109 protein-coding genes, 2 tRNA genes and 2 pseudogenes (1 of these 113 cut by a window edge) are annotated in these 112,672 nt (G+C 65.7%); 54 read left to right on the top strand and 59 right to left on the bottom strand.

The genetic code is table 11. From position 1 onward, the window contains the following. The 3 genes in view from ILP92_RS02240 to hslO are tightly spaced (each overlapping or abutting the next) and all read right to left on the bottom strand, a layout consistent with a single transcriptional unit that may run on beyond the window. A protein-coding gene (locus tag ILP92_RS02240; protein ID WP_368667823.1) for a CCA tRNA nucleotidyltransferase crosses the window boundary here: on the bottom strand, nt 1-869 show its 5' portion. Its footprint begins 280 nt before the window's first position; the window shows 869 of its 1,149 coding nt (coding positions 1-869); the start codon lies at nt 867-869; the stop codon falls past the left edge of the window. After that, nucleotides 866-1,453 carry a CoA pyrophosphatase gene (locus ILP92_RS02235; protein ID WP_198914719.1) on the bottom strand — a complete coding sequence of 196 codons (588 nt, stop codon included), beginning with the start codon at nt 1,451-1,453 and terminating at the stop codon, nt 866-868. Before ILP92_RS02235 ends, ILP92_RS02240 begins: the two co-directional genes overlap by 4 nt. Beyond that, nucleotides 1,446-2,450 carry an Hsp33 family molecular chaperone HslO gene (gene hslO, locus ILP92_RS02230; RefSeq protein WP_198914718.1) on the bottom strand — a complete coding sequence of 335 codons (1,005 nt, stop codon included), beginning with the start codon at nt 2,448-2,450 and terminating at the stop codon, nt 1,446-1,448. Before hslO ends, ILP92_RS02235 begins: the two co-directional genes overlap by 8 nt. Nucleotides 2,451-2,541: 91 nt before the next feature. Here hslO and ILP92_RS02225 point away from each other — a divergent pair, with 91 nt between their 5' ends. Continuing rightward, complete coding sequence (locus ILP92_RS02225) at nt 2,542-2,973, top strand: NUDIX domain-containing protein (protein ID WP_198914717.1); 432 nt, start codon at nt 2,542-2,544, stop codon at nt 2,971-2,973. Here the strand turns inward: ILP92_RS02225 and ILP92_RS02220 are convergent. After that, nucleotides 2,958-4,220, bottom strand: coding sequence for a PP2C family protein-serine/threonine phosphatase (locus ILP92_RS02220; RefSeq protein WP_235970997.1), 1,263 nt, complete (start codon nt 4,218-4,220; stop codon nt 2,958-2,960). The genes ILP92_RS02225 and ILP92_RS02220 overlap by 16 nt on opposite strands. A gap of 123 nt (nt 4,221-4,343) precedes the next feature. Between ILP92_RS02220 and ILP92_RS02215 the strand changes: the two genes are divergently transcribed. Further along, complete coding sequence (locus ILP92_RS02215; RefSeq protein WP_198914716.1) at nt 4,344-4,658, top strand: Hpt domain-containing protein; 315 nt, start codon at nt 4,344-4,346, stop codon at nt 4,656-4,658. Here the strand turns inward: ILP92_RS02215 and ilvA are convergent. Continuing rightward, nucleotides 4,655-5,902, bottom strand: a complete 1,248-nt coding sequence (ilvA, locus tag ILP92_RS02210) for a threonine ammonia-lyase IlvA (protein ID WP_198914715.1) — start codon at nt 5,900-5,902, stop codon at nt 4,655-4,657. The genes ILP92_RS02215 and ilvA overlap by 4 nt on opposite strands. 104 nt (nt 5,903-6,006) lie before the next feature. Here ilvA and ILP92_RS02205 point away from each other — a divergent pair, with 104 nt between their 5' ends. Next, entirely contained in the window at nt 6,007-7,227 is a 1,221-nt protein-coding gene (locus ILP92_RS02205) for an argininosuccinate synthase (protein WP_198914714.1), read from the top strand. Between the two features lie 99 nt (nt 7,228-7,326). Here the strand turns inward: ILP92_RS02205 and ILP92_RS02200 are convergent, their stop codons facing one another. Further along, complete coding sequence (locus ILP92_RS02200; RefSeq protein ID WP_198914713.1) at nt 7,327-7,743, bottom strand: DUF7282 domain-containing protein; 417 nt, start codon at nt 7,741-7,743, stop codon at nt 7,327-7,329. A gap of 183 nt (nt 7,744-7,926) precedes the next feature. On the opposite strand from ILP92_RS02200, the gene msrA reads away from it, so the two are divergent. Together msrA and ILP92_RS02190 are read left to right on the top strand one after the other, a co-directional pair. Continuing rightward, nucleotides 7,927-8,574: a peptide-methionine (S)-S-oxide reductase MsrA gene (gene msrA / locus ILP92_RS02195; RefSeq protein ID WP_198914712.1), complete on the top strand. Its 648-nt coding sequence runs from the start codon at nt 7,927-7,929 to the stop codon at nt 8,572-8,574. Between the two features lie 47 nt (nt 8,575-8,621). After that, entirely contained in the window at nt 8,622-9,002 is a 381-nt protein-coding gene (locus tag ILP92_RS02190; RefSeq protein ID WP_198914711.1) for a rhodanese-like domain-containing protein, read from the top strand. 3 nt (nt 9,003-9,005) lie between these two features. Here ILP92_RS02190 and ILP92_RS02185 read toward each other — a convergent pair whose 3' ends face one another. Next, nucleotides 9,006-11,261, bottom strand: a complete 2,256-nt coding sequence (locus ILP92_RS02185) for an NADP-dependent malic enzyme (RefSeq protein WP_198914710.1) — start codon at nt 11,259-11,261, stop codon at nt 9,006-9,008. A gap of 128 nt (nt 11,262-11,389) precedes the next feature. Between ILP92_RS02185 and mutS the strand changes: the two genes are divergently transcribed. Then, the gene (mutS, locus tag ILP92_RS02180; protein WP_438361542.1) at nt 11,390-14,041 is read left to right on the top strand and encodes a DNA mismatch repair protein MutS; all 2,652 of its coding nucleotides are present in this window, start codon (nt 11,390-11,392) and stop codon (nt 14,039-14,041) included. Between the two features lie 53 nt (nt 14,042-14,094). On the opposite strand, the gene ILP92_RS02175 is transcribed toward mutS, so the two are convergent. Continuing rightward, complete coding sequence (locus tag ILP92_RS02175) at nt 14,095-14,748, bottom strand: nucleotide exchange factor GrpE (RefSeq protein WP_198914709.1); 654 nt, start codon at nt 14,746-14,748, stop codon at nt 14,095-14,097. A gap of 12 nt (nt 14,749-14,760) precedes the next feature. Continuing rightward, entirely contained in the window at nt 14,761-15,843 is a 1,083-nt protein-coding gene (gene hrcA, locus ILP92_RS02170; protein ID WP_198914708.1) for a heat-inducible transcriptional repressor HrcA, read from the bottom strand. Nucleotides 15,844-15,920: 77 nt separating this feature from the next. Between hrcA and rph the strand changes: the two genes are divergently transcribed. The 3 genes from rph to hemW are packed head-to-tail and all read left to right on the top strand — an operon-like array spanning nt 15,921 to nt 18,365. Continuing rightward, nucleotides 15,921-16,631: a ribonuclease PH gene (rph, locus tag ILP92_RS02165; RefSeq protein ID WP_198914707.1), complete on the top strand. Its 711-nt coding sequence runs from the start codon at nt 15,921-15,923 to the stop codon at nt 16,629-16,631. Beyond that, nucleotides 16,631-17,239, top strand: a complete 609-nt coding sequence (gene rdgB, locus ILP92_RS02160) for an RdgB/HAM1 family non-canonical purine NTP pyrophosphatase (RefSeq protein WP_198914706.1) — start codon at nt 16,631-16,633, stop codon at nt 17,237-17,239. The genes rph and rdgB overlap by 1 nt, the downstream gene beginning before the upstream one ends. Further along, nucleotides 17,232-18,365 carry a radical SAM family heme chaperone HemW gene (gene hemW / locus ILP92_RS02155; RefSeq protein WP_198914705.1) on the top strand — a complete coding sequence of 378 codons (1,134 nt, stop codon included), beginning with the start codon at nt 17,232-17,234 and terminating at the stop codon, nt 18,363-18,365. The genes rdgB and hemW overlap by 8 nt, the downstream gene beginning before the upstream one ends. Here the strand turns inward: hemW and ILP92_RS02150 are convergent. From ILP92_RS02150 to hemJ, 7 genes are all read right to left on the bottom strand, one after another. After that, nucleotides 18,362-19,261, bottom strand: coding sequence for a ParB/RepB/Spo0J family partition protein (locus tag ILP92_RS02150; protein ID WP_198914704.1), 900 nt, complete (start codon nt 19,259-19,261; stop codon nt 18,362-18,364). The two genes, hemW and ILP92_RS02150, sit on opposite strands and share 4 nt — an antisense overlap. Nucleotides 19,262-19,264: 3 nt before the next feature. After that, nucleotides 19,265-20,095 (bottom strand): ParA family protein, encoded by an 831-nt coding sequence (locus ILP92_RS02145; RefSeq protein ID WP_198914703.1) that lies wholly within the window; start codon nt 20,093-20,095, stop codon nt 19,265-19,267. Then, entirely contained in the window at nt 20,052-20,639 is a 588-nt protein-coding gene (gene rsmG, locus ILP92_RS02140; RefSeq protein WP_198914702.1) for a 16S rRNA (guanine(527)-N(7))-methyltransferase RsmG, read from the bottom strand. The genes ILP92_RS02145 and rsmG overlap by 44 nt, the downstream gene beginning before the upstream one ends. After that, complete coding sequence (gene mnmG / locus ILP92_RS02135) at nt 20,636-22,519, bottom strand: tRNA uridine-5-carboxymethylaminomethyl(34) synthesis enzyme MnmG (protein WP_198914701.1); 1,884 nt, start codon at nt 22,517-22,519, stop codon at nt 20,636-20,638. Before mnmG ends, rsmG begins: the two co-directional genes overlap by 4 nt. Further along, on the bottom strand, nt 22,519-23,793 hold the full coding sequence (gene mnmE, locus ILP92_RS02130) for a tRNA uridine-5-carboxymethylaminomethyl(34) synthesis GTPase MnmE (RefSeq protein ID WP_198914700.1): 1,275 nt from the start codon (nt 23,791-23,793) through the stop codon (nt 22,519-22,521). Before mnmE ends, mnmG begins: the two co-directional genes overlap by 1 nt. A gap of 10 nt (nt 23,794-23,803) precedes the next feature. After that, nucleotides 23,804-25,075 carry a transcription termination factor Rho gene (rho, locus tag ILP92_RS02125; RefSeq protein ID WP_198914699.1) on the bottom strand — a complete coding sequence of 424 codons (1,272 nt, stop codon included), beginning with the start codon at nt 25,073-25,075 and terminating at the stop codon, nt 23,804-23,806. A gap of 116 nt (nt 25,076-25,191) precedes the next feature. Then, the gene (gene hemJ / locus ILP92_RS02120; RefSeq protein WP_198914698.1) at nt 25,192-25,644 is read right to left on the bottom strand and encodes a protoporphyrinogen oxidase HemJ; all 453 of its coding nucleotides are present in this window, start codon (nt 25,642-25,644) and stop codon (nt 25,192-25,194) included. Nucleotides 25,645-26,027: 383 nt separating this feature from the next. Between hemJ and ILP92_RS02115 the strand changes: the two genes are divergently transcribed. The 4 genes from ILP92_RS02115 to dnaQ are packed head-to-tail and all read left to right on the top strand — an operon-like array spanning nt 26,028 to nt 28,723. After that, nucleotides 26,028-26,615 carry a Maf family protein gene (locus ILP92_RS02115; protein ID WP_198914869.1) on the top strand — a complete coding sequence of 196 codons (588 nt, stop codon included), beginning with the start codon at nt 26,028-26,030 and terminating at the stop codon, nt 26,613-26,615. Next, complete coding sequence (locus tag ILP92_RS02110; protein ID WP_198914697.1) at nt 26,612-27,448, top strand: shikimate dehydrogenase; 837 nt, start codon at nt 26,612-26,614, stop codon at nt 27,446-27,448. Before ILP92_RS02115 ends, ILP92_RS02110 begins: the two co-directional genes overlap by 4 nt. Then, nucleotides 27,445-28,053, top strand: coding sequence for a dephospho-CoA kinase (coaE, locus tag ILP92_RS02105; protein ID WP_198914696.1), 609 nt, complete (start codon nt 27,445-27,447; stop codon nt 28,051-28,053). The genes ILP92_RS02110 and coaE overlap by 4 nt, the downstream gene beginning before the upstream one ends. Beyond that, the gene (gene dnaQ, locus ILP92_RS02100; RefSeq protein ID WP_198914695.1) at nt 28,034-28,723 is read left to right on the top strand and encodes a DNA polymerase III subunit epsilon; all 690 of its coding nucleotides are present in this window, start codon (nt 28,034-28,036) and stop codon (nt 28,721-28,723) included. Before coaE ends, dnaQ begins: the two co-directional genes overlap by 20 nt. Here the strand turns inward: dnaQ and secB are convergent. Beyond that, a complete protein-coding gene (gene secB / locus ILP92_RS02095; protein ID WP_198914694.1) occupies nt 28,720-29,250 on the bottom strand; it encodes a protein-export chaperone SecB in 531 nt (176 codons plus the stop codon). The two genes, dnaQ and secB, sit on opposite strands and share 4 nt — an antisense overlap. Before the next feature lie 56 nt (nt 29,251-29,306). Then, on the bottom strand, nt 29,307-29,804 hold the full coding sequence (locus ILP92_RS02090; protein WP_198914693.1) for an FxsA family protein: 498 nt from the start codon (nt 29,802-29,804) through the stop codon (nt 29,307-29,309). A 108-nt stretch (nt 29,805-29,912) separates the two neighbouring features. On the opposite strand from ILP92_RS02090, the gene ILP92_RS02085 reads away from it, so the two are divergent. The 3 genes from ILP92_RS02085 to ILP92_RS02075 are packed head-to-tail and all read left to right on the top strand — an operon-like array spanning nt 29,913 to nt 32,205. Then, entirely contained in the window at nt 29,913-30,578 is a 666-nt protein-coding gene (locus tag ILP92_RS02085) for a Tim44/TimA family putative adaptor protein (RefSeq protein WP_198914692.1), read from the top strand. Then, nucleotides 30,575-31,603 (top strand): murein transglycosylase A, encoded by a 1,029-nt coding sequence (mltA, locus tag ILP92_RS02080; protein WP_198914691.1) that lies wholly within the window; start codon nt 30,575-30,577, stop codon nt 31,601-31,603. Before ILP92_RS02085 ends, mltA begins: the two co-directional genes overlap by 4 nt. Next, nucleotides 31,603-32,205, top strand: a complete 603-nt coding sequence (locus tag ILP92_RS02075) for a Smr/MutS family protein (protein ID WP_198914690.1) — start codon at nt 31,603-31,605, stop codon at nt 32,203-32,205. Before mltA ends, ILP92_RS02075 begins: the two co-directional genes overlap by 1 nt. Here the strand turns inward: ILP92_RS02075 and ILP92_RS02070 are convergent. Together ILP92_RS02070 and hslU are read right to left on the bottom strand one after the other, a co-directional pair. Then, nucleotides 32,155-33,411, bottom strand: a complete 1,257-nt coding sequence (locus tag ILP92_RS02070) for an MFS transporter (RefSeq protein ID WP_198914689.1) — start codon at nt 33,409-33,411, stop codon at nt 32,155-32,157. The two genes, ILP92_RS02075 and ILP92_RS02070, sit on opposite strands and share 51 nt — an antisense overlap. A 103-nt stretch (nt 33,412-33,514) precedes the next feature. Continuing rightward, nucleotides 33,515-34,819: an ATP-dependent protease ATPase subunit HslU gene (gene hslU, locus ILP92_RS02065; protein ID WP_198914688.1), complete on the bottom strand. Its 1,305-nt coding sequence runs from the start codon at nt 34,817-34,819 to the stop codon at nt 33,515-33,517. Nucleotides 34,820-34,981: 162 nt separating this feature from the next. Between hslU and ILP92_RS02060 the strand changes: the two genes are divergently transcribed. Continuing rightward, the gene (locus tag ILP92_RS02060; protein ID WP_198914687.1) at nt 34,982-35,353 is read left to right on the top strand and encodes a DM13 domain-containing protein; all 372 of its coding nucleotides are present in this window, start codon (nt 34,982-34,984) and stop codon (nt 35,351-35,353) included. On the opposite strand, the gene hslV is transcribed toward ILP92_RS02060, so the two are convergent. Continuing rightward, nucleotides 35,346-35,906, bottom strand: a complete 561-nt coding sequence (hslV, locus tag ILP92_RS02055) for an ATP-dependent protease subunit HslV (RefSeq protein ID WP_198914686.1) — start codon at nt 35,904-35,906, stop codon at nt 35,346-35,348. The genes ILP92_RS02060 and hslV overlap by 8 nt on opposite strands. Before the next feature lie 85 nt (nt 35,907-35,991). On the opposite strand from hslV, the gene ILP92_RS02050 reads away from it, so the two are divergent. Next, entirely contained in the window at nt 35,992-36,984 is a 993-nt protein-coding gene (locus tag ILP92_RS02050) for a phosphotransferase (protein ID WP_198914685.1), read from the top strand. Between the two features lie 11 nt (nt 36,985-36,995). Here ILP92_RS02050 and trxA read toward each other — a convergent pair whose 3' ends face one another. From trxA to regB, 8 genes are all read right to left on the bottom strand, one after another. Further along, nucleotides 36,996-37,316, bottom strand: a complete 321-nt coding sequence (gene trxA / locus ILP92_RS02045) for a thioredoxin (protein WP_198914684.1) — start codon at nt 37,314-37,316, stop codon at nt 36,996-36,998. A gap of 48 nt (nt 37,317-37,364) precedes the next feature. Further along, entirely contained in the window at nt 37,365-40,694 is a 3,330-nt protein-coding gene (gene addA, locus ILP92_RS02040; RefSeq protein ID WP_198914683.1) for a double-strand break repair helicase AddA, read from the bottom strand. After that, nucleotides 40,691-43,642 (bottom strand): double-strand break repair protein AddB, encoded by a 2,952-nt coding sequence (addB, locus tag ILP92_RS02035; RefSeq protein ID WP_198914682.1) that lies wholly within the window; start codon nt 43,640-43,642, stop codon nt 40,691-40,693. The genes addA and addB overlap by 4 nt, the downstream gene beginning before the upstream one ends. Beyond that, nucleotides 43,635-44,315, bottom strand: a complete 681-nt coding sequence (locus ILP92_RS02030) for a nucleotidyltransferase family protein (protein WP_235970989.1) — start codon at nt 44,313-44,315, stop codon at nt 43,635-43,637. The genes addB and ILP92_RS02030 overlap by 8 nt, the downstream gene beginning before the upstream one ends. Beyond that, nucleotides 44,312-45,280, bottom strand: a complete 969-nt coding sequence (locus ILP92_RS02025; protein WP_198914681.1) for an aminoglycoside phosphotransferase family protein — start codon at nt 45,278-45,280, stop codon at nt 44,312-44,314. The genes ILP92_RS02030 and ILP92_RS02025 overlap by 4 nt, the downstream gene beginning before the upstream one ends. Continuing rightward, complete coding sequence (gene tsaE, locus ILP92_RS02020; protein ID WP_198914680.1) at nt 45,273-45,752, bottom strand: tRNA (adenosine(37)-N6)-threonylcarbamoyltransferase complex ATPase subunit type 1 TsaE; 480 nt, start codon at nt 45,750-45,752, stop codon at nt 45,273-45,275. The genes ILP92_RS02025 and tsaE overlap by 8 nt, the downstream gene beginning before the upstream one ends. 39 nt (nt 45,753-45,791) lie before the next feature. Next, nucleotides 45,792-47,378, bottom strand: coding sequence for a PAS-domain containing protein (locus ILP92_RS02015; protein WP_198914679.1), 1,587 nt, complete (start codon nt 47,376-47,378; stop codon nt 45,792-45,794). Nucleotides 47,379-47,484: 106 nt separating this feature from the next. Then, nucleotides 47,485-48,897: a sensor histidine kinase RegB gene (gene regB / locus ILP92_RS02010; RefSeq protein WP_198914678.1), complete on the bottom strand. Its 1,413-nt coding sequence runs from the start codon at nt 48,895-48,897 to the stop codon at nt 47,485-47,487. A gap of 136 nt (nt 48,898-49,033) precedes the next feature. Between regB and ILP92_RS02005 the strand changes: the two genes are divergently transcribed. Beyond that, the gene (locus ILP92_RS02005; RefSeq protein ID WP_198914677.1) at nt 49,034-49,585 is read left to right on the top strand and encodes an ActR/PrrA/RegA family redox response regulator transcription factor; all 552 of its coding nucleotides are present in this window, start codon (nt 49,034-49,036) and stop codon (nt 49,583-49,585) included. A 9-nt stretch (nt 49,586-49,594) separates the two neighbouring features. On the opposite strand, the gene ILP92_RS02000 is transcribed toward ILP92_RS02005, so the two are convergent. Continuing rightward, a complete protein-coding gene (locus tag ILP92_RS02000; protein ID WP_198914676.1) occupies nt 49,595-50,188 on the bottom strand; it encodes an HD domain-containing protein in 594 nt (197 codons plus the stop codon). Between the two features lie 119 nt (nt 50,189-50,307). On the opposite strand from ILP92_RS02000, the gene ahcY reads away from it, so the two are divergent. The 4 genes from ahcY (at nt 50,308) to ILP92_RS01980 (ending at nt 54,053) form a co-directional block, all read left to right on the top strand. Beyond that, nucleotides 50,308-51,699 (top strand): adenosylhomocysteinase, encoded by a 1,392-nt coding sequence (ahcY, locus tag ILP92_RS01995; RefSeq protein ID WP_198914675.1) that lies wholly within the window; start codon nt 50,308-50,310, stop codon nt 51,697-51,699. A gap of 169 nt (nt 51,700-51,868) precedes the next feature. Beyond that, nucleotides 51,869-52,546 (top strand): amino acid ABC transporter permease, encoded by a 678-nt coding sequence (locus tag ILP92_RS01990; protein ID WP_214649917.1) that lies wholly within the window; start codon nt 51,869-51,871, stop codon nt 52,544-52,546. Continuing rightward, complete coding sequence (locus tag ILP92_RS01985) at nt 52,543-53,253, top strand: amino acid ABC transporter permease (protein WP_214649916.1); 711 nt, start codon at nt 52,543-52,545, stop codon at nt 53,251-53,253. The genes ILP92_RS01990 and ILP92_RS01985 overlap by 4 nt, the downstream gene beginning before the upstream one ends. A gap of 23 nt (nt 53,254-53,276) precedes the next feature. Beyond that, a complete protein-coding gene (locus ILP92_RS01980; protein WP_198914674.1) occupies nt 53,277-54,053 on the top strand; it encodes a transporter substrate-binding domain-containing protein in 777 nt (258 codons plus the stop codon). 214 nt (nt 54,054-54,267) lie between these two features. On the opposite strand, the gene ILP92_RS01975 is transcribed toward ILP92_RS01980, so the two are convergent. Genes ILP92_RS01975 through ILP92_RS18350 form a run of 3 tightly spaced genes read right to left on the bottom strand, consistent with a single transcriptional unit; the run spans nt 54,268 to nt 56,296 of the window. Further along, nucleotides 54,268-55,848 carry an alanine/glycine:cation symporter family protein gene (locus ILP92_RS01975; RefSeq protein WP_198914673.1) on the bottom strand — a complete coding sequence of 527 codons (1,581 nt, stop codon included), beginning with the start codon at nt 55,846-55,848 and terminating at the stop codon, nt 54,268-54,270. Between the two features lie 11 nt (nt 55,849-55,859). Beyond that, nucleotides 55,860-56,084 carry a universal stress protein gene (locus ILP92_RS18355; protein WP_235970987.1) on the bottom strand — a complete coding sequence of 75 codons (225 nt, stop codon included), beginning with the start codon at nt 56,082-56,084 and terminating at the stop codon, nt 55,860-55,862. Further along, nucleotides 56,081-56,296, bottom strand: coding sequence for a universal stress protein (locus ILP92_RS18350; RefSeq protein WP_235970985.1), 216 nt, complete (start codon nt 56,294-56,296; stop codon nt 56,081-56,083). The genes ILP92_RS18355 and ILP92_RS18350 overlap by 4 nt, the downstream gene beginning before the upstream one ends. 236 nt (nt 56,297-56,532) lie before the next feature. Between ILP92_RS18350 and ILP92_RS01965 the strand changes: the two genes are divergently transcribed. After that, nucleotides 56,533-56,874 carry a DUF2853 family protein gene (locus ILP92_RS01965; RefSeq protein WP_198914672.1) on the top strand — a complete coding sequence of 114 codons (342 nt, stop codon included), beginning with the start codon at nt 56,533-56,535 and terminating at the stop codon, nt 56,872-56,874. A gap of 100 nt (nt 56,875-56,974) precedes the next feature. Continuing rightward, nucleotides 56,975-58,051 (top strand): FUSC family protein, encoded by a 1,077-nt coding sequence (locus ILP92_RS01960; RefSeq protein ID WP_198914671.1) that lies wholly within the window; start codon nt 56,975-56,977, stop codon nt 58,049-58,051. Here ILP92_RS01960 and ILP92_RS01955 read toward each other — a convergent pair. After that, a complete protein-coding gene (locus tag ILP92_RS01955) occupies nt 58,039-58,461 on the bottom strand; it encodes an EVE domain-containing protein (RefSeq protein WP_198914670.1) in 423 nt (140 codons plus the stop codon). The two genes, ILP92_RS01960 and ILP92_RS01955, sit on opposite strands and share 13 nt — an antisense overlap. Continuing rightward, nucleotides 58,458-59,537, bottom strand: coding sequence for a tRNA (adenosine(37)-N6)-threonylcarbamoyltransferase complex transferase subunit TsaD (tsaD, locus tag ILP92_RS01950; RefSeq protein ID WP_198914669.1), 1,080 nt, complete (start codon nt 59,535-59,537; stop codon nt 58,458-58,460). Before tsaD ends, ILP92_RS01955 begins: the two co-directional genes overlap by 4 nt. A gap of 138 nt (nt 59,538-59,675) precedes the next feature. On the opposite strand from tsaD, the gene ILP92_RS01945 reads away from it, so the two are divergent. From ILP92_RS01945 to ILP92_RS01880, 13 genes and pseudogenes are all read left to right on the top strand, one after another. After that, nucleotides 59,676-60,305, top strand: a complete 630-nt coding sequence (locus ILP92_RS01945; protein ID WP_198914668.1) for a uroporphyrinogen-III synthase — start codon at nt 59,676-59,678, stop codon at nt 60,303-60,305. A 66-nt stretch (nt 60,306-60,371) separates the two neighbouring features. Next, nucleotides 60,372-61,532 carry a COG4223 family protein gene (locus ILP92_RS18810; RefSeq protein ID WP_198914667.1) on the top strand — a complete coding sequence of 387 codons (1,161 nt, stop codon included), beginning with the start codon at nt 60,372-60,374 and terminating at the stop codon, nt 61,530-61,532. Nucleotides 61,533-61,544: 12 nt separating this feature from the next. Then, nucleotides 61,545-63,161, top strand: coding sequence for a heme biosynthesis protein HemY (locus tag ILP92_RS01935; protein WP_198914666.1), 1,617 nt, complete (start codon nt 61,545-61,547; stop codon nt 63,159-63,161). A gap of 50 nt (nt 63,162-63,211) precedes the next feature. Further along, a tRNA-Thr gene (locus tag ILP92_RS01930) sits at nt 63,212-63,287 on the top strand. Nucleotides 63,288-63,409: 122 nt separating this feature from the next. After that, nucleotides 63,410-63,826: a hypothetical protein gene (locus tag ILP92_RS01925; RefSeq protein ID WP_198914665.1), complete on the top strand. Its 417-nt coding sequence runs from the start codon at nt 63,410-63,412 to the stop codon at nt 63,824-63,826. 89 nt (nt 63,827-63,915) lie between these two features. After that, entirely contained in the window at nt 63,916-66,135 is a 2,220-nt protein-coding gene (locus tag ILP92_RS01920; protein ID WP_198914664.1) for an efflux RND transporter periplasmic adaptor subunit, read from the top strand. Continuing rightward, nucleotides 66,132-69,323, top strand: coding sequence for an efflux RND transporter permease subunit (locus ILP92_RS01915; protein ID WP_198914663.1), 3,192 nt, complete (start codon nt 66,132-66,134; stop codon nt 69,321-69,323). Before ILP92_RS01920 ends, ILP92_RS01915 begins: the two co-directional genes overlap by 4 nt. A gap of 41 nt (nt 69,324-69,364) precedes the next feature. Next, nucleotides 69,365-69,817: a copper-binding protein gene (locus ILP92_RS18340; RefSeq protein ID WP_235970983.1), complete on the top strand. Its 453-nt coding sequence runs from the start codon at nt 69,365-69,367 to the stop codon at nt 69,815-69,817. 135 nt (nt 69,818-69,952) lie between these two features. Then, complete coding sequence (locus ILP92_RS01905; protein WP_198914662.1) at nt 69,953-70,444, top strand: hypothetical protein; 492 nt, start codon at nt 69,953-69,955, stop codon at nt 70,442-70,444. A 38-nt stretch (nt 70,445-70,482) separates the two neighbouring features. Further along, the gene (locus tag ILP92_RS01900; protein WP_198914661.1) at nt 70,483-71,055 is read left to right on the top strand and encodes a c-type cytochrome; all 573 of its coding nucleotides are present in this window, start codon (nt 70,483-70,485) and stop codon (nt 71,053-71,055) included. Nucleotides 71,056-71,059: 4 nt separating this feature from the next. Then, nucleotides 71,060-71,947 (top strand): c-type cytochrome, encoded by an 888-nt coding sequence (locus ILP92_RS01895; protein ID WP_198914660.1) that lies wholly within the window; start codon nt 71,060-71,062, stop codon nt 71,945-71,947. Between the two features lie 240 nt (nt 71,948-72,187). Continuing rightward, nucleotides 72,188-74,476, top strand: a pseudogene (locus ILP92_RS18925) (heavy metal translocating P-type ATPase); the annotation flags it as partial. Between the two features lie 37 nt (nt 74,477-74,513). Beyond that, nucleotides 74,514-74,924, top strand: a pseudogene (locus ILP92_RS01880) (MerR family DNA-binding protein). Nucleotides 74,925-75,041: 117 nt separating this feature from the next. On the opposite strand, the gene ILP92_RS01875 reads toward ILP92_RS01880, so the two are convergent. From ILP92_RS01875 to ILP92_RS01820, 12 genes are all read right to left on the bottom strand, one after another. Continuing rightward, nucleotides 75,042-75,536 (bottom strand): proton-conducting transporter transmembrane domain-containing protein, encoded by a 495-nt coding sequence (locus ILP92_RS01875; protein WP_198914659.1) that lies wholly within the window; start codon nt 75,534-75,536, stop codon nt 75,042-75,044. A gap of 27 nt (nt 75,537-75,563) precedes the next feature. Continuing rightward, nucleotides 75,564-75,977 (bottom strand): proton-conducting transporter transmembrane domain-containing protein, encoded by a 414-nt coding sequence (locus tag ILP92_RS01870; RefSeq protein ID WP_198914658.1) that lies wholly within the window; start codon nt 75,975-75,977, stop codon nt 75,564-75,566. 185 nt (nt 75,978-76,162) lie between these two features. Next, nucleotides 76,163-76,318 (bottom strand): hypothetical protein, encoded by a 156-nt coding sequence (locus tag ILP92_RS01865; RefSeq protein WP_198914657.1) that lies wholly within the window; start codon nt 76,316-76,318, stop codon nt 76,163-76,165. Nucleotides 76,319-76,396: 78 nt separating this feature from the next. Next, nucleotides 76,397-77,224: a complex I subunit 4 family protein gene (locus ILP92_RS01860; protein WP_198914656.1), complete on the bottom strand. Its 828-nt coding sequence runs from the start codon at nt 77,222-77,224 to the stop codon at nt 76,397-76,399. Nucleotide 77,225: 1 nt separating this feature from the next. Continuing rightward, nucleotides 77,226-77,462, bottom strand: coding sequence for a hypothetical protein (locus ILP92_RS01855; RefSeq protein ID WP_198914655.1), 237 nt, complete (start codon nt 77,460-77,462; stop codon nt 77,226-77,228). Nucleotides 77,463-77,471: 9 nt separating this feature from the next. Continuing rightward, the gene (locus tag ILP92_RS01850) at nt 77,472-77,765 is read right to left on the bottom strand and encodes a hypothetical protein (RefSeq protein ID WP_198914654.1); all 294 of its coding nucleotides are present in this window, start codon (nt 77,763-77,765) and stop codon (nt 77,472-77,474) included. A gap of 70 nt (nt 77,766-77,835) precedes the next feature. Next, nucleotides 77,836-77,973: a hypothetical protein gene (locus tag ILP92_RS01845; RefSeq protein ID WP_198914653.1), complete on the bottom strand. Its 138-nt coding sequence runs from the start codon at nt 77,971-77,973 to the stop codon at nt 77,836-77,838. Then, complete coding sequence (locus ILP92_RS01840) at nt 77,970-78,956, bottom strand: proton-conducting transporter transmembrane domain-containing protein (RefSeq protein ID WP_198914652.1); 987 nt, start codon at nt 78,954-78,956, stop codon at nt 77,970-77,972. Before ILP92_RS01840 ends, ILP92_RS01845 begins: the two co-directional genes overlap by 4 nt. A 15-nt stretch (nt 78,957-78,971) precedes the next feature. After that, entirely contained in the window at nt 78,972-79,151 is a 180-nt protein-coding gene (locus tag ILP92_RS01835) for a hypothetical protein (protein WP_198914651.1), read from the bottom strand. Beyond that, a complete protein-coding gene (locus ILP92_RS01830; protein ID WP_368667820.1) occupies nt 79,148-79,645 on the bottom strand; it encodes an NADH-quinone oxidoreductase subunit NuoK in 498 nt (165 codons plus the stop codon). The genes ILP92_RS01835 and ILP92_RS01830 overlap by 4 nt, the downstream gene beginning before the upstream one ends. A gap of 89 nt (nt 79,646-79,734) precedes the next feature. Further along, nucleotides 79,735-80,178, bottom strand: a complete 444-nt coding sequence (locus ILP92_RS01825; protein ID WP_198914650.1) for a hypothetical protein — start codon at nt 80,176-80,178, stop codon at nt 79,735-79,737. Between the two features lie 422 nt (nt 80,179-80,600). Then, entirely contained in the window at nt 80,601-80,939 is a 339-nt protein-coding gene (locus ILP92_RS01820) for an ArsR/SmtB family transcription factor (protein WP_198914649.1), read from the bottom strand. A 185-nt stretch (nt 80,940-81,124) separates the two neighbouring features. Between ILP92_RS01820 and ILP92_RS01815 the strand changes: the two genes are divergently transcribed. The 5 genes from ILP92_RS01815 to ILP92_RS01795 all read left to right on the top strand — a co-directional run bounded on the left by ILP92_RS01815 (nt 81,125) and on the right by ILP92_RS01795 (nt 87,364). Then, nucleotides 81,125-82,045 carry an MBL fold metallo-hydrolase gene (locus ILP92_RS01815; RefSeq protein ID WP_198914648.1) on the top strand — a complete coding sequence of 307 codons (921 nt, stop codon included), beginning with the start codon at nt 81,125-81,127 and terminating at the stop codon, nt 82,043-82,045. A gap of 106 nt (nt 82,046-82,151) precedes the next feature. Then, complete coding sequence (locus ILP92_RS01810; RefSeq protein ID WP_198914647.1) at nt 82,152-83,903, top strand: SulP family inorganic anion transporter; 1,752 nt, start codon at nt 82,152-82,154, stop codon at nt 83,901-83,903. A gap of 183 nt (nt 83,904-84,086) precedes the next feature. Then, entirely contained in the window at nt 84,087-84,548 is a 462-nt protein-coding gene (locus ILP92_RS01805) for a (2Fe-2S)-binding protein (RefSeq protein ID WP_198914646.1), read from the top strand. Between the two features lie 3 nt (nt 84,549-84,551). After that, a complete protein-coding gene (locus tag ILP92_RS01800; protein ID WP_198914645.1) occupies nt 84,552-86,738 on the top strand; it encodes a xanthine dehydrogenase family protein molybdopterin-binding subunit in 2,187 nt (728 codons plus the stop codon). A gap of 89 nt (nt 86,739-86,827) precedes the next feature. Continuing rightward, nucleotides 86,828-87,364 carry an Isoquinoline 1-oxidoreductase subunit gene (locus ILP92_RS01795; RefSeq protein ID WP_438361541.1) on the top strand — a complete coding sequence of 179 codons (537 nt, stop codon included), beginning with the start codon at nt 86,828-86,830 and terminating at the stop codon, nt 87,362-87,364. Nucleotides 87,365-87,386: 22 nt separating this feature from the next. Here ILP92_RS01795 and ILP92_RS01790 read toward each other — a convergent pair whose 3' ends face one another. Next, nucleotides 87,387-88,811: an alkaline phosphatase D family protein gene (locus ILP92_RS01790; protein WP_198914643.1), complete on the bottom strand. Its 1,425-nt coding sequence runs from the start codon at nt 88,809-88,811 to the stop codon at nt 87,387-87,389. 95 nt (nt 88,812-88,906) lie between these two features. Here ILP92_RS01790 and ILP92_RS01785 point away from each other — a divergent pair, with 95 nt between their 5' ends. Beyond that, entirely contained in the window at nt 88,907-89,830 is a 924-nt protein-coding gene (locus tag ILP92_RS01785) for an NAD(P)-dependent oxidoreductase (RefSeq protein ID WP_198914642.1), read from the top strand. 45 nt (nt 89,831-89,875) lie between these two features. Here ILP92_RS01785 and ILP92_RS01780 read toward each other — a convergent pair whose 3' ends face one another. Continuing rightward, nucleotides 89,876-90,835 (bottom strand): DUF808 domain-containing protein, encoded by a 960-nt coding sequence (locus tag ILP92_RS01780; protein ID WP_198914641.1) that lies wholly within the window; start codon nt 90,833-90,835, stop codon nt 89,876-89,878. A 78-nt stretch (nt 90,836-90,913) separates the two neighbouring features. Then, nucleotides 90,914-91,312 carry a response regulator gene (locus ILP92_RS01775; RefSeq protein WP_198914640.1) on the bottom strand — a complete coding sequence of 133 codons (399 nt, stop codon included), beginning with the start codon at nt 91,310-91,312 and terminating at the stop codon, nt 90,914-90,916. 142 nt (nt 91,313-91,454) lie between these two features. Between ILP92_RS01775 and ILP92_RS01770 the strand changes: the two genes are divergently transcribed. Beyond that, the gene (locus tag ILP92_RS01770) at nt 91,455-92,858 is read left to right on the top strand and encodes an extracellular solute-binding protein (protein ID WP_198914639.1); all 1,404 of its coding nucleotides are present in this window, start codon (nt 91,455-91,457) and stop codon (nt 92,856-92,858) included. Nucleotides 92,859-92,898: 40 nt separating this feature from the next. Next, nucleotides 92,899-95,133: a sensor histidine kinase gene (locus ILP92_RS01765; protein WP_198914638.1), complete on the top strand. Its 2,235-nt coding sequence runs from the start codon at nt 92,899-92,901 to the stop codon at nt 95,131-95,133. Here ILP92_RS01765 and ubiG read toward each other — a convergent pair. Continuing rightward, nucleotides 95,123-95,845 (bottom strand): bifunctional 2-polyprenyl-6-hydroxyphenol methylase/3-demethylubiquinol 3-O-methyltransferase UbiG, encoded by a 723-nt coding sequence (gene ubiG / locus ILP92_RS01760; RefSeq protein WP_198914637.1) that lies wholly within the window; start codon nt 95,843-95,845, stop codon nt 95,123-95,125. The two genes, ILP92_RS01765 and ubiG, sit on opposite strands and share 11 nt — an antisense overlap. Nucleotides 95,846-95,986: 141 nt before the next feature. On the opposite strand from ubiG, the gene ILP92_RS01755 reads away from it, so the two are divergent. From ILP92_RS01755 to ILP92_RS01735, 5 genes are all read left to right on the top strand, one after another. Then, on the top strand, nt 95,987-96,772 hold the full coding sequence (locus tag ILP92_RS01755) for an OmpA/MotB family protein (RefSeq protein WP_198914636.1): 786 nt from the start codon (nt 95,987-95,989) through the stop codon (nt 96,770-96,772). A 96-nt stretch (nt 96,773-96,868) separates the two neighbouring features. After that, nucleotides 96,869-98,170: a flagellar hook protein FlgE gene (locus ILP92_RS01750; RefSeq protein WP_198914635.1), complete on the top strand. Its 1,302-nt coding sequence runs from the start codon at nt 96,869-96,871 to the stop codon at nt 98,168-98,170. Between the two features lie 21 nt (nt 98,171-98,191). Next, complete coding sequence (flgK, locus tag ILP92_RS01745) at nt 98,192-99,628, top strand: flagellar hook-associated protein FlgK (RefSeq protein WP_198914634.1); 1,437 nt, start codon at nt 98,192-98,194, stop codon at nt 99,626-99,628. A 3-nt stretch (nt 99,629-99,631) separates the two neighbouring features. Further along, nucleotides 99,632-100,636: a flagellin gene (locus ILP92_RS01740; RefSeq protein ID WP_198914633.1), complete on the top strand. Its 1,005-nt coding sequence runs from the start codon at nt 99,632-99,634 to the stop codon at nt 100,634-100,636. Then, nucleotides 100,636-101,739: a flagellar basal body P-ring protein FlgI gene (locus tag ILP92_RS01735; RefSeq protein ID WP_198914632.1), complete on the top strand. Its 1,104-nt coding sequence runs from the start codon at nt 100,636-100,638 to the stop codon at nt 101,737-101,739. The genes ILP92_RS01740 and ILP92_RS01735 overlap by 1 nt, the downstream gene beginning before the upstream one ends. Before the next feature lie 18 nt (nt 101,740-101,757). Here the strand turns inward: ILP92_RS01735 and bchO are convergent, their stop codons facing one another. From bchO to crtA, 4 genes are read right to left on the bottom strand one after another with little or no spacing between them, the layout of a single operon-like run. Further along, complete coding sequence (gene bchO / locus ILP92_RS01730; protein ID WP_198914631.1) at nt 101,758-102,633, bottom strand: alpha/beta fold hydrolase BchO; 876 nt, start codon at nt 102,631-102,633, stop codon at nt 101,758-101,760. Nucleotide 102,634: 1 nt separating this feature from the next. Beyond that, nucleotides 102,635-104,290 (bottom strand): magnesium chelatase subunit D, encoded by a 1,656-nt coding sequence (locus tag ILP92_RS01725; RefSeq protein WP_198914630.1) that lies wholly within the window; start codon nt 104,288-104,290, stop codon nt 102,635-102,637. Beyond that, on the bottom strand, nt 104,287-105,312 hold the full coding sequence (gene bchI, locus ILP92_RS01720; protein WP_198914629.1) for a magnesium chelatase ATPase subunit I: 1,026 nt from the start codon (nt 105,310-105,312) through the stop codon (nt 104,287-104,289). The genes ILP92_RS01725 and bchI overlap by 4 nt, the downstream gene beginning before the upstream one ends. Next, entirely contained in the window at nt 105,309-106,037 is a 729-nt protein-coding gene (gene crtA, locus ILP92_RS01715; RefSeq protein WP_214649915.1) for a spheroidene monooxygenase, read from the bottom strand. The genes bchI and crtA overlap by 4 nt, the downstream gene beginning before the upstream one ends. Before the next feature lie 99 nt (nt 106,038-106,136). Between crtA and ILP92_RS01710 the strand changes: the two genes are divergently transcribed. Next, the gene (locus tag ILP92_RS01710; protein ID WP_198914628.1) at nt 106,137-107,684 is read left to right on the top strand and encodes a phytoene desaturase; all 1,548 of its coding nucleotides are present in this window, start codon (nt 106,137-106,139) and stop codon (nt 107,682-107,684) included. Beyond that, nucleotides 107,681-108,706 carry a 15-cis-phytoene synthase gene (gene crtB, locus ILP92_RS01705; RefSeq protein ID WP_198914627.1) on the top strand — a complete coding sequence of 342 codons (1,026 nt, stop codon included), beginning with the start codon at nt 107,681-107,683 and terminating at the stop codon, nt 108,704-108,706. The genes ILP92_RS01710 and crtB overlap by 4 nt, the downstream gene beginning before the upstream one ends. Nucleotides 108,707-108,749: 43 nt before the next feature. Here crtB and ILP92_RS01700 read toward each other — a convergent pair. Both ILP92_RS01700 and ILP92_RS01695 read right to left on the bottom strand, forming a co-directional pair. Continuing rightward, nucleotides 108,750-108,826, bottom strand: a tRNA-Pro gene (locus ILP92_RS01700). A gap of 15 nt (nt 108,827-108,841) precedes the next feature. Continuing rightward, nucleotides 108,842-109,840 (bottom strand): DMT family transporter, encoded by a 999-nt coding sequence (locus ILP92_RS01695; protein WP_198914862.1) that lies wholly within the window; start codon nt 109,838-109,840, stop codon nt 108,842-108,844. Nucleotides 109,841-109,936: 96 nt separating this feature from the next. Here ILP92_RS01695 and ILP92_RS01690 point away from each other — a divergent pair, with 96 nt between their 5' ends. Continuing rightward, nucleotides 109,937-110,428 (top strand): DUF421 domain-containing protein, encoded by a 492-nt coding sequence (locus ILP92_RS01690; RefSeq protein ID WP_198914626.1) that lies wholly within the window; start codon nt 109,937-109,939, stop codon nt 110,426-110,428. Here the strand turns inward: ILP92_RS01690 and leuB are convergent. Further along, a complete protein-coding gene (leuB, locus tag ILP92_RS01685) occupies nt 110,425-111,525 on the bottom strand; it encodes a 3-isopropylmalate dehydrogenase (RefSeq protein WP_198914625.1) in 1,101 nt (366 codons plus the stop codon). The genes ILP92_RS01690 and leuB overlap by 4 nt on opposite strands. A gap of 128 nt (nt 111,526-111,653) precedes the next feature. Beyond that, entirely contained in the window at nt 111,654-112,601 is a 948-nt protein-coding gene (locus tag ILP92_RS01680) for an endonuclease/exonuclease/phosphatase family protein (RefSeq protein WP_198914624.1), read from the bottom strand. Nucleotides 112,602-112,672 lie beyond the last annotated feature (71 nt).

Here is a 112,672-nt window from a genome sequence, read left to right as displayed (position 1 = left end):
TCCCGCAACACGGCCAGCTGCGCGGCCTGCTTTTTCGACAGCCGCAATCGCCGGGCTGTATCCTCGCCCCCCAAGATCGCCAATCGCCGCACCGGGTCGGCTCCCACGCCTGCCATCCCTTCCAGATGCACCAGCACGGCCAGTCCCGCCGCATCCGCGCCGGGCAGGACGCGCGCAAGAACGCCGCTTTGGGCCATGGCGGCCACCGACGGAGCGGGATCCGGCGCGCCCAGGAGCTTAAGCATTTCGGCCCCGATCCGCTCGGCCGAAAGACGCTCGATTCCGTCCGCACCGGCGGCGCAGGCGGCCAGGGCTTCGGCGTCCAGACCGGCCTCGACATCCCCGTACAAGGCATGGAGTCGGAAGTAGCGCAAGATGCGCAAGTAATCCTCGGCGATGCGGGCGTCGGCATCGCCGACGAAGCGCACGCGGCGCGCCCGCAGATCTGGCAAGCCGCCCAGAGGATCGACGATCTTACCCGCCGCATCCGCGTAAAGGGCATTCATCGTGAAATCGCGCCGCGCGGCGTCGTCCTCGACCCGGTCCGAGAAGGCGACGACCGCGCGTCGGCCATCGGTCTCGACATCGCGGCGGAAGGTCGTCACCTCGAACGGTCTGCCGTCGGCAACCACGGTGACGGTGCCGTGCTCGATGCCCGTGGGGACAGGCTTCAACCCGGCCTTTTCGGCAAGATCAGTGACGCTTTCGGGCCGCGCATCGGTCGCGATATCCACATCGCCGACCGCGACTCCCAGAAGGGCATTGCGGACGCAGCCCCCGACGAAATAGGCCTGATGGCCCGCATCCGTCAGCATCGCCAACACGCCTTGGGCCAGCGGATCGCGCCGCCAGTCGCCATCGACCTTCACGGCGCCAGCCGCCCGGCCAGACCGCGCAGGATCCGGGCGGTCGCACCCCAGATGTAATAGGGGCCGTAGGGCACGGTGAAATAGTACCTGGTCTGTTTGCGCCAATCACGACTTTCGATGGCGAAACGGGCAGGATCAGTGACGAAGTCCAGCGGCACGCGGAACACCTCGGCCACTTCGCCCGGTTCGGGCACTTCTTCGAAGCGGCGGGTGACAAGACCCAAGATCGGGGTCATGGCGTAGCCGGTCACTGTCTGGTGCTCCGGCAACGTGCCCACGACCTCGACCGCGTCGCGCGGCAGTCCAATCTCTTCCTCGGCCTCGCGCAGCGCCGCGTCGGTCGCGTCCACATCGGTATCGTCGATCTTGCCACCGGGAAAGGCGATCTGGCCGGGGTGCTGGCTGAGATGCGACGCGCGCTTGGTCAGGATCAGCGCGCTGGTCTCAAGGCAGACGGGCACCAGGACACCCGCGCCGCGCAAGCGCGGATCACGCGGCGCGGTCGCGGGGTTCAGATCGTAGTCCGACGACGGTCCCGTGTCCCGCGCCAGCGCGGCCGTCAGCCGGGCGCGCCAATCATCCATGCGCGCCCGGATCCACCTCGGCTTCGAACCCCAGCGTCCGGGGATCGAACTCGTAATGCGCGCCGCAGAACTGGCAATCGGCGGTGACCTTGTCATCGTCGGTGGTCATGTGCGCGATGTCCTTGGCCGAATAGATCGACAGGCTTTGGCGCACGCGATCCGCCGAACAGGTGCAACCGAAGCTGACGGGCTGCGCGTCATAGACGCGGGGCTGCTCTTCGTGGAACAGGCGCACCAGCAGGTCCGAGGGCTGGACATGCGGGCCGATCAGCTCGGTCTCTTCCACGGTGTCGAGCAGCAGGTTCGCGCGGCTCCAGTTCTCGGCCTCGTCGCCATCCAGCACGTCGGCCGCCTGCAAAAGGCCCCGGTCGCCCGTGCCGCCCTCACCCCCCGCCATCAGCGGAGACGCCTTGGGCATGTGTTGCAGCATGATGCCGCCCGCCCGCCACGAGCTGTCTTCGCCGGGCAGTTGCGCGCGTCCGAAGGACAGCGCAAACCGGGTCGGCAGCTGCTCGGACTGGGCAAAATATGTCTCGGCGCAAGCCGACAGCGCGTCACCCGCGATCGGCGTGATCCCCTGGTAGGGCTGCGTCCCGTCGCCCTGGTCCAGCAGGACCGCGAAATAGCCCTTGCCGATCTGGCTGAACGGCTTGGAGCCGGTCTGCAACCGGTCGGCATCGTAGCTGGCATAGGCGCGGATCTGCGCCGGGGTGCCGTCGTCCTTGGGCGCGTAATAGTCGGTGGCGATCAGCCGCGCGGGCCCGTCGCCCCGCACCTGCAACGACAGCTTCCAGCGCAGCTTGATGGTCTGGCCGATCAGCGCGGTCAGCAGGGTGGCCTCGGCCACCAGCGCTTCGATCTCGGGCGGGTAGGTGTGCTGCGCGAGCACGTTCTGAAGCGTCTGGTCCAGTCGCGCGACACGGCCGCGGATGTCGGACGCGTCCAGCTGAAAGGGCAGGACCGTGTCGTCCCAGGCAATTTTTTCTCCGATCGTCATGGGCTTCCTTTGACGTGGTCCTCTTGGCATACCGGCCCAATATAGGGCCGCACCCCTCGACCTTGAACCCCAGTGCGAAAGGCACTCCGCGATGCGCCGTTTCGGTAACCCCCCGCTGCCCGACCAGCGCTATACGCACCGACCCGGGGCCTACGCCATCCTGTTGACGGGCGACCGGATCCTGCTGACGGAAACGGACGAGCTTCAATTACCGGGCGGGGGGATCGATCCCGGCGAATCGCCGTTGCACGCGCTGCACCGCGAGGTGTTCGAAGAAACCGGCTGGCGAATTGCGCAGCCGCGGCGCTTGGGGGCCTTCCGCCGCTTCGTCTTCATGCCCGACTACGGCTATCACGCCGAAAAGGTCTGCCATGTCTATCTGGCGCGTCCCACGCGATGCGTCGCCGCCCCATCCGAGCCGGGACACCGCGCCCTGTTCGTGCCCGCCCATTCCGCCCCGATGCACCTTGCCAACGCGGGCGATGCGTGGATCCTGGCGCGTCTGCTTCAGTCGGGTGCGTGAAAGGCGATCACCGCGGCCGACACGTCATCGGGCAGATCCCGGTCGTCGACCAGGCGACTGAGCTCCCACTTCAGGGCATCGAGGAAGCGGGCGCCGGTCCGCGTGTGCTGGCGTTGGATCATGTCCGACAAGCCGTCTTCGTCCAGCATGCCGCCATCGGGATGGGGGCATTCGGTCAACCCGTCCGAATAGAGCAAGAGCCGCTCGCCGGGGGCGAGATCCAATTCGAAATCCTCGTATGTCGCGTTCTCGATCAGGCCGACGGGCATCCCGCCGCCGCCCACGAACCTGGTCCTGCCGTCGGTGTCGATGACGGCGGGATGGGGATGCCCCGCCTGGCAGAAGATCATCTTGCGGGTCTTCAGATCGATCTCGCCGATGACGATGGTGAAGTAGTGCTCGGTGTCGATTTCCTGGATGAACATCGTGTTCAGGCGTTCGCAGATTTCGCTGGGACGCAGCATCGTCAGCCTGTCGCCGTCTTGCTGCAGCGCGACGTTCTGGCCCGGTATGTTGCCGGACAGGGACGCGGACAAACGGGCGGTGATCAGCGCCGAGGCAATCCCGTGGCCCGACACGTCCAGGGAAAAGACGCCCATGCGGTCTTCGGCGAACCGGAATTCGCCCACCAGGTCGCCGCCCACGTGGCCGCTGGATTGCAGCATGTACGACACTGATCCACCGGGAAACTCGGTGGTGCGGCGCGGCACCAGCGACATCTGCAGCTTTCGCGCTTCGATGAGGTCGCGGTTCAGCGATTCGTTCAGCGACCGCATGACCTGCAGCGTGTCGGTCACCATCCGGTTCTTGGCGACCAGTTGCCGCTCGATCGCCAGCAGGCGTTCGCCCGCGGACAGCCGCCCGCGCAGCTCTTCCGCGCTGACCGGCTTCGACAGGAAATCGTCGGCCCCTTCGCGCAGCGCCTTCGCAAGCTCGCCCTTTTCCGATTTCGACGTCAGCACGATGAAATAGACGTAGTTGTCCCGCTCTTTCGCCCGGATCGCGCGGCACAGGTCCAGACCGGTCTGCCCGGACATGATCCAATCGCTCAGCACGATGTCCGGCAGGTCTTCTTCGCACAGCTCCATCGCCCGTTCGGCGCTGTCGGCTTCGACGATCTCGTAACGCTCCGCCTGCAAAGCGCTGCGCAACAGCCTGCGTTGCAGGCGGCTGTCATCCACGATCATCAGCTTGAGCGTCCGATCGGCACCGTGCAAATCGATGGGTGGAATGATCGGTTTGTTCAAAGGGAAACCCGGGACCTGTGCACACTGTCCCTTTGTAGATCCTGGGCCCTTAAGTCGGGGTAAATGCGCGCCATTAATCCGCCCTTAATCGCCGAGCGCCTAAACATGCACGTGGGAGACGCGATGATCGACTGGAGCCGGATACGCGAATTGGACCAACAGCTTGGTCGCGACGACCTGGTCGAAATCTTCGACCTGTTCGTCGAAGAAACCGCGCCGATCGTGACCCGCCTGGGGGCGGCGCTGACCCCCGACCCCGAAGACCTGCATTTCGTGAAGGGCAGCGCCAGCAACCTGGGACTCGAGCATCTTGCGCAGCTGTGTCGGCGCGGCGAGCTGGCCTTGCGAAACCACACGCCCTTCGACACGGGCGCGCTGGAAGACAGCTTCCGCACGGGCTGCGACACGCTTCGGGCGCGCCTGAGCGGGTCGCTCTAGATCAGGAATTCGGACAGCACGACGTCTTCGGTGATGTCCTGGTACGCGAAGTCGGCGGCGTCGAGCTTGCTGAACAGGATCGCGAAGTTCGACGCGTCGTCGGTTTCGATCCCGATCAGGACCGACCCGAAATTGCGCGCCGACTTTTTCAAATATTCGAACCGCGCGATGTCGTCACCGGGCCCCAGCATTTCCAGGAAATCGCGCAGCGCACCGGGGCGTTGCGGCATCCGCAGGATGAAATACTTCTTCACGCCGCCGTAGCGCTGGGCGCGTTCCTTCACTTCCGGCAGACGTTCGAAGTCGAAATTGCCACCCGAGGTCACGCAAACCACCGTCTTTCCCCGGATCGCCGGGCGCAAAGCGTCGAGCACGTCCAGCGCCAGGGCGCCCGCCGGTTCCAGCACGATCCCTTCCACGTTCAGCATCTCGATGATGGTGGCGCAGATGCGATCCTCGGGCGCGATCAGGACGTGGGCAGGATCGACGTCCTTCAGGACCTCGAACGTGCGCTCGCCGATCCTAGCCACGGCCGCGCCGTCCACGAAGCTGTCGACCCGGTCCAGCGTCACCAACGCGCCGCGCGCCAAAGACGCGCTCAGGCTGGCACCGCCCATGGGCTCGACATAGCGGATCTCGGTCTTCGGGGACATATCCTGGAAATAGCGGGTGACCCCCGCGGACAGGCCACCCCCGCCCACCGGCAGGATCAGCATGTCCGGCGGCGTTTCCATCTCGGACAGGATTTCGACGGCGACCGAGCTTTGCCCTTCGATGACGTGCGGATCGTCGAAAGGCGACAGGAAATGCGCGCCCTGTTCCTGGCAGAAGGCCTGCGCGGTGCGCAGCGTGTCGTCGAAATAGTCGCCCACCAGCCGGATCTCGACCGCGTCGCCGCCGAAGGTCCGGGTCTTGTCGACCTTCTGTTTGGGCGTCGTCACCGGCATGAAGATCACCCCGCGCACCCCGAAATGGCGGCAGTTGAACGCCACCCCCTGGGCATGGTTGCCGGCACTTGCGCAAACGAACAGCTGCTGGTCGGGATTGGCATCCAGCGCCTTGCGCATGGCGTTGAACGCGCCGCGGATCTTGTAGGACCGCACCGGGCTCAGATCTTCGCGCTTCAGCCAGATATCGGCGTCGTACTTGTCGCTCAGGTAATCGTTGCGCTGCAGCGGCGTGGCGGGAAACAGGCCACGCAGGCGTGCGGTGACGGCAAGGGCGGTATCGGCAAAGTCGCTCATCGCCAACTCTTGCCTCGTGCGGCGAGGGACGGCAAGGCTGGCTTGCCTCGCATCCCGAAAGGGGCTAGCCCACGCGGCGACTTACGCCACGACGGAGAATTCCCATGTCTGCCCCGAAAAAAGTGGTGCTTGCCTATTCCGGCGGGCTCGATACGTCGATCATCCTGAAATGGCTGCAGACCGAATACGGCTGCGAGGTCGTGACCTTCACCGCCGACTTGGGCCAGGGCGAAGAGCTCGAGCCCGCGCGCGCCAAGGCCGAACAGATGGGTGCGTCGGCCATCTACATCGAGGATCTGCGCGAGGAATTCGTGCGCGACTTCGTGTTCCCGATGTTCCGCGCCAACGCGCTCTACGAAGGGCTGTACCTGCTGGGCACGTCCATCGCGCGTCCGCTGATCTCGAAACGGCTGGTGGAAATCGCCGCCGAGACGGGGGCCGATGCGGTGGCGCACGGTGCCACCGGCAAAGGCAACGACCAGGTCCGGTTCGAGCTGGCGGCCTATGCCCTGAACCCCGACATCAAGGTGATCGCGCCCTGGCGGGAATGGGATCTCAGCAGCCGCACCAAGCTGATCGACTTCGCTGAGAAGAACCAGATCCCCATCGCCAAGGACAAGCGCGGGGAAGCGCCCTTCAGTGTCGACGCGAACCTTCTGCACACCTCGTCCGAGGGCAAGGTGCTGGAAGACCCCGCCGTGGTCGCGCCCGATTATGTCTATCAGCGCACCGTGAACCCCGAGGATGCGCCGGACCAGCCGCAATACGTGGAAGTCGGGTTCGAGCGGGGCGATGCCGTCAGCATCGACGGGCAGGCCATGTCACCCGCCGAGATCCTCACCAAACTCAATGAACTCGGCGGGGCCCATGGCTGCGGTCGGCTGGACCTGGTCGAGGGGCGCTTCGTCGGCATGAAGTCCCGCGGCATCTACGAAACACCGGGCGGTACGCTGCTGCTGGAAGCCCATCGCGGGATCGAGCAGATCACGCTGGACCGCGGGCAGGCGCATCTGAAGGACGAGCTGATGCCGCGCTACGCCGAGCTGATCTATAACGGCTTCTGGTTCAGCCCCGAGCGCGAGATGCTGCAGGCCGCCATCGACCACAGCCAGGCTCACGTCACCGGCACGGTCCGGCTGAAGCTATACAAGGGGTCGGTCAGGACTGTTGGCCGCTGGTCCGATCACAGCCTGTATTCCGAGGCGCATGTGACATTCGAGGACGATGCCGGCGCATACGATCAGAAGGATGCCGCAGGGTTCATTCAACTCAACGCCCTCCGCTTGAAACTGCTCGCCGCGCGCGACCGGCGGCTGAAGAAATAGTTTTGAAAAAGCGGCAGGGGGGTTGCACACACCCCCCTGCCTTGAGCCCACGCCGCCAAATTTTCACAGCACAAGCGACGTAGACCCGTTCCGGGACGCTTATTGGGCGGTGACGACCTGCATCACCAGCTCGCCTTCGGGCTTGATGGGGCCGTCTTCGGTGGCACCCAGCGTGTATTCGAACACGCCGGTTTCCATGCCGCCGTCTTCGGCGTGGACCATCAGCATCAGCATGTCGCCCGATGCCACGTCATCTTGCAGGATCGCGGTGACGGACGTGTTCTCGCCCTTCATCAGCGGGGCATAGCCCACGACCGGACCCGGCTTCATTTCGGCGTCCGTGCGGTGCACGACCATCCAGCCATTCGCGGGCGCGATCACGGCCTCGGCGGTCACTGTTCCGCCCGACACGTCCTGGTCGGCGGCGGTGACGCCGGGTGCCATGGCATGGGCGGCGGCAAAGACGGCGCCGGTCGAGGCCAGGGTAAAGGCGGCGGCGGTGATAAGATTCTTCATTCGAGATCTCCCGATTTTGTTCGATCGCTTGATTGCGATTGCCGGAAGCCACGGAGCGTCGCCGGAAAGAGTTTCAGGATTCCCGAAAAAAATCTCTCGCATCACCCTTGCGTGACAGTGGCGCGTAAATGTTGAAACCGCGCGCCGGGTTGCAGACGTTGGGGGTGAAACAAGGAGTCCGTCATGTCATCCCTCATCCCGTCCCTGAAAACCGCAACCCTTTCGCTGGCGCTTGCCTGCACCGGCGCCGTCACGGCGGCGCAAGCCGACACCGCGCTGGTCGCGGGCGGCTGCTTCTGGTGCGTCGAAGCCGATTTCGAAAAGGTGAAAGGCGTGCAGGAAGTCGTGTCGGGCTTCGCCGGCGGCACCGTCGACAACCCCACCTACAAGCAGGTCGTACGCGGCGGCACCGGCCATCTTGAGGTCGCGCAGATCGAATACGACCCCAACCAGATCAGCTACGAGCGCATCATCGAACTGTTCCTGCGCTCGATCGATCCGCTGGACGCGGGCGGGCAGTTCTGCGACCGGGGCGAAAGCTACACCACCGCCATTTTCGCGCTGGACGATAGCCAGGCGCAGATCGCCAGGCAGGAGGTGGCCGAAGCCGAAGCCGAGCTGGGCCGCAAGATCGTCACGCCGGTTCGCGGCCCCGCCGAATTCTTCCCGGCCGAGGACTATCACCAGGACTACTACAAGGGGAACGACATCGTCCTGACCCGCCGGGGACCGAAGACGATGTCCGAGGCCTACGAGTTCTACCGCGACGCCTGCCGCCGCGACGAGCGCGTGCGCGAGATCTGGGGCGACGACGCGCCTTTCGTGGGCTAGCGTTTTGCGGCGATCCCCCTACTTTCAGAACAACAGGAGGATCGCCCATGAAAACCGAACAGACCGATACGGGAACGCTTGAAACCTGGAGCGTGGACGAGGTCGATGCAGCGCTGAACGCGGGCGACATCGCACTGATCGACGTGCGAACAGCCGCCGAATACACTTTCGAGCATATCGAAGGCGCGTTGCTGGCACCCATGTCGCATTTCCGCGCCGACCGCCTGCCGTCCCAGCAGGGCAAGCGCCTGGTGTTCCATTGCGGCAGCGGCGTGCGCTCGGAAAAAGTCGCGCGCAAATGCCTGGCCGCGGGCATCACCCCGGTCGCCCACATGGAAGGCGGGTTCGGCGCGTGGAAGGCCGCAAAGAAGCCTTACATCACGACCGACATGGCAACCGGCGGCCTGAAAGTCGTCGAAGGCGGCTGACGCTCAGCCGATATCGCCCGCCGCCATGGCCGCCATCGTCAGGATATCGTTCACGTTCGATCCGGTGGACGCGATCTGGACGGGCTTGCGCAGACCCGTCAGGATCGGCCCGATGATGGTGGCGCCCCCCATTTCCTGCATCAGCTTAACCGAGATCGAGGCCGAATGCCGCGCGGGCACGACCAGCACGTTCGCGGGTCCGCTGAGACGACAGAACGGATAATTCTTCATCGCCTTCTCGTTCAGGGCAACGTCCACCGTCATCTCGCCGTCGTATTCGAAATCGACGCCCCGCTTGTCCAGCACGTCGGGAGCGATGTGCATCTTCTCGGCGCGCTCGGACACCGGATAGCCGAAAGTCGAAAAGCTGACGAAAGCCACGCGCGGCTCCAGGCCCAGCGCGCGGGCAACGTCGGCCCCCCGCTCGGCGATATTGGCCAGGTCATGCTGGTCGGGCCATTCGTGGATCAACGTGTCGGCAATCAGCACGATCCGCCCGCCATGCAGCACGGCGGTGATGCCGACCGCGCCGCTTTCGGGGGTCACGTCGAACACCCGGTCGATCAGCTCGATCACCTGGGACGACTTGCGGGTGGCGCCCGTCACCATCCCGTCGGCATGTCCATGGGCCAGCATCAGTGCCGAAAATATGTGCCGATCCCGACCCGCCATGCGGTGTATGTCGGTAGCGTCGAAGCCGCGCCGCTGCAGCCGCTTGTAAAGGAAGTCCTTGTAGCTCGACAGGTGCTCGGTCGTCGCCGCGTTCACGACCTCGATATGGTGCATCGCGGATTCCAGCCCCTCGGCCCTCAGCATCGCGCGGATCTCGGGCTCGCGTCCGACGACGACCGCCTCGCCCATGCCGTTCCGATGATAGGCGATGGCAGCCCGGACCACCCGGATATCGTCGCCTTCCGCGAAGATCATCCGCGCCTGCGCACGGCGCGCGCGGCCATAGATGCCTTCGATGATCGACGCCGTCGGATCCATGCGGGCCTTCAACGCGTGCTCGTAGCCCGGCATGTCCACGATGGGCCGCCGCGCGACGCCCGTATCCATGCCAGCGCGCGCGACGGCGGGCGGGATGCACCAGATCAGGCGCGGATCGAACGGGGTCGGGATGATGTAATCGCGCCCGAACTTCAGCGTGCGGCCGTAAGCCACCGCCACCTCGTCCGGCACGTCTTCGCGCGCCAGGGCGGCCAGCGCCTCGGCGCAGGCGATCTTCATCTCGTCATTGATGGCGCGGGCGTGGATATCCAGGGCACCGCGAAACAAATACGGGAAACCAAGGACGTTATTGACCTGGTTCGGATAATCGCTGCGTCCCGTCGCCACGATGACGTCTTCACGCACCGCGTGCACGTCTTCTGGCGTGATCTCGGGGTCGGGATTGGCCATGGCGAAGATCACCGCGTCCTTGGCCATCGACAACACCATGTCCTGCGTCACCGCGCCCTTGGCACTGACACCCAGGAACACGTCCGCGCCATCCATCGCCTCGGCCAGCGAGCGGCAATCGGTCCGCGCCGCGTGGGCCGATTTCCACTGGTTCATCCCTTCCGAGCGGCCTTGGTAGATCACGCCCTTGGTGTCGCACATGATGCAGTTGTCATGCCGCGCGCCCATGGATTTCAGCAGCTCCAGGCACGCGATCCCGGCGGCCCCGGCGCCGTTCAGAACGATCTTCACGTCCTCGATCTTCTTGCCCGACAGGTGCAGCGCGTTGATCAGTCCCGCCGCGCAGATCACGGCCGTGCCGTGCTGGTCGTCGTGGAAGACGGGGATATTCATTTCTTCCTTCAGGCGCTGTTCGATGATGAAGCATTCGGGCGCCTTGATGTCTTCCAGGTTGATGCCGCCGAAGGTCGGTCCCATCAGCCGCACGGCGTTGCAGAAGGCGTCCGGATCTTCGGTATCCAGCTCGATATCGATGGAGTTCACGTCGGCGAACCGCTTGAACAGGACCGCCTTGCCCTCCATCACCGGCTTGCTGGCCAGCGCGCCCAGGTTGCCCAGGCCCAGCACCGCGGTGCCGTTCGAAATCACCGCCACCAGGTTGCCCTTGTTGGTATAGTCATAGGCCTGCCCCGGCTCGGCCGCGATCCGCTCGCATGGCACGGCCACACCGGGCGAATAGGCAAGGCTCAGGTCGCGCTGGGTCGACATCGGCACCGACGCGGCGATTTCGAACTTGCCGGGGCGCGGCTCCATGTGGAATTGCAGCGCCTCGTCGTCGGTCAGTTTCTTGGGGGCCATGGATCACCTTGTCTGTCGCGTGGCGCATTTGGTGGCACAGTGTCGCGGGACGTTCCACAGCAAAACCGCTCTTCATGCCCCTGCCCGCAGCGGATAGGATGGCCCGACCGCAGCCGGGGGGATGCATGATGAACGTGGCCAAGCCCACAGTCACGCCGATGATGGCACAGTATCTTGGCATCAAGGCCGAGCATGAGGGCGCGCTGCTGTTCTACCGGATGGGCGATTTCTACGAGCTGTTCTTCGACGATGCCGTGTCCGCCGCCGCCGCACTGGACATCGCCCTGACCAAGCGGGGCAAACACGAAGGCGACGATATCCCCATGTGCGGTGTGCCGGTCCACGCGGCCGAGGGCTACCTGCTGACGCTGATCCGCAAGGGCTTTCGCGTGGCGGTCTGCGAGCAGACCGAAGACCCCGCCGAGGCGAAGAAGCGCGGCTCGAAATCCGTGGTCCGGCGCGAGGTCGTGCGCCTCGTCACCCCCGGCACCCTGACCGAGGACACGCTGCTGGACGCGCGCCGCCACAACTTCCTGGCCGCCTTCGCCGAGATGCGCGGCGACGGCGCGGTGGCCTGGACCGATATCTCGACCGGCGAGCTTTCGGTGACCCCCTGCCCGCCCGTCCGCCTTGCCCCGGAACTGGCGCGCCTGTCCCCGCGCGAGGTGCTGTTGTCCGAGGCGCAGGACGCCGATTGGGCAGAAACAGTGACGCAATCGGGCGCATCGCTGACCCCGCTGTCGCGCGCCAGTTTCGACAGCACCAGCGGCGAAAAGCGGCTTTGCGCGCTGTTCGGGGTCAGCACGCTTGACGCGTTCGGCAGTTTCACCCGCCCCGAGATTTCGGCCATGGCCGCGCTGGTCGACTACCTGGAGATCACGCAAAAGGGCAACCTGCCCCTGCTGCGCCCGCCCCGGCGCGAAGAAGCGGGCGCGGCCGTGCAGATCGACGCGGCGACCCGCGCGAACCTGGAACTGACGCGCAGCCTGTCCGGCGGGCGTGCCGGATCGCTGATCGCCGCAATAGACCGCACCGTGACGGCGGGTGGCGGGCGGCTGTTGGAGCGGCGGCTGAACGCGCCGTCGCGCGACCTGTCGCTGATCCGCGCCCGGCACGATGCGGTGCAACACGCGGTGGACGATGCCGCGCTGGCCGAGAAATTGCGTGTCGCGCTACGCCAAATCCCCGACATGGACCGCGCCCTGTCGCGCTTGGCGCTGGAGCGTGGCGGCCCCCGTGATCTTTCCGCGATCCGCGACGGGCTGGCGGCGGCGTCCCGGATCGCGGCGTTTCTGCGCGATGCACCGGACGGGATCCTGCGGGACGCTGCACAGGCGCTGATCGGCCACGACGATCTGGTGGCCCGGCTGGACGAAGCACTGGTGGCCGATCCGCCGCTTCTGTCGCGCGACGGCGGCTTCATCGCGCCCGGTTATGATCCGGACCTGGACGAGGCGCGCACCCTGCGCGACGAAGGCCGTGGCGTGATCGGACGCATGCAAAGCGACTACGCCGCGCAGGCCGCGGTCCCGGCGCTGAAGATCAAGCACAACAACGTGCTGGGCTATTTCGTCGAAGTGACCGCCACCCACGCCAAGCGAATGCTGGCCGATCCGCTGTCGCAGACCTTCATCCACCGCCAGACCACGGCCAACGCGGTGCGCTTCACCACCGTGCCGCTGAGCGAGCTGGAGACCAAGATCCTGAACGCCCGCGACCGGGCGCTGGAGATCGAAAAACGGCTCTATTCCATCCTGGTCGCCGACATCCTGGACCATTCCGGCCCCATCGGCGACGCCGCCCGCGCGCTGGCCGAGATCGACCTGACGACCGCCTTCGCCGATTTGGCCGTCGGCGAAAACTGGTGTCGCCCCGAGATAACGACCGACCAGGCTTTCGAGATCACCGGCGGCCGCCACCCGGTCGTGGAACAGGCGTTGCGCGCCCAGGGCGCCGGGCCGTTCGTGGCCAATGATTGCACGCTGTCGGCCGACGGTCTTGCGGCTCTGTGGTTGCTGACCGGACCCAACATGGCTGGCAAATCGACCTTTTTGCGCCAGAACGCGGTGATGGCGCTGCTGGCCCAGATGGGGGCTTTCGTTCCCGCGCGCGCGGCGCGGATAGGGATGGTCAGCCAGCTTTTCAGCCGGGTGGGCGCGGCGGACGACCTGGCGCGGGGGCGATCAACCTTCATGGTCGAAATGGTCGAAACCGCCGCGATCCTGAATCAGGCGGACGAAAACGCGCTGGTGATCCTGGACGAGATCGGGCGCGGAACGGCGACCTATGACGGATTGTCCATCGCTTGGGCCACGCTGGAGCATCTGCACGACGCCAATCGTTGCCGCACCCTGTTCGCCACTCATTACCACGAGATGACGGCGCTGGCCGACAAGCTGGACCGGGCGCGCAACGCCACGGTGGCGGTCAAGGAATGGCAGGGCGACGTGATCTTCCTGCACGAGGTCCGGCAGGGATCGGCCGACCGATCCTACGGGGTGCAGGTGGCCAAGCTGGCGGGCCTGCCGGATGCGGTGGTGGCGCGGGCCAAGGTTGTGCTTGCGGCGCTGGAAAAGGGCGATGTGGACGGCAAGCGCACGACGCTGGTCGACGATCTGCCCCTGTTTTCCGCGGCGCCCCCGCAGCAGCCGCAGGTGGCCGAGGAACACCCCGCCATCGTGCGACTGACGGATATCCGTCCGGACGAGCTGTCGCCGCGTGACGCGCTCGACCTGATCTACGAATTGCGGGACTTGGCGCGAAGCGGGCCGACGCGCTAGCTCAAGGCTGCGCCGGAGCGGATCCGGCGCAGCCGATCACCTGCGCGCGGTCCTTACGATTTCGGGGTCGAGCTGACGCCAACCTTGGCCGCGCGCAAAAGACGGTCGTGCAGCATGAATCCTTCGGCGGTGACCTGGATGATCTCGCCCGCGCGGGTGCCCGGCAGGGGTGCCTCGAACATCGCTTCGTGCACGTTGGGGTCGAACTTGTCGCCCACCTCGGGCGCGATCATGCGAATGCCGTGCTTCTGGAACACGTTCAGAAGCTCGCGCAGGGTCAGCTCGATCCCTTCGATCAGGGCCGCGTTCGCCGCGCGCTGCTCTTCGGAAATGGCGTCGACCGCGCGCTTGAGGTTGTCGAACACCGGCAGCATGTCACGGCTCAGCTTCGAGCCGCCGTAATTCTCGGCCTCGCGCCGGTCCCGCTCGCTGCGCTTGCGCGAATTCTCGGCATCGGCCAGGGCGCGCACGAAGCGGTCCTTGTACTCGTCCCGCTCGGCGCGCAGGGCATCCAGCTCGGCCGTGTCGATCACCGTCTCGGCGCCGCTTTCGATCGGTCCCTGCCCCGGATCGTTCAGATCGAAGGTCTCGTCGTCTTCGACCGGCACGACGCGCGGCTTGCGCTTGACCTTGTCGGCTTCGGACTGCTCGCCCTTCAGCATTTCCTCGATCGCGGCTTCGATGTCGCTTTCGTTCTCTTTCGCCATAAACCCACCTAGCTAGCGTTGGCCGGACAGCATTCTGCCGATCAGTTGCGCCGTATAATCCACGATCGGCACGATCCGCCCGTAATTCAGGCGCGTGGGTCCGATGACCCCAACCGCACCGATGATCTTACGGTCAGCGTTCATATAAGGAGAGACGACCAAAGAGGAACCCGAAAGTGAAAAAAGCTTGTTTTCGGAGCCGATGAAAATGCGCACGCCTTCGCCTTCATCGGTCAGTTCCAGGAATTCGGCGATATCCCGTTTCCGCTCGAGGTCGTCGAACAGGGTGCGGATACGCTCCAGGTCGGCCTCTTCCGCGCCGCCGTCCAGAAGATTGGCGCGGCCGCGGACGATCAGCCGCTCGTTCGGCTCGCCGTCATGGGCCCAGACCGCGATGCCCGATTCGACCAGCGCCGAGGCCAGGCTGTCCAAGTCTTGCCGGTGCTTGACGATCTCGTCCGCCATCACGCGGCGCAGTTCGGACATGGTCTTGCCCTGTGCCAGCGCATTCAGGAAATTCGCGGCTTCGCGCATGGACGACGGGGTCTGACCCGGCGGGGGCGCGAACACGCGATTCTCGACATGCCCGTCTTCGAAGACCAGGACGACAAGCGCCCGGTCGGGGCCGAGCGATACGAACTCGATATGCTTGATCGGCGCCTCGTGCTTGGGCGCCAGGACCAGGGACGCGCCATGAGTCGCACCCGACAGGGCCGATCCGACCCGGTCCAGCAGCGTCGTCACGTCCCGCTCGTTCGAGGCCAGCGTGCCGTCGATGGCCGCCCGGTCGGCGTCGTCCAGGTCGCCCACCTCGAGCAAGCCGTCGACGAACATCCGCAACCCCAGATGCGTCGGCATCCGCCCCGCCGACGTGTGGGGCGCGTTCAGCAGGCCCAGGTATTCCAGGTCCTGCATCACGTTGCGAATCGTCGCGGCGCTGACCTTCTGGCTCATGGTGCGCGTCAGGGTCCGCGACCCGACCGGTTCGCCAGTTTCAAGATATCCTTCGACCACGCGGCGAAATACCTCGCGCGTGCGATCGTTCATCTCGGACATCACGCTTTGCCGGTCGGGATCGGAGTTCTGTTTGTGCATCGTAATAGGTGGTAACAGCCTTGCACCCGGATTGCACCGGTGCCACATGAGGCGCCGCAGATCACAAAGGATGGCTCATGCGACCTTCAGGCCGAGACTTAGACACGATGCGCCCGATTTCAATCGAAACGGACGTGACCCGCCATGCAGAGGGGTCCTGCCTGATCAAATGCGGCGACACGCACGTCTTGTGCACCGCGTCGCTGGAGGAGCGCGTGCCCCCCTTCCTGCGCAACACCGGCCAGGGCTGGGTCACGGCGGAATACGGGATGCTGCCCCGCGCGACCCACACCCGCATGAACCGTGAAGCCAAGCGCGGGCAATCCGGCCGCACCCAGGAAATCCAAAGGCTGATCGGGCGGTCCCTGCGGGCCTGTGTCGACCGCAACGCCATGGGCGAGCGGCAGATCACCGTCGATTGCGACGTGATCCAGGCCGATGGCGGCACCCGCTGCGCGTCGATCACCGGCGGTTGGGTCGCCCTGCGGCTGGCTGTGAACAGGCTGATGAAGGCAGGCGATATCGTCACCGATCCGCTGATCGACCACGTGGCCGCCGTGTCCTGCGGCGTCTATGCGGGCCAGAACGTGCTGGACCTGGATTATCCCGAAGACAGCGAAGCGGGCGTTGACGGCAACTTCATCCTGACCGGATCGAAACGGCTGATCGAGGTGCAGATGAGCGCCGAGGGATCGACCTTCACCCGTGACCAGATGAACGGCCTGATGGACCTGGCCGAAAAGGGTGTGGATGAACTGGTCGTCGCCCAGAAACAGGCCACCGCCTGATGCGACGCTTCACGGGCGACAGGTTGGTGGTTGCGACACATAATCGCGGCAAGCTGGAAGAGATCCGCGACCTCCTGCAGCCCTATGGCGTCACCACGACGTCAAACGCCGACCACGACCTGCCGGAGCCGGTCGAGGACGGCACCACCTTCGTCGAAAACGCCCGTATCAAGGCACATGCGGCATCGAAGGCCACCGGGCTCCCTGCCCTGTCCGACGATTCCGGGATCGAGATCGAAGCGCTGGACAATGCGCCGGGCGTCCATACCGCGGATTGGGCCGAAACCGGCAATGGCCGCGACTTCGTTATGGCGATGACCCGCGCCCATGACGAGCTGGTCGCCCGGCAAGCGCCGCAACCCTGGCGCGCCCGCTTTAGCTGCACGTTGGTCCTGGCTTGGCCGGACGGTCACGACGAGATCTTTCCGGGGACCATGCCGGGCAGGATCGTCTGGCCCATGCGCGGCGACCGGGGGCACGGCTACGACCCGATCTTCCAGCCGGACGGGTACGATGAAACCTTCGGCGAAATGGACCGATGGGAGAAGAACAAGATCTCGCATCGCGCCGATGCATTCAAGAAACTGATCGCGGGCTGCTTTGACTGATCGCGGGTTCGGCATCTACATCCACTGGCCCTTCTGCCAGGCCAAATGCCCCTATTGCGACTTCAACAGCCACGTCTCGGCGCGGGTCGATCACGACGCCTGGGCGCGCGCCTACCTGTCCGAACTCACCCGGATCCGGCAGCTGACCGGCGACCGGATCCTGCGCTCGGTCTTTTTCGGCGGCGGCACCCCCAGCCTGATGACGCCCGCGACGGTGGACGCGATCCTCGATCGGATCCAACGGTTATGGCGCCTGTCGAACGACGTCGAGATCACGCTGGAAGCCAATCCCACTTCGGTGGAAGCGGACCGGTTCCGGGGCTACCGCGCCGCCGGGGTCAATCGCGTCTCCATGGGGCTTCAGGCGTTGAACGATAACGACCTGAAGCGGCTGGGTCGCCTGCACACCGTCGCCGAGGCGCAAACCGCGTTCGACATCGCGCGCTCCTGCTTCGATCGGATCAGTTTCGACCTGATCTACGCCCGGCAGGATCAAAGCCTGGCGGACTGGCAGACGGAACTGACCCGCGCGCTCGACATGGCCGCGGATCACCTGTCGCTGTACCAACTGACCATCGAGCCGGGCACCGCCTTCGGGGACCGCTTCGCCCGCGGCGCCCTGCGCGGCCTGCCCGGCGAGGATCTGTCGGCGGACATGTACGAGCTGACACAGCAGCTGACATCGGCCGCCGGGATGCCAGCCTACGAGATCTCGAACCACGCCCGGCTGGGGGCCGAATCCCGGCACAACATGATCTATTGGACGGGCGGCGATTACGCCGGGATCGGGCCCGGCGCGCACGGACGCTTGACGCTGGACGGCACCAGATACGCGACCGAGGCCGCTTCGTCTCCGGCCTTATGGCTGAGCGGTACCTTGGAAGGACGCACGCCCGAAACGCTCGAAACGCTTGATCCCGAGACTGTTCGCGACGAACGGTTGCTGATGGGATTGCGGGTGAACGACGGCGTGCCGCTTGATATCGCTCGGCAAGTCATCGATTACGATAAGAAAATCGTGGGACTGGAAGATCTTGGCCTGGTCAGGCAGACACTGGATGCGCTGCAAGTCACGCCGTCCGGCCGACCGCTACTGAACGCCATCCTGCGCGAGCTGATCGCCTAATCGCCGTAGCCGCCCGACAGGATTCGGCAGAGATTATCCAAATCTTCCAATGACTTATAGGAAATGGTAACCACGCCGTCCTCACGATCGGGCTTGTGGTCGACCGACACCTTCATGCCTAGGTTGGCCGAAAGATCCTGTTCAAGGGCCCGAGTATCCGCGTCCTTTTCCGGACTGCTCGATCGTCCAACGGACTTGGCCTTCGCCTTCGGGCCTTTCGCAAGCGCTTCGGTTTCCCGCACCGACAGCCCTTTCGACACCACCTGCGCTGCAAGCGCCGCCGGATCCTCGGCCGTGATCAAGGCGCGCGCGTGTCCGGCGGTCAGCTTGCCCGTGGCAAGCAGCTGCTGGACCTGTTCCGGCAGGTTCAAAAGTCGCAAGGTATTCGCGATATGCGACCGGCTTTTGCCCAAGGCGTCGGCCATCTGTTCCTGCGTCCGACCGAAGCGATCCATCAGCTGGCGGTAGCCCGCCGCCTCATCGACGGGGTTCAGGTCGGATCGCTGGATGTTCTCGATGATCGCGACTTCGAGCACTTCCGTATCATCGAAATCCCGCACGATGGCTGGGACCTCGTGAATTTGCGCCATCTGAGCGGCCCGCCACCGACGCTCGCCGGCGACGATCTGGTACTCCTCCGGAAGCGCCGGGTGACGCCGCAGGATCAGCGGCTGGATGATACCCTTGCGGGCGATCGAGGCCGCAAGTTCTTCCAGGCTTTCCTCGACGAAAATGCGGCGCGGCTGGTCCGGATTCGGATGCACCTTGTCGATGGGGATCGACAGTTCCGCGCGGCGCTCCTGCGTGTGTCCGCTACTTTGCTCGGGCTCCACATCGGCCATCAGGGCCGACAGCCCGCGCCCCAAACCCCTGCGCTCGTTCTTCCTGTCCGCCATATTCTACACCGTTGCCCGAGTTGTCAGTTCCTGCGCAAGACTGCGATATGCCACGCTGCCCTTGGACAGCGGATCGTAGTCGATCACGGCCCGCGCGAAGGAAGGCGCTTCGCTGACCCGCACATTTCGGGGCACCACCGTGGAAAACACCAGCTCGCCCAGCGTGTCCTTCGCATCCGCCAGGACCTGCTGCGCCAACCTGTTGCGCCCGTCGAACATGGTCAGCACCACCCCCTCCATCCGCAGGTCGGGATTGGCGCTTTGGCGCACTTCGCGCATGGTCAGCATGAGTTGCGACAAGCCCTCCAACGCGAAGAACTCGCTTTGCAGCGGGACAAGGATCGAATGGGCCGCGACCATGGCGTTGACGGTCAGCAGGCTCAGCGACGGCGGGCAATCGATCAAGACGTAATCCAGCCCCAGGGTTTCTACGTCGCGCGATGTCAGCGCGTCCTTCAGCAGGAACGAGCGCTTCCTGTTGGAATACATCTCGATATCCGCCGAACTCAGATCCGGCGTCGCAGGCACGATCCGCAGGTTTTCATATTCCGTGGGGATCAGCACTTCGGAAAATGACTTGCCCTCGAGCAACAAGTCGTAGGTCGTCAGGGATCTGTCCTCGACATCAATCCCGAGGCCAGTAGACGCGTTGCCCTGGGGATCCAGGTCGATGATCGCGACGCCGTAGTCGTCTTCGGCCAACGCGGCGCCAAGGTTTATCGCGGTCGTGGTTTTCCCGACCCCACCCTTCTGGTTGACGATGGCGATGATTTTAGGGGTCCGACGGCGTTCAGGCACGGGCCAAGTCCTTGATTTTGAGGATGACTGAGTCATCCGAAGTCTTACTTTGGATCGGTTCGACTGAGAACCTCCAATCGTCGCGGACGGCATCTAATTCGGCTCGGTAAGACGCGCCCTTCGGAAACAGAAATGTCGCGTCCGGTTTTGCGTGGCGGTGACCGTAATCCAAGAGCATCCCAAGGGGCGCGAGTGCGCGCGCACTGACGACATCGGCATTGAGTTTATCGACGCGCTCGATGCGCTCAGCAATGACGCGAGTGTTAAGATCGAACATGCGGGAGATGTGCGACAGGAACGCCGCCTTCCGCCGATCGGCTTCGATCAATATGAATTCCGTTGGGGTTTGCTTCGCGCAGATCGCGACGACAAGGCCGGGGAATCCAGCACCGCTACCCATATCGCACCATCGGGCTGCACTGGGCGCCAATGCGTAAAGCTGCAGCGAATCCTGGATATGGCGTTCGGCGATTGCACTTGTCGTCGTCCTACCGATCAGATTGATCCGCTGGTTCCAACGCAGCACTTGTTCCTGAAATTCTTTGAGCTGGTCCAATGTTTCATGTGAAACATTCTTCACCGCACGGATGCCTTCCGATTGTCCTTTGTTCGTAGCGCGAGGAGGATGGAGTTCATCGCAACTGGCGTCATCCCCTCCAACCGGGCCGCGTGAGCGATGGTTTCGGGGCGTTGCCGCTCAAGCTTTTCCAGAAGTTCCGCCGACAATCCCCGCACCGCGCTGAATTGGAAGGTATCCGGGATCACGGATTGCTCATCCTTCAGCAGGCGATCCCGCTCGCGCTGTTGCCGATCCAGGTAATTCGCGTAGATCGCTTCCTTCGCGACCTGCTCGACGGCTTGGGGATCGCAATCCTGAAGATCAGGAAAGAGCTCGGCAAGGGCAGCGGGTCGCACATCGGGAATGCTCAGAAGTTCCATACCGTCGCGGGCCGGACCATCGGCAGAAACATTGATGCCGCTTTCATGCGCCTTGCGAGACGCGACCTTGGTGGATCTCAGGATTAATCGAACGCTTTCGAGGTGCTGCATCTTCTGGTCGAATGCAGCTTTCCGCTGTTCGTCGATCATCGCCAAATCGATCGCCTTCGGCGTCAATCTTTGATCCGCGTTGTCGGCGCGGAGCTGGAGCCGGAATTCAGCGCGCGAGGTAAACATGCGATAGGGTTCGGAAACGCCGCGGGTCACCAGGTCGTCAATCATCACGCCAATATACGAGTCGGCGCGGGACAGAACGCATGGCGCACCGCCACTTGCCGCCAGGAACGCATTGATCCCCGCGATCAGCCCTTGCGCGCCCGCTTCTTCGTACCCGGTGGTCCCGTTGATCTGCCCTGCCAAAAAAAGCCCGGGCAATGCCTTTACTTCAAGCGCGTGGCTCAGAGCTTGGGGGTCCACGTAATCGTATTCGATCGCATAGCCTGGCTGCAGAAACTCCGCTTTCTCCAGACCGACGATCGAAGCCACGTAATCCTGCTGCACGTCCACTGGAAGCGACGTGGAAATGCCGTTCGGATAGACGCTCGGCGTCGTCAGTCCCTCCGGTTCCAGGAAGATCTGGTGAGAGTCCTTGTCGGCAAAGCGCGCGATCTTGTCTTCGATAGACGGGCAATACCTGGGACCCACGCCGCTGATATTGCCGCTATACATCGCGGACTTGTTCAGGTTTTCGCGGACGATATCGTGGGTTCGCGCATTCGTGTGGGTGATCGCACAATCAATCTGTCGGACAGCCGGAGCCGATGACAGGAACGACAACATCACCGGATCCTCGTCGCCGGGTTGCCGCTCGAGACGATCCCAGTCGATTGTGCGGCCGTCCAAACGCGGTGGAGTCCCGGTTTTCAGGCGACCCATGGGCAGGTTCAATCCGTAGAGAAGATCCGCCAATTTGGTTGCCGCGCGCTCGCCCATGCGCCCGCCCGACGTCGTTTCCGTCCCGATATGGATGACGCCATTCAGGAAGGTGCCTGTCGTCAAGATAACGCCGTCGCAAAGAAGCTCGCCACCTTGCTGCAGCACGACTCCGGTGACCTTACCGGATCTGATGACAAGATCGACAACCTGGCCTTCGATCACGGTCAAGTTCTTGGTTTGCGCGATGATCGCTTGAACCGCGCCTTTAAAAAGTTCGCGATCCATCTGAGCGCGCGGACCTTGCACCGCGGGACCCTTGCTGCGATTCAGCAGGCGATACTGGATGCCGGCGCGGTCGGCGGCGACACCCATGATGCCACCGAACGCATCTATTTCGCGCACAAGGTGGCCTTTGCCCAAGCCGCCAATCGCGGGATTGCAGGACATGACACCGATCGCACTGGCTTTCAGTGTGACCAAGGTGACGCGTGCCCCGGCACGAGCGGCGGCTGATGCGGCTTCGACGCCAGCATGGCCACCCCCGACGACCACGATATGAGGTGCAGATTGTTCCACGTGAAACATTACTTTCCGATGCAGAAGCGCGAGAATATGTCGCCAAGCAGATCGTCCGTGTCCACGCGGCCAATCAACTCTTCCAAGGACTTGACGGCCGAGCGAAGCGACTCGGCGACAATTTCGCTGTCACGCTCTTGATTAACGCCATCGGTCGCTTCCGACAAGCAGGACACCGCGTCGCGCATCGCCGTAGCATGCCGTTCGCGAATGGCCACCGACGGCGTTGCTGTTTTCGCCCGGAGGATATAGGCGATTCGCGCGATCATCTGATCGACGCCCTGCCCCGTCTTTCCCGATACAACCCCGTCAGCGATGTCGGCCTTCCCCTTCAGGACAAAATCGTCACCGCTGAGATCATCGAAGATTTCGGTATCCTTGGTCGCCAGGAAGATGCGCAGATCGGCATCGCGTGCGCGACGCCGGGCCAAGGAAATCCCGGCCGCTTCCAGTGGATCCTCGGTCTCGCGAAGTCCGGCGGTGTCGAGGAACGTGACCGGGATCCCCTGGATGTCGACGCGCACTTCAATGACGTCGCGCGTCGTTCCCGCGATGCTGGACGTCAGGGCGACCTCACGCCGCGCGATCGCGTTCATCAAGGTGGACTTGCCCGCATTGGGCGGGCCCATGATCGCAACCTGGAAGCCATCCCGGATGCGTTCGGATGCACCGTAGCCGCTGATCTGAACGAGAAGGTCGGACCTGACCTGATCGATCAGATCCAAGACGTCCGGAAAGACGTCGACGGGCACTTCTTCGTCCGCGAAGTCCAATGTCGCCTCGATCAACGCCGCGGCTTCGATCAATTTTCGACGCCATTCCAATACCTTAGCGGATATCTCACCGGACAGGACGCGTTGCGCCTGCAATCTTTGCAGCTCGGTCTCTGCTTCGATGAGATCGGCCAGGCCTTCGACCTGGGTCAGGTCCAGACGCTCGTTATCAAGCGCACGACGCGTGAATTCGCCGGGCGCGGCCTGTCTGAGCGCCGGGAGATCTTCTAGTGTGTGAAGTATCGCTGAAACGACGGCCCGGCTTCCGTGGATCTGGAGCTCAACGACGTCTTCACCGGTGAAGCTGGCCCCTGCCGGGAATGCCAAGACAAGACCGTGATCGAGGGTGGACCCGTCAAGGGACCGGATCATCCTGAGCGATGCGCGGTGGAAATCCGGAAGCGGTCCGACAAGGGAGCGCCCGGCCTCGAGAGCGGCGGGACCCGATATCCGGATGACTGCGACACCCGCCTTCCCGGGCGCTGTCGCCTCGGCAAAGATGGTGTCCATGGCCGGGCCGTCAGGTGTTCATCGAATCGAAGAATTCCGCGTTCGTCTTGGTCTGCTTCAGCTTCGAGATCAGGAATTCGATGGCGTCCGTGGTGCCCATGGGGTTCAGGATGCGCCGGAGCACGTAGGTTTTCTGCAGGTCCAGCTTGTCGACCAGCAATTCTTCCTTCCGGGTGCCGGACTTCAGGATATCCATGGACGGATACACGCGCTTGTCCGCGACCTTGCGATCCAGGACGATTTCGCTGTTACCGGTGCCCTTGAACTCCTCGAAGATGACCTCGTCCATCCGGCTGCCGGTATCGATCAGCGCGGTGGCGATGATGGTCAGCGACCCGCCCTCTTCGATATTGCGCGCAGCACCGAAGAATCGCTTGGGGCGTTGCAACGCGTTGGCGTCGACGCCACCGGTCAGCACCTTGCCCGACGAGGGCACGGTCGTGTTGAACGCGCGGCCCAGGCGCGTGATCGAATCCAGCAGGATCACCACGTCGCGCTTGTGCTCGACCAGGCGCTTGGCCTTTTCGATCACCATTTCAGACACGGCCACGTGGCGCGTCGCGGGCTCGTCGAAGGTCGAGCTGACCACTTCGCCCTTCACGCTGCGCTGCATGTCGGTCACTTCCTCGGGGCGTTCGTCGATGAGCAGGACGATCAGGTAGATCTCGGGATGATTCGCTTCGATGCTGTGGGCGATGTTCTGCAGCAGAACGGTCTTACCAGTCCGCGGCGGCGCCACGATCAGCGAGCGCTGGCCCTTGCCGATCGGGGCAACCAGGTCGATGATCCGGGCCGACTTGTCCTTGACGGTGGGATCTTCCGTTTCCATCTTCAGCCGCTCGTCGGGATAAAGCGGCGTCAGGTTGTCGAACGCGACCTTGTGCTTGGCGCGGGCCGGATCTTCGAAATTGATCGATTCCACGTCCACCAGCGCGAAGTAACGCTCGTTGTCGTCGGGGCCGCGGATGACACCGGACACCGTGTCGCCGGTGCGCAGCGAATAGCGGCGGATCATGTCGGGGCTGACATAGATATCGTCGGGGCCAGGAAGGTAGTTGGCTTCCGGCGAGCGGAGGAAGCCGAAGCCGTCCTGCAGCACTTCCAGAACGCCGTCGCCGCCGATCACCCATTCCTCGTCCGCGCGCTCTTTCAGGATCGAGAACATCATCTCGCCCTTGCGCATGGTCGAGGCGTTTTCGATCTCGAGCTCTTCGGCCATGGACAGAAGATCCTTGGGGCTTTGCGCCTTCAGATCGGCAAGGTTCAGACGGTCTTGGGTCATGGAATATCCTTGGTCCGCGCCAAGGCGCAGAAACGGCAGGTCAGAATTGGGAAGTCACACGGTCGGACGACCGCGAGCGTCAGATAGGCGCTGGAGCCGCCCGAGTCAATCCGGGCTTAGAACGGTCGCGCGACCACCGACACGACGATGACGATCAGCAACAGGGTCGGCACCTCGTTCATCAGGCGGTAACTGCGGCCCGGGACGCTGAAATCGCCCGCCGCAAGCTGCTTGCGTTGCTTGCCGCACCACATATGAAACCAGGTCATCGCGATTACGGCGGCCGCCTTGGCGTAAGGCCAGGCCGCGGTCCAGTCGATCAGGCCCGGTGTTCCGATCATCAGAAGGCCGCAGATCCAGGTCACGATCATGGCCGGGTTCATGATGACCTTCAGCAGCTTCCGCTCCATCGTCTCGAGCATCTGCGCCTTGTCGGTGCCGACCTGCGCCTGTTCCACGTGATAGACGAACAACCTGGGCAGATAGAACAACCCTGCCATCCAAGCCACGAAGGCGATGATGTGCAGGGATTTGATCCAAGGGTACAGGGACGCAAGACTATCGGTCATGCCGACCCTCTTAAATAAATATAGTTAGAAAGAAAGATGTGATTGTAGGTAGGGCACGGGGATAACTCGGATAAGTCAGTTGTCCGCATCTATCCCGAAAGACGCCCCGGGACCTTCCACACGCACGGGACCCGTGTTGATAACGTCAACTTTTCATATTTTTTTCAGGTATTTATGGACTTCGCAGGCCAAGGACAAACTTCGGGACATCTTTCGTCACAGAAATGACATATTGGATGGCGCGTGATCTGTCCCGAGCGTTCGCCGTGTGCATGAAGGACAGATGGAACCTGCGCAGGACCGCCGTTATACCGGGCCCGGCAAACCATCCCGGGTTCTCGCACACGCCGCCCAGAGATCATCCAAGGAGTTATCCCATGACCATGATCCTTGCGTCAGGTTCGGCGATCCGTGCGCAGCTGCTGCGGCAGGCGAATCTTGACTTCGATGTGATCGTGCCACGGGTTGATGAAGAAAATATGAAGGCCGCCCTGGTCGCGGACGGCGCCCCACCGCGCGATATCGCCGATGCGCTGGCCGAGGCTAAGGCGCGCAAGGTGTCCCAGAAGCACCCCGGATCCCTGGTGCTGGGCTGCGATCAGGTGCTCGACCATTCCGGGCGCCTGCTGTCCAAACCCGGAAGCCCCGAGGACGCCGAAGCGCAGCTGACGGCGCTGAGCGGGACGAAACATGCGCTGTTGTCCGCGGTTGTCGCATATGAGGACGGTGAGCCGGTCTGGCGCTTCGTCGGATCCGTTCAGCTGAGCGTCCGCGATCTGAGCGACGCCTATATCCGCGACTACGTGGCCCGGAACTGGGAAAGCGTCCGCCGTTCCGTCGGAAGCTACAAGCTGGAGGAAGAGGGCATGCGGCTGTTCCGCAGCATCGAGGGCGATTATTTCACCGTGCTCGGTCTGCCGATGATCCCGCTCTTGTCGTGGCTGATCGACCGGGGCAGTTTGCGCGTATGAGCGATCAGAAAATCCCCCTTGCCGCGGTTCTTGGCGCGCCGGTTTCGCACAGCAAATCGCCGCTGCTTCACAGTTTCTGGCTGCGCCGTTACGGCCTGCCCGGTCACTATATCCCGATCCACGTGGAACAGGCCGACCTGCAGACCGTGATCCGCACCCTGCCCCTGATGGGCTTCATCGGCTGCAACGTCACCATTCCGCACAAGGAAAGCGTGCTCGACCTGGCCGATACCGTCACCGATCGCGCCGCCCTGATCGGGGCGGCCAACATGCTGACCTTCCGACCAGACGGAAAGATCAGCGCTGACAATACCGACGGCTACGGTTTCATAGAAAACCTGCGTCACGGCGCGCCGGACTGGTCGCCGCGCGATGGTCCCGCCGCGTTGTTCGGCGCGGGCGGTGCCGCGCGTGCCATCATTACCGCGCTGATCGACGCGGGCGTGCCCGAGATCCGCCTGACCAACCGCACGCGCACCCGATCGGACGCGCTGCGCAAGGAATTCGGCGCGCGGATCACCATCTATGATTGGGTCCAGGCGGGCAACACGCTGGATGGCGCAACGACGGTGATCAACACCACGTCGCTGGGGATGGAGGGCAAAGGCGAGTTCCGCGTACCGATGGACGGGCTGTCGCCCGACGCGCTTGTCACCGATATCGTGTACACACCGCTGCAGACCCAGTTCCTGCAACGCGCGGCAGAGATGGGATGCCGCACGGTCGACGGGCTGGGCATGCTGTTGCACCAGGCGGTGCCCGCGTTCGAGCGTTGGTTCGGCGAGCGTCCCGAGGTCGACGAGGAAACCCGTCAGGTGGTCCTGGGCGGATGAGCGAGGCGTTCCTGATCGGGCTGACCGGCTCGATCGGCATGGGGAAGTCGACGACCGCCCAGATGTTTCGCGACGAAGGCGTTCCGGTCTGGGATGCGGATGAAGCGGTTCACAGGCTGTACGCCAAGGACGGTGCGGGGGTCGCGAAAATCCGCAAGCTGCGGCCCCAGGCTGTGATCGACGGCGCGGTGTCGCGGTCGGTGCTGAAGGACTGGATTGCGCAGGACGACACGGCGTTGGCCCGGATCGAGGCAGAGATTCACCCACTGGTGCAACGCGATCGCGAGCGATTCCTGGAAACCTTGGACAGCGACATCGCGGTGCTCGACATCCCGCTGCTGTTCGAGACGGGATCTCCGGACCGCTTCGACCTGGTTGCCGTCGTCTCGGCCCCGGCCGAGATCCAGCGTGCGCGCGTGCTCGAACGGCCCGGGATGACCGAAGCGCAGCTCGACCGGATCCTGTCGAAACAGATGCCGGACGCCCGGAAACGCGCTTGCGCGGACGTGATCATCCCGACCTTGAACCTGGACGACACGCGGGTGACAGTCCGCGCGTTGATCGACGACATCCGGCGGGGGAAGTATGCGCGAAATCGTCCTTGATACCGAAACCACCGGGTTCGAGCCCGATCAAGGCGACCGGATCGTCGAGATCGGCGCGATCGAGCTGATCGGTCATGTCCCCACGGGCAACACGTTTCACAAGTATCTCAACCCGCAGCGGTCGATGCCCGACGAGGCGTTCCAAGTCCACGGCCTTGGCGACGATTTCCTGCGCGACAAGCCGCTGTTCAAAGACGTGGGACAAGACTTCCTGGATTTCGTCGGCACCTCCAAGATGATCATTCACAACGCCGCGTTCGACATGAAATTCCTGAACGCCGAGCTGGGATGGATGGGCCTGCCGCTTCTGCCCATGGACCAGGCGCTGGACACCCTTGCCATCGCGCGGCGCCGCTTTCCCGGTGCGCCCGCGTCGCTGGATGCGCTGTGCCGACGCTTCGGCATCGACAATTCCAACCGCACGCTGCACGGCGCGCTTCTGGACTCGGAGATCCTGGCGGATGTCTATCTTGAGCTGATCGGTGGCCGTCAGCCCGATTTCGCCCTGGCGGAAAACAGCCGCGACGCGGGCGCGAATACCGAAGGCAGCGCGTGGCGCCCGTCCGCCCGCCCGACGCCTCTGCCGCCGCGTATCCTGGACGACGAACGCGCCGCCCACGCGGCCTTCGTGGCCAAGATGGGCGACGCGGCGGTCTGGTCGAAAGGCTAGCTGGGCTTCTGCTCGGCGGCCTGCTGCATGGCCTGGCGTTGGGCTATGCCCTGGCGATAAAGGGCCACGAAATCGATGGGCTCGAGGTTGAGCGCCGGGAAGCCGCCGTCACGGGTGATATCCGACACGATCCGGCGGATATAGGGGAACATCAGGCGCGGTCCCTCGATCAGCAAGAAAGGGTGCAGCTGCTCGTCGTTGACGTTCTGCGCCTGGAAGATGCCCGCGTATTCCAGCTCCATCATGAACAGGACATCTTCGCTGCCCTTGTTCTTCGACGTGATGGTGAACTTGCCGATCACTTCGTACTGGGTTCCGTCGTCGCCGCGCTTCTTGGCGTCCAGCTTCACCTGTACCGAAACGTCGGGCTTCACTTCGCCCGACACGCCTTTCGAGGCCAGGATATTCTCGAACGAGAGATCCCGGATGAATTGACCCAATGGACGCAGGACGGGCTGCGCAGGGGCGGCGCCGTTCGATCCGGTTTCGGGTGCGGTCTGGGTGTCAGGGGCGTCGTTTTCGGCCATGCGTCTGATCCTTGGCTACAAGATTTGCGCCTGCGTATCAGATGGGCAGGGGTGCCTCAATGCCGTGTCCAACCGGAAGGCCGCCGGTTCGGATCGGGCTCTTTGATCTCGACTTCCTGGAAGTCGCCGTCGATCACGTCGCCGTCGCCGCGGGGATGCGATTGCGGGTTCGGCCGACGCTGTTGTTCGGCTTGGTTAAAGTGCCGCACCTCGATCCGGTCGCGCAGAAAGCGGAATGCCGCGCGGCGCACGGGCGGCAGCAACAGCGCAAAGCCCACCGCATCGGTGAAAAACCCCGGCGTCAGCAGCAGCGCACCCGCAAACAGGATCATGGCTCCGTGGACCAAAGCCTCGGTCGGGTCGCGCATGTCATTGAAAGAGCTGCGAACTTCGTTCAACGCCAACGCGCCTTGCGAGCGGACGAGCGCGGTGCCCAGAAGCGCCGTGACCAAAACGATCATCAAGGTCCATCCCAGGCCGATGAAACCGCCCACCTGGATGAACAGCGCGATTTCAATCATCGGCACGGCGATGAATATGGCGAATAACCACATGATGACCTCCTGACGGGGGTAAGCCCGGTGGACTTGACCCATTCGCAACCCTACATAGGAACGGACCCGGCGCGATGCCACGCCTTCCGTTCTTGTTTCGAGGTTTCGATGAATTCAGCCATCATTCAGCTTCTGGTTCTGGCCGGGATTGCCCTGTTCCTGATCCTGCGTCTGAAAAGCGTGCTGGGGACGCGGGACGGATTCGAAAAGCCCCCCGTGACCCACGAAAAGACAAGCTCGGCCCGTGGGAAGCGCCCGGAATTCGAGGTCATCGAGGGCGGTCCGGATCGGGACATCACCGACCACGTCGAAGATGGCTCGGAAAGCGCCAAGGCGCTGGCCGGTATGAAGATGGCCGAGCCGGGATTCAACGTGGGCGAATTTCTTGGCGGTGCGCGCGGCGCCTACGAGATGATCCTGACCGCTTTCGAAAGCGGCGACATCTCGGACGTGCGCGGCTTTCTTCATGAAGACGTGGCCGAAGCGTTCGATGCCGTGATCGCCGAACGCAAGGAAAAGGGCCTTATCGTCGACAGCGAAATCGTCGGCGTGCGGGACGTCGAGCTCTACAAGGCGTCGTTCGATCGCGAAACGAAGCGGGCCGAGGTGACGACGCGCTTCCTGGCCGAACTGATTGTCGCGGTGCGCGACCAGACCGGCGAGATCGTCGAGGGCGATCCGAACGAAATCCAGCGCCAGCGCGACACCTGGACATTCGCGCGCACCATGGGATCCGATGATCCGAACTGGGTGCTCGTCGCGACGGGTGAATGATGCGCAGGCTTGCGGCGGCCCTGACCCTGGTTCTGGGTCTGACCCCTGCGGCCTGGTCGTCGGACGCGACCCACACGATCCTGCGCTGGGATGATCTGAACGGCTGGGCCGAAGACGATCACGGCGCAGCGCTCGATACCTTCCTGAACACTTGCCGCGACATGCGCGACCCGGACTGGGCGGCACTGTGTCGGGCCGCGAAGGTCCAGACCAATGCCCGCGCGTTCTTCGAGCTGTTCTTCCGTCCCGTGATGATCGAGGACGGCAAGCGGACCCTTTTCACCGGCTATTTCGAGCCCGAGCTTCGCGGCTCACGCTATCGCGGCGGGCCCTACCAATACCCGCTCTACCGGCTGCCCGAAGAGGCCAAGGACGGCCCGTGGCTGTCGCGCGCGGCCATCGAAGCCTCGGGCGCGCTGGACGGACGCGGGCTCGAGATCGCGTGGATCGACGATCCGGTGGACGTCTTCTTCCTGCAGATTCAGGGATCGGGACGCGTGAAGCTGGACGACGGAAGTGCTCTGCGCGTGGGCTACGGCGGCAAGAATGGGCACGAATATCGCTCGATCGGACAAGAGCTGGTCCGTCGCGGCGAATACGAGGCGCACCAGGTCTCGGCGCAGGTGATCCGCAACTGGGTGCGTCGCAACGGGGAAGAGGGGCGTGAGCTTCTGCAGCACAATCCGTCCTTCGTCTTCTTTCGTGAAGTGTCGAAAGTGCCGTGGGACAAGGGACCGTTGGGGGCGATGAACCGGTCGATCACGCAGATGCGTTCGATCGCAGTGGATCCGAAATACGTGACGCTTGGCACCCCGGTCTGGATCGAGAAAGGCGGCCGCGATCCGCTGAAGCGCCTGATGATCGCGCAGGACACCGGCTCGGCCATCAAGGGCGCGCAACGCGCGGATATTTTTTACGGGACCGGGACGAAGGCAGGCCTGCGCGCCGGGCGGATCAAGGATGGCGGTCGGATGATCACGCTGATGCCCATCCAGCGCGCCTACGCGATGGCCGGCCAGATCTGATGGCCCGCCGCAAGGGTCCGCGCGGCTTGCGGCCCGAAGAAGAACGGCTCTGGGAGCAGGTTGCCCGCAAGACGCAACCGCTTCATCCGGAACGACGCAGGGAACATCCCGCGGCCGAGGCGCCGAAAGCGCCGGTGCCCGACCTCCGCGTCCAGACCGACCTGAAGGATTTCCGCATCGGCCGCACCGCGCCGCAGACGACCGCCGGTCGCGACCTGGTGGCGCCACTGTCCGAACGCCTTGCCCAGCAGCAGCTGAACATGGACGCCAAGCGCTTCGGCCGGATGAAGCGGGGCAAGCTGGGGGTCGAAGCCCGGATCGACCTGCACGGGCTGACATTGGCCGAGGCGCATCCGCGCCTGAACCGTTTTATCCTGGAGGCCCATGGCAGCGGGAAACGCTTGGTCCTGGTCATCACCGGCAAGGGGCGGGACCGCGACGACGGGGGGCCCATCCCGTCGCGGCGCGGGGCGCTGCGCCACCAGGTGCCGCAATGGCTGAGCACGGGCGTGTTGCGCCAGGTGGTCCTGCAGATTTCCGAGGCCCACCGCTCACATGGCGGATCGGGGGCGTTCTACGTCTATCTGCGCAAGCGCGGTTAGCGACGGCTGCGCCTTCAGGATGCCGATCCCGACCAGCGCCGCGGCGACCACGAAATAAAGCGCGATCCCGAGCATCTGTTCGTCGAAATCCAGCCCTGCATCGATCAGCCAACCCGTCAGGGCAGGTCCGATCGCCGTCCCGAAGACCATGACGGCCGTGGCCAGGGCCTTGATGCCGCCCAGGTGGCGGGTGCCGTAGAACTCGGCCCAGAACGCCGCGTTGACGGTGTTGTTTAAGCCTTGCGTGAACCCCATCAGGGCGATGAAGATCGCGGCCCACCCGAGCGAGGGTGCGTAGGCGAATCCCGCGAAGCCCGCGGCCATGGGGAGCAGGATGAAGGGCATGATCCGGGCCGTGCCGATGCGGTCCACCAGCCAGCCCGAAAGAAACATCGCGGCGGTCGCGCAGACCGTGAAGACCGGATAGATCGCGACCAGGCTGACATGGCTCCAGCCTTTCGTGTCGGCCAGGTGCACCTGGTGGAAGAAGAACGCGGTCGAAAAGGCGGCGGGTGCCAGCAGGGCAGGGACCAGCAGCCAGAACAGCGTGTGGCGCAGCATCCGGCCGCGCGCCCAATGGGCGCCATCCATGCCAAGGCTTTGGTCGTCCCTCGCGATGCTTTGCGGCGTGCGTTCGAGCCTGAGCAAGGGCCACAGAAGCGGGACTACCATTGCCACGCTCACGCTGGCGATCAGCCACAGCGCGCGCCAGTCGATCTCGGTCATCAGGGACACGAAGATCAGCGGCAGAAACGCCTCGCCCAGCGCGACGCCCAGCTTGCTGACGGACAAGGCCTTGCCGCGGGTGACCACGAACCAGCGCGCCATGGCGACGGTGGCGACCAGCGTGGCCATGCCCTGCCCGGTGAATCGAAGCGCGAAGATCGTCAGGGCAAGGGACCAGACGCTTTGGACCATGGCCATGGACAGGCACGCCAGCGCCAGCAGGACCAGGACGAGCGGCCCGAGGATCCGGACACGGAAGGTGTCGGTCAGGAATCCGGTCCAGAGCATGGCGATGGCGGACGCGGTGGTGCCGACGGAATAGATCAGGCCCCAATCGCCGTTGCTCAGATCGAACTGCGTACGCAGCGGATCGGCAAACACGGCGATGAAGAAGGTCTGCCCGAAGGACGAGCAGAAGGTCAGCAGGATACCGACCAAAAGAAACGGAGCGTTCGCCCGCAGGAACGACAAGTAGGCCATGCACAGCTATCGCGCGGGTTGAGCGAAAAGAAAAGATGCGACCGTGTCGGCGCCGAAATCCTCGAGGATTTCGTCACGGATTTCTCGAGAAATCCGCGCCCCGTTACAAAACGTAGCGCGACATGTCGGTGGAGCGGCTGAGCGCGCCCAGATGCTCTTCGACGAAGTCGGCATCGACCGTGACGGCTTGGCCTGCCTTGTCCGGTGCGTCGAAGGACAGGTCTTCGAACACACGCTCCATCACCGTGTAAAGCCGCCGCGCGCCGATGTTCTCGACCGATTCGTTCACTTCGGCCGCGATCCGGGCCAGTGCTGCGATGCCGTCTTCGGTGAATGTCACGGTGACGTCTTCGGTGCCCAGAAGGGCGGTGTATTGCCGGGTCAGCGCGTTGTCGGTTTCGGTCAGGATCCGTACGAAATCCGCTTCGGTGAGCGCCCGCAATTCGACACGGATCGGCAGGCGGCCCTGCAATTCGGGCAACAGGTCGGAGGGTTTTGCCACGTGGAACGCGCCGCTCGCGATGAACAGGATATGGTCGGTCTTGATCTGGCCGTGCTTGGTGGCCACGACCGTTCCTTCGATCAGGGGCAGCAGGTCGCGCTGCACGCCTTCGCGGCTGACTTCACCGCCGCGCGCATCGTGGCGGGCGCAGACCTTGTCGATTTCGTCCAGGAAGACGATGCCGTTCTGCTCGACCGCCTCGACGGCGGCTTTGGTCACGGACTCGTCGTCCAGCAGCTTGTCCGCTTCATCCCCGAGCAGGACATCGTAGCTTTCGGCAACCGTCATGCGCTTGCGCACCGTGCGGCCCTGAAAGGCCTTGCCGAACAGGTCGCCGATATTCAACATCCCCGACCCGGGCTGCATCCCGGGTATGTCCATGTTGCCCATGGGGTTCGACGTGTCGGCGATGTCCACGTCGATTTCCGTCGCGTCCAGCTCGCCCGCGTGCAGCTTCTTGCGAAACATTTCGCGTGTGCCTTCGCGCGCGTTCTCGCCCGCCACCGCGTCGATCACCCGCTCTTCGGCGCGTTCTTCGGCGCGGGATTTCACGTCTTCGCGCATCAGGTCGCGGGTCATCGTGATCGACTGTTCGACCAGGTCGCGGATGATCTGTTCTACGTCGCGCCCGACATAGCCCACTTCGGTGAATTTCGTCGCCTCGACCTTCAGGAAGGGCGCGCGCGCCAGCTTGGCCAGGCGGCGCGAGATCTCGGTCTTACCGACGCCGGTGGGCCCGATCATCAGGATGTTCTTCGGGTAAACCTCTTCCTGCAGATCGTCGGGCAGCTGCTTGCGCCGCCAGCGATTCCGCAGGGCCACGGCCACCGCGCGCTTCGCGTCCTTCTGGCCGATGATGAAACGGTCCAGTTCTGAAACAATTTCGCGCGGTGTCAGATCGGTCATATTGGGGTCCAGTCCTGTGGTTCTGGGCATACCTAGTCATTCGGCAAGGTCGCGCAAGCGTCGATGTTTCACCCCGTCACAGGGACGCGAAGCGGGCTGCCTTCCTGCGCTGGTGATCTCATCTTGAAAGGACACCCGAACCCCGATGAGAGGAGACTTCCCATGCCGACCCGACGTTCCTTCCTGACCGCCGCCGCAGGTCTGGCCGCCGCCATTCCGTTCGCCAGCTTTGCCCAGTCGGTGAAATCCGGCACGTTCGTCGGCGCCAGCGGCCACACGTCCAGCGGCGGGGTCGCCCTGTCCGGCGATACCGTCAGCCTGCTGGACGATTTCCGACTGGACCGCGCGCCCGATCCCAAGGTCGCGCCGGGTCGCGACGGCTACGATCCGGCGACGCTGATGGGCCCCCGGGCGTCACGGCGGGGCGCGTCCAGCTACGCGCTGCCCGCGGGCATCGATGCCGCCGATTACAATGAGGTCTGGATCTGGTGCGAGGAATTCAACGTGCCGCTGGCGGTCGCGAAACTCAGCTAGGCGCCAGCGATTCGATGGTCAGCTTGCCGTTGGTATAGACGCAGATGTCCGACGCGATCTCCATCGACCGCCGCGCGATCGCCTCGGCGTCCAGGTCGCTGTCCATCAGCGCGCGTCCGGCGGCCAAAGCATAGTTGCCCCCCGAGCCGATGGCGGCGATGTCGTGCTCGGGTTCGAGCACGTCGCCCGCCCCGGTGATGACGTAAAGCGCCGATCCGTCGGACACGATCAGCATCGCTTCGAGCTTTTGCAGGTATTTGTCGGTGCGCCAGTCCTTGGCCAGCTCGACCGCGGCACGCTGCAGCTGGCCCGGCGTCGCCTCGAGCTTCGTCTCGAGCCGTTCGAGCAAGGCGAACGCGTCGGCCGTCGATCCCGCGAAACCCGCGATCACGTCCTGTCCGCCGGGCGACAGGCGCCGCACCTTGCGGGCGGTGCCCTTTATGATCGTGTCGCCCAGGCTGACCTGGCCGTCGCCCGCGATGACCACGCGGCCGCCCTTGCGCACGCCGATGATCGTGGTGCCATGCCAGCCGGGAAATCTGTCGTCCGTCATGTCATCAGTCCTTTCGGTTTTGCGTGCATATGGGACGTGTTAGACCGCGATGCAACTGACACCGCGCTTCGGGACGGGGACACGCATGCCGAAAGATCCGACGCCCGAGCCCGTGGCCGCCCGGGTCGCCGCCGCGATGACCGTTCTGCCGACCCTTGCACGACAGGCGGGCCTGGATGCCGACGGTTGGACGCCGACCGTGCTGCGCAGCCGCAAGACGGATTGGACCGACGGGATCGTGATGCGGCTGTCCCGCGGACCCGCTAGCGTGATCCTGAAGCACGACGCGCATCCCGGCCGCATCGCTTCCTTCCGGGACGAGATCGATGCCGCGCGGGCAGCGCAGGCGGCCCTGCCGGACGATCCCGAGTTTCGCGTCCCGAGGATCCTGGCCTTGCACGACGGCGAGGCTGCGGTCCTGCTCGAAGACGCGCAGGCGGAGCCGATGGCCGCGATGTTGGAGGGTCTGCCGGAAGCGGATCACTTGCCGCTTTTGCAACGGGCCGGCGCGTGGCTGGACCGGTTGCACCGGGCACGGCTGGGCGAGCGTCGGACGTTCCGCCCGCAGGCGACGACGAAACATCTGGAAGGACTCGTAAGCCGGATCGAGCGCGGCGAGGCCGTCGCGGTGGCGCAACCCGATTTCCTGGCCGCGGCGCAGGCGTGTCTTTCCCAGCGCGCGCGTTTCGCGGGGCTCGAAACGATTGCCGCGATTCCCCACGGCGACTTTCACCTGCGCAACCTGCTGATCGGCAACGCTGCCTGGGGGATCGACTTCCTTCCCAAGCAGGTCCAGGCCGTCGGTCAGGACATCGCGCGGTTCCTCGTCCATTACGCGACGTTCTTTGCCCCGTTCGAGGATATCCGGCCGGGCGAGGTCATCCCAGACCGGGCCCTGCAGGCGTTCTTTCGCGGCTACACGCTGGTCGGTCCCGAAGATCCTGGCGTTCAATTCCTGATGCGCCACCGCATCCTGGCCGATTGGTGGCGTCTGTCGCCCGATGCCGAGACCCTGAACGAAATCGAGGCGGCGCGCCTGTTCGGGCTGCGCCGCCTCGCGCGGATCGTTTTCGACTGAAGGTCGCCGGATCAGATCGACTCGGTGATCCAGCTTTCCAGCGCGGCCTTGGGGGCGGCGCCGATCTTGTTGCTGACCACCTGGCCGTCCTTGAACAGGAACAGCGCGGGGATGCCACGAACGCCCATCTGCGCGGGGGAGTTGGGGTTTTCGTCCACGTTGACCTTCACGATCTTCACGCGGCCTTCCATTTCGGAAGACAGCTCTTCCAGCGCGGGACCGATCTGCTTGCAGGGTCCGCACCATTCGGCCCAGAAATCGACGACCACGGGCAGGTCGGAATTCTTCACTTCGGCGTCGAAAGTATCGTCGGTAACGGCAACGGTGGCCATGGGGCATCTCCTGGCTGGTGGGTTGAGCGACACCTATGCAGCGGCCTGTCAGCCGTCAAGATCGGTTGCCCGGGCAAAGGCGGCTTGCACCATGTCGGCGGGCAACATCATGAGCGTGGCGGTCGCCGTCCACAACAGCGCGGTTTCGATCCGCTTGCCGGGATAGATCTGCGCCAGGGCCGCGTCATAGGCGCCCATCTGGCGCAACAGGCCCTCGGGCACGGTGTCGGGACTGTCCGGGACCATGCGATTCGACTTGTAGTCCACCGCCAACACCCTTTCGTCTTCGACGATCAGCCGGTCGATGGTGCCGACGATGCTACGCCCCGATGGGTGCCGCGCGACGATCGGGATCTCGACCAGAGCGTTCGGCGTGAACAGCGGGCGCAGCGTGGGCGCGGATAGCACGCGCCGCGCTTCGTCCAGACGCTCGGTTCGGGCGGTATCGTCAAGCGCGGCAAGCAGACGGTGGGACAGCGCGTCCCAGCTGTCGGGCGCATCGGGGGGCAGGTGTTCCAGCAGGGCATGCAGCTGCGAGCCGCGCAGCAACGCGTCGTCCAAGTCCGCCGGGGCCACGATATCGCCCGGCAGCACCTTGGCCCCCCCCAGGTCGGAGGGTCTGAGCCACGGATCCTGCACCGGGGGCCGCGCGACGTCCCGGTCGATCCAGGCAGGCAGATCGGTGGCGCTGACCGACGCATCCCCGGTGGGCCTTGAGACAGGCGTCAACGCATCCCACGCGCGGGTCTGGTAGCGCTGGATGGTCCCGATGGGGCTTTCGATCGACGCGCAGGGCAGGTCGGCGAACGCGTCCTGCATCTGGCCATACCACCGCTTTTCGGCCTGTTTGGGCTGACCCGCGCCGCACAGGATCAGCCAGAATTGCGCCCGCGTCATAGCGACGTAAAGCAGCCGGTCACGCTCGGCCTCTTGCGCAGCCTCGATCGCGTCGCGCGCGTCTTCCAGCACGGTCGGCAGGGCGTCCTTGTTCTGTTTCAGCACGCGCCCGCCGGGCACCGGCCACAGCAGCGACTTCACCTTCGGCGGCTCGGCCATGGTTTCGGGCAGGATCACGATGGGGGCTTCCAGGCCCTTGGCGCCGTGGATGGTCATGATCCGCAGGTTGCGGCCGGCGCTTTCCGACTGGCGCTTGATCTGGATCTCGTCGCCCGTCAGCCACGACAGGAAGCCCGTCAGGCTGGGCACCGAGGTTCGTTCGTAGATCAGGGCCTGCGCCAGCAGCGCGTCGATGGCCTCTTCGCATTCGGATCCCAGGCGGCCCACCAGCAGCGCGCGGCCCCGGTGACGGGTCAGCAGCCGCTCAATCAGGTCGTAGGGGCGCAGGAAATCGGCCTGTCCGCGCAGATCGTTCAGGATGGCCATGGTTTGTGGATATTCCGACTGCCGCCGCCGAAGCGCCTGCCACAGGTGACGCTCGGTCCGCCGCGCGGCCAGGTCGAACAGCGCCTGCTCGTCCCATCCGAACAGTGGGGACTTGAGGGCCGCGGCCAGCGACAGGCTGTCCTCGGGCGTCGACAAAAAGGACAGGAGGGCGGTGATGTCCTTGACCGCGAGTTCGCTGGTCAGCGTCAGCCGGTCGGCCCCGGCCATGGGGATATCCATCGCCTTGCAGGCCCGGATCACCGCGTCGAACAGGACCTTGCGCGAGCGGAACAGGATCAGCACGTCGCCCGCGTGGATCTGGCGGGACTCGCCCGGCGCGTCGGGGTCGGGGATGGTCTGCGTCTCGATCATGTGCCGGATCTGGTGCGCGATCTGCCCGGCCAGGCGCACCGCGGCATCGGTGGGTGAGACCAGGTCGACGGGATCGTCGAAATCGCCGGTATCGGGCGCGTCCTCGGGTTCGATCAGCGGCCACAGATCGACGCGGCCAGGAAGGTCATCGTGAAACGCGATATGGGCCATGTCCTGCGCGACGAAGGTGGTGTCCACGGTGTTCAGGATCGCGTGCGCCGAGCGGAACGAATGCAGCATCTCGAGCCGCTGAAGGTTGTCGGGGCCCAGGCGTTCCGAAAAGCGCTGGTACATCCTGTCGAACCCGGCGGGGTCGGCGCCCTGGAAGCTGTAGATCGACTGCTTCTTGTCGCCCACGACGAAGATGGTCCGTTCCCCAACGGCGCGTGTCCCGTCGCCCGCCGCGACCTCGCGCGCCAGCGCGTCGATCATTTCCCATTGCTGGGGCGATGTGTCCTGCGCCTCGTCCACCAGGATATGGTCGATGCCGCCGTCCAGCCGATAGAGCACCCATTCCGCCACCTCGCGCGTGGTCAGCAGGTCGCGGGCCTTCAGGATCAGGTCGTCGAAATCCAGCCAGCCGCGATCCGCCTTGGCCTGCGCGTAGATCGGAAGATAGGCCCGCGCGAAGCGTTGCAGGACCAGGTTGCGCTCGAGCTCGACCAGCGCGAGGCGCAGCTGTCGGCTGTATTCGATGCGGTCCATCAGGGCGTCGAGAGCCGCGGCATCGTCGGGATCCAGCGCGGCGCGGGCCGCCTTGCTCGGAAACGCCCCGGCTTTCGATCCGAACGGGGACTTCGTATCCGAGCCATAGAGCAAGAGCCCTTCGAGCGTCACCAGGTTCTGCGCCGACGCCGCGGACGCCGCCGCAAGTTTCGGCGCGTTTTTCTGATCGGTGACGCCACCATGCGATGCCATGATCCGTGCGACCCTGTTCAGCAGCGCGGGCCCGTCATCTGCGAAAACGCCGCGCACCAAGTCGTCCAGGGTCTGTGCGTCCCGGGCGTCCAGCAGCGCGCGCAGGGCGGGTTCGGTCAGGGGCGTGCGGAAGTCGTCGCGCGCACCGGTCAACGCGCCCAGCAGGGGTCGGATATCGCCGCCGCCCAGCGCGCGGGCCATGTCGCCCACCAGGTCCGGATCGGTTTCGGCCATCTGTTCAAGGCAGATGTCGCGCAGCAGCTCGGCCGAGCGGTCATCCATCTCGGTGAATTGCGGCGAGACGCCCGCCTCGACAGGGAAGCGGCGCAGCAGGATCGCGCAGAACGAATGGATCGTCTGGATGCGCAGACCGCCCGGCGTCTCGACCGACTTGGCGAACAGCCGCCGCGCTTCGGACAGGTCGGGGCGGCCCTCGACGCCCAGCTCGCGCAGGTTCGTGCGCAGCGCTTCGTCCGGCAGCATCGCCCAGGCGCCCAGCCGCTTGAACAGGCGGTTCTGCATCTCGCTGGCCGCGGCCTTGGTGTAGGTCAGGCACAGGATGTTCTGCGGGGACACGCCGCCCAGAAGCAGGCGGGCCACCCGGTCCGTCAGCACGCGTGTCTTGCCCGAGCCCGCATTGGCCGACAGCCAGGTCGACCGCCCCGGAGACGCCGCTTCGATCTGCCTGCGCGTCGCTTCGTTCATGTCAGCGTCACCGTCCGCGCGGTTTCCGATGTGTCCCATTCGCCGTAGCGCGCCAGGTGGTCGTAGCCGTAGTCATAGGTCAGCTTCTCCATGGCCCGCCGCGCCATGAAGCCCTTGCCCGGATCGCCATAGGCCCGCAGCAGCGCTTGCAGCATCTGCAGCCCCTCTTCGGGCGACAGCGGATCCTTCGCATTCGGGTCGCGCAAGGCGTGGATTTGCCATTTGGGTGATGTCGTCAACTCGATATGCCCCGCCTCGGTGACGCGCGCCGGGTCGAGACCGTGGAAGGCGCCCGCCTCGGCCATGATCGCCTCGATCAACACCTGGGGATCGTATTGCCGGATTTGCTTGGCGCTAGGCGGCTTGCCGGTCTTGTAGTCCAGGACGACCAGCGATCCATCGGCCCGCAGATCGATGCGGTCGGCGTTCCCGCGAAGGCGCACGGCGGTGCCCGGCACGTCGTAGGTGCCGCTGCGTTCCAGGGCGGCCGGTGCATGACCATCGGCCCTGTGCGCGGCATCCTGCGCCACGAACCAATCGGCCAGCAGGCCCAGCCGGGACAACCACACCATCCGCGTCGCGAGCCACGGCACGTCGGCCTCCGCCTCGGCCCGCGCGATGTCCATGAAACGTCGCGCGGCGTCGGGATCGGCGGGATCAATCCCTTCGGCCACGAACCGTTCGAACACCTGGTGAAACAGCGTGCCGCGCAGGGCCATGTCGGCATCCTTGCGCAGCGGTTCGAGCGGCTTTAGCCGCAGGATGCGGCGCGCGTAGATGGCGTAAGGGTCGCGGATCAGCTTCTGGATGTCCGTCACGCTCAGCTCTGTCAGGCGCATGTCGGCGGGCGGGCAGGGCGCGGGACGCGCGGCGCGCGGCGCGGGCGCGATGCGGGCCTCGACCGCGCGGGCCTGGGCCAACCACGACTGGCCGCGCGCGCGCATGTCCTTCAGCGCCTTGTCGCCGCCGGTCTGGGGCAGGCCGTCCAGCAGGTTCGTCAGACGGTAGAGCCACCGCGACATCACGGTTTCGGCCTCGTCGTTGCGGATGGACCGGGTGATCAGGACCTCCGGCGCGCAGATCGCCTGCTGGAAATCGTGCGCCGACAGCCCGATGCGGCGTTCGGGCAGAAGCAAACCGACCTCGGCGCGCATCTTGCGATTGAGCCAGGGATCGGCGCGGGCGGCTTCCGGCCACGTGCCTTCGTTCAGCCCGCCCAGGATCACTAGATCTGCGCCCTGGACGCGCGCCTCGATGGTGCCCCGGATCATCACGCCGGGATGCGGCGTCACCGGGTCGCGTAGCTCTTCGGCCAGCACCGCGTCGGTCACCGCGCGGTAGTCGGCAAAGCGCATGGGACCGGCCATGTGGGCCTGCTCGCTCAGGCGGGTCATGGCGGTCAACGCAGCCTCGCCCGCCTTCTTGTCCCAAAGCGCGCCGCTATCGATGCCTTGCGGTCCGGCGGCAAGGACGCGGACCATGCGCAGATGCGCCGCGACCATGTCGGACAGATCGCCGTCGGCAGTCGCGGCGCTGGATAGAAGCGTGGCGTCGATCCAGTCGATCCAGTCCGCGGCGCCGTCGATTTCCTTCCGCTCGGACCATGTGCGCAGGTCGGCAGCTTTCGGATGCGGTGGCCCGTCGCGTCTGAGCCATAATTCCAGCTCGCGCGACAGGCGCAGATGGGCGCCGCGATCCGTGCCACTGGCGACCAGGGGATGCTTCAGGATCGTCAGAAGTTCTTCGGGTGTGACGGCCTGTCCGAGGATGGCGGCGGTGTGGCGCAGAAGCCTGCCGGGGGCCGACAGCGCCAGGGGCTTGCCGGCGCTGTCGTCGGGCTCGATCCCCCAGCGATCCAGCGCCGCGGTGACCTGCCGCGTCAGGTTGCGGTCGGGCGTGATCAATGCCGCGCTTTGTCCCGACTCGACCGCCGCGCGCAGCCGCAGGGCGATGGACAGCGCTTCGAGCCGGGGGTTCGGCGCGTCGAGCAGGCTGATCCGCCCCGTGGCGTCCAGCAGGTTGCCCAGGTCCGGCCCGTCGCGCAGCCACCCATCGGTGACGGGCGCGGGCCGCAGCGCCATCGACACCAGCTTGCGACGGCCGGGATCGGGATCCGCATCGGTCCAGCCGGAGACGTCCCAGGGCGCGTGATCCAGCTCCTGACACAGGCGCGCAAACCGGAATTGCGGATGATCCTCGGCCCCCGGATCGTCCATCAACCCCTGCCAGATCTGCGCGGGCATGTCGGCGTCGAAGCCCGGCAGCACCACCGCCCCCTGGGGCAGCCGGGCGACGGCCTGCATCAGCAGCGCCGTGGTGCCGCGCGATCCGGTCGATCCGGCGACGATCACCGGATGCGCGGGCGGCGCGCTTTGCCACTTGGCGACAAGCTCTTCGACCACCTTGCGCTGGCGGGCTTCGGGGTCGGGCAGGGACCGCGCGTCGAAGAACGGGCGGATGATGGACAGGAACCGAAGCGCGCGTTGCCAGTGGCCGGACTGGTCCGACACGTCCAGCGCCACGATGGCATCCGGCGACACGCCTTCGCCCTGCATCTCGTCCATCAGCGCGGCCAGGCTGTCGGCCAGATCGTAGGCAGCCGTCCCCGGCGCAAGACCGGGTTCCTGGCGGATCAGGGCGGCGGTCAGCTGGGCCAGCTCCAGCCGCCGGGCAAGCGGATCGGCCGGGGGCGGCAGGTCGGTCAGCAGGCTGTCACGACCCAGATCGCCCACCAGCTGGATGCGTGGCAACAGCCGCGCGGGTCCGCGGACGAACAGCTCGGTGATGCGGCGCGCCATCCGGCGGGTGTTGACGAAAAGCTCGATCCTGGCCCAGTGCTCGGGCGGTTGGCCGTCCATGCGCTTTTCCAGGCCGCGCAGCAGCTCGGCGGGGAAATCCGCGCCGGGGGGCAGGCCGAAGAGGCGTGGGGAGTCGCTTGGTTCAAACATCGGCGATCAGCGCCTCGGCCCGGGCGATACCGTCGGGATGGCCCACATCGGCCCAGTCGCCATCGTGGACGACGCCGTGCAGGGCGCCAGCCAGGGCCAGGTCGGTCCAGACCTCGGACAGGGAAAAGACAGGGTCGGCATGGGATTCCAGGATCGAGGGGTCGATGATCTGGGCGCCGGTGAAGACCATGGCGCCGCCGCGCGCAAGGGTCCCGTCGGTCAGGGCGAAGTCCCCCGGGGCATCGCGGCCATGGGCACGGTCCAGCGGCACGACCAGAAGCAGGGCCGCCATGCCGTCGCGCCAATGGTCTGCGAGCGTGGTCAGCGGGTTCGGCCCCCGGAAGACCGCGTCGCTGTTCAGCGTGAAGACCGGCCCCCGGCCCAGCAGGGGGCGCGCGTGTTTCAAACCGCCCCCGGTGTCCAGGATCCGGGGCTCTTCGCGGGATTCCACGACGCCCAGATCGGCCAGGTGCGGCGCAAGGATCTCGGCCTTGTAATGCGTGTTGGCGACCACGCGCCGGATCCCCGCCGCATGGGCGAGGCTCACCGCGTGGTCGATCAGCGGGCGGCCCGACACAGGCACCATGGGCTTCGGACGGTCGGCGGTCAGCGCGCCCATGCGCGTGCCGAACCCTGCCGCGAACAGCATCAGGGGCAGGTCGGACGCGTTCATGCGGCCCCCTGGGGTGGCGGCACCAGGTCTCGGATCAGCGGCTTCAGCGGTGCGGCGACGGGATGCGCCAGGTCGCGCTGCAGATCGCGCCACACACGCGGCATCAGCGCCAGGTAGCCGGGCTTGCCGCGCTGGGCGGCCAGCCGCGAGAAGATGCCGAGGATCCGCAGGTGGCGCTGGATCGCCTGCAACGCGTAGGCCGCCCGGAAGCGGTCTTCGGTCCCACCCACGGCGCGGACGAAGCGGCGGATCATGTCGTCCTCGATCCCGGGGGCCAGATCGCGCCGGGCGTCCTGCAGCAGTGACGCCAGGTCATAGGCCGGATGCCCCGCGACGGCGTCCTGGAAATCGAGCATCCCCAGCCGCTTGATGCCGACGCGGTCGGGCAGCCAGAGCAAGTTTTCGGCGTGATAGTCCCTGTGGACCGCCACGGGACCGGCATCGTGGGCGTGCAACAGGGCGCGCAGATGATCCTCGAGGTCCAGCCATCGCCGGGACGGCTCGCCGCCGCCAACATGGAATTGCCACGCGGGCCGGATCGCCGTCGCCATCTCGTCGGGACCGTAGCGTGGCAGACCGTCGATGCCGACGTTACGCTGCAGATGAACCAACGCGTCGGTCGCCGCGGCGTAAAGGGAAAGCTCGTGCTGCGGCTCGTGCGCGATCAGGCGGGCCAGTACCAGGTCGCCGAGGTCTTCGAGCAGAAACAGGCCCAGGTCGTCGTCGCGGGCCAGGCAGGCGGGGACACTCAGACCGGCCTGGGACAGCCGGTCACCGATCTGGAAAAAGGCGGTTTGCGGACCGCAGGTGGCGGGTGGCGCGTCCATCAGGATGGCGCGATCGCCGTCCCTGGTCAGCCGCATGTAGGACCGGGCCGACGCGTCGCCCGCCAGTGGCACCCGGCTTGCGTCCGCCCATCCCGCCCGCGCAAGAAATGCGTCGATCCGGGCTGCGCGCTCAGCCATGAAACGCATCCGCCACGGCATCCAGTCGGTCGGCCCAGCCCCGGCCGACCAGGGTCGCCACGCGGCCCGGTCCGTCGACCTCGAGCGTGATCCACAGCGCGTCGGGCGGGGCGAGATCGCCCAGTTTTTCGGGCCATTCGATCAGGCAGAGCGACGATCCCAGCGCGTCCGACAGGCCCAGTTCCATCAGCTCGTCGCCATCGCCAAGACGGTAAAGATCGGCATGCAGGATTTCGAGATCGCCCGCCGCATAGGTCTGGACCAGGGTGTAGGTCGGGGACGGAACATCCTCGACCGGGCCGAATGCCGCCTGCCGCGCCTGGATCACGGCGCGCGCCAGATGGCTTTTTCCCACGCCAAGATCGCCCGTCAGACAGACGCAATCGCCCGGCCCCAGAACGTCGGCCAGGGCATGGCCCAGCCGGGTGGTCGCGTCCGCGTCGGGCAGGGAAAGGCGTCGCTTTTCGCTCATGCGCGCACCTTGGCCGCGACGGCGGCAGCCCGCAAGACGTTACGCCTTGAGCAGCTTCTGGATCCGGTCTTGCGCCACGACGGGAACCAGCCGGGACTGCCGCGTCGTCGGGGCCAGGGTGAAGCGGACCAGCCGCATGGCGGCCTGCATCGGTGTGATCGTCAGGATCAGTGCGCGGCCGTCCAGCAGCTGGATATCGGTGCTCCAGCCCGCATCGGAAAGCTCGTGGGTCAGGTGCGTCCGCGTTTCAGACCATACCGTGCTGGGGATCGACGCCCGGTCCCAATGCTGAACGGCGTCCTGGACGCTCATGTGGGTCAGCCCTTCCTGGCTGTCGATGCCCCAGAGCACGTCGTAAGCCTTGTTGGTCTGCACCAGGAAGCCGCCCCGGTCGAACACGGCGATCGCGTCGGGCAGGGCATTCAGGACCGCGTGGCCGGTCTCGATTTCCGTGCGGAAGCGACGGGTCAGGCTGACTTCGGCGCTGATGTCTTCGAGCAGCAGGGCGAAGGCGCCGTCGACCTGGGGCCGCCCGGTGATGCGATAGGTGCGGCTGCCCGGCAGGTGCCAGAGTTCGGAATAGGTGCCGTCTTGCGACGCGTTCTCGACATCCGCCACGCGCTGGCGCCAGGATGCGTAATCCTTGGGCTCGGGCATCATCTGCCGCGCGCGCAACGCGTCCAAGAAGGATTCCAGCCGCGGACGGCTCAGCATCAGGTCGATGGGCAGGGTCGTCAGGTCGGTGAGCGCGGGGTTGAACATCACCAGCTCGCGGTTGCGGTCGAAGACGGCGATGCCGACGGTCAGATGCGCGAAGGTGCGTGAAAAGGTCTGGGTGAACTCGGCCAGCGTTCGCTCGGCCTTCAGCAGCTTGTCGGCGGGGATGGCGGTGACGAACAGGTCGCCGTCCAGGCGCGCGCAATGGCAGTCGAACCACGCCGGGTCGGCATCGCCAGCCGTCAACTCGACGCGCATGTGACCGTCGCGCGTGGCTGGGTCGAGATCGGGGAACAGAACGGGCGGCGGCCATTTCGACGCGGCCGCGCCGCACCGGTTCTGGGCCAGGTCCAGGTAAGCCCGGTTGACCCAGCTGATGATCCCGTCGGGACTCTGCCGCCACGTGGGATAGACCAGGTGCTCGCCCATGGCGCGCAGGCTTTCCAGCTCGATCTCGAGGCTGGCATGCGAGCCGCGGTCGAGCGTGACGATATCGGTTTCGGCGGTCTGGATGGTCAGTCGCGTCCGGTCGCCGTCCTGGGTCAGCCGGGCCGAGCGGGTATTGTCGAAGGACACCACGCTTTCGGCGCCGGTGCGCGCGACGTTGAGCAAGGCGCGCCTGAGATCGGGAAAGCTTTTCGACAGGTGCCCGATCAGGCCCGTGTAGGACCACTTGTCGTCGCCCAGCATGGACAGGTAATCGCGGGCGGGCTGGCTGGCATCGACCAGCCGGGCCTTTTCGAACACGAAGCAGGTGGCGTCCGCCCCGTGCAGCGCCGAGTCCGAGCGATCCGCCCCCCGCGTCAGCAGGCGCTCGGTATAGCGCATCACAACCCACGCAGCCACGGTCGCAGCGGCGGTCGAGCCCAGCGCGCAGAGCAGCACCAGGCGCCAAAGATCCCACGTCATCGCATCGTCCCATGCGTTTGGCCAATCCCCGGCCAAGATCGGTGACGAAGGTTAACGAACCGTTAATCTTCCGAGGAGGTTAACCGGGTGTGGCGCTTTAGCACGTTCATATCCGGCGATTTTCATCCAGCTGTCCCCGCCCCGCATCGGCGGTTTCGATGGCGCGCCGGGACCAGCTGAGCATGGCGATGGCTCCCTTCGGTCCGGGTTGCTGCGCGTTCTGGCTGAACCGGTCGCGACCGTTGGCGAAGGTGACTTCCGCACCGGACCGCTCGAGCAGGGTCTTGGCGATGAAGAGCCCCAGTCCCATACCCTTGTAGCCCTTGCGCCGCTTCGCAGGCTGCTGGCGCCGCCGCCGCGTGAAGGGATCGCCCAGCACGGGCAGCAGATCGGTCGGATAGCCCGGCCCGTCATCCGCGATGCGCAGCACGATCCTGTCATCGTCCCATCGCGCGTCGATCCACACCGTCTGTTCGGCGAAGTCCACGGCATTCTGCACCAGGTTGCGGATGCCGTGAATGATCTCGGGCGCGCGCCGGATGATCGGCTCGTCATCGGCGCGCGCGCCGCGCCCGGACAGATCGTAAAGCAGCATGGCGCCGCGATCGGCATGGGGCGCCGCGGCTTCTGCCAGCACCGCCGACAGCGGGGCGTGCTGGACATGGGTGTCGCGCTTGCCGCTGCTGCCCATGGATTGCAGGATCAGGCGGCAGCGCTCGGCCTGCGTCCGGATCAGGTCCGCGTCCTCGCGGATTTCGGGTGACGCCGTTTCGTCGTCGCGCAATTCGCCGCTGACCAGAGCGATCGTGGCCAGCGGTGTGCCAAGCTCGTGGGCCGCGGCCGCCACGACACCGCCCAGGTCGGTCAGCTTCTGCTCGCGCGACAGGGCCATCTGCGTGGCCGACAGGGCATCGGCCATCGCCGTCATCTCGCGCGTGACGCGATGCGCGTACGAGGCCTGGAAAAGCACGCCCACGCAGATCGCCGCCCAGAAGCCCAGCTGAAACAGCGGCGGCAGGGTCAGGATCTCGCCCGTTCTGGTTTCCAGCGGGACGTAGATAAACATGTTGACGGTTATCAAAGTCACCGCCACGCCGCACAGGATCAGGGTCGCGCGCAGCCGCAGGGCCGTGGCCGAGATCGCCACCTGCGCCAGGATCAGGGAGGCGAAGGGGTTGTTGAGCCCACCCGTCAGCATCAGCAGAAGCGACAATTGCACCATGTCGAACAGCAGCACGCCGGTCAGGCCGCTTTCGTTCAGGCGTTTGTTCTCGGGATAGATCAGGACCGCGGTCAGGTTGGTGATGATCGCCGCCGCGATGGTGACGGCGATCAGCCCGATTTCCAGCCGCAGATCCAGGAAGGCCTGGGCCACGATCACCGACACGATCTGCCCGCCGATCGCCACCCAGCGCAGCGCGATCAGCGTGCGCACGCGCACCCAGTTCGACCGGCGCGGTCCGGCGAAGATGACATCCGCCGGGACGGACTGGTCTGACAGGGGGATCGGGTCGCTCATCGCGCTTTATCTAGCGGCAAGCCCCGACGCTTCGCAATGGTCGGCCGCCTGGGCGTGGCGCGGTGCCGCGGATTGACGAAAGGGCATGGTGGCCTAGGTTTTCGGTCAGCAAATCAAACCCACGGATGCCCTTAAAATGAGCGAGACCGCCGCCAAGATCGGACCCGACAAGAGCCTGCTTCTGGTCGATGACGACGAGCCCTTCGTGAAGCGGCTTGCGCGCGCCATGGAAAAGCGCGGCTTCGAAGTCCGCACGGCCGAGACGGTCGCCGAAGGGCAGGCCATGGCCCGCGCGCAGCCGCCGGCTTATGCCGTGATCGACCTGCGCCTGGGCGATGGCAACGGTCTGGACGTGGTCGAGGCGATCCGCGAGAAGCGCGAGGACAGCCGCGTCGTGGTCCTGACCGGCTATGGCGCCATCGCGACGGCGGTTGCGGCCGTCAAGATCGGTGCGACCGATTACCTGTCCAAGCCCGCCGACGCCAACCAGATCAGCGCAGCACTGCTGGCCACGGGCGAGGATCTGCCGCCGCCGCCGGAAAATCCCATGTCCGCCGACCGGGTCCGGTGGGAGCATATCCAGCGCATCTACGAGCAGTGCGACCGCAATGTCAGCGAAACGGCTAGGCGGCTGAACATGCACCGCCGCACCTTGCAGCGGATCCTGGCGAAGCGCTCGCCGCGCTAAACGGGCGCGTCAGAGCTGGTTCAACAGGGCGGCGTGGCGCGCGACGAAGGCGTGGCGCGTCTCGACCGGCGGGCGCAGGACGATGCCGAGATCGGCGATCAGGTCGGCATTGGGCCGTCCGAAGAACCGCGTGGCTTCCGCTTCCGAAAATCCCGCGATCTGGGTGGCTTCCATCCACGCGCTGACCTTGTCGGCGGCCTTGATCTGCCGCTTCACCTTCACCGGCAGCATCGCGGGCAGACCGAAGCGCAGCTGGATCGCGGCGGTCAAACGCTCATCCAACGCGCCGTAGCTTGCGCCCACGGCCGCCTTCACCGGCGAGATCATGTCGCCGATCACGTATTCCGGAGCGTCGTGCAGAAGGGCCGCCAATTGCCAGCGTGGCTCGGGGCGGGGCACCATGCGCGTGAACAGCGTTTCGACCAGCAGCGAATGCTCGGCCACCGAATAGGCGAAATCGCCCGCCGTCTGCCCGTTCCAGCGCGCGACGAAGGCAAGGCCGTGGGCAATATCCTCGATCTCGATATCCACGGGCGTCGGGTCCAGCAGGTCCAGCCTGCGGCCCGACAACATCCGCTGCCACGCGCGGGGCGCCTTGGTCATGCTCGATCTCCTGCTCGGCGCGCGTTCGGCGGGGCGACGACGTGTCCCGAGACGCGGCGTTGTTTCGTTGACCACAAGGTGGTATCGCCGCCGCAAATCGGGAAATCAAGGATACTGTCATGGCCGAAGACTACGTCGTCAAAGACATCGCGCTTGCCGCCTATGGCCGCAAGGAATTGGACATCGCCGAGACCGAGATGCCGGGCCTGATCGCCTGCCGCGAGGAATACGGCGAGGCCAAGCCGCTGAAGGGCGCGCGCATCGTCGGCTCGCTGCACATGACGATCCAGACCGCCGTGCTGATCGAGACACTGACCGCGCTGGGCGCCGACGTGCGCTGGGCGTCGTGCAACATCTTTTCCACTCAGGACCACGCGGCGGCCGCCATCGCCGAAGCGGGTGTGCCGGTCTTCGCCGTGAAGGGCCAGTCGCTGGAACAGCACTGGGATTACCTGGACCGCTCGTTCCAATTCCCCGAGGGCCCGAACATGATCTTGGACGATGGCGGCGACGCGACGCTTTACGTGTTGCTCGGCGCGCGGGTCGAGGCGGGCGAGACCGACCTGATCGAAACCCCGACCTCGGAAGAAGAAGTCGCCGTGTTCGCGCAGATCAAGAAGCGGATGGAGCAGTCGCCCGGCTGGTTCACCAAGATGCGCGACCAGATCAAGGGCGTGACCGAAGAAACCACCACCGGGGTGCATCGTCTTTATGATCTGAAGAAGAAGGGCCAACTGCCGTTCCCGGCGATCAACGTGAACGACAGCGTCACGAAGTCGAAATTCGACAACAAGTACGGCTGCAAGGAATCGCTGGTGGACGGGATCCGCCGCGCCACCGACACCATGATGGCCGGCAAGGTCGCCGTGGTCATGGGCTACGGCGACGTGGGCAAGGGCTCGGCCGCGTCGCTGCGTGGCGCTGGTGCGCGGGTGAAGGTCACGGAAGTCGATCCGATCTGTGCGCTGCAGGCGGCCATGGACGGGTTCGAGGTCGTGCTGCTGGAAGACGTGGTGAGCAGCGCGGACATCTTCATCACCACCACCGGCAACAAGGACGTGATCCGCATCGAGCACATGCGCGAGATGAAGGACATGGCGATCGTCGGCAATATCGGCCACTTCGACAACGAGATCCAGGTCGCCAACCTGAAGAACCACAAGTGGACCAACATCAAGGACCAGGTGGACATGATCGAGATGCCGTCTGGCAACCGGATCATCCTTCTGTCCGAAGGCCGCCTGCTGAACCTGGGCAACGCCACGGGCCACCCGTCCTTCGTGATGAGCGCGTCGTTCACCAACCAGGTGCTGGCCCAGATCGAGCTGTGGAAGAACGGCGGCGAGTATGAAAACGACGTCTACATCCTGCCCAAGCGCCTGGACGAAAAGGTCGCGCGGCTGCACCTGGACCGCATCGGCGTGAAGCTGACCGAGCTCAATTCCGAGCAGGCCGCCTATATCGGCGTGACGCCCGAGGGGCCGTTCAAGCCCGAGCATTACCGCTATTGATGACGGACGGGGCGGCGCTTGGCGTCGCCCCTGTGCCGCCCCCTGCGGCGGAATCGGGCATGCCGCCCAAATTTTCCCCAACCTTGCCGGATCCCCTGCGCACACGCGCCCGTGATGTGGACCTCTGCCATGCCGCGCCGTGATGCTTGTCGCCACGTAAAGGTGGCACATGGATCTCAGGTTCTTCGAAATCTACCGCAATCCCGACTACCTGCTGATGCTGCTTCAGGGGGCGGGGATGAGCGCGGGACTGACCGCGTTGTCGGGTGTGCTGGGTTTCGTGCTGGCGCTGGCGCTCGCCTACCTGCGGCATCGAAAGGTGCCGCTTCTGGGTCATGTCGCCGCCGCCTATGTCGAGTTCATCCGCAACACGCCGCTGATCGTGCAGCTGTTCTTCGTGGCCTTCGGGCTGCCCATGCTTCTAGGCTATCAGTGGCCGTTCTGGGGCCACGCGATCCTGGCCCTGACGTTGAATTTCAGTGCCTATTTCAGCGAAATCCTGCGCGCGGGGTTCACGTCGGTCGATGACGGCCAGTACGAGGCCGCCGACGCGCTGGGCATCCCGCGCTGGGTGATGTTCGTGAAGGTCGTGCTGCCGCAGGCGGTGGCGCGGATGTTCCCGTCGCTGAATTCGCAGTTCATCTTCTTGTTCCTGACCACCGGCGTCCTGTCCGAAATCGGGGTCAACGACCTGACCCAGGCGGGCCTGTTCATCGACAGCCGCACATTCCGATCGTTCGAGGTCTTCCTGACGCTGACGGTCATCTATATCGGCATCTCGCTGGCGTTCAAAACCGCGATGACGTTGCTGCAGAAGCGGATGTTCCGCTGGCAGGTGGCTCGATGAAAGAGCTGTTCGGCCAGATCTTCGGCGAGCCGCAGGGCGTCGTGCTGTTCCAGCTGATCGCGGCCACGCAGTTCACCATCTATCTGTCGTTGATCGCCTTCGTGGGCGGCGGTCTTCTGGGCGGGCTTATCACGGTGCTGCGGATCACCAAGAGCCGCTGGGCCAGGCGGATCGCCATTTCCTACATCTGGGTGTTCCAGGCGACGCCGCTGCTGATGCTGTTGTTCCTGCTGGGGCTGGGCGTGCCGAAGCTGCTGGCCATCGACGTCAGCCCCTGGACCGCCGCCGCGCTGGCACTGACGCTTTATACCAGCGCCTACCTGTCGGACGTTTGGCGCGGCGCCATCGAAAGCGTGGGCGCGGGCCAGTGGGAAGGGGCCGAGGCGCTGGGCCTGCGCTTCCTGCCGACGCTGAGGCTAATCATCCTGCCGCAGGCGCTGCGCGTGGCGCTGGCGCCGACCGTGGGCTTCATGGTGCAGATCATCAAGGGCACGTCGCTGGCCTATATCATCGGGTTTTCCGACCTCATGGCCATCGGCAAGCGCTGGGCCAACGCGCCCGTGGACGGGACCGAGCCCTTCGTCATCTTCCCGATCATGTCGCTGATCTATTTCTGCCTGTGCTTCCCGCTGTCGCTGCTGGCGCGGCGGCTGGAAAACAGGCTGGGCACCCATTCCCGCAAGGCCATCACCCCGACCGCCGCATGATTTTCAACAAAGGAGAAGACACCATGACATTTCTGAAGACCCTCGCAACCGCCGCGCTGGTGGCGCTGCCCGTACCGGCGCTGGCCGAACTGAGCGATATCCTCGAGCGCGGCACGGTCCGCATCGCGGTGCCCGAGAGTTTCCCGCCCTTCGGCGCCTTGGGCCCGTCGGGCGAACACGAAGGCTACGACGTGGACGTGGCCCGGTTGGTGGCCGAGAACATGGGCGTCGAGCTGGAAATCGTGCCCGTCGTGTCGAAGCAGCGCATCCCGTTCCTTGAGACGGACCGGGTGGACATGGTGATTTCGGTCATGGGCGCCAACCCCGAGCGGGCCCGGTCGATCTGGTTCTCGGCCGCCTACGCGCCGTTCTATTCCGGCGCCTTCGCCACCGCCGACAAGTCCATCGAAAGCGCCGACGATCTGTCGGGGATGAGCGTGGGCCTGACCGGCGGCACGCTGGAAGATCTCGAGCTGACGAAGATCGCGCCCGACGACGTGGAAATCGTGCGCTTCGGCGACAACGCCGCCACCATGTCGGCCTTCACGTCGGGCCAGGTGGACGTGCTGGTGTCGGGCAACACCGCCGCCGCCGAGATCACCGAGAAGAACCCGGACATGGGGCTGGAGACCAAGTTCATCCTGAAGCAATCGCCCGCCTTCATCGGTATCAAGAAGGGCGACACCGACCTGCTGCAATGGACCAACGTGTTCATCCTGCACAAGAAGCTGGGCGGTGAGCTGGACGAGATCAGCCAGAAATGGCTGGGCCAGCCCTTGCCGGACCTGCCGACTTTCTAGGCACCTCTTCGACGCAGAAAAGGCCCGGTATTCCTTGGGGGATGCCGGGCCTTTTCCTGTCTTGCGGAGCTCGGGGACGCTTCGAAGATTGCCCAGAGCGTTTCTGCATTTCGACCTTGTCAGAGCGTGGCCCGCCGTCTTCGGCCTCGCCCGCGGTCATCAACCGTTCGGCAAGGCAGGCCGCCCCGGTCTGGGGCGGCCAACCCTTCTCAGGTCATTCGCCCGGCTTCACGCCCGGCGCCACGTCGCTGGACCCGGAGTATTTCTTGATCTCGCCCGAGCGCAGGCGCTTGACGTAGCTGTCCAGTTCGCCCCGAACGATGGGCATCAGAAGATACAGCGCGATGATGTTGACGATCGCCATCGAGAACAGCATCGCGTCCGAGAAGTCGATCACCGGACCCAGCGAGGCCGCCGCGCCGATCACGATGAAGACGCAGAAAATGATCTTGAAGATCAGCTCCTTCACCTCGCCTTCGCCAAGGATGTAGGTCCAGGCCTTCAGGCCGTAATAGGACCAGCTGATCATCGTCGAGAACGCGAACAGCACCACCGCGACGGCCAGCATGATCGGGAACCAGCTGAAGGTCTGGGCATAGGCCAGCGACGTAAGCGCGACACCCTGCACGCCGTCCTCGGTCTGGATGCGGCCGGCTTCGGCGTTCCAGATGTAAAGGCCGGTTTCGGGATCCACCTGCAGGACGCCGGTGATCACGATGACCAGCGCGGTCATGGTGCAGATCACCACCGTGTCGATGAACGGCTCAAGCAGGGCGACGTAACCTTCGGTCACCGGCTCCTTGGTCTTCACCGCCGAGTGCGCGATGGCGGCCGAGCCGATCCCTGCCTCGTTCGAGAATGCGGCACGCCGGAACCCCTGGATCAGTGCGCCCGTGAAGCCGCCGACCACGCCAAGCCCGGTGAACGCGCCCACGAAGATCTGTCCGAAGGCCCACAGGATCTGGTCGTAATTGATCAGCAGGATCAGGATCGACACCAGCACGTAGAAGATGCCCATGAACGGCACGACCTTTTCGGTCACGCGCGCGATGGACTTCAGACCGCCCGCGATGACGGCGAAGGTGACACCTGCAAGCAGCACGCCGGTGATCCAGCCAGGATAGTCACCGATCACGCCCGATAGCTGCGCGTGCGCCTGGTTGGCCTGGAACATGTTGCCGCCGCCCAGCGCGCCGAGGATCGTGAAGATGCAGAACAGGATCGCCATGATCTTGCCCATGGGCAGGCCGCGTTCCGCGAAGCCCTTGGTCATGTAGTACATGGGCCCGCCCGAAACGGTGCCGTTCGGGTATTCGTTGCGGTATTTCACGCCCAGCGTGCATTCGGTGAACTTGGTCGCCATGCCGAAGAGGCCCGCGACGATCATCCAGAACGTGGCCCCCGGCCCGCCGATGCCGACGGCGACCGCGACGCCCGCGATGTTGCCCAGGCCCACGGTGCCCGACAGGGCAGTGGCCAGCGCCTGGAAGTGGCTGACTTCGCCCGCGTCGTTGGGATCGGAATAATCCCCCTTCACCAGCCGGATCGAATGGACGAACCCCTTGAACTGGATGAACCCGAAATAGAAGGTGAAGACCAGCGCGCCGACGACGAGCCACAGCGCGATCCAGCTGAAATTGGTGCCCGGCAAGGGCGCGAAGATGAAGCCCACGTACCATCCGGTATAGTCGGCGAAGATCTGGTTGATCGTCTCGTCGACCGATTGCGCCCGCGCCGCACCGGCGAAGGCGAGCGTGGACAAGGCGACCACAAGCAGTTTTGCGAGATTTTGCATGACGTGACCCTTCACGGAATGATGATTGTCGGAACGGTGGCGATCTGCGCCAGTCCAAGCGGGACCGAGCCGAAGATCCGGGCGGTGATCGAATTGCCCCCCGAGCGGCCCACGAAGATCGCGTTGGCCGCGCATTCCGTCGCGGCTTCCGAGACCAGGTCGACGACATTGCCGAACTTCAATGTGCCGATGGCTTCGACGCCCGCGCTGCGGGCCTTTTCCAGCGCCGGCTTCATGATGACCTCTTCCGCGCGCTCCAGCCTTCCTTGCGCTTGCCCGCACGTTCTTCGATCTCTTCCGGTGTCAGGAACTGGAATGGCGACCATTCCAGAACGTGGACGATATTGAGTGTCCCGCTCGCCTCGAGGGCGTGCTGGACGGCGTAATCCAATACCGTCGATGAGTGCGCGTCGCCCTCGTAGGCGACGACATAAGTCCTTTTTGTCATAGTATTTGTCCCCCGTCGTTTTTCCGACCGGTACGACTCGGGGCCGTCCGATTCCTCGGACAAGTTTACATAGATTTCAGCATTTGCGGCGAAATCCTGCAGTGGCGCGAAAATTGTGCGGTTTTTGGAACATATAAGCCGGAAAATACGCCAACTTGACGGAATCATCCGCGTCGCGAAAAATCCCTGTGCATCACTTCGCGCATTGTTTCACAGATTTGGGGAGGGACAGACCCGTGGGAAAACGAGACGAACTGATCGAGAAATACGCCAAGGATCTTCGCGAAAAGTGCGGCATGGAGCCTGACATGGACCTGCTGCGCAAAGTCACGATCGGCTGCGGACCGGCGATCTACAACGACGACGCGTCCACCGTGGCCGCGTCCGACACCGAAGAGCTGAACCGCATCAAGGAAAACTTCCTGATGAAGAAGCTGGGCCTGCCGGACAGCGAAAGCCTGATGGGCGGCATCCAGGAAGTGATCCGCATCTACGGCCGCGAGAACCGCAACAAGTATCGTGCCGTGGTCTATTACATGCTGACCAAGCATTTCAGCAAGGAATCGGCCTACGGCTGATCCTGACCTCCGTGACGCTCGGTGAGATGATCGCCGGGCGCATCCCGCTTTAAGCCGCAGAACGGCGCGCTAGTTACCAAGCAGCGCAGGCGGAGACGGCATGTCCAGCAAACCATTCGATTGGCTGTTCGAAGACGGCAACCCCATGGACTGGCGTACCGTCGCCATCACCATGCTGGCCGTCGCCTTGCCCCCGGTGATCGCCGTGCTGATCTACGGCCGCATGGGCGCGGTCGCCTTCATCGCCGCCTTGCCCGCATACCTTGCCGCCAAGGACGCGGGCGTTCTGAACTCGTCCGTGGTCACGCTGGTCATGGGGATGGCGGGCCTTCTGGCGCTGGGCGACCCGGACATGGCGCTGATCGTCGCGCCCTGCCTGGGGATCATCACCGGCATCTGCGGCAAGTCCGGCATGGCCCGTCCGTGCCTGCGGGCGCTGATCACCTGGACCGTGTTCACGTCGCCGATCCTGCCCGCCGACGAAAAGCCGATGCTTTTCGCCATCTTCATCCTGGCGATGATCTGGTCGCTGCTGGTGGCCGCCTGGTTCGACCAGACCCGCACCAGCGGGGACGAGGATCGCGAAAGCGACGAATACGCGCTGATCTTCGGCTCGCTCTTCGCCTTCGGGCTGGCCGCATCGGTCTTCGTGGGCGGACGTTTTTTCGGCGAACACGGGTTCTGGTTTCCCCTGACGTTCGTGGTGCTGTGCATTCCGCCGCATGGACGCTTGTTCAAGCGCACGGTAAAGCGGACGGTCGGCACGATACTGGGCACTGCCGTGGCCATCGGCTTCGCGTGGATAAGCGAGGATACGTGGCTGCTGATCACCCTGGGCGCGGTGTCGCTGGCGCTGTCCTTCCGCACGCTGCCGTGGAACTACACGGTCTTCACCGCGTGCCTGACCGTATCGGTGCTCGAGGTTCTCGCACTCGTGTCCGACATCAGCACGCTTGCCTTCGAGCGCCTTTATACCATGGCGGCGGCGGCGGTGATGACCTTCGCGCTGGGCGCGCTCGGGGTGCTGGGCCTGTGGCTTCTGAAGCCCGACGCGCTGAAGGTGCTGCAACAGGATGACGACGCCGCGACCGATGCCGACCAGCAGGATGACGACGCCGCGACCGATGGCGAGCAGCAGGATGACGACGACGGCGATACCGCCGATCAGCCGTCCTGAAGCCCACCCATCCTGCAGATCAACGACCATTCGTCGGCCGTCACGGGCTGCACCGACAGGCGGCTGTTCTTGACCAGCACCATGTCCGCCAGTTCCGGGGTCTGTTTCACCGCGTCCAGGGTCACCGGCTCGGGCAGGGTTTCCAGCGCCCGGATATCCACGCAGTCCCAGCGGTCGTCGTCGGTGGTGCTGTCGGGATGGGCCGCGGCGCAGATCTCGACGGTGCCGACGATCGCGCGCGCCTTTTGCGAGTGATAGAAGAAGCCCCGGTCGCCCACCGCCATCTCGCGCATGAAGTTGCGCGCCTGGTAGTTGCGCACGCCGCCCCATTCCTCGCCGGCGGCGCCCTTTGCGAGCTGGTCGTCCCAGCTCCAGTCCGAGGGTTCGGATTTGAACAGCCAATATCTCATGCTTTCGCTCCCCTTTTGCCACTACCCAGCATCGGGGCCGCGTCCTGATCCAGCGGCCAGCGCGGGCGCGCGCCCAGATCCGGCCCGTCGCTCTGGCCAAGCCTGAACCGCTCGATCCCGGCCCAGGCGATCATCGCGGCGTTGTCGGTGCAGAGCGCCAGCGGCGGCGCGACGAAGGGCAGGTTCCGAGCCTGCGCCAGATCGCTCAGCGCCGCGCGGATCGCACCGTTCGCCGCGACCCCGCCCGCCACGGCAAAGGCGGTCACGTCGCCCGCCATGTCCAGCGCCGCCTGCGACTTGCGCGCCAGGATGTCGGCCACCGCCGCCTGGAACGACGCGCACAGGTCGGCCCGCACCGTGCGGGGCAGCGCGCCATCCACCAGCGCGGCGTCGCGGGCGCGCAGCACGGCGGTCTTCAGGCCCGAGAAGGACATGTCGCATCCCGCGCGGTCCAGCAGCGGCCGGGGCAGGGGGATCGTTGCCTGCCCGTCGCGCGCCCCGGCTTCAACCTGCGGGCCGCCGGGCTGCGGAAGGGCAAGCGCCTTGGCGATCTTGTCGAAGGCCTCGCCCGGGGCGTCGTCGATGGTGCCGCCCAGCCGCGTGAAGCGGGTCGGACCCTCGACGCGCAGGAACTGGCAATGTCCCCCCGACACCAGCAGCATCAGGTAGGGGAAAGACACCGCGTCGGTCAGGCGCGGGGTCAGCGCGTGGCCCGCCAGGTGATTGATGCCGAGGATCGGCACGTCCCAGGCCACGGCGAGCGCCTTGGCGAAACTGACACCGGCCATCAATCCGCCGATCAGGCCGGGCCCGGCCGTCACCGCGATCGCGGCCAGGTCTTGCGGCGCAAGACCGGCGTCCGACATCGCCTTTTCGACACTTAAGTCGAGCTTTTCCACATGGGCCCGCGCCGCGATTTCAGGCACGACTCCGCCGAAATCGCGGTGAAGCTCGGTCTGGCTGGACACCACGTTCGACAGGATTTCGCCCCGCCCATCCGCGCACACGCGCACCAGCGCGGCGCCGGTATCGTCGCAGCTGCTTTCTATGCCCAGGATGGTCGTTCGGGGGGTCATGCGGTCCTGTTGCGTCTGGTCGACACGCCGCGTAGCACTTGAGCGCAAGCCCGTCCATCGCCAGCAGGTGTCGCCATCGCCCATCCAGCCCTGGTCCTGACGCGTCCGCTGGATGCCGCGCATGACACCGCGCGCACGGTGCGTGCCGCCGGTTTTGCGGGGCCGATCCTGTTTTCACCCGTGTTGCGGATCGTGCCCGTCGCCCCCGGCGACCTTCCCGAAGGCACCTTGGTCTTCACGTCCCGCCACGCCGTCTTGCGGGCCACGGCGCTTGGCCTGGCGGACCGGCCCGCCGTCGCTGTCGGGGACGCCACCGCGCGTTCTGCACGCCTGCGCGGCTTCGCGTGCGACGTGGGACCGGGCGACGCGGCGGGGCTGGTGGACTTCCTGCTGCGCCGCACGACGGGCCCGCTTCTGCACCTGCGCGGACGCCATGTGACGTTCGATCTGACGCTGGCCCCGCGGCAGGCCGGTCGCGCCGCCGCCGATCGCGTCGTCTATGACCAGCTGGACCAGCCCCTGACCGAAGCGGCGCGGCGGATGCTGACCGAACAGAGCTGCCTGTTGCCGCTTTACAGCCCCCGCTCGGCGCGGCTGGTCGCAGGGCAACTCGACCCCGCGCGGGCCCGTCCCACCGTCATCGCGATCAGCAAGGCGGTGGCCGAGGCTTGGCCATTGCCGGGTCCGCTCCATATTGCACAGGTGCCGAATGCGGCCGGGATGATTGCCCGGATCGGTGCCCTTGTTGCGCCGGACGGGGAACGTTAAGGTCCTTTGTGGCTTGAACAATGAACACAACAGCCCCTTCTTGGGCAGGACAAAGGTGGGACGCAGGTGGCGACGACTGACACATCCGATACGGCCGAGACCTCTGGATCGAACAGCGCGCCGGGCGACGGCCCCTCGTTTCTGACCCTTATCCTTGGCGGTTTTCTTGCGGCTGCGATCGGGTATGTCGCAGCCTATTACGGCGAGTTCTCGTTGTTTGGCACCGATGACGGCGCGCAGGACGAGCTGGTGCAAGTGGTCGCTTCGCAAGACGAGCTGACCCAGGTGGTCGCTTCGCAGGAAGCGCGCCTCGACCAGATCGAAAGCCTGCTGGGCGCCCCGGACGAGATGACGGCGCGGCTGGAAGCGTCGGATGCGGGGCTCAGCGAATTGCAGAACAACTTCGGCTCGCTGGCCGGGAACATCGATTCGCTGAACGAGCGGATCGGCGGTGTCGAGGCCGGGATCGCCAGCCTGGCCGAAGCCGATGGGACCGATGACGGCGCTCCGGCTTTCGATCCGGCGGTAATCGCCGAGCTGTCGCAGAACACCGACAGCCTGCAGGCCACCTTCCAGGCCCGTATCGACGAGCTGTCGCAGCGGATCGACCAGATGAGCAGCGGCGAACAGGTCGCGGCGCTTCAGCAGCAGCTGGCGGATCTGGGCGCCCGGCTCGACTCGCAATCGGACGCCATCGCCCAGGCCCAAGCGGCCGCCGAAGCGGAAACGCGCCGCATCTCGGCGCAGGCCGCCCTGAGCGAGATCCGCGCCGCCATCGAGGCGGGCGAGGCTTATTCCGACGCCGTCGGCGCCTATACCGAGGCGTCGGGGCAGGAATTGCCCCCGGCTCTGGTCGAACCGGCCGCCGACGGGGTCGCGACGCTGGTCGCGTTGCAGAACGACTTTCCGGACGCGGCACGCGCGGCCCTGGACGCGTCGCTTCAGGTGACGGCGGGCGGGGGCGCGCTCGATCGCGTCGGAGCCTTCCTGAAATCGCAGACCGGCGCGCGGGCGCTGGACGAACAGGAAGGCACCGGCCCCGACGCGGTGCTGTCGCGCGCCGAGGCCCGCCTGCGCGAGGGCGACTTGCAGGCCGCGCTGTCCGAACTCGACGGATTGCCGCAGGAAGGCCGCGACGCGATGTCCGGCTGGATCTCACGCGCCCAGGCGCGCGTCGACGCCCGCGCCGCACTTGCCGATCTCGCCACTTCAACGACAAGCAATTAAGGACGTTCCGGTATGCTGTGGTCCCTCATCAAGGTCGTTCTTTTCTTCTGCGCGGTTGCATTCCTGACATGGGGCGCGGGGCAGCTGCTCAACGCCGACGGAACGATCCGCGTGGCTTTCGCCAATACCGAGTTCACGCTGGGCCCGTTGCAAACCGCCGTGGCGGCGGTGCTGCTGCTGGTCGCGGTCTGGATCCTGCTGAAACTGCTGGGTCTTTTCGTGGCGCTTGTCCGGTTCCTGAACGGCGATGAAACCGCCATCAGCCGCCACTTTTCGCGCAACCGCGAAAAGAAGGGTCTGAACGCGCTCGCCGATGCGCTGCTGGCCTTGGCGTCGGGCGAGGGCAAGGAAGCCCAGGCCAATGCGCAGAAAGCGCAGAAATACCTGGACCGCCCCGAACTCACCAACCTGCTCGTGGCCCAAGGTGCCGAGATGACCGGGGATCGCAAGACCGCCGAGCGGGTCTACAAGGATCTGCTCAGCGATGACCGCACCCGCTTCGTGGGCGTGCGTGGCTTGATGAAGCAGAAGCTCGAGGACGGCGACACCGACACGGCGCTGGCGCTGGCTGAAAAGGCCTTCGCGCTGAAGCCCAAGCATGGCGAGACGCAGGACACCCTGCTGCGCCTGCAGGCGGGCAAGCACGACTGGAAGGGCGCGCGCCGCACCCTGGGCGCCAAGCTGAAATACGGCACCCTGCCGCGCGACGTGCACAAGCGCCGCGACGCGGTGCTGGCGCTGTCGGAAGCCAAGGATCTGCTGCACGAAGACAGCGACATCCGCACCCGCGAAAACGCGATCGAGGCGAACCGCCTGTCGCCGGACCTGATCCCGGCCGCGGTCATGGCCGCGCGCGGCTACACCAAGAACAACCAGACCCGTTACGCCACGCGCGTGCTTAAGAAGGCCTGGGAAGCGCAGCCGCATCCCGACCTGGCCGCCGCCTTCGCCGACATCGCGCCGGACGAGACGCCCGAACAGCGTCTGCGCCGCTTCACCACGCTGACCCGGATCAAGCCCGACCATCCCGAGACGAAGATGCTCCTGGCCGAGCTGCATATCGCGAACGAGGATTTCCCCGCCGCCCGACGGGCGCTGGGCGACCTGGCGACCAACGATCCCACCGCGCGTTCGGTCACGATCATGGCCGCCATCGAACGGGGTGAGGGCGCCGACGACGCGGTCGTCCGTGGTTGGCTGACCAAGGCGGTCAGCGTGCCGCGTGGTCCGCAATGGGTCTGCGACAACTGCCACACCGTCCATTCCGAGTGGGAGCCGATCTGCGGCAATTGCGGTGCCTTCGACACGCTGTCCTGGACCGTGCCCAAGGAAGGCATCGTCGCCATGCCCGCGCAGACCGAGATGCTTCCGCTGATCGTCGGGTCGGTGGAAGACAAGCGCAACGAGGTCGTCGTGACCGAGGCCGAGCTGGTGCATAGCCCGTCGGACAAGGCGGATGGACCGGACGCTTCGACGTCAGGAAAACCGGCCACGACACTGGACGACACCGCGAAAGGGGACGTGCCGCACGTGTCCGAGGACAGCCGCGACATGCCGACGAATGTCCCGGAAGCCGAGGTGATCGTCCCCCAGGACCAGCGCGACGCCGAAAACGCGAAACGCGCCTGATAGCCCCTTTCACCGGCGCAAGATCCTTGTTATGGACCGCGCCGGTGGACGCCGCTGTAGCTCAGCTGGTAGAGCACGTCATTCGTAATGATGGGGTCGGGGGTTCGAGTCCCTTCAGCGGCACCACTATCGCATCGCCTTTTGCATCGACCCTGGCCTGGCGCGATTTGCGCCGCCGTGTCGTCGCGCAGGATCCGACCTACAAGAATGTCATTTGCGTTTGACGGTTCGCTTGGTAGGTGGATTGCGTGACTTTCGTGAAACGCCTTCTTCGAGACCTTCGTGCCAAACAGGTTGCCCTGTTGGCCGTCTTGGTCTGTCTGGTTCTCGTGAACTCGGCGTCGTCCGTTCTGGCCGCTCAGCACGCGATGCACGCCGACCCGTCGCCTGCGATGTCCGGAAACGCCATGGCTCACATGGATCACGGCAGACACATGTCGCATCACCGGGCCGGATCCGAAGCGACACCGCTCGACCCGCAATCGGAAGACGCCGCGGCATCGTCCGACTGCGCGATGGTGTCGTGTTGCGGCCACGCGATGAAGACGGTTGCGGCGTTTGCGTCCGACCCGGATTATTCCGGGCTGATCTACGACATCACGCAAGCCGCGTCCTGGGGCGATCGGCAACCTCACCTGCAGGACAGGCCACCCAAACACCTCTGATCCGGAATGCGCCCGGGCCGCAACGACACGCGTGCCCGGATTTCCAGGATGATTGATGCGGGCCCTGATGCGCCCGATCGGAGGTTGCGATGCGTGGACGCTACACAGCGCTGAGTCTGCTGGCCCTTGGGGCGGGACTCGCTGCCGGGATTTTCGGCGAAAGATACTATCTGAACACCCCCGTTTCGGATGCCGAAACCGGGCCCGAGATCCTGTACTGGGTCGCGCCCATGGATGCGAACTTCCGACGCGACGTGCCGGGCAAATCCCCCATGGGGATGGACCTGATCCCGGTCTATGCCGGTGACGAGCCGTCGGGGGATCCGGCAGAGGTCCAATTGTCCGCGGCCGAGATCAACGCCATCGGCGTGCGCACCGCGCTGGCCCGCATCGACCCGCTTTCCGAGCGGATCGAGACGGTGGGCTTCGTCGGCTACGACGAGCACCTGACCAGCCACGTTCACACGCGGGTGGAAGGCTGGATCGAAGAGCTGAGTGTCCGCGCCATCGGCGACCGCGTCGCGAAAGGCGATCTGCTGTTCGAGATGTTCTCGGCCGAAATCGGCTCGTCCAGCTTCGACCTGGTGCGGGCGATCGAGTCGGGGGAACGACGCATCATCGACCTGGCGCGGGGCAAGCTGCGCAGCCAGGGCGTGTCCGAGCAGCAGATCGACGAGATCGCCGAGACGGGCACGATCGCCCGGAACCTGCGGGTCTATGCGCCGCGCGATGGTGTCGTGATCTCGCTGGACGCCGCGGACGGGATGTTTCTGAAGCCCGACACGCGCGCCCTGTCCGTGACCGATCTTTCCAGCGTCTGGCTGATCGTGGACGTGTTCGAGCGCGACATGGCACGGCTGTCCGAGGATATGACCGCCATCGCCCGCTTCGAGCATCTGAACGGCCAGACCTTCGAGGGCCAGATCGAATACGTCTATCCCGAGCTCGATCCCGAAACCCGGACGCTGCCCGTCCGGTTGCGCTTTGACAATGCCGAAGGGCTGCTGAAGCCGAACATGTTCGGCAGCGTCGACCTGAGCCCGACCGAAACGCGCGAGGCGGTGACGGTCCCGAACGAGGCCGTCATCCGCACCGGCCGCGCCGAGCGCGTAATCCTGAAGACCGGCGAAGGCACGTTCAAGCCGCGGCTGATCGCCACCGGCCTGCGTGACACGTTCGGGGCAGGGGGGCGGACCGAGGTCGTCCAGGGCCTGGCCCCGGGCGAGGAAATCGTGGTGTCGGCCCAGTTCCTGATCGACAGCGAAAGCGCACTGTCCGCGGGCCTGATGCGCTTGGCACCGACCGATGCCGCCCCGGCTTCGGGCACCGGCACACTGGTCGCGCTGGACAGGACGGAACGCGTGGCGACGGTCAGGCACGACGCCCTTGCCAGCCTGGACTGGCCCGCCATGACCTCGCAATTCCCGGTGCGCGCCGACGTGGCGCTCGACCGGTTGTCCGAAGGGCAGGTCGTGGCGTTCAAGGTCGCCCGCGGGGCCGACGGGATGCTCGGCGTGATCGAGCTGGGCGCGGATGACGGCATCGCCGCCACGGGGACCGGCGTGGTCGAGGCCGTGACGCCGGACGGCAAGCTGGCCATGCGCCACGAGCCGATCCCGGAACTGGGCTGGCCCGCCATGGAGATGGATATGCCAGTCGCGGGCTTCGACCCGCAGACGGCCCCGGTCGGACAGACGGTGCAATTCGATCTGTCCAAGGGCGACGATGGCATGTTCGTCATCGTGGCGGTGCGGGCGGACGGGATGACCGACATGGCGACCGGTGACGCGATGCCCGCGCCCGAAGTCGGCACGCCACCGGCGACCGAGGATGCGGCACCTCCCATCGTGGTGTCCGGCCAGATCACCGCCGTGAACGCAGACGATCGCATGGCCACGATCAGCCACGGCCCCATCGCCGAGACGGGCATGCCCGGCATGACGATGGATTTCGCCCTGGCCGAAACGCTGGATGCGGGCAGCCTTGTCACCGATGCCGAGATGACGCTGACTTTCGCGCGGCCCGACGGGATGACGATGGTGCTGACCGCGGCCGAGGCGGCGACCCCGCCCATGAAGGTCGAGGGCACGATCAACAGCGTCGATGCCGAAGCCGGTCGGGCCAACATCACCCACGGTCCGATGACCGAAATCGGCATGCCGGGGATGACCATGGATTTCGCGATTTCCGATGAAATCCCGGCTGAGACCTTGCCGGTCGGCGAGAAGCGGACGCTGCTTATGGACCGCAACGCGGACTTTTCGCTGACCCTGGTGGGCATCGCGGCCGGTGCGGGGCTGACGCAATGATCGCCGCGATCATCCGGGCCTCCATCGCCAACCGGATTTTGGTCCTGGCCATGTCGATCATGCTGGCGCTGGCGGGCGTCTGGGCGATCCGGTCCACGCCCGTGGACGCGATCCCGGATCTGTCGGACGTGCAGGTCATCGTCAAGACCCCCTATCCCGGGCAAGCGCCGCAGGTGGTCGAAGACCAGGTCACGTATCCCATTGCCACCGCCATGCTCGCGGTGCCGGGTGCGACCGACGTGCGGGGCTTTTCGTTCTTCGGTGACAGCTACGTCTATGTGGTGTTCGAGGACGGCACCGACCTTTACTGGGCCCGGACCCGCGTTCTGGAATACCTGGGCCAGATCACCGCGAACCTTCCCGAAGGCGTTGCGCCGCAGCTGGGGCCGGACGCGACCGGCGTCGGCTGGATCTACCAATACGCCTTGATCGACCGGACCGGCGCCCACGATCTGGCGCAGCTGCGCACGCTGCAGGACTGGTTCCTGAAATACGAGCTGCAGACCGTCGAAGGCGTGTCCGAGGTCGCCACGATCGGCGGCATGGTCAAGCAGTACCAGGTCGTGGTCGATCCGAACAAGCTGCGCGCCTATGACATCCCGCTGGCCAGCATCCGCGCCGCCATCGAAGGGTCCAACCGCGAAACGGGCGGCAGCGTGATCGAGATGGGCGAGGCCGAGTACATGGTCCGCTCGACCGGATACGTGAACGAGCTCGAGGATCTGGCCGAAGCGCCGCTGATGGTGAACGCGCGTGGTGCTGCCATCACGCTGGGCGACGTGGCCGACATCCGGCTCGGCCCCGAAATGCGCCGCGGGGTCGGTGAATTCGACGGCGAAGGCGACGCCGTGGGCGGCGTGGTGATCCTGCGCTGGGGCGGCAACGCGCTGGCGACGATCAAGGCGGTCGAGGCGCGGATCGAAGAACTGCGTCCGAACCTGCCCGAAGGCGTCGAGCTGGTTACGACCTACAACCGCGCGGGCGTAATCGAACGGGCGACCGACAACCTGTCGGACAAGCTGACCGAGGAATTCCTGGTCGTCGTGCTGGTCTGCGGCGCGTTCCTTCTGCATCTCAGATCGTCGCTGGTCATCGTGCTGTCGCTTCCGCTTGGGATCTTTTCGGCCTTCATCATCATGAAGCTGCAGGGCGTGAACGCGAATATCATGTCGCTGGGGGGCATCGCCATCGCCATCGGCGCCATGGTGGACGCCGCGATCGTGATGATCGAAGCCATGCACAGGCGCATCGAGAAGGAACCGATCAACAAGACGAACCGCTGGCGGATCGTGTCGGAATGCTCGCAAGAGGTCGGACCCGCGCTGTTCTTTTCACTCGCCATCATCGCGGTCAGCTTCCTGCCGGTCTTCGTGCTGGAAAGCCAGGAAGGGCGCCTGTTTAAACCGCTGGCCTTCACCAAGACCTACGCCATGGCTGCCGCCGCGATCCTGTCGATCACCCTGGTGCCGGTGCTGATGGGTTATTTCGTGCGCGGGCGCATCCTTGCCGAGCACAAGAACCCGCTGAACCGCCTGGTCATATGGATCTATCGCCCGTTCCTGGATGCCGCCGTGGCGTGGCCCTGGGCCACGTCGGGGTTGGCCGTTCTGTTGGTCGTGTCCATGGCCTGGCCGATGCAGCGGATCGGGACCGAATTCATGCCCGAGCTGAACGAAGGCGATCTGCTTTACATGCCGTCGCTCTATCCCGGCGTGTCCATCGGCAAGGCGCGCGAGGTCCTGCAGCAGACCGACCGGCTGATCGCGACGGTGCCCGAGGTGCTGACCGTCCACGGCAAGCTGGGGCGTGCCGACACGGCCACCGACCCCGCACCCCTGACGATGATCGAAACCACAATTCAGCTGAAGCCCGAAGCCGACTGGCGGCCCGGCATGACCATGGAAGCCATCCGCAACGAATTGGACCGGGTGGTGCAGGTTCCCGGTGTGACGAACGTGTGGATCCAGCCGATCAAGAACAGGATCGACATGCTGGCGACGGGGATCAAGACCCCGGTGGGGGTGAAGATCTCGGGCGCGGATCTGTCCGTGATCGAAGAAATCGGGATCGCGGTCGAGCAGGCGGTGGGCGGCATCGACGGAACCGCCTCGGCCTACTCGGAGCGTCCCGTGGGCGGCCGCTTCATCGAGATCAACGTCGATCGCAAGGCCGCCGCGCGTTACATGATGAGCGTGCGCGAGATCCAGGACGTGGTCCAGACGGCCATCGGCGGGATGCAGGTCTCGGAAAGCGTCGAGGGGCTGGAGCGGTTTCCGATCAACCTGCGCTATCCGCAGGATTGGCGCGACAGTCCCGAAAAGCTGCGCGACCTGCCTGTCGTGACCCCGTCGGGTGCGCATATCCCGCTGGGCGCAATGGCCGAGATCTCGGTCGTGGACGGGCCGGGCATGATCCGATCGGAAAACGCGCGGCGCACGGGGTTCGTGTTCATCGACATCGCGGGCCGCGACCTGGGCGGCTATGTGGATGAAGCGCGCGCCGTGGTGGCAGATACCGTCACCCTGCCGCCGGGCTATTCGATCACCTGGTCCGGGCAGTACGAATACATCCAGCGGATGCAGGAGCGCCTGACGCTGGTCGCACCCGCCACGCTGCTGATCATCACGCTGATGCTGTTCATGGCGTTCAGCCGCGTGACCGAGGTGGCGATCATCCTGGCGGCGCTGCCGGTGGCGCTGGCGGGCGGCGTCTGGTTTATCTGGTATCTTGGCTTCGACATCTCGGTCGCCGTGCTGGTGGGGTTCATCGCGCTTGCGGGCGTCGCGGTCGAAACCGCGATCGTCATGCTGCTCTATCTGAACCTGGCCTGGGACAAGCGCCGCAAGCTGGCCGGGGCCGAGCGCCGCAGCCTGACCCCGATGGATATCGAAGAGGTCGTCTTCGAGGGCGCGCTTCTGCGCGTCCGGCCAAAGGTCATGACCGTGGCGACCATCTTCGCGGGCCTCATCCCGATCATGTATGGCCACGGCACCGGATCCGAGATCATGCAGCGCATCGCGGCCCCGATGGTGGGCGGCATGGCCACGGCCACGCTGCTGACCCTGCTGGTGATCCCGGCAACCTTCGTCATCTGGAAACGGATTGCCCTGAAGCGGGTCAACCGCGAACTGGCGAACTCCGCCCCCGATACCCCCGATTACGACCCCCCTGCGGTGCCCGGCGAATGATCGCCCGGCGCCATGCAGCGCATCCAAAACAGGAGAATACCATGCGCAAGACTATCCTCACCCTCGCCGCCCTCACGCTGGGCGCCCCGGTTGCCTTGGCCCAGATGTCCGACAGCCAGGGCATGGACCATTCGAACATGGCGACCGAGCAAAGCGACATGCCGATGGATCACGGCACCATGGCGACCGGACAGGCCGACATGCCGATGACCCACGACGGTGGCATGGACCACAGCGACATGGCCATGGACGAAATGATGATCGAAGGCGCGGTCCACACCAAAGCCAAGGTCAACAGCTTCGGCGAAGGCACTGTCAATGTCAGCCACGATCCGATCCCGGCGATCGGCTGGCCCGCCATGACCATGGACATGCCGCTGGCCGAAGACGCCCAGATGATGGGCAATGTCAATGTCGGCGACAACGTGGTGATGATGCTGGCGAAGGGCGAAGACGGCATCTATGCCGTTAAGGCCCTGATGCCGGAAGAATAAAGCCTGCTCCCCGCAGCAGGGAAGGTCTTTGCTGCGGGGCTTCGGCACGAGATTGGCATATCTTGAACCGGCGCAGGCCTGCATCGTTCAGGATCGGTGGACGGCATCTTTCGTTCTGAACCAGATGAACCATCCGTGATCGCCGCCGTCTTGACCTTTACGCTCGGGGCGGGTGTTCCCAAGGTGAACGCGGACGGATCTAGGGCTTGTTGCGCGGATATGACGTCATCTGACCTGCGGGGAATTCAGGAAGTGGCCGAGACGACGCTGAATGCAGGCAGATCGGTCCGTGCCGGAAACGCATACAGCTGCCTTCTTCATGTCTTGCTGGGCGTCGGGCTGGCGCTTTGCCTCTGGCTCGTGTCGTCGCCAGAGGCGTTGGCCCACGATCTTTCGGAACACCAGATCGGTCATGCGACACCGATCGCCGAAGCGGTCTCGGGCAAATCAACCGATGAAGACCACTGCCACGAGACGTCGGGATGCTCGGTCGTGAAGGCGGTCACCGACGAGACGTGCCCCCTGCTCCGAATGCCCGAAGGATCGGACCGGGTTTCCTGTGCCGCCCCCATGTTTGCCACCCGCAGCCTTGCGGACGAGCCGCCACCCCCGCGAATTCTGGTCTGAAAGATCCTCAACCCGTTGACCAAGATCAGGACAGACCCATGAAAATTCACACGATTCTGGCGGCTGCGACCGCCGCGGCCATCGCCACCACCGCCATCGCCCATGAAGGGGCGACCGGCATCGTTCTGGAGCGCATGAAAGCCATGAGCGCCATGCGCGAGGCGGTGAAGGAAATGACGCCGATGATGCGCGGACAGGTGCAATATGATGCCGACGCCGTGCGCGCGGCCGCCCAAACCATCGAGAGCCACGCCGGACAGGCCATGATCGAGCTGTTCCCCGAAGATGCCAGCCGCGAAAAATCCTATGCCAAGGATGCGCTTTGGCAGGACTTCGACCGGTTCGCAGACCTTGCCATGCAGCTCGAGACGCAAACGCGGGGCTTGGCACTGGCGGCCGCGAACGGTCTGGGCGGGGATCAGGGCGGATCGGGGGGCATGATGGGAACATCGTCGATGATGGGCCAGGACACGTCGGCGATGATGGGCGGCGCATCCGGCGATACGCTGTCCGCCGAGGCGCTGGCCGACATGCCCGCGGACGCCGTTTTCGAAAAGGTCAGCCAGACCTGCTCGGCCTGTCACACGCCCTATCGCACCAAGCCGGAATGAAGACATGCGTGTTCTGACACTTGTCTCCGCCGCGGCGGGGCTGGCCGCGCTTGGCCTGGTGGCGGTGATCGCCTGGCCGGTGGGCTCGGTGCCTGCGCCGATCGAATTGACCGGCGACAGCCAGCGCGGTGCCTATCTGGCGCGCGCGGGCGGCTGCATCGCCTGCCACACGAACTGGGACGAAGGCGGTCCGCCGCTGGCCGGGGGCGCGCCGCTGGAAACCAGGTTCGGCACTTTCCACCCGCCCAACCTGACCATGTCGGCCAGCGCGGGGATGGGGAACTGGACGATCACCCAGTTCGCCAGGGCGGTGCGGCAAGGGGTCTCGCCCGACGGGGCGTCCTATTATCCCACCTTTCCCTACGCGTTCTACGCGAACCTGACCGACCAGGATATCGCCGACCTCTGGGCTGCGTTTCAAACCGTTCCCGCGGTGGATACGCCCGCGCCGGACAACGAGGTGCCGTTTCCATTCGACCAGCGCTGGGGCCTGAAACTGTGGCGGGCCGCTTTCCTGCCCGCACCCCGGACCGAGCCGGTAGAGGGGAAATCCGACCCGTGGAACCAGGGCAGATGGCTGGTCGAGGGCGTGACCCATTGCGGGGCCTGTCACACGCCGCGCAATATCGCGGGCGCCCGCGTGATGGCGCAGAAGTTCACCGGCGCCGATGCCTTGCCGGGGCAGGACAAATCGCCCGCCATCACGCCGGACGCGCTGGCTGAAAACGGCTGGACCCGGGACGACCTGGCCTATGCGCTTCAATCCGGGATCATGCCCAACGGCGATACATTCGGCGGCGGGATGGGCGAAGTCGTGCGGCACGGTACGTCTTTCCTGACCGACGCCGACCGGCGCGCGATCGCAACTTACCTGCTGGACGAGGACGGGTGACGAGGTCGGCCCGAAGCGGATTTCGTTGCGCGTAGCCCTGGTTGCGCGGCTGAGTCCCCGGGGCGCGCTGCCGCGATACGGGGGGTTTCGTCTACTGGCCCGTCGCCTGCCGCGGAAATTTTCTGCCCCAGCCTTGACCTTCCAGTGGCGGGAACCCGCATTTGGCACTCATACGCCATCCGAGGAAGCCAAACGATGCTCGACGAAAGCCTCACGATCCACGCATCCAACCTGTCCTGAGCATCCTGCTTCGGCCGCGCCGAGCGGGCGATCCGTGCGGTTCCCGGCGTGCTCGGGGCGGATGTGAACCTTGCGACAGAAACCGCGCGCGTCACGCCGGGGGTTGCGGCGTTGTCCGACATCGTCGCGGCGCTGGACAGCGCGGGCTATCCGGCGGCGCAGCAGACGACCACCTTCGACATCGACGGCATGAATTGCGCATCCTGCACCGGTCGGGTGGAGCGGGCGCTGAAAGCCGTGCCCGGCGCGCTGGGCGCGCGGTTGAACCTGGCGACCGGGACGGCGCAGGTCGATTGGATGCAGGGCGCCGTAACGCCGACGCCCTGGCCCGCGTGGTGACCGATGCGGGCTATGCCGCCCGCCCGCACTCGGCCACGGCATCCATGACGGATAAAAGCGATGCCGACGGCCGGATCCTCGCCCGCCAGACTTTGATCGCGGCCGCGTTGACGCTGCCGGTCTTCCTGGTCGAGATGGGCGGTTATTTCATCCCCGGGGTCCGTGGCGCGATGGATGCCGCTATCGGCCAACAGCTGAACTGGGAGCTGCAATTCGGGCTGATCACGCCGGTCATTGCATGGCGGGGGCGGCGTTTCGTAACCAAGGGCGTTCCGGCACTGGCGAAGGGTGCACCCGACATGAATTCGCTGTCGGCCCTCGGGACATTGGCCGCGTGGGGGTATTCCGCGGTCGCGACCTTTGCGCCATCGGTTCTGCCCGCGGGGTCGGTCGCGGTGTATTACGAAGCGGCGGGCATCATCGTCAGGCTGATCCTGCTCGGTCGCTGGCTGGAAGCGCGCGCCAAGGGCCGCACGGGTGCCGCGATCCGGTCGCTGATCGGCCTGCAATCCGCCCGCGCACGGGTCCTTCGGGACGGCACCGAGCCCGAGATCCGCATAGCCGAAGTCATCGTGGACGACTTGGTGCGCGTGCGACCTGGCGAACGCGTCCCGGTGGATGGCAAGGTTATCGACGGCCGGTCCTTCGTGGATGAATCCATGCTGACCTGCGAGCCGGTGCCGGTGGAAAAGACCCCCGGCTCAACCGCGACCGGCGGCACGGTCGCTGGCACAAGCGCGCTGACGATCCGTGCCACCGCGTTGGGCGAGGCGACCGTGCTGGCGGGGATCGTGCGGATGGTGCAGGACGCACAGGGCGCGAAGCTGCCCATCCAGGGCGCGGTGGACCGGGTCGTGCGTAGGTTCGTGCCCGCGGTGCTGGGGATCGCGGCGCTGACCGTAATGGCGTGGCTGATCCTTGGTCCCGACCCGACGCTTTGTCTGGCGCTGGTGTCCGGCGTGTCGGTCCTGATCATGGCGTGCTCCTGCGCCATGGGCCTGGCCACGCCCACCAGCGTCATTGTCGGCACGGGGCGCGCGGCGGAACTGGGCGTGCTGTTCCGCAAGGGCGACGCGCTGCAACATCTGCAACAGGTGGTCACGGTGGTGTTCGACAAGACCGGCACGCTGACGGAAGGCCGCCCCGAGCTGACCGATCTGGTGCCGGCCTTTGGCTTCGACGCGGATGACGTGCTGGCCTTGGCAGCTGCGGTCGAGCGGTCGTCGGAACACCCCATCGCCAGCGCTGTCCTGCGCGGGGCCGGAATGCGCGGCCTGAAGATCGCAAACGTGGATGGGTTTGAAAGCGTCACCGGGCTGGGCGCGCGGGGCCGGGTGGATGCAAGGCACCTCCTGGTCGGTGCCGCGCGGCTGATGGCGCGGAACGGTGTCGACGCCAGCGAGCTCGAGCGCGCGGCCGCGGGGATCGAACGCGTGGAACGAACGCCGCATTTCGTGGCGTTGGACGGGGCGGGTTGCAGCCGTCATGGGCGTGGCCGATCCGGTGAAATCCGATGCGCGACAGGTGGTTGCCGTGTTGAAGGCGCGGGGCTTGCGGGTCGCCATGGTCTCGGGCGATGCGCGCGGCACGGCGGACGCGATCGCGGCGGATTTGGGCATCGCCATGGGCACCGGCACCGATGTGGCCATCAAATCGGCGGATGTGGTGCTGATGTCCGGCGATCCGTCCTGCGTGTTGAACGCGATCGAGGTCAGCCGCCGCACCATGCGCAACATCCGCCAGAACCTGTTCTGGGCGTTCGCATACAACACCGCGCTGGTGCCGGTGGCGGCGGGCATCCTGTGGCCGGTCACCGGAACGCTGCTGTCGCCGATGCTGGCAGCGGGCGCCATGGCGATGTCCAGCGTCTTCGTTCTGAGCAACGCGCTGCTGCTGCGCACCATGCTGGGCGCGACTGCGCAACCGTCGCACCCGCAACCCGCTGTCACCCCCCCCCCTGGCCGCCCCGGCCGAGTGAGAGAACGCCATGAGCATCGAAGAAGCCGCCGCCCGCTCGGGCCTGCCCGCGAAGACGATCCGCTATTACGAGGATATCGGCCTGATCAAGCCCATGCGCGGTCCCGATGGTTAACGCGCGTTCCGCGACAGCGACGCCCACAAGCTGGCATTCCTTGGACGCGCCCGCGTGCTAGGCTTCACGATCGAGGATTGCCGCACCCTGCTGCCCCTGTGGGAAGACGACAGCCGGGCAAGTGCCGATGTCAAATTCCTGGCGCGCGAACACTTGGCCGTCATCGCGGCCAAGATCGACCAATTGCAGCGCATGCACGAAACGCCGGGCGACCTGATCGGGAAATGCGCAGGCGACGCACGCCCCGACTGCCCGATCATCGACCAGTTCGCGGACGGTCCCGTGCCGGACCGGCGGGCTAAGTAAGGGGGAAACACCGACGCCCGGCCGTGCTACGACGCAGGGCGTCGCTTCGACCCTGACTATGGGTATCGTTCTACCGTTGGCGACAGCGGCGGCATCCTTGAAGGATCGGAAAAGTTGTCAAGGCAGCAGGGTCGGAGGGAGTGACGCCCAGAACGGCGAGCAGACCAGCGACACGGCCAGAAGGGCAGCGCCCGACAGCCACAGACAAGCCGTCGTCGATCCGCCCAGCGTGGCGACCGGCCCGAACGGCGCCGGGGCGAACACTGCCGGTCCGATCACCCGCAGGTAATAGAACAGCGACAGAACCGTGTTGGCCACGGCAACGATTGCCAGCCAGCCGAGCCCCCCCTTCAGGGTGGCGGTGAACAAGGCCAACTTGCACAGGAAACCCGCCAGCGGCGGCAGTCCGGCGAGGGACAGGAAGGCCACGGTCAGCAGCAGGACGGGCATCGGGCTGCGGGAAAAAAGCCCCGCGAAATCCGCTAGAGCGGTGCGTCCGCGCAGCTTGGCGATGGCGGCGAAGGCGACGACATTCGCGATGCCGCAAACGGCCATGAAGCCGATCAGCGCGGGCAGCGCTTCGGGCACGCGGCCCGCCACCGCGACGGCCATCAGGCCGCAGCCATTCTGGCTGACCGACTACCATCCCATCAGGCGGCGCACGTCGTCCTGCAAAAGCGCACACAGATTACCCAGCGTCATCGTCGCCGCCGCCACGATCGCGACCAGCAGCCGCACCGGCGCGATATCCTCGGGCACCAGTTTGACGAAACGGTAAAGCGCCACGGCCCCCACGATCTTCGGCACCACGGTCAGGAAGGCGGCGGAGGGAACGGGCGCGCCCTCGGCCAAGTCGAGTACCCAGGTATGGGCGGGCAGCGCGCCCAGCTTGAAGAATAGCCCCACCAGGACCAGTGCGCCCACCAGGAAATACTTCATCCCCGCCTCAAGCGAGATTTCCCAATCGCGGTGATAGGCGGCCAGAACGCAGCCGGTGACTGACGACAGCAGCATACCCATGACCAGCTGGATCAGGTCGCCCGCCCCCGCCATCACCATGGCCCCAAGGCAGAGAACAGCAACATCGCGTAGAACTCGCCGTGCCGACGGTCGGTGGCGAACCAGCGCGGCGCGATCCCCGCACAAAGCGCGGTTAGGCCAAGGATCAACAGGCGCGCCCAGGCGGTCGCCCCGTGCAGCGCGAAGGCGTTCGAAAAGGTGAAACGCCGCGCGTCGAATTACTGGATCGTAACTGACGCCGTCACAGCCAGCTCGGCGATGGCCAGTCCGCCGCAAAGCCCGTGCCGCCGCTTCGGTAGGACCATGGCCAGCAACAACGTGGCGACGGCGGTCAGCAGGACGCCAAGCTCCGGGGCCAGATCGCCAATGGGCATGTCAGCCCCCCGACGCGAAAACCGGGATCAGATTGGGCGCGTCGATCAGCGACAAGAGCCAAGTGGGCCAAAGTCCGATCAGGACCACAAGGGCCAGCAGCGCGCCGACCGCGCGAAGGTCTCGGGCATCATCTGCAGCGGGATGCGCACCAGGCCGTAGGTGCCCATCTTCAGCAGGACGCCGGCCAGGATGGCCGAAGCCGGTCCCGGTGCATCGACAGGCGCGAGGGGCAGCCAGGTGTGCATGGGAAACAGCGGCGTCTTGATCCCGAAGCCGATGAAGAACGCCAGGCACACCAGTCCCGGCACGGTGCCCGCGGCGGCCAGCGGCGGGCTGTCGATCATGGCGCGCATATCGAATGTCAGCGCGGGCATGTTCAGCGCCAGGACGATGATGCCGATCAGGATCAGCAACGATCCGGCCAGCGTATAGATGAAGAATTTCAGCGCCGCGTGTTGCGCCGCGCCGTGGTCCCAGCGACCGATCAGGAAGTACATGCCCACAAGGCTGAGATCGAAGAACACGTAGAACACGATCAGATCCAGCGTCACGAACAGCCCTATGGACACGCCCGCCAGAGACGCTATCCAGGCGTAATAGGCGCGAGCGCTGTGCAGTTGCATGGGCCAGGCGGTGGCAGCAACGAAGATCAGCCCGCTCATTAGCACCAGCGCCAGCGACATGCTTTCGACGCCCACGCGCCACGCGATTCCCAGCGTCGGGATCCAGGGCGTCTCGGACATAGCGCGGAAGCCTTCACCGCCGCCGAACCAGACCGTGACCAGCGCAAGGAAGGACAGCGCCGCCGCCCCCGTCGCAGTCCAGCGCGACGCGGCGACCCCCAGCGGCGCGACGGCCAGAACGAGGGATGCCAGCAGGGGGATGAGAACGGCGAATGTCAGCACATCAGGCTCCGAATATGAGCAGTCCCGGGACAGGCGCGAAGCCTGCCACCAGCAGGGTGTAGTAATGGTGGGCAAGCCCCGTTTGCAGGCGGCGCAGATCGGCCCCCGCCATACCCAGGACGCGGCCGGTGCCCGTGGGGACCAGGTCGGACAGCCGCTCGCCGCCGCGGGCCGTGAGCGCGGGCACAGCGCCCGTGGCCCGCACGGAGATACCGACGGCCCCGTGCCAGGCCCGCACGGCCCCATCCTACGCACGGTCGGCGGCGCCGGGCCCCAGACCGTCGATCACGTCGTCGTCCGCGCGCGCGAAGACGTCCGATATTTCCTGCGCCAGACGCGCCACGCCGCGCGGGATCAGGTCGATCACCCCATCATCGACGCAGGCCACGAAGCCGAACAGCCCGTGGACGGGGCGGATGAGCCCATGCTCGTAGGCCGCGCAAAGTCCCAACCAATCGCGTGTCGGCGCGTCTTGCGCGCTGCGCGACAGGCGCAGGTCGGCAAGGATGCCGAACGCCACGGAAACGAGCGATGCGATCATAAAAAGGGCGCGAGCCTTGGGGCAGGTCCGTCCCGATCCAGCCTGCCGCCGCTTCGTGAATGGTCGGCACTCAAAGGCCCGACAATACAAGCGTCACGGTGGCGAGCAGGCCAAGCGCCGCAAGCTCGCCGCCCGAGGCTCCACTATGCCGCGCCTCGCCCGTACCGAAGGCGGCGACCGGAAACCGGGTCGCGTAGGCCGCCGTCAATCCGCCCGCCGCGATCCCCGCAATGGCGACGAACGGGCCCACATGATCGAACGCGTGATCAGTTCTTCTTTGCTCCACCCGCCCGCCAGGGTCGGCAGTTCGGCCAGGGACAGCGCCGCGATCGCGGTCAGACCGGCAGCCAAGGGCAGCGTCCGCCCCAGGCTCATGTCGCGCAGATCGAAACTGCGGGCCATCGAATGGGCGATTCCGGCGGAAAAGATCAGCGCCGCCTTCATGGCCGCGTGGGCGATCAGGTGCAGGATCGAAAGGCCGGGATGGCCCGCGACGACGGTCGCGATCATCAGCCCCATCTGGGCCGAGGTCGATCCCGTCAGCAACTTCTTCGTATGGATCTGCTGCAAGGCCACCCAACCGGCTAGGATCGCCGTCAACAGTCCCACGGCAAAGGCGGCCGCGCCGAAGGCGGGGGCTTGAGACAGCTGCGGTTGCAGGTGCGCCAGCAGATAGACCCCGGCGGCCACCATGGTCGCCGAGTGCAACAGCGCCGAGACCGAGGTCAGGCCGTCAATCGCGTGGAAGAGCCACGGCGCGAACGGCACCTGACAAGCCTTCGACGCGCACGCGATCAGCAGGCCGAACGCGGCTAGGACAAGCGATCCGCCTTCGAGCGTGGCAAGCGCGTCGTAGCTCGTGTCGCCGGTGGCCGCGAAGGTCGCGAACAGCGCCAGGAACAGGCCCAGATCGCCCGCACGGGTGATGACGAAGGCGAAGTTTGCCGACGGGCCGGGCGCTTTTTCGCGCCACTTGTGGCCGATCAGCGCCCAGGAGCAGGCGCCGACGATTTCCCACCCGATCAGCAGGGTGATTAGGTCTGCGGCGATCACGATCAGCTCCATCCCGCCCACGAAGACCATCAAGATGCACAGCAGGCGCGGCAGGCCGCGGGCGTCTTCATGCGACACCGCGAAAATCACGACGGCCAGCGCGATGGCGGGCACCATGATCGCAACCGCCTGCGCCATGGGCGACAGGACGGCCTACAGGACGATGGTCTTGGACCAGCCGAAGCGGCCCGTCCCATCCGCCGACAGAACCGCAAGCGCCAGCGGCGCCAGGGTGGACGCAGCGCCCAGTGCGCCAAGACGCCTTCGCGATCCGCCAAGCGTCCAGGTGGCAAGGCCCGCCAACACGGGCATATATGCCAGCGCCCAGATCATCGGCTGAGGGTTCCGATACTCTCGGTCACGTCGGCCTGCCGCTTTCGGTAGATGGCGACGACCAGCGCGAAGCCCACCGCCATTTCTACCGCCATCACGGCCATGACGATGACCGCCAGGAATTGGCCTTCGGGCATGCCGCCCAGGCTGAGCGACCAGAAGCCGATGATCGCCAGCAGCCCCCCGTTCAACATCAGCTCGAGCCCCATCATCAGCATGACGAGGCTTTGCTGACTGAGCGCCTCGTAGACCCCGATGCCGATCAGCGCGGCGGCGGCGACAAGAACGATGGTCAGCGCCACGATCACGAACAGCGGCAGGCCCAGCGGCTGGCGGATCACGTTCCAGACCTCGCGCTGGCTGTCCACGATGGCGATCAGCGACAGGCTTTCGGCGGGCAGCGCGGCGGCCGACGCCAGATACCATGCGGGCGCCAGGTCGCGGTTCATCCGGTCGGGGGGTTCGGTCTCGATGGTCCGGCGGGACAGCGTCACGGCCATTCCCGCATGCGGCCGCGCAGAAGGGCCGGTTCAAGTCAATTCCGGGTTCTTCCGGTCCAGCCAGGCGGCGAACCAGGCACCGATCAGCAGGGTGCCGGGCACCGCGAGGGCAAGCGCGCGGTGGAGCGATCCACCTGCAAACCGTCCCGCAGGTTGGGGCCCTTCATCGCCATGGGGCGGCCGTAGGGGGTGCCGCCCATCATTTCCTTGCCGCCCTGTCCGTGCGGTCCGATGCCTTTCCATGTGTTGGGAGGCGCGTCGGGACTGCTGTCGTCTTCGTCCCGTTCGCCCGAACAGACGGCCTGGCACGCGTCCCGCAAAACGTCTGCGATGTCTGGCTGGTCTGTCCAGGTCACGGTCGACCGGGGCCGGGGAACCTGATCTTGGACGCGGCCCAACGCTTCGGCCGCGTCACCGGGGATGTCGCCCGCAACCAGCAGGATGCCCGCGTCGTGCGGTGTCTGCGCGCGGCGCAGATCCGGTCGTTCCAGAAGCCGCGCGACCGCCGCGAGGGATAGATCGGGCATCACTCCCATCGAAAGATTCCCTCGCGCCAGCTGTAGAGGATGCCGCCCGACAGGATCGACAGGAATATCCCCATCTCGGACATTGCCTAGATGCCTTCGGACACGAAGACGACGGACCAGGGATACGTGAACATCATCTCCGTCTCGAAGGCGATTAAGGCCAGCGTCATGGTGTAGGGGCAACGTGGTATCGCTGCCGGGCATGGATGTCAGGCGTGCCGCCGCCGAGAAATAGCATCGGCTGCGGCGAGGTGCTTGCGCCACCGGATTGCCGGGACGGAGCGCGCTTGCTTCTTGTAATTGGAGTCCAAGAAGAAACCGGGCCAAACCGTATCTGACGATGCACCTCGACCCGGGCGTCCGTGATGCTGGTCCTCCGCCTAGGGCAACATCGGAGCGGGATATCGCGCGGCGAGAGGTGCTCAGTCCGGAACGCAGTAGATCAGGTAAAGTGCCTCGATCATCTTCTGCACCCGGGGATCGGCGATCCGGTAGAAGATCGTCTGCCGATCGCGGCGCGTGGCGACCACGCCCGCGTCGCGCAATCGCGCCAGGTGCTGGCTGAGCGCCGATTGGCTCAGATCCACTTGCGACTGCAAGGCTCCGACGGATCGCTCGCCTTCCAGCAAGTGACACAGAACCATCAGCCTGTGGGGATTGGACAGCAGACCGAGCTGGGTCGCGACCTCTGACGCGCGCGCCTCCAGATCGGGCAGCGAGGGCCGGTTGTCTTTTATATTAGCATTGACTAATTTAGACATGACTCAGATATAATCCCTGCAACGATGAAGGCCAAGGCGAACCCACGCAGCCGAGCCGATTGAACCCGCAGCGATACCAAGATCCGCGCTGTGGTCCGATCCGTTCGGCGGGGTGCCCATCGCAACCGGTGCGATGAAGGCGGGGCTGGATCCTTCCTCGTTTCCTAAGCCAAAGGAGCCTGACCATGTCGAATGCGTCGAAACTGGACCAAGCCATCGTGCGTCATTCGCCGTCGACCGGCGCGCAAAGCCCCGACGTCTGGGGTATCTACGAGCCCGATACCGGTTCGATCCAGTATATCTGCGCCGATCCCGCGACCGGGAAGGCCGCGCTGATCGACGTCGTGCTGAATTTCGATCCGGCCAGCTTCGCCACCGGCACGCGTAGCATGGAGCAGGTGCTGGACGTGGTGAAGCAGCACGGCCTGTCGGTGGAATGGGTGCTCGACACCCATCCCCACGCGGATCACGCGATGGCGTCGGCGCGGCTGAAGGATCGCACCGGCGCGCCCAATGCCATCGGCGAAAAGGTCACCGAGATCGCCGGGTTGTGGCGCGGTATCTACAACACGCCCGATGCCTTCGATCCCGCCCGGGATTTCGACCACCTTTTTGCCGACGGCGACGTCTTCAAGCTGGGCGATCTGGACATGCGGGTGATGCTGTCGCCCGGCCATACGCTGGGGTCGATCACCTATATCTGTGGCGATGCGGCCTTCGTGCACGACACGTTCATGCAGCCCGACAGCGGCACGGCACGCGCGGATTTCCCCGGCGGAAGCGCCGAGGATCTGTGGAATTCGCTGCAAGCCATCCTGGAATTGCCCGGTGAAACGCGCCTGTTCGTCGGTCACGATTACGGTGCCGACGGCCGCGACCGGCCGGAATGGGAGTCGACGGTCAGTGACCAGAAGGCCCACAACATCCATGTGGGCGGTGACGCCGACAGGGCGGCCTTCATCGCAACGCGCGAACAGCGCGACGCGACCCTGGCGCTGCCCGACCGCATGCTGGCCGTGCTACAGATCAACCTGCGTGGCGGACGATTGCCCAAGGCGGAAAGTGACGGTGCGCATTACCTGAAGCTGCCGGTCGACAAATTCTGACGGACCCGGTTTTGGACACGGAATCTCAGGTCAGGACGATTCGGCGCGCCGGCGGGCGGGTGGCGCGCTGGACGGAAACGAAACTGTTCGTAGGGACATGACCGGAATGAAATTCGCGCTGCGATACCTGCCGATCCTGGATTGGGGGCGCCGCTATGACCGGGGCAAGCTGGGCGGCGACCTGGTCGCGGCCGTGATCGTGACGATCATGCTGGTGCCGCAATCGCTGGCCTACGCGCTGCTGGCGGGATTGCCGCCCGAGGCGGGCATCTATGCGTCGATCCTGCCCATCGTGCTTTACGCGATCTTCGGCACCTCGCGCACGCTGGCGGTCGGGCCGGTCGCCGTGGTGTCGCTGATGACGGCTGCGGCCATCGGCAAGCTGGGCGATCAGGGCATCGACCATGTCACGGCCGCGCTGACGCTGGCGTTTTTGTCGGGCGCGTTCCTGGTGATCCTGGGGCTGTTCCGGCTGGGCTTCCTGGCGAACTTCCTGTCGCATCCGGTCATCGCCGGGTTCATCACCGCCAGCGGCATCCTGATCGCCACCAGCCAGCTGAAGCACATCCTTGGGGTCAGCGCGTCGGGCGATACGCTGATCGAGATGCTGCACGGGCTTTGGATGTCCCTTGGCACGATCAACTGGATCACCCTCCTGCTGGGCGTGAGTGCCACCGCCTTTTTGTTCTGGGTGCGCAAGGGGCTGAAACCCCTTCTGCTGCGGACGGGCCTGGGCGGGACCTTGTCGGAAGTGGGGGCCAGGGCCGGTCCCGTCTTCGCCGTTCTGGCCACGACGCTGGCGGTCTGGGCCTTCGACCTTGCGGATCGTGGCGTCGATATCGTCGGGTCCGTGCCGCAGGCGCTGCCGCCCCTGACGCTGCCGTCGTTTCGGCCGGACGTGATGGTCGCGATGATCGGGCCCGCCGTCTTGATCTCGATCATCGGCTTCGTCGAGTCGATCTCGGTCGCCCAGACGCTCGCGGCCAAGCGCCGCCAGTATATCGACCCGGACCAAGAGCTGATCGGACTGGGGGCCGCCAACCTCGGCGCGTCCTTCACGGGTGGGTTTCCTGTCACCGGTGGCTTCGCGCGGTCCGTCGTGAACTTCGACGCCGGGGCCCGAACCCCCGCCGCGGGCGCCTTCACGGCGGTCGGGCTGGCCATCGCCGCGCTGATGCTGACGCCCTTGATCTATTACCTGCCCAAGGCGACGTTGGCGGCCACGATCATCGTCGCGGTCCTGAGCCTGGTTGATTTCTCGATCCTGAGACGCAGCTGGGCCTGTTCCAAGGCGGATTTCGCCGCCGTTTCGGCGACGATCCTGCTGACCCTGGCCCTTGGGGTCGAGGTCGGCGTGTCGGCGGGCGTCCTGATCTCGGTCCTGATCCATCTCTACAAGTCATCGCGCCCGCACATGGCGGTGGTGGGCCAGGTGCCCGGGACCGAACATTACCGCAACGTCGACCGCCACGATGTGGTGGTGCAGAAGGGGATCCTGTCGGTGCGGGTGGACGAAAGCCTGTATTTCGCCAATGCCCGCAACCTGGAGGACCGGATCTACGACATGATTTCCCGGCGCGATGACCTGGAACACGTGATCCTGATGTGCTCGGCCGTGAACGCGATCGACATGAGCGCGCTGGAAAGCCTCGAGGCGATCAACGCGCGGCTGAGGGACCGCGATATCAAGTTTCACCTCAGCGAGGTGAAGGGCCCTGTGATGGATCGGCTGAAGACGACCCACTTCCTGAACGATCTGACGGGTCGGGTGTTCCTGACACAGCACCGCGCCGTGCAGGCCCTGAGCGACGGCGCCAGCACCGAATTTTCGCCGTCTAGGGATGGGGTGTCCGTGTGAGCCGCGCCGACTGCCATCGAGCGGTCTTTCGCTTTGACCAACGGCCTTTGCCTCCGCCGGATCGCCGGGGCGTGGGCGAAATCCGTCTTAGATCGCTTTAAGCTCAATCGTGATGTGACAGCCCCGCCAGGCAAGCTATCTTGCCGGTCAGCCCCCATGACATAGCCACCCGGAGATCTTCCCATGCCCACTTCCTTCACCGTCAACGGCAAGGACGTCACCGTCGACGCCGACCCCGACACGCCGCTTCTGTGGGTCCTTCGGGACGAGCTGAAGCTGACCGGCACCAAGTTCGGCTGCGGCATCGCCCAGTGCGGCGCCTGCACCGTGCTGCTGGACGGGCAGACGCGCCGCTCTTGCGTCACGCCGCTGTCGACGCTGGAAGGCGCGCGGGTGGAAACCATCGAAGAGGTCACAGGCCCCGAAGCCGAAGCGGTCAAGGCCGCGTGGGTCGACATCAACGTGCCGCAATGCGGCTATTGCCAGTCCGGCCAGGTGATGAGCGCCACCGCGCTGTTGCAGGTGATTCCCAAGCCCACGGACGAAGAAATCGACAACGCCATGGCAGGCAATATCTGCCGCTGCGCCACATACGCCCGGATCCGCAAGGCGATCCGACAGGCCTCAGACAGTTTGGAGGCCTGAGCCATGTATCCCCACATTCTGAAACCCACCGCCGTTACCCCCACCCGCCGCGGCTTCCTAGCCGGGGCCACCGGTCTGGTCCTGGCCACCCATCTGCCGGGCAAGGCCCGCGCGCAGGCCGCCCGCATCGCCACCGGCGACGGGACCGAATTGCTGGCGCCCAACGCCTTCGTGCGGATCGCGCCCGACGACACGGTGACCGTCCTGGTCAAGCATATCGAGATCGGGCAGGGCGCGAATACCGGCCTGCCGATCCTGGTGGCCGAAGAGCTGGACGCCGACTGGTCGCAGATGCGCGCCGAAGCCGCGCCCGAGAACCTGGCGCTTTACAAGAACCTGTTCTTCGGCATCCAGGGCACGGGCGGATCCACTGGCCTTGCCAATTCCTACATGCAGATGCGTGAAGCCGGTGCCGCCGCGCGCGCCATGCTGGTGGATGCCGCCGGTCGGGTCTGGGGTGTTCCGACGTCGGAAATCACCGTGTCGAAAGGCGTGGTCAGCCATACGAAATCGGACCGCACGGCGCGCTTTGGCGAGCTGGCCGAAGAGGCGATGAAGGGCGAGGTGCCCGTGGGCGTCAAGCTGAAGGATCCCAAGGACTTCACCCTGATCGGCACAAGCGTCACCCGGCTTGATTCGGAAGAGAAGTCCAACGGCACGGCCACCTTTGCGCTGGATCTCTACCGCGACGGGATGAAGACCGTCGCCATGCTGCACCCGCCGCAATTCGGCGCCACGGTGGCGTCGGTGGACGATAGCGCCGCGCTTGAAGTCGCGGGCGTGCGCCAGGTGGCGCAGGTGCCCAGCGGCGTCGCGGTCATCGCCGACAACACCTTCGCCGCCCTGAAGGGCCGCGATGCGCTGAATGTCGAATGGGACAGCAGCGGCGCGGAAACGCGATCCTCGGACCAGATCGCTGCCGATTTCCTGCAGGCCGCCATCTTCGGCGCGGGCAAGGTCGTGGAAGACACCGGCGCGATCGACGACGCTTTCGCTGGCGCTGACCGGGTGATCGAGGCCGAGTACGTGTTCCCCTATCTCGCCCACGCGCCGATGGAGACGCTGGACGGCGTGATCGAGGTCAAGAACGGCGAAGTCGACGCGTGGATCGGGTGCCAGTTCCCGACCGCCGACAACCAGACCATCGCCGGTGTGCTGGGCCTGTCCCCTGAAAAGGTGCGCGTCCACACGATGTATGGCGGCGGCTCGTTCGGCCGACGCGCCACGCAGGCGTCGCATTTCGCGCAGGAATTGGCGAGCGTCGCCAAGGCCGGGGGCGACGGCGCGTACAAGGTCATGTGGACCCGCGAAAACGATATCCGCGGCGGCCACTACCGGCCCCTGACGGTGCACCGCCTGCGCGCCGGGCTCGATACCGACGGCAACATCACCGCCTGGGACAACGTGGTCGTCAACCAGTCGATCATGGCGGGCACCCCGATGGAAGCGATGGCCATGCGCGACGGGCTGGATCCCACGTCCTACGAGGGCGCGAACGATCTGCCCTACGTGCTGCCCGCCAAGCGCCTGACCTGGGTGCCGCAGCAAAGCCCGGTGTCGGTTCTGTGGTGGCGCTCGGTCGGGCACACCCACACCGCCCACGCGGTCGAGACGTTCTTGGACGAAGTGCTGGAAGCCACCGGCAAGGACGCCGTGCAGGGTCGGCTGGACATGATGAAGGGCGATCGCCCCCGCGACGCGGCCGTGCTGCAGCGCGTGGCCGAGATGGCGAACTGGTCCGGTCCGGGCACCGGCGACACGCGTTTGGGCGTGGCCGTGGTCCGCAGCTTCGGCAGCTACGTCGCCCAGATCGCCGAGGTCGAGGATCGGGACGGCATGCCGTTCGTCAGGAAGGTCTGGTGCGCCGTGGATTGCGGTGTCGCCGTGACGCCGGACGTCGTGAAGGCGCAGATGGAGGGCGGCATCGGCTATGGGCTGGGCCACGGGCTTTATTCCGCGATCACTCTCGGGGAAGGCGGCCGCGTGCAGGAAAGCAACTTCGACAGCTACCGCTCGCTTCGGATCAACGAGATGCCGCAGGTCGACGTGTCGATCATCGACAGCCAGGCCGAACCAAAGGGCGTGGGCGAGCCCGGTACTCCGCCCGTCCTGCCCGCCGTTGCGAATGCGTGGCGCGCACTCACCGGAAAAACCCAACACCAACTGCCCTTCCGGGCCAATATGTCCTGAAGGGGAAAGTACAGATGAAACTGGTGACATTGATCGCCCTGGGTGCGCTTTTCAGCGCGCCCGCCTTGGCGGAAAATCAAGTGCCCGCAATGGCGACCGAGCTTGCCCCGGTCGCCTCCTTCGACAGTATCGGGGACGATGCCGAACGCGCCGCCGCGCTCTTCACCGAGATGGCGAAAGTGCTTCAGCACCCGCGCTGCCTGAACTGCCACCCGGTCTCGGGCGGCCCGCTGCAGGGCGACGACATGCAGCCGCACCAGCCGACCGTGGTCCGCGCGCAGGGCATGGGCGCCGTCGGGATGGAGTGCTCGACCTGCCACGGCAATGAAAACGTGGCCTATGTGGGCGCCGAGGGATCGGTGCCGGGCCACGAGCCCTGGATGCTGGCGCCGGTGTCCATGGGATGGGTCGGGCTGTCGGTTCCCGAGATCTGCGCCCAGTTGAAGGACCCCGAGCGCAACGGCGGCCGCGACCTGGCCGAGATCCACGAGCACAATGCCGAGGACGGTCTGGTCGGCTGGGGTTGGCACCCGGGCGAGGGGCGCACACCCGCGCCCGGCTCGCAGGAACAGTTCGGCGCGTTGACCCAAGCCTGGATCGACGCGGGCGCGGGCTGCCCGTCCTGATCGGATAACTCCGGCGCCGCCGCTATAGCGCCAGCGGCGGCGTCAGCCCGGTCTTCTCCAGCGCCCACTGGGCGGTCCAGCTGCCCGAGCTGCGTTCGAGCATCAGGTAATTGCGCTGGGCACAATAGATGCCCGGTCGGCCCGGCAGGGACCGCAAGCGGATCGGGTGTTCGGGCAACGGCGCCTCGCCCAGCCGGGCCAGCGTGCCCAGCCCCCGGGCGAACAGCCGCGGCGGGGCGGGATGCGATATGCCCGATGCGACCAACTGGTGCAGCGGCCCCGCGCTGCAATCCATCGTCGCCCGCGTCGCCAGGTGGATTTCGCCCGACAGCACGGTGACGGGGGTATCCGGGTCGCCGTGGCGGTCCAGCAGCAGGCGCAGGAAGCGCTGCCATTCGCGGCGGTGCGCACGGCTTTGCCACTGGTCGCGCAGATCGTCTTCGTATTTCTCCATCCGGTTGGTCAGCTGCATGGCGCGCTCGATCAGCGACAGCCGCGGGCCCAGCGCGGGCACGCTGGACAGAAGGAACATGTGTCCCGAATTGGCCTTGCCGAAGACCGTCTCGAGATCTGTCCAGCACGCGTCGTCCATGACGCGATCGGGGCGACGGGTGCTGCGCAGGTCGGGTGCCACGAAGCTGACCCCCGGCAGGGCGACATGCCATGACAGGTGGCCATCGCCGGTCACGATATCGGGGCGCTCGTCCGGGGTACACGCCATCTGGAACATCAGGAAGGCGGCGCGGGCCGTGGAGAACAGGCAGCGCCCGATGCTCGAGTCGAGCACCTTCGCGGGCAGCGATCCCCACCCGTCGCAGATATCGTGGTCGTCCCACATGCACAGCGACGGGATGCGGGCCGCGACATCCGCGTAGCCCGGCTGCGCCGCCTGGGTCGCGTAGCGCAGGAAGAAGGCGTCGTGCAGGCTGCGCGCGAGCTCGGCCCGGGTTTCGGGATCCAGGCGTCGATCCGGGACATCCGGCCAATCGCGCGTCAGTGGGTGCGCGTGGGTCGCTTCGTCGGCGTAGATCTGGTCGCCGCCCTGCAACAGCAGATGGACCGGCGCGCGGGCATTGCGCTCGGCCAATTGCCGCCACATGCGGTTTCGGCTGGCCACGGGCCGCGCCAGGTCGCCATGCTCCTGCCCGTTGCACGAGGTGTAGGCGACGCTCAGATCGCCCGAAAAGTCGGTGGTCACCGCGTAGCGCCGTCCGTCGAACGTGTAGCCCGCATCGCGGCCGACGGGCAGCTCGAACGTATAGCGCCACAGGGTCGCGCCCGCACCGTCCCCGATCGGCGTCGCCTCGTGCGCACCGTCGGGCGTGTGCAGCGGGGGCGGTGTCTGGCCGTGTCGCCGCACGATGACCGCGGCCAGCCGGACGCGGTCTTCCAGAAGGCCGCGAAAGTGCAGCATCGGAAGCGTATCTGGGGCAATACCGTCGATCATGCGGTGTCACCTAAGCTGGCACCGCCCGCCTGCAAGGGCCCGCTTGAACGGCCCGCAACTTGGTATACCATCGCGGGCAGAACAGGGAGCATGACATGGCAGACAAACCGACCATCGGGTTCATCGGTGTGGGCTATATGGGCCACGGAATGGCCAAAAACATACTGAAAGGCGGCTATCCGCTGCAGATCAAGGGCAACCGGAACCGCGAGCCGATCGACGACCTTGTGTCGCAGGGCGCGACCGAGGCGGCCAGCCCGCGCGCCATGGCCGAGGCGTGCGACATCATCCACATCTGCCTGTCGAATTCGCCGCAGGTCGAAGACGTCATCCGCGGCGACGACGGGATCGTGTCCAGCGGCAAGCGCGGGCTGATCGTCGTCGACTGCACCACCGCGGATCCGAATTCCACCGACGCGCTGGCCGCGGAGCTGGCCGAGGCGGGCATGACCTTTTGCGACGCCCCGCTCGGGCGCACGCCGAAAGAGGCCGAAGAGGGCACGCTGGACGCCATGGTCGGCTGCGATGACGAAACCTTCCGGACCCTTCGGCCGATCATCGAGTGCTGGGCGGGCACCATCAATCACGTGGGGCCGACCGGCTCGGCGCACCGAATGAAGCTGATCATGAACTTCATCGCCCTGGGCTACGGCGCGCTTTTCGCCGAAGCGCTGAGCCTTGGTGCCGCGGCCGGTGTCTCGCCCCAGACGATCCGCAAGGTGATCGGCGAATCGCGCATGTCGAACGGCTTTTTCGACACCTTCATGCGCTACGCCGTGGATCGCGACCCCGAGGCGCACAAGTTCACCATCACGAACGCACTGAAGGACGTGACCTATGTCGCGTCGATGGCGCAGGGCGCGGGTGTGATGAATCCCATCGGAGCGGCGAGCCGAAACTACTACGCCCATGTGGGCGCGATCGGGAAGGGGGGCGATTACGTCCCGATGCTGGCCGACCACGTGGCGCGCCTGAACGGACTGGATCTGGCCGAGGAGGTCAGGAAAGGCTCAAAATAACAGCGTTCTTGAGCCGATCCGGTCCGGCCAGCGCGGCCGGCCGGATCAATGCGCGGCCTTCTCGCTTCCGAACATGGATGCGAAGGGCTTCGTGATCGGGATCAGCAGCAGACCCAGCGCCAGTCCAATCACGCCGTCCAGGAAGGCGGTGACGCTCCACTCGACGAGGCCCGGCGCACGTCCCACCGCTTCGGCCGCCGCAACGGCCGCGTCGTGGATCACGTCATAGGGCAGGTGCCATCCCAGCTCGTTCAGGCTGTGCACGATGATGTTGCCGCCCACCCAGATCATGGCCGCGGTCCCGACCACCACGAGCACCGTCAGCAGCACCGGCATGGCCTTGACGACGAAGCGGCCGGTCGCGCGGGTCGCCGCCAGACGGCCGTTTGCCGCCATGGCGATCCCGGCGTCGTCGGCTTTCACGATCAGCGCCACCGCCCCGTAAACGGCGATGGTGATCAGGATCCCGGCGACCGCCAGGCTTGCGGCGACCATCACGATCCCCAGATCTTCGGGCAGGTTGGACAGGACGATCGTCATGATTTCAGCCGACAGGATGAAGTCGGTCTTGATCGCACCCTTTACCTTCTGTTCTTCGAGCGATGCGTCGGCCTTCTTCTTCTCGACCAGCTCCTCGCTTTCGTGGTTGGACGGATTGATCTTGTGCCAGATCTTTTCCGCCCCCTCGAAACACAGGTATCCCCCGCCGAGCATCAGCAGGGGCGGGATCGCCCAGGTCGCGAAACTGGCCAGCAGAAGCGCCACCGGCAGCAGGATGACGAGCTTGTTGAAAAAAGAGCCCTTGGCGATCTTCCAGACGATCGGAAGCTCGCGTTCGGCCGAAAAGCCATGCACATATTTCGGCGTGACGGCCGCGTCGTCGATCACTGCACCAGCAGCCTTCGTCGACGCTTTCGTTGCCTGGCCGATCACGTCGTCCACCGATGACGCCGCCACCTTGGCAATGGCGGCCACATCATCCAGCAGCGCAATCAATCCCGACATGGCTTCGCCTTCACGTTCGTACTGGGCAGCAGATAGCCTTGTTGCCGTATGCGGCAAGCGGGTGCAGCGGGGGTGCGTTCAGCAGTTGGCCGTCATCTTCGCGCCCAGCCGCGCCATGGCGAAGGACAAGGCTTCGTAGGATACCGGCTTGGCCAGGATGGCTTCCGCGGGAAGGTCCATCTTGCGCGACCGCTCGGCATCCCCCGAGCAGATCAGCACCTGGCACCGCGTTCCCGCGGCCATCACCCGGTTCAGAAATCCGCTGGCGTCGGCATCGCTGAGGATAAGATCGGATACGATCACATCGAAATCCCCGCGTTCGATCGACGGCGCAAGCGCCTCGGCCTCTTCCAGGGATTCGATCCAATGGGCTTCGGGCATTCCCATTTCTTCAAGGTAAAGCTGCAAGACAGCTGCCGTGGCAGGCGCGTCTTCGATCAAAAGGACACGCATGTCCTGCGGCTGAAGCGATGTCATCGGATCCTCCTGATGGCGCTTCGTGCAGGGTTGCACGTCCAAAGTTAACAGGTCGTGAATGCGGACATCCGATCGCCATTAAGCGCCGGGTAACCCTTCCGATGGTATCCGACCGGGGCAAGCAAGCGGTAAGGAGCACGCCATGAGTCCCGATTTGCCAAGTCGCCGCGCGATGCTGTTGGGCGGGCTGGGCGCTATCGGCCTGGCGGGCACGGCGCGTGGCGATATCGTCGGGATGGCACGGCACTGGGCCAATCGCGATGGCCGACCGCTCGTGGGTCTTGTCCCGGACGGCTCGCAGGCCAATCTGGACGCGGTTATCGCGGACTGGACCCACGAAACCGGCATCCCTGTCGCCTTGGACGTGGTCCCGGTCGATGACGTTCATCGAACCATGACGCTGGGCGCGCTGTCGGACACCGATCAGCCGGATTTCGCCCTGCCGGCGACCTTCAATATCCAGGACCTCGTGGCGGCGCGGATCATCGCGTCCCACGACCAGATCGATGCCCGTATCGGTCGGCTCCCGGTCAGCGAACCGGGGCTCTACACCATGGGCGATATCGTGGACGGCGAGCGCTACGGACTTCAGACGGATGGCGACGTGTATCTCATGTTCTATCGCCAGGACATGTTGACGGACAATGCGGCCCGCTACGCCGACCGCTACGGACACCCCCTGACGCGCCCATCGACATGGCCCGAGCTCGACCGGCAGATGGCCTTCTTCCACCGCCCCGCATCCGGCCAATATGGCGGGGCGTTGTTCCGGACACCGGGATACCTCGTCTGGGAATTCTGGTCGCGGATGCATGCCAAGGGCCATTTGCCCTTCGATGCCGAGCTTCACCCCCTGCTGCATCAGGATCCCGCCGTCGAAGCGCTGGAACAGATGATCGCGGCGACCGCCTACCTGCATCCCGCCACCGCTTCGGCAGGCTTGTTCGAGAATTGGAGGCTGTTTCAGAAGCAGGACATCTATTGCAACATCGGCTGGGGCGGATCGCAAAAGGCCTTCAACGCACCGGGATCACGGGTGCGCGGCAAGCTGGTCTATAGCCGCCTGCCGGGCGAAAAGCGCGAGCATAGCTCGTATTTCAACTGGGGCTGGTCCTACGTCGTTCCGCAGCGTGCGCGAAGCCCCGAACTTGGACATCTGTTCGGCACCTTCGCCACGTCGCAGGAACATTCGACGCCCGCGGTGCGCGCCGCCGATGGCTATTTCGATCCGTTCCACGCGATCCACTACGAAGACCCCGAAATCCAGAAGATCTATTCGAAACCCTTCCTGGAGGTGCACAAGGCCGCGCTGGCCGAGTGCATTCCCGATCTTTACCTGCCCGGATACGGCACGCTTTTCGCCGCCCTGTCGCGGGCCCTGCAGAACGCGCTGTCCGGTCGGCAAAGCGCGCGGGCGGCGTTGAGCGGCGCGTCCGAGGCGTGGCAGATCGCGATTCTCGACCAGCAGCCGCATCGGCTTGCCGCCAAGTGGCACGCGTTGCTGAAGCGCTATCCCGCGGAATTCACCGAAGGGCTGGACGGGTGAGCGCGACGTTTTCAAACCCCCGACCCAGCAGGAAGATACCGTGACGCTGGCCGATCCGTCAGTCCCCGCGCGCCCGGCGGCCCGCATGCGCCATCTGCCCCGCTGGCGGTCGCCGGTCGTGCTGCGCAGCCTGCGCGGGCGCATCATTTGCCTGACGGTCGCGCTCAGCTATCTCGCTGCCGCGCTCATGGGCGGGCTCGCCTATCTGCGCTCGACCGAGATCGCGCTGGAAACATCGATCGCCAGTATCGGCGGCGAAAGCCGGGTTCTGGCCGCCCGGCTGGACGGACAGATCAGCGCCGTGGGCGATGACGTTCTGGTGCTCAGCCGCGCGCCCGCGATTGCCGGCACTTTGCGCGCGCGCCAGAACGGCGGAATCGATCCGAGGGACCAGAGTTCGCTGGAAGCGCTCGAGCGTCGACTTCTCAAGCTCTTCGGCTCGGTCATGCTATCACGCGGCGATTACAGATCGATCGCCCTGGACGGCATCTGGACCGGCGGGCCCGGGCTGGTGGGCATGGTGCGCGGTCCGAACGGGCTGGTCAGCATGGCAAATGACCGCGAAGGTCCCCGCGTGCCGGTCACGCAATTGCGGCGCTGGGCGGCTGGGCTGCAATCCGGGGATGTGCTCATGGTCCGGGAAGGCGGAGACGGCGCGACCGGATTGCGCTTCGTGACGCCCATCACCCATGCAGGCCCGACCATCGCGCTGCTCAGCATCGTCGTGGCGCCCGATGCTCTGTTCGCGCCGTTGTTGAAAGATGCGCCCGCCGACACCAGCATCCTGATGCGAAGCGCGGAATCCCAGCCGATCGCTCTTGCGGGGCGGACTTGGAGGGACGATTTGCGGCTTTCGGGCGAAGATCGCGATATCCTGCGGGACTGGATGCGCGACGGCGGCTTCACGTCCGTCACGCCAGGCAAGACCGGGGGCATCGTCTTTCTGTCCTCTGTCGATGCGCCGCAATGGCTGCGGGGCGACGGCTTGGGCGTTGCCTTGCCGGTCGATCGTCCGACGCTTCTTGCCCCCGCGCGACCAGCGCAACGCACGACCCTGATCATGGCGATCACGCTGTTCATCCTTGCGCTGACGGTCAGTCTGATCTCCGCCCGGATCATGACACGACCCTTGGGCGAGCTGACCAAGATCCTGTCCTCGACTCGCACGCTGGATGACTTGATGGATCTTCCGACCCGGCGGCGCGACGAGATCGGGGAATTGTCGCGCGCCTTCGCCGGTCTTGCGGCCCGTCTTGCCACGGCCGAGGCGCGCGCTGGTGAAATCCTGGATGCCGTCCACGAAGGGGTTCTGACCTTCGACGGCCAGGGTGTGGTCAGAAGCGCTAATCCGGCGGCCCGCGAAATGCTCGACGATTCTGCGCTGGGCCGTCCCATCGCCGACTTGATCCCGGTTGCGCCACCCGATCTTCGCGAAGACCAGTCCGAGGGACCCCAGGGATGGACGCAAACCTATTCGGACGGTCGCAAAGCGTATCTCGAGGTGGTGTATGGCGACCGGACCCCCGGCCCGAACGGCTTCACGATCGCGGTTTTGCGGGACGTGACGCAGGCGCGCGAACTGGCCCAGATGAAAGAGGAATTCCTGGCCACGGCCAGCCATGAGCTTCGAACCCCGCTGACGGCGGTGAAATCGGGTCTGGTGCTATTGCGACACGCGATCAGCGGAAAGATAGATGAGAGCGATACGCAATTGCTGACGCTGGCCCTGTCGAACGCGCAGCGCCTATCCCGGCTCGTGGACGATATCCTGTCGATCGAAAAGGCGGCGGCGGGCAAGCTGGATTTCCACTTTCGCGCGCTGGCGCTCAACGGCTTTCTCGGGGATCTCGCGCGGGATCAACAGGCGCTGGCGCAAGCCCACCGGGTCAGCTTCATCTACGACGATTGCGACGAAATCCTGACGGTGGATGTGGACCCGGACCGGCTGGAACAGGTCATCATCAACCTGCTGTCCAACGCGGCCAAGTTTTCGCCCGCGGGCGCCGAGGTCATCATCGGCCTGCAGCGCAGGGGCGAAGCGGTCGCCCGGATCTCGGTCACGGATCATGGTCCCGGGATCGCCGAAGGCTTCCGCGCGCGGATCTTCCAGCGCTTCGCCAGCAAGGATTCGCAGGCCAGTTCTGTGCAGGCGGGGACGGGGCTTGGCTTGAACATCGCCCGGACGCTGACCCAAAGCATGAACGGGGCGATCGGCTTCGACACCAGGGAAGGCCACGGCACGACCTTCTGGGTGGATATCCCGCTCAGGCGCTGACGCGGGCGGGTTTCCACGCGGTCCCCATGTAGATCACCGCCTTGGTGGGGACGGGTCCGAAGACGGGATCCAATCGACGGTTGAGCCCGCGCGGTCCCAAACCCGTCATATCACGCGGCACCAGACCGGCTTGCTTCAGGGCGGCAGTTAATTCCTTCGGTTTGATGAACATCCCGGGATCGTGGGTGCCCTTGGGCAGAACCCTCAGAAGATCCTCGGCCACCGTTATCGCGGCCAGCCGGGCCACGGGGTTGCGGTTGATCGTGTCGAACAGGAACATGCCCCCTGGCTTCAGCACCCGCTCGACCTGCCGCAGAACCTGCTGCAGATCCTGGACATGCTCGAGCACATCGACACAGACCACCGCATCGAAGGCGCCGTCGGGGTAGTCCATCCGCTCGCCCGTGCCCACATCATACGTAATATCCAGACCCTCTTTCGCGGCGTGGGCGCGCGCGGCCTCGATCGCGTCGGCCGCGGGATCGATCCCCGTGACCCGCGCGCCGCGATGCGCCAGTGCCTCGGCCATGAAACCGCCCGCGCAGCCCAGATCCAGCACCGCCTTGCCGTCCCAGTCGATCCGTTGGTCGAACCAGGCCAGCCGTCCCGGGACCATGTTCTTCAACGTGCGGATCCAGCGGACATCGTCGGTCCACCATTGGGCCGCCATGTCATCGTAGATCGTCAGATCGTTTCGGGTCTTTTCCGCCATTGCCGCTCCTGTCGTCGGTTCCGCTTCAGGTAGCTTGGGACCGGCCCTTCCCCAGCAAAAGGTGATAAATTTATCGGTTAGGCTGGTCTTCACGGGCCTCTGCTACACGCGTCGGCGGGGAATTGAGGAAGGGGGTGGGCCATGGCGTCCAATCAGCCGATTATTGTCAAACGCAAGAAAGTCGTGTCCGGCGGCGGTCACCACGGCGGGGCCTGGAAGGTCGCCTATGCCGACTTCGTAACCGCGATGATGGCATTCTTCATGCTCATGTGGCTGCTCAACGCGACGACCGAAACCCAGCGCAAGGGAATCGCGGATTACTTCAGTCCCGAGATCCCGCTCGCCCGGATCTCGGGCGGGGGCGCGGATGCGTTCGGCGGGGACGATGTGTCCTCGCGCGATCAGTTCATCACCACGCCCGGTGGCCAACCGACCGAGAACGGCATCAAGAGCGCGGCCGGCGAGCTGCCGGACGAGCTGGGCAAGATCGAGGACATGCTCGACGCCTCGTCGGGCGAATCCGCAGTCGCGGACGACCTGCTGCAACACATCGTGACGCGGGTCACCGACGAAGGGCTGATCGTCGATCTGTTCGATCTGCCCGACGCGACCCTGTTCGAAAAGGGGACGACCCGACCAACCCGGCTGATGCTCGACCTGCTCGCCGTCGTCGGCGAGATCTTCACGCTGGCCGAAAACGACATCGCCATAAACGGGCACGTCCGCACGGAAGCGATCGTGCTGGCGAACAAGACCGCGTGGGAATTGTCGACCGAACGCGCCCAGACCGTTCGCGGCCTTCTGACCGAGCGTGGTCCCGATCCCGAAAGGATCAAGAGAATCGGCGGTTTCGCGGATCGCGAGCTGATCCACCGCAATCCGATGGATCTGCGCAACAACCGGATCGAGCTCATTCTTCTGAGATAGTCGCGAAAGACACCTGTTGCGTTAGCCCGCTGTTAAGCTCGGTGGGCTAACCCTGCTTTAAGGACGATCTCCGCGACAGCAGAAAAGGCGCGATCCATGACAATCTCATCTTCACTTGCGGCAGGGGTTTCCGGGCTCAACGCGAATGCGCAGCGCCTGGCAAGCATTTCCGACAATATCGCGAATTCCTCGACATTCGGCTACAAGCGCACCTTCACCGATTTCCATTCGATGGTGGTCGATAGCGGATCCGCAGGCCGCTACACGGCAGGCGGCGTCCGCACGACGACCGAGCGCTATATCGACGAAGCGGGCCAGCTACAGGGCTCGACCAACCCGACGGACATCGCCATCAACGGCCGCGGCTTCATGCCGGTGACGAACGAAGCGTCGATCGACCTGGCATCGAACTATCCGCTGGCCCTGATGACGACCGGTTCCTTCCGCCCCGACTCGGAAGGGTATCTGACGGACGCGGTTGGCAACGTCCTTCTGGGATGGCCCGCCACGCAGGACGGCAGTTTCCCGTCCTTCCCCCGTGACAGCGCCGACGGGCTCGAGCCGGTGAACATCTTTCACAACCAGTACAGCGCCAACCCGACCAGCGAGATGACCGTGTTCGTCAACCTGCCCTCCGGCGAATCCGAAGCCGGATCGTCGGGCGATCCCTACGACATGACGCTGGAATATTTCGGCAACCTCGGCCAGACCGAGTCGCTGAACATCACCTTCACGCCAACGGTCCCGGCGACCGGCGCCTCGAACCAATGGACCATGTCGATCACGGATTCTGCGTCGGCGGGCGCCGTCATCGCCGAATATGAACTCGATTTCAACACCGGCGCCGTAGGTGGTGGGACGCTCGCCGCGGTGACCGCGTTGACCGGTGCTGCTTACGACCCGGCAGACGGTACGGTCGACCTGACGGTGGGCGGCAACACGATCTCTCTCGAAATCGGTCGACTGAACGACGCATCTGCGATCACCCAACTCGATTCGACCTTCGCCCCGTCCTACCTGGCGAAGAACGGATCGACCGTCGGCAACCTGCTCGGGGTCGAGATCGACGGCGGTGGTATCGTGCGCGCGGTCTACGATTCGGGGTTCACGCGCTCGATCTACCAGGTGCCGGTGATCGATCTGCCGAACCCGAACGGTCTGAAGGCGCTGGATGGCCAGATCTACCAGGTCACAGTCGAAAGCGGCGACATGTTCCTCTGGGACGCGGGACAAGGTCCGGCAGGCGAAACCGTCGGGTATAGCCGCGAAGCCAGCACCACGGATGTGGCGAACGAGCTGACCCAGCTGATCCAGACCCAACGGGCCTATTCGTCGAACGCCAAGATCATCCAAACCGTCGACGAGATGCTCCAGGAAACGACGAACTTGAAGCGCTGAGCGTGATTGGAAGGAAACACCATGAGCATTTCCGTTGCCCTGAATGCTGCGCTCTCCGGTCTCGGCGCAGCGGGACGATCCGCGCAGGTCGTTTCCTCCAATATCTCCAACGCGCTGACCCCGGGCTATGCGCGGCGCGAAATCGACCTGTCTGGCGCGCGCTATGGCGGTGTCGAGGTTGCGGGGGTGACCCGCGCCGTGAGCGGCGCACTTCTCGGGGAGCGGCGCGCCTCGGAAGCCGAAACCGGTTTCGCGTCGACACGCTCGGCGGCCCTCACGGCGATTTCGGACGCTCTCGGAGCGATCGGCGACACCGGGTCGCTTTCGGGTCGCGTGGCCAGGTTCGACGCCCTGCTGCTCGAGTCGGCAAGTCAACCGGACTCCTCGGCGCGTCTCAATGCCCTGGCCGATGGCGCGCGTGATCTGGCTTCGTTCTTCAACCGTGCCAGCGACGATATTCAGACCGTCCGATTGCGCGCGGATCGCCAGATTTCCGATCAGGTGGACGCGTTGAACGCTGGATTGGCTCGCATCGACGAGTTGAACGGTGAAATCCTGAAGGCCCGTTTCCGGGGGGGCGATACGAACCAGCTGAAGGACCTGCGCCAGCGCGAGATCGATCAACTGGCGACCATCGTCCCGCTGCGCGAGATGCCGCGACCCAACGATGCCGTCGCCCTGGTGACCCTCGGCGGGCAAATCCTTCTGGAAGACAGCCCGGTCCAGATCGACTTCTCACGGGCAAGCGCCATGTCGGCCACGGCGAGCCTGGGGACACCGTTGTCGGGATTGAGTATCAACGGGATCGCGGTCGACATGACCAATGACCGTGGCCGCATGTCGGGCGGATCGCTGCAAGCGGCATTCGACGTGCGCGACCAGATCGGACCCCAAGGACAAGCGAGGCTTGATGGTCTGGCGCGGGATCTGATCGAACGCATGTCCGGGCTCGATCCGACACTCGCCGCCGGGGATCCCGGTCTGTTCACGGATGATGGCGGGGCCTTCCTCGTAGCAAACGAGCCGGGCCTTGCGTCACGGCTTGCCCTGAATGCCGCCGCCGACCCCAAACAAGGCGGTGAGGCATGGCGCTTGCGCGATGGGCTCGGCGCGGCCCTGCCCGGCCCGCAGGGGGATGCCGCGCTTCTGCAGGCCCGGCGCGTCGCGTTGACGGCAACTTCGGTCGCCGGTTCCGCGGCGCTCGGTACCGCGTCCCTCGGTTTCGGCGGCCAGGCGGATGACGCGATGGGTCTTGCGGGCGCCGAGCTCTTTCGCGCTCAGGACATGACCGTTTACGCCGAAAACCAGCTGTCCGAGTTGATGCGCCAAGAGCTTGTCCAAGGTGTCGATACGGACGCCGAGCTGCAAAATCTGCTTCTGATCGAACAGATCTACGGAGCGAACACGAAAGTGATGCAAGCCGCCGACGCCATGCTGTCACGCCTTTTGGAGATCTAGGCCATGCCCCTCACATCCATCGGCGATCTCGCCCAGACTTTCGTCAATCGCCGGGCGAATGCCCGCCTCAATCAGGAATTGGGGCTTCTTGCCAAGGAACTTACCACAGGTCTTGTCGCCGACCCGCGAAGTGCTGCCGCGGGCAACGCATCCGCCTATTCCGCACTCGAGCGTGGCCTTTCCATCACGCGGACATTCACCGGCGTGGCAAAGGAAACGCGCTTCCAGGCCGATGGCCTGCAAATCGCCCTGAGACAAATCGACAGCCAGGTCGATCTTGCACTGCCCGGCGTGCTGAAGACGGCCCAGAGCATCACGCAGTCGTCACTTCCGATCGTGGCCGATGACAGCGCGAAAGCCTTCGAGGCCATCGTCTCGACCTTGAACGGATCGACGGGAAATCGGCAAAACTTCTCGGGTACGACGACGGGAACGGTGCCCCTGCGTTCGGGCGACCTGATTCTTTCCGATATTCGCGCGCTGGTGAGCGGCGCCACAGAAGCGGCCGACGTCATCCTGGCGATCGACCAATATTTCGCCGCGGGTGGAGCCTTCGATACGGTCGATTACTTGGGCAGCGCGACCGACCTTGCGCCCGTCGAAATCGCCCCGAACGAACGTGTGTCTCTGGATGTGCGTGCCGACGATGACGTGTTCAGGCAAACCCTGGCCAGCCTCGCCAAGGCGGCCATGCTCGGCCAGACCACCATCGCCCTCGACCGCATCCAATCCGAGGCGCTTGCCAGCAACGCGGCCGGTCAGCTTCTGACGGCCAAGGACAGCGTGACGGATGTGCGGGCGCGTGTCGGATCCACGGAAGCCCGGATCGATGCTGCGATCACCCAACTGGCATCCGAGGATCTTTCGTTGCAGCAGGCAAGGCTGGATCTGATCGGTGCCGATCCCTTCGATACCGCCACGCGGCTCGAGCAGACCCAGTTGCAGCTGGAACAACTTTACACGCTGACCGCCCGCCTCTCGCGTCTCAGCCTGACGAATTACATTTGATGAAGCAGGTCATCCTGATCCTTTTCGCGATGCTGATCTCGGCGACGTCGGCTGTGTCGGCTCCGGTTCGCATCAAGGACCTCGTCGAATTCGACGGCGTGCGCGGCAACGATCTTGTGGGGTACGGGTTGGTCGTCGGCCTGAACGGCACGGGTGACGGACTGCGCAACGCGCCCTTCACCGAAGAAATCATGACCAATATCCTGGAACGGCTGGGCGTGAACGTGACGGGCGAACAGTTCCGGCCGAAGAACGTCGCAGCAGTGCTTGTGACCGCCGTTTTGCCACCCTTTTCCAGGTCGGGAAGCCAGATCGACGTTTCGGTATCTGCCATCGGTGACGCCAGTTCGCTGTTGGGCGGCACCTTGGTGATGACGCCCCTGAACGCGGCGGACGGTCAGATCTATGCCGTCGCTCAGGGTCCGATCATCGCGGGTGGTGCCACTGCCGAGGGCGACGCCGCGGAGGTGACACAAGGTGTTCCCACGTCGGGCACGATCCCTGCGGGCGCCCGCGTCGAACGCGAGATCGAGTTTGACTTCACGCAGCTCACCTCGGTCCGGCTGGCTCTCAGATCGCCGGATTTCACGACCGCCGCGCGCATCGAAGCGGCGATCAATTCCGCGCTGAACCGGCGCGTCGCGCTGATGCTGGATTCGGGGACCGTGCAGGTCGATATCGTCGCCACGCAGGCAAGGTCTCCTGCCCATGCCATCGGCCGGATCGAGAATATCCGTGTGGAGCCCGAACGGAAGGCCCGGGTGGTTGTCGATCAAAGGTCCGGCACGATCGTCATGGGCGATGACGTCCGGATTTCCCGCGTGGCCGTGAGCCAGGGTGGATTGACCATCCGGGTGGAAGAAGCGCCGCTCGTGGCCCAGCCCAACCCTTTCGCGCCCGGGGAAACCCTGGTCGTCCCCCGCACCAATGCCGCCCTGGAGGAAGAGCCTGGAATTGGGTTGGCGGAGGTCCCCGAGGGCACATCGCTCGCCGAGGTCGTATCGGGTTTGAATGCCTTGGGCGTCGCGCCACGAGACATGATCGATATCCTGAAAAGCATCAAGGCAGCGGGCGCGTTGCATGCCGAGTTCATTGTTCAGTAACGCGGCCGACCGCCAGGCTCATCGACGGGTATCTCCGCGCAGGATGTCGTGAAGAAGCGACGCGACCTGGTCGGGATCCTCTTCGGCGGCGAGATGGCCGAGATTCTCAAGCTGTACAAAATGACCATTCCGTGCGCTCTGCGCGGCGCGTCTTGAGACGTCTGGTGGGACCGTCCGATCGCGATCGCCCGCCAGCAGGTCCAACCGCCCGGTCCAGCTCTTGAGCAGGTGCGGCAGATGCGAGGTTGACCATTGGGACATCATCTGAAGCGTGCCCTCCAGGTGATCTCGGTCCGAAAAGAGGTTCGCGTATCGGGTGATCGCGTCGGGCTTCAGCGTCGAGCCGGTTTGCTTCAGTAGCTTTTCGACGCGGGATCGGTCCCGACCCAATTGCGCCAGGGCCGATGGCACGCCGGGAAGTGTCGCCATGGCGCGCGCGGCGATGGGGAAAAGCCACCCGGCCGCCCCGTCGAAGCCATCCAGCGCCCCGTTTATTCCCACGACGTGAGGCACGCTCTGGCCCGATCTCGGGATACCGGCCATCGTCAGCGCAAGTGCCGCCCCGGCCGAATGCCCCACGATCGCCGAAGGGCTCCAGCCTTGCGCCATGGCAAGGGCCCATAGGTCTGCGGCCATCGTGTTCGGACGGGATCTGTGCCGGGAGCCAAGCCGGGTGAAGCCATGCCCCGGCAGATCGACCGCGATGACGCGAAAATCCCGCGACAGACGCGTCAGCACATCGGCCCAGGCGTGGGTCGACGCCCCGGTTCCGTGCAAAAATAGGATATCCGGTCCTGCGCCAAGCAGCTGAACGTGCCAGCGATGCGGTCGCACATCGAAGAAGTGCGAGGAATCGGCATGCGGCCAATGCAAATCTGTCGGGCTACCGCGCATCTCAGCTCGCCAGGATCGGGCGGACGGCAGTTCCAAGCTGTGATGCGTCCACGCGGGGCAAGGGCAGGTAATGGGCGGCCATCCGGCCCGCCAGCTCCTGCAGCTGGGCGTTGGCCCGCCGCCCCGTATCGATCACCAGACCTCCGGGACGCGTGGCGCCGATCACCCGCGCCACCCGTGCTGCGTCCTGCCCCGCGCGCATCCGATCCGCCTGGCCCCCCAGGTCGATATTCGCGCGACCATCCGTCAGGACGACGATCGACGGGGTGAAGCCCTGCCCAGCGACCTGCCGTGCCAGGTCCAGCGCTGCGGTCAGCCCCGCGGCAAGCGGGGTGCCGCCGCCACCGGGCAGGGCCGCGAGGCGGCGCTTGGTCTGCACCAGCGAGCGTGTCGGGGGCAGAAGAAGCTCTGCCACGGTCCCGCGAAACCCGATCAGCGCCACGTGATCGCGGCGCGCGTAGGATTGCGACAAAAGCAACTCGATCGCCCCTTTGACCTCGGCCAGCCGCGCCATCGCCTGCGATCCCGAAGCGTCCAGCGTGAAGATCAGCAGGCGATCCGATTTCTGGTCGAACCGACGGATCCGGAAGTCCGACGGCCGCAAGTGCACCAGGCGCTTTCCGCCTTGCGCGGCGCGAAGGGTCTGCCACGGGGCCGCCGCGCGCAGCGTGGCCGTGACATCCAGCCTGGCGGACCCGTCAAGTCGGCCCGGCCGCGATGCCAGGGGGCGGCCGCGCCGGTTTCCCCGGATCGCCGCACCTGACCCATGCGCCGAGCTTGCGCTGCGCGCCTGCCGATCATCCGCCAGGCGCGCGAGCAGGTCCTGGGGCAGGGTGGCCAGCGCGGCTTCGACCAGAAGCTCGCTCGGCAAGGATGCGGCGGTCTCGGGCGCGTCGTCCTGATCGGTGGTGTCGGGCTCGGGGGTAGGGTCGGGCGTTGTGTCGGCCTCGTCCGCGGCGGGCGATCCGCGATGCGCGAGGGCGAGCATCGCCGCGCGTTGAAGATCCCGGGCGCTGATCGCGTCGCGCCCGGCCAGGGCCGCCAGGCCGCGAGCGGCCCGCCCCGCCAGCAGGGGCGCCCGCAGGGAATCGATGCCGAGGGCCGCGCAGGTTTCGACCAGCGTGCGATGATCGTCTTCGGTCAGCGCCAGGTCTGCGTAGCGGGTGCGGGTCGCGGGATCGACCGCGATCGGCGCAAGGGGGGCAAGGTCAGCCAGCGCGATCCCGTCCAGGGCCACGAACAGCCCCAACCGATCGCGCAGGGCGAGCGGCATCCCCTCGCCCTCTTCCGCGGCTTCGTCCAGGGCGACCAGCCCGCAGTGACCCGCGTCCATCGCCTGGCAAAGCCGGGCCGCAAGCGCCGCGGAGCACCGCTCGGCCATGGCGAGGCACACCAATCCGCCGCCCGCTAGGATGCTGTCGCGGTAGCGCGGCGCACCTGCCGCCAGGGTGGCCGCCAGGTCCAGCCCGCCGTCCAGCGCCTCGTCCGACAGGCCGGGATGGATGCGGCGCGGCGACAGCGCTTCCAACGCCGCCGTCACGCCATCGCGGGCGGGGCCGGGGCGGGCCCGCAGCCACAGCCCGGCCATGCCGACGGGATCGAGGGCGATCAGACGCAATGCATCGCGCGCCAGCCCCCAAGGATGCCCGTCGTTCATTCCGCGGCGGCCTGGATCGGCCCCAGGGTTTCGGTCACGACCCGCATGACGCGCGTGGCCGATCCGGCCTCGTCCATCGGGTCGCGGCGCAGCCGGTGCTGCAATGCCATGGGGGCGACCCGCCGCAGATGCGCGCGCGAAACGTCGGTCGCGCCCTCATAGGCCGCTTGGGCGCGGGCGGTCTTCAGCAAGGTCAACTCGCCCCGCAACCCGTCCGCACCCAGCGCGATGCACAAGGCCGCGCAATCGCGCAGGATCGCGTCCGGCGTCGCGATCTTCACCAGGGCTTTCCGCGCCGCCAGGATCGCCTTGCGCAGATCCGCATCCGCTGCTTCCCAGTCCCGGAGGAACGCCTTGCCGTCCCGCTCATACGCGTCGCGGCGGCGCACCACCTCGACGCGGGTGTCCACGTCGCGCGGGCTTGTCACGTCGACCGACAGCCCGAAGCGGTCCAGCAGCTGGGGCCGCAATTCGCCTTCTTCGGGGTTGCCCGAGCCCACCAGCACGAAGCGCGCGGGGTGGCGGATGGACATGCCTTCGCGCTCGACCACGTTTTCGCCCGACTGCGCCACGTCGAGCAGCAGGTCGACGATGTGGTCCTCGAGCAGATTGACCTCGTCGATATAGAGATACCCCCGGTTCGCGCGGGCCAGAAGACCGGGCTGAAACGCCTTTTCGCCCCGCGTCAGCGCGCGCTCGATATCCAGCGCGCCGGTCACGCGGTCCTCGGTCACGCCCAGCGGCAGGTCCACCACCGGCGTCGGCCGGTTGACTAGGCGCGTGTCCTCGACCTCGGCCCAATCGGGGCAATCGGCCTTGCGCGCGCTGTTGACCGGACATCCCGCCACCTGCCGGATCGGCGGCAAGAGCGCTGCCAGGGCGCGCACGGCGGTGGACTTGCCCGTTCCCCGGTCGCCGAAGACCAGCACGCCGCCGATGCTGGGGTCGACGGCTGTCAGGACCATCGCCTGCTTCATGTCGTCCTGGCCGACGATGGCCGAGAAGGGGAAGGGTTTGGTCATGTCGGATCACCTATGGGAAGGGGGCGCGCGTCGGACCAGTGGCCGCGCGTGTCGATCACGCGGAACCGCGCGTAAAGCTCTTCGGAAAACCAGTCGCCGTCGCGCACCGCCTTGATGGCGCGGGCGTGCGGCCCGTCGCGGCGGGCGAAATCGGCCATGGAGTCGGCGTCCGGCCAGACCGAGAACGTGACTTGGTGCAGCCACGGCAATTCGCCGATGCCGATCTTGAAAGCGACGTTCCCGTCGCTGCCGATGACGTCCGAAATCGCGGGCACCTTGCCCCAGAACGGCAGCAGGTAGCGGGGCCGGATCGTCGCGCGGGTCAGCGCGGCCAGCGGGCCTTGCGTATCTTCGCCCGGCCGGAACGGGGTCTGCCCGGACCATGTCCCCCGCGCCGAGGTGGGATGCAGAAACAGCGTCCAGCTTTCGGATGCCCGCGCGCGCCAGCGCCGGAACACGGGCGCCGTGGACAGGCGGCGTCTTGCCGTGTCTTCGTCGGGCCAGCAGGCCAGGATCGCCCAGACCGCGGTGTTGGGGATCGGCGTGAAGCCTTCGCCCATGCCCGAGCCGCACAGTTTCCAGAACTGGCAATCGTCCATGCGTGCCAACGACAGCCGCGCCAGCGCCATCTGGCCCAGCACCCACAATCGTGCGCGCACCGTGTCGAAACGGTGGATCGAAAGGGTCACGGTCTGGATGGGGTGGCCTCCACGAAGCAGTCGCATAGTGTCAACCAGATGATACACTTTTGCGGGACTTTGCAAAGTGCCGCCGCTTCAAATCGGCGATTGTCAGGCTAGGTTGACAGGTATAGGATTTTTTCCATGACAACTGCATCCCCTTCCCGCGATCCCAGCCATGCCATCGTCATCGGTGCGGGGCTTGGCGGTCTGGCCGCCGCCATGCGACTGGGGGCGAAAGGGTACCGGGTCACCGTGCTCGACCGGCTGGACAGCCCCGGCGGGCGCGGCTCGGCCATCCATGACGGGGGCCATCGCTTCGACCTGGGGCCGACCATCGTCACCGTGCCGCAGCTCTTCCGCGAGCTTTGGGCCGCCTGTGGCCGCGACTTCGACGCCGACGTGGATTTGCGCAGTCTCGACCCGTTCTACCAGATCCGCTGGCCCGACGGATCGTCCTTCACCGCGCGCCAGGACACCGACGCCATGCGGGCCGAGGTCGCGCGCCTGTCGCCCGGCGACGTGAAGGGCTACGACAAATTCCTGAAGGACAGCGAGGCGCGCTACCGCTTCGGGTTCGAGGATCTGGGCCGCCGGTCCATGCACAAGCTGCTGGACCTGATCGCGGTCCTGCCGAAATTCGCCTGGCTGCGCGCCGACCGATCGGTCGCGGCCCACGCGAAGAAGCGGTTCCGCGATCCGCGCCTGCAGATGGCGTTCAGCTTCCACCCGCTGTTCATCGGCGGCGATCCGTTCAACGTGACGTCCATGTATATTTTGGTCAGCCACCTGGAAAAGGAATTCGGCGTCCACTACGCCATCGGCGGCGTGGCCGCGATGGCCGAAGCCATGGTCCGCGTGATCGAGGATCAGGGCGGCGCGGTGCGATTCGGCGCCGAGGTGGACGAGATCGTCGTGACCGACGGCGTGGTGCAGGGCGTGCGGATGACGGATGGCAGCACGGAAGACGCCGACCTCGTGGTGTCGAACGCCGATGCGGGCCACACCTACGACCGGCTGCTGCGCGCCAATCCCCGCAAGCGCTGGACGCCCGCCAAGCTGAAATCCCGCCGGTGGTCCATGGGGCTTTACGTCTGGTATTTCGGGACCGAAGGCACCGCCGAGATGTGGCCGGACGTGGGCCACCACACGATCCTGAACGGGCCGCGCTACAAGGGGCTGGTCCGCGACATCTTCATCAAGGGGCAGCTGTCCGACGACATGTCGCTCTACCTGCATCGCCCCTCGGTCACCGATGACACGGTCGCGCCCGAGGGCGGCGATACCTTCTACGCGCTGTCGCCGGTCCCGCACCTGGGTTTCGACCATGCCGCCGATTGGACGGCCGAGGCCGACGCCTACCAGGACAAGGTCGCCGCGCAGCTGGAAACGCTGATGCCGGGCTTCCGCGACCGGATCACCGCCAGCCACGTCATGACGCCGCCGGACTTCCGTGACCGCTACCTGTCGCCGCACGGATCGGGCTTTTCCATCGAGCCGCGCATCCTGCAATCGGCCTGGTTCCGCCCGCACAATATCAGCGAAGAGGCGCGGGGCCTGTTCCTGGTCGGCGCGGGCACCCATCCCGGTGCGGGCCTGCCCGGCGTGATCTCGTCGGCCGAGGTGCTGGGCAAGCTCGTCCCCGATCCCGCGCGTCCCATGGCCGCGCCCGTGAAACTGGCCGCCGAATGATCGCTCCCGCCGACATGCAGCACTGCCGCGACGCGATCCGCCACGGGTCGCTGTCCTTCCACACGGCGTCCCGGCTTCTGCCCGCCCGCGTGCGCGACCCGGCGCTGGCGCTCTATGCCTTCTGTCGGCTCGCCGACGACGCGGTGGACCTGCACGACGACAAGACCGGCGCGGTGCTGCGCCTGCGCGACCGGCTGGACCTCGCCTATGCCGGGCGGCCCCGCAACGCGCCCGCCGACCGTGCCTTCGCGTCGGTGATCGACGACTTCCACATGCCGCGCGCGCTGCCCGACGCGCTGCTCGAAGGGCTGGCCTGGGACGCGCTGGAACATCGCTACGCCGATATTTCGGGTCTGCACGACTATTCCGCGCGCGTCGCGGCCGCCGTGGGCGCGATGATGTGCGTGCTGATGGGCGTGCGGGACCGTCACGCGCTGGCCCGCGCCTGCGACCTGGGCGTCGCGATGCAGCTGACCAACATCGCCCGCGACGTGGGCGAGGATGCGCGCGCCCGCCGCATCTACCTGCCCACCGACTGGCTGGACGAGGCGCGGATCGATCCCGACGCCTTCTTCGCGGACCCGCTGCCCACCGACGCCGTACGCGCGATGGTGCGCCGCCTGCTGGACCACGCCGACCGGCTGTATTTCCGGGCCGAGGCCGGGGTGGCTGCGCTACCCCTTGCGGCGCGACCCGGCATCTTCGCGGCGCGCCACATCTACGCGGGGATCGGCACGGCCGTGCGTCGCAACGGCTACGATTCGGTCAGCTGGCGGGGACGCACGTCGAAACGGCAGAAGGTCGGGTGGCTGGGCCTGTCGATCCTGCGCGCGGGCGTATCCGTCTCGATGCCGCGCTCGGCCGTCCTGTACGCGCGGCCCTTGCCCGAGACCGCGTTCCTGGTCGACGCGGCCGCACAGGCGGATCGCCCCGAGACCCCGTGGGGCGAGGGGCGCACGGGCGCGCTGATCGGCGTCTTCGCGCAACTGGAACAGGCCGATCGCGCCAGATCCCGCGCCTGAGCAGGGAAGCGGCGTCGCTTGTTCGTAAACTTTAAGTGAATTCTGGTCGGGCTGAGAGGATTCGAACCTCCGACCCCCTGCTCCCGAAGCAGGTGCGCTACCAGGCTGCGCTACAGCCCGACCGTGTGGCGTGGACTATTGCTTCGGGGTGCGCTTTGCAAGCGCTTCATAGCCGGCCGGCATACGGTTTGCCTGCAGCCGCAGCAGCGCCGGGATCCGCGGCATGGCGACGTTTTCCATGCGCGTGCGGTAGCCGCCCACGGGCTGAACCCGCGAGCCCCCGCCCATGGATTCGCGCAGCACGATGTAAAGCCCCGAAGCGATGATGATCGCCGCCCCGATCCACGTCATCGTGTCGGGCCGTTCGTTGAACAGCAGGGCCCCGAAGATCGCGGCCCAGATGATCTGCGAGTATTGCATGGGCGCGACCGTCGCGGCCTCGCCCAGGCGGTAGGCCGAGATCATCAGCAACCCGGCGGCAAATGCCAACGCGGCAACGGCGGCGACCATGCCCAGGTGGATGGCCTCCATCGGGCGATACACCAAAGGCAACATCGCCCCCGTCAGCACGAAATTCGCCACCATGGGATAGAGCAGCAGCACGACGCCGCGCTCGTCCCGGCCGATCTTGCGCACCACCACCGAGGCGGTCGAACTGCCGATCGCCGTTAGCAGCGCGGCGGCGTGGCCCAGGGTCAGGTTGTCCACGTTCCACGGCCGAAGCACCACCAGCACACCGATCAGCCCGGCAGCGACCGCGGCCCAGCGGTGCAGGCCGACCCGTTCGCCAAGGATCGGGATCGACAGAACCGTGACCAGCAGGGGCGAGGCGAAGATCAGCGCGTAGACCTGCGCCAGCGGCAGGTTCGAGAAGGCATAGAACGCCCCCATCAGCGCCGACACGCCCGCCACGGTTCGAAGCGCCGTCCACCACGGATGCACGGGGCGCAGCGTGCCCGGCGTCGGATCGCGCATCAGCATGACGGTCGCCAGCGGGAAGCCCAGCAGCACCGAGAAGAAGATGATCTGGAACGACGAGTAATGCGCGCCCAGCCCCTTCACCACCACATCGTGGGTGGCGAACAGGGCGAAGGCCAGCAGCGCCAGAAGCGGTCCGGCCAACGAGGGCGGCATGCGATTGAACATGGGCCACCGTGAACGCCCATGCGCCGCCTTCGTCAAGGGGAACTATTCGGAACACGCCGCGCTGTGGGCCGAAGGGAGTTCTTCATGGATATCGTCTATATCTTGCTGCGCGCCGCGCTGGTGGTCGCGCTGATTATCGTGCTCACCCGCCTGAACGGTCTGCGCAGTTTTTCGAAGATGTCGGGCTTCGATTTCGCGATCACGGTTGCCAAGGGCTCGGTCTTGGCAAGTGCCGTGATGGCCGGTCAACCGTCGGCATTCTGGGGCAACATGGGCGCGCTGGTCGCGCTGTTCGTCGTGCAGCGCGCGATTTCGACGGCGCGCACGCGGCTGGGCTGGTTTCACCGGACGGTCGACAACTCGCCGCTTTTGCTGATGCGGGACGGCGAGATCATCGAAGAGAACCTGCGCCGGGGGCGCGTCAGCCGCTCGGACCTGATGGGCAAGCTGCGCGAGGCGAATGCCCTTCGCCTGCAGGACGTCCGCGCCGTCATCCTCGAAGACACCGGCGATGTCAGCGTGCTGCACGGCGACACGCAGGTCGACGATTGCCTGCTGGACGGCGTGACGACCTAGCTTGCGCCCAGCGCGGCCACGATCGCGTCACCCATCTCCGATGTCGTGACCGCGTCGGTGCCATCTTCGCCCAGCAGGTCCGCCGTCCGCAGGCCCTGCGCCAGCACGGCTTCCACAGCACCTTCCACGGCCAGCGCATCGTCGCCCCGGTCGAAGCTGTAGCGCAGCGCCATGGCGAAGCTGAGGATGCAGGCGATGGGATTGGCCTTGCCCTGTCCTGCGATATCGGGGGCCGAGCCGTGGACCGGCTCGTAAAGTGCCTTGGGTCGGCCGTTTTCCATGGGCGCGCCCAGCGATGCCGACGGCAGCATGCCCAGCGAGCCTGTCAGCATCGCCGCGGCGTCTGACAGAAGGTCGCCGAACAGGTTGTCGGTCACGATCACGTCGAACTGCTTGGGCTTGCGCACCAGCTGCATGGCGCCGTTATCGGCATACATGTGCGACAGCTCGACCTCGGGATAGTCGCGGCCCACCTCGGTGGCGACCTGCCGCCACAGCACGCCCGATTCCATCACGTTGGCCTTTTCCATCGAGCACAGCTTCTTGCTGCGCTTCATGGCAAGCTCGAAAGCCGATCGGCAGACGCGCTCGATCTCGGATTCGGTGTAGCGCTGGGTGTTGATGCCGACGCGCTCGTTGCCTTCTTCGATGATGCCACGCGGCTCGCCGAAATAGATGCCGCTGGTCAGTTCGCGGACGATGACGATGTCCAGGCCCGCAACCACGTCGCGCTTCAGCGACGAGAAGTCGGCCAGCGCGTCGAAGCATTGCGCGGGGCGCAGGTTGGCGAATAGGTCCATTTCCTTGCGCAGGCGCAGCAGGCCCCGCTCGGGCTTCACGCTGAAATCCAGGTCGTCGTATTTCGGACCGCCCACGGCGCCAAGAAGCACCGCGTCGACCTTCTGGGCCTGCTCCATGGTGGCGTCGGTCAGGGGCGTGCCGTGCTTGTCATAGGCGCAGCCGCCCACCAGGTCCTCGGTCACGTCGAAGACCAGGCCGCGGTTATCGCCCATCCAGTCGATGATCTTGCGCACCTCTGCCATGACCTCGGGGCCGATTCCGTCGCCGGGCAGGATCAAAAGGGAAGGATTGGGCATGGGTGCGCTCCGTCGCGAAAGGTTGCGGGCGGGGTATAGCGGGGGCTGAGGGGCGTCAAGCGGCGCCGCGGCGGGGTCGGCTCAAGTGGCGCTCGGAAGGCCCCTGAGGGCCGCGTTCGCCGCCTGCGTCAGCGAAGCGTCAGGTCGGCCCAGACGATGGCGTGACGGGGGCCCAGGTCGTCCTTGCCCAGGGCGTCGAGCTTCGGCCAGAAGACGCCGCTGTCGCGGACGACGATGTCGGCAGAGGGCAGGACGTAGCTGACCCGCAGGTTGCCCGCCCCGTCATATGCAGCCGTGTCCAGGGCCGGGTCGCCCCGATGGACCTGGCCGGACCTGTCGGGCTTCGGATCACCGCGCGGCTTCGGATCCTGCAAGCGCGGATCCGCCAGAAGGCGGGTCAAGGCGCCGCGCACCCCGTCCCCGTCGACGGGGTCCAGGTTGGCGTTGCCCAGGATCACGAAGGGTGCGTCGGGAACGTCGCCCAAATCCCCGTCCAGCAGTCGCAGCCACAGCGCGGCCTCGTCATGGTTGCGCCGCCCGTTCAGATCTTCGGGTCCGTCGAAAATTGGCGGGGTCGCGCTCCACGTCATCAGGTGCAGCGGGCCGGAGGGCAGCGTGACCGGCACGACCCAGTGGCCAACCGAAGACAGCCGACGGGCGGCGGCCGCCTGCGGCGATGGAAAGGGTGGCTCGGGCGCGATGGCGTCGGGCAGGTCGTCCCACAGCAGGTCCGAGAAATCCCGAATCCCGTCCTCGTCCATCGGGTATAGCGACAGGATCGCCATCCCGCCATCGCCCTCGAACCGCCCATAGCCCTGCGCATCGCGCGGTCCTCCAAGGAGCCCGTCGCCGTCCAGATCGAAGCCGGACGGCATCCCGCTATTCGGCAGCCTTGCGAAAAGGTGGGGATAGAGCGGCCCGCCTTCGTCCTGGATCAGATCGGCCAGGGCGCGCAGACCGGCAAGGGACGCGTCGTAATCCACGTCCTGCAGGACCAGCACGTCCGGCGCGATTTCGGCCACCGCGCCCGCCACGACGCGGGCGGGCCCGGACGGCTTCAGGATCTCGCGAAGCATCAGGCCCGGGCCGCGTTGCGACAGGTCCGTATGAAAGGTCGCGACGCGCAGATCCTGGCCCGCCGCCGGCA

The organism is Palleronia pontilimi (assembly GCF_016412875.1).
GTDB classification, from domain to species: Bacteria; Pseudomonadota; Alphaproteobacteria; order Rhodobacterales; family Rhodobacteraceae; genus Palleronia; species Palleronia pontilimi.
Note: the sequence above shows the minus strand (reverse complement) of the source record. Positions and strands in the feature narration are given on the sequence as shown.

Coding starts and splice junctions, on each gene's coding strand:
- ILP92_RS02235 (WP_198914719.1), bottom strand. CDS start 1,453: ATGGATGATTGGCGCGCCCGGCTGACGGCCGCGCTGGCGCGGGACACG.
- hslO (WP_198914718.1), bottom strand. CDS start 2,450: ATGACGATCGGAGAAAAAATTGCCTGGGACGACACGGTCCTGCCCTTT.
- ILP92_RS02225 (WP_198914717.1), top strand. CDS start 2,542: ATGCGCCGTTTCGGTAACCCCCCGCTGCCCGACCAGCGCTATACGCAC.
- ILP92_RS02215 (WP_198914716.1), top strand. CDS start 4,344: ATGATCGACTGGAGCCGGATACGCGAATTGGACCAACAGCTTGGTCGC.
- ilvA (WP_198914715.1), bottom strand. CDS start 5,902: ATGAGCGACTTTGCCGATACCGCCCTTGCCGTCACCGCACGCCTGCGT.
- ILP92_RS02205 (WP_198914714.1), top strand. CDS start 6,007: ATGTCTGCCCCGAAAAAAGTGGTGCTTGCCTATTCCGGCGGGCTCGAT.
- ILP92_RS02200 (WP_198914713.1), bottom strand. CDS start 7,743: ATGAAGAATCTTATCACCGCCGCCGCCTTTACCCTGGCCTCGACCGGC.
- msrA (WP_198914712.1), top strand. CDS start 7,927: ATGTCATCCCTCATCCCGTCCCTGAAAACCGCAACCCTTTCGCTGGCG.
- ILP92_RS02190 (WP_198914711.1), top strand. CDS start 8,622: ATGAAAACCGAACAGACCGATACGGGAACGCTTGAAACCTGGAGCGTG.
- ILP92_RS02185 (WP_198914710.1), bottom strand. CDS start 11,261: ATGGCCCCCAAGAAACTGACCGACGACGAGGCGCTGCAATTCCACATG.
- mutS (WP_438361542.1), top strand. CDS start 11,390: ATGAACGTGGCCAAGCCCACAGTCACGCCGATGATGGCACAGTATCTT.
- ILP92_RS02175 (WP_198914709.1), bottom strand. CDS start 14,748: ATGGCGAAAGAGAACGAAAGCGACATCGAAGCCGCGATCGAGGAAATG.
- hrcA (WP_198914708.1), bottom strand. CDS start 15,843: ATGCACAAACAGAACTCCGATCCCGACCGGCAAAGCGTGATGTCCGAG.
- rph (WP_198914707.1), top strand. CDS start 15,921: ATGCGACCTTCAGGCCGAGACTTAGACACGATGCGCCCGATTTCAATC.
- rdgB (WP_198914706.1), top strand. CDS start 16,631: ATGCGACGCTTCACGGGCGACAGGTTGGTGGTTGCGACACATAATCGC.
- ILP92_RS02150 (WP_198914704.1), bottom strand. CDS start 19,261: ATGGCGGACAGGAAGAACGAGCGCAGGGGTTTGGGGCGCGGGCTGTCG.
- ILP92_RS02145 (WP_198914703.1), bottom strand. CDS start 20,095: ATGACTCAGTCATCCTCAAAATCAAGGACTTGGCCCGTGCCTGAACGC.
- mnmG (WP_198914701.1), bottom strand. CDS start 22,519: ATGTTTCACGTGGAACAATCTGCACCTCATATCGTGGTCGTCGGGGGT.
- mnmE (WP_198914700.1), bottom strand. CDS start 23,793: ATGGACACCATCTTTGCCGAGGCGACAGCGCCCGGGAAGGCGGGTGTC.
- rho (WP_198914699.1), bottom strand. CDS start 25,075: ATGACCCAAGACCGTCTGAACCTTGCCGATCTGAAGGCGCAAAGCCCC.
- hemJ (WP_198914698.1), bottom strand. CDS start 25,644: ATGACCGATAGTCTTGCGTCCCTGTACCCTTGGATCAAATCCCTGCAC.
- ILP92_RS02115 (WP_198914869.1), top strand. CDS start 26,028: ATGATCCTTGCGTCAGGTTCGGCGATCCGTGCGCAGCTGCTGCGGCAG.
- ILP92_RS02110 (WP_198914697.1), top strand. CDS start 26,612: ATGAGCGATCAGAAAATCCCCCTTGCCGCGGTTCTTGGCGCGCCGGTT.
- coaE (WP_198914696.1), top strand. CDS start 27,445: ATGAGCGAGGCGTTCCTGATCGGGCTGACCGGCTCGATCGGCATGGGG.
- dnaQ (WP_198914695.1), top strand. CDS start 28,034: ATGCGCGAAATCGTCCTTGATACCGAAACCACCGGGTTCGAGCCCGAT.
- secB (WP_198914694.1), bottom strand. CDS start 29,250: ATGGCCGAAAACGACGCCCCTGACACCCAGACCGCACCCGAAACCGGA.
- ILP92_RS02090 (WP_198914693.1), bottom strand. CDS start 29,804: ATGTGGTTATTCGCCATATTCATCGCCGTGCCGATGATTGAAATCGCG.
- ILP92_RS02085 (WP_198914692.1), top strand. CDS start 29,913: ATGAATTCAGCCATCATTCAGCTTCTGGTTCTGGCCGGGATTGCCCTG.
- mltA (WP_198914691.1), top strand. CDS start 30,575: ATGATGCGCAGGCTTGCGGCGGCCCTGACCCTGGTTCTGGGTCTGACC.
- ILP92_RS02075 (WP_198914690.1), top strand. CDS start 31,603: ATGGCCCGCCGCAAGGGTCCGCGCGGCTTGCGGCCCGAAGAAGAACGG.
- ILP92_RS02070 (WP_198914689.1), bottom strand. CDS start 33,411: ATGGCCTACTTGTCGTTCCTGCGGGCGAACGCTCCGTTTCTTTTGGTC.
- hslU (WP_198914688.1), bottom strand. CDS start 34,819: ATGACCGATCTGACACCGCGCGAAATTGTTTCAGAACTGGACCGTTTC.
- ILP92_RS02060 (WP_198914687.1), top strand. CDS start 34,982: ATGCCGACCCGACGTTCCTTCCTGACCGCCGCCGCAGGTCTGGCCGCC.
- hslV (WP_198914686.1), bottom strand. CDS start 35,906: ATGACGGACGACAGATTTCCCGGCTGGCATGGCACCACGATCATCGGC.
- ILP92_RS02050 (WP_198914685.1), top strand. CDS start 35,992: ATGCCGAAAGATCCGACGCCCGAGCCCGTGGCCGCCCGGGTCGCCGCC.
- trxA (WP_198914684.1), bottom strand. CDS start 37,316: ATGGCCACCGTTGCCGTTACCGACGATACTTTCGACGCCGAAGTGAAG.
- addA (WP_198914683.1), bottom strand. CDS start 40,694: ATGAACGAAGCGACGCGCAGGCAGATCGAAGCGGCGTCTCCGGGGCGG.
- addB (WP_198914682.1), bottom strand. CDS start 43,642: ATGTTTGAACCAAGCGACTCCCCACGCCTCTTCGGCCTGCCCCCCGGC.
- ILP92_RS02030 (WP_235970989.1), bottom strand. CDS start 44,315: ATGAACGCGTCCGACCTGCCCCTGATGCTGTTCGCGGCAGGGTTCGGC.
- ILP92_RS02025 (WP_198914681.1), bottom strand. CDS start 45,280: ATGGCTGAGCGCGCAGCCCGGATCGACGCATTTCTTGCGCGGGCGGGA.
- tsaE (WP_198914680.1), bottom strand. CDS start 45,752: ATGAGCGAAAAGCGACGCCTTTCCCTGCCCGACGCGGACGCGACCACC.
- ILP92_RS02015 (WP_198914679.1), bottom strand. CDS start 47,378: ATGACGTGGGATCTTTGGCGCCTGGTGCTGCTCTGCGCGCTGGGCTCG.
- regB (WP_198914678.1), bottom strand. CDS start 48,897: ATGAGCGACCCGATCCCCCTGTCAGACCAGTCCGTCCCGGCGGATGTC.
- ILP92_RS02005 (WP_198914677.1), top strand. CDS start 49,034: ATGAGCGAGACCGCCGCCAAGATCGGACCCGACAAGAGCCTGCTTCTG.
- ILP92_RS02000 (WP_198914676.1), bottom strand. CDS start 50,188: ATGACCAAGGCGCCCCGCGCGTGGCAGCGGATGTTGTCGGGCCGCAGG.
- ahcY (WP_198914675.1), top strand. CDS start 50,308: ATGGCCGAAGACTACGTCGTCAAAGACATCGCGCTTGCCGCCTATGGC.
- ILP92_RS01990 (WP_214649917.1), top strand. CDS start 51,869: ATGGATCTCAGGTTCTTCGAAATCTACCGCAATCCCGACTACCTGCTG.
- ILP92_RS01985 (WP_214649916.1), top strand. CDS start 52,543: ATGAAAGAGCTGTTCGGCCAGATCTTCGGCGAGCCGCAGGGCGTCGTG.
- ILP92_RS01980 (WP_198914674.1), top strand. CDS start 53,277: ATGACATTTCTGAAGACCCTCGCAACCGCCGCGCTGGTGGCGCTGCCC.
- ILP92_RS01975 (WP_198914673.1), bottom strand. CDS start 55,848: ATGCAAAATCTCGCAAAACTGCTTGTGGTCGCCTTGTCCACGCTCGCC.
- ILP92_RS18355 (WP_235970987.1), bottom strand. CDS start 56,084: ATGAAGCCGGCGCTGGAAAAGGCCCGCAGCGCGGGCGTCGAAGCCATC.
- ILP92_RS18350 (WP_235970985.1), bottom strand. CDS start 56,296: ATGACAAAAAGGACTTATGTCGTCGCCTACGAGGGCGACGCGCACTCA.
- ILP92_RS01960 (WP_198914671.1), top strand. CDS start 56,975: ATGTCCAGCAAACCATTCGATTGGCTGTTCGAAGACGGCAACCCCATG.
- ILP92_RS01955 (WP_198914670.1), bottom strand. CDS start 58,461: ATGAGATATTGGCTGTTCAAATCCGAACCCTCGGACTGGAGCTGGGAC.
- tsaD (WP_198914669.1), bottom strand. CDS start 59,537: ATGACCCCCCGAACGACCATCCTGGGCATAGAAAGCAGCTGCGACGAT.
- ILP92_RS01935 (WP_198914666.1), top strand. CDS start 61,545: ATGCTGTGGTCCCTCATCAAGGTCGTTCTTTTCTTCTGCGCGGTTGCA.
- ILP92_RS01920 (WP_198914664.1), top strand. CDS start 63,916: ATGCGTGGACGCTACACAGCGCTGAGTCTGCTGGCCCTTGGGGCGGGA.
- ILP92_RS01915 (WP_198914663.1), top strand. CDS start 66,132: ATGATCGCCGCGATCATCCGGGCCTCCATCGCCAACCGGATTTTGGTC.
- ILP92_RS18340 (WP_235970983.1), top strand. CDS start 69,365: ATGCGCAAGACTATCCTCACCCTCGCCGCCCTCACGCTGGGCGCCCCG.
- ILP92_RS01900 (WP_198914661.1), top strand. CDS start 70,483: ATGAAAATTCACACGATTCTGGCGGCTGCGACCGCCGCGGCCATCGCC.
- ILP92_RS01895 (WP_198914660.1), top strand. CDS start 71,060: ATGCGTGTTCTGACACTTGTCTCCGCCGCGGCGGGGCTGGCCGCGCTT.
- ILP92_RS01875 (WP_198914659.1), bottom strand. CDS start 75,536: ATGGCCGTCGCGGTGGCGGGCCGCGTGCCCGAAGCGCTGCCCGCGCTG.
- ILP92_RS01870 (WP_198914658.1), bottom strand. CDS start 75,977: ATGGCGGGGGCGGGCGACCTGATCCAGCTGGTCATGGGTATGCTGCTG.
- ILP92_RS01865 (WP_198914657.1), bottom strand. CDS start 76,318: ATGCCCATTGGCGATCTGGCCCCGGAGCTTGGCGTCCTGCTGACCGCC.
- ILP92_RS01850 (WP_198914654.1), bottom strand. CDS start 77,765: ATGATCGCATCGCTCGTTTCCGTGGCGTTCGGCATCCTTGCCGACCTG.
- ILP92_RS01840 (WP_198914652.1), bottom strand. CDS start 78,956: ATGGCGCAGGCGGTTGCGATCATGGTGCCCGCCATCGCGCTGGCCGTC.
- ILP92_RS01835 (WP_198914651.1), bottom strand. CDS start 79,151: ATGATCTGGGCGCTGGCATATATGCCCGTGTTGGCGGGCCTTGCCACC.
- ILP92_RS01825 (WP_198914650.1), bottom strand. CDS start 80,178: ATGCCCGATCTATCCCTCGCGGCGGTCGCGCGGCTTCTGGAACGACCG.
- ILP92_RS01820 (WP_198914649.1), bottom strand. CDS start 80,939: ATGTCTAAATTAGTCAATGCTAATATAAAAGACAACCGGCCCTCGCTG.
- ILP92_RS01815 (WP_198914648.1), top strand. CDS start 81,125: ATGTCGAATGCGTCGAAACTGGACCAAGCCATCGTGCGTCATTCGCCG.
- ILP92_RS01810 (WP_198914647.1), top strand. CDS start 82,152: ATGAAATTCGCGCTGCGATACCTGCCGATCCTGGATTGGGGGCGCCGC.
- ILP92_RS01805 (WP_198914646.1), top strand. CDS start 84,087: ATGCCCACTTCCTTCACCGTCAACGGCAAGGACGTCACCGTCGACGCC.
- ILP92_RS01800 (WP_198914645.1), top strand. CDS start 84,552: ATGTATCCCCACATTCTGAAACCCACCGCCGTTACCCCCACCCGCCGC.
- ILP92_RS01795 (WP_438361541.1), top strand. CDS start 86,828: ATGGCGACCGAGCTTGCCCCGGTCGCCTCCTTCGACAGTATCGGGGAC.
- ILP92_RS01790 (WP_198914643.1), bottom strand. CDS start 88,811: ATGATCGACGGTATTGCCCCAGATACGCTTCCGATGCTGCACTTTCGC.
- ILP92_RS01785 (WP_198914642.1), top strand. CDS start 88,907: ATGGCAGACAAACCGACCATCGGGTTCATCGGTGTGGGCTATATGGGC.
- ILP92_RS01780 (WP_198914641.1), bottom strand. CDS start 90,835: ATGTCGGGATTGATTGCGCTGCTGGATGATGTGGCCGCCATTGCCAAG.
- ILP92_RS01775 (WP_198914640.1), bottom strand. CDS start 91,312: ATGACATCGCTTCAGCCGCAGGACATGCGTGTCCTTTTGATCGAAGAC.
- ILP92_RS01770 (WP_198914639.1), top strand. CDS start 91,455: ATGAGTCCCGATTTGCCAAGTCGCCGCGCGATGCTGTTGGGCGGGCTG.
- ubiG (WP_198914637.1), bottom strand. CDS start 95,845: ATGGCGGAAAAGACCCGAAACGATCTGACGATCTACGATGACATGGCG.
- ILP92_RS01755 (WP_198914636.1), top strand. CDS start 95,987: ATGGCGTCCAATCAGCCGATTATTGTCAAACGCAAGAAAGTCGTGTCC.
- ILP92_RS01750 (WP_198914635.1), top strand. CDS start 96,869: ATGACAATCTCATCTTCACTTGCGGCAGGGGTTTCCGGGCTCAACGCG.
- flgK (WP_198914634.1), top strand. CDS start 98,192: ATGAGCATTTCCGTTGCCCTGAATGCTGCGCTCTCCGGTCTCGGCGCA.
- ILP92_RS01740 (WP_198914633.1), top strand. CDS start 99,632: ATGCCCCTCACATCCATCGGCGATCTCGCCCAGACTTTCGTCAATCGC.
- ILP92_RS01735 (WP_198914632.1), top strand. CDS start 100,636: ATGAAGCAGGTCATCCTGATCCTTTTCGCGATGCTGATCTCGGCGACG.
- bchO (WP_198914631.1), bottom strand. CDS start 102,633: ATGCGCGGTAGCCCGACAGATTTGCATTGGCCGCATGCCGATTCCTCG.
- ILP92_RS01725 (WP_198914630.1), bottom strand. CDS start 104,290: ATGAACGACGGGCATCCTTGGGGGCTGGCGCGCGATGCATTGCGTCTG.
- bchI (WP_198914629.1), bottom strand. CDS start 105,312: ATGACCAAACCCTTCCCCTTCTCGGCCATCGTCGGCCAGGACGACATG.
- crtA (WP_214649915.1), bottom strand. CDS start 106,037: ATGCGACTGCTTCGTGGAGGCCACCCCATCCAGACCGTGACCCTTTCG.
- ILP92_RS01710 (WP_198914628.1), top strand. CDS start 106,137: ATGACAACTGCATCCCCTTCCCGCGATCCCAGCCATGCCATCGTCATC.
- crtB (WP_198914627.1), top strand. CDS start 107,681: ATGATCGCTCCCGCCGACATGCAGCACTGCCGCGACGCGATCCGCCAC.
- ILP92_RS01695 (WP_198914862.1), bottom strand. CDS start 109,840: ATGCCGCCCTCGTTGGCCGGACCGCTTCTGGCGCTGCTGGCCTTCGCC.
- ILP92_RS01690 (WP_198914626.1), top strand. CDS start 109,937: ATGGATATCGTCTATATCTTGCTGCGCGCCGCGCTGGTGGTCGCGCTG.
- leuB (WP_198914625.1), bottom strand. CDS start 111,525: ATGCCCAATCCTTCCCTTTTGATCCTGCCCGGCGACGGAATCGGCCCC.
- ILP92_RS01680 (WP_198914624.1), bottom strand. CDS start 112,601: ATGCTTCGCGAGATCCTGAAGCCGTCCGGGCCCGCCCGCGTCGTGGCG.